The following is a 113,647-nucleotide window of genomic DNA, read 5'->3' on the forward strand; positions in this document are numbered from 1 at the left end:
TCCAGCGTGCCACGCGAATACGACACGGCCGAGGTCAGGCCCGGCACACCGACGCCAGCGAAATCATAGGCGTACCTGAGCTTCCACGAACGCTCGTTCGGGCCGTTGAAGTCCGAATACTGCTGCGAGTTGTCGAGGAAGATGCTGTCGCCCTGGGCGATGTAATCGAACGGCGTGTTGCCGTTCACGCGCTGGTAAGCGGCGGTGACGCTGTGGCTACCGACGCCCACGGTGAAGTGCAGGCTGTAGGTGTTGTTGTCGATTTTGCCGAGCAGCGCATCGCCGGTGTCCTGGGTGTGATAGTAGTGCAGGCCCGGATTGAAGCTGACCAGTTCGTTGACTGCGTAGGTGTAGTCCAGGTCGTAGTAGTACTGGTGCCAGATGTCCTTGAGCTCGGACGCATAGAGGCTGCTGGTCAGGCCCGGCAGACCGCTCCAGGCCACACCGGCCCAGTTCAGGTGCTGGCTTTTGTCGCCGTCCGCCAGTTTGCCGTAGGACGTCCCGATGCGCTGGTGCCCGCTCTGGTTGTAAGGCTTGGTGAAGCTCGCCTGGCCGCCTTCGATCAGCCAGCCGTCGAAGCTGTGGTTGGTCAGGCTGACGCCACGAAAGGTCTGCGGCAGCATGCGGCTCATGCCGCCGGCGATCACCGGGTTGTTCAGGAACAGGTCGCCGGCTTTCAGTTCAGTGTCCAGGGCGCGCATTTTCAGGGTACCGCCAGCGCTTGAAAACGAGCCCGGTGCTTTGCCGCTGTCATCGCTGATCGGCAGGATACTCGAGCCACCGGTGCCGCCACCGCCGTCGAGTTTGAGCCCGAGCATGGCGTTGGCATCCACGCCAAAACCGACCGGGCCCTGGGTGTAGCCCGATTCGAAGAGACCGAGGAAACCCTGGCCCCATTCGATGTTGTCGTTAGTCTGCTGCTGACGGTTGCGGTTCAGGTAGTAGTTGCGGGCGTTGAGTTTAAGGCTCGAACCTTCAACGAAACCTTCGTGGCGGGAATCGTCGGCGGCCTGGACAGGTGCGGCCATCGTTGCGGCCATTGCAATGAACAGCGGACTGAGTTTGAGGGTGATGCTCACGCGGGATACAGCTCCTTGGGTCAATAACAAGCGTTGTTATAGTTAATAATCCGGGTATTTCTTATTGGGTAATAACGAAGGAATGCCTGACAAATACACAACGAAAAAAAGCCGCTGATAGCAGCGGCTTGAAGACAACTTCTCAAGGGAAAGAGCCCTGAGAAGTGTCGAGGGAAACTGAGTGGTGTTGCMGATCAGCTGTCTTTTCCAACCTGTGGTTGAGACTGATCAGCCGATGTTTGACGGGTTTGCTCGGGTTTCTGTGCTTTTGCGGTCAGTTCAGCCTGGGACTTGTCGAAGGCTGCGGCGCGTGCGGCATTATGCGCGACAAATGCCGGCGACTCTTCAGCCATGGCAAAGGGAGACAACAACAAGGACGACAAAACGAAAGCGCTGGCAATACCCATACTGTTGGACATCTTGAAAACCTTCTTGCTTGGCAAGTGCTGTTTGGTGTGGCCAAGGTAAAGGTCTTGGGGGGTGGGAAAAAGAGCGGATTGCATAAAGGACTGTTGCATCAAGAGCAACAGTAGGTGGGGCTGCAAATACCTGTAGCAGCTGCCGAAGGCTGCGTTCGGCCGCGCAGCGGTCGTAAATCCTGTCTACACGGATTACCTGAAAAACCGCAGCGCATGATTTCACGACTGCTGCGCCCGAACGCGGACCGAGCCGAACGCAGGCTGCGCCAGCTGCTACAGGGGGGGATGTAGCAGTGGGGGAATCAAATCGGCAAATAGATTCCGAACGTATTCACGCCGTTATCGCTGCGCACAAACACATTGCCGCCGTGCATCAGCGCAATCGCCTTGACGATGGCCAGCCCGAGGCCATGGTTGGCGCCGCTGTTGCTGCGCGAGGCGTCGACCCGGTAGAAACGCTCGAACAAGCGCGGCAAGTGTTCGCTGGCGATGGGCTCGCCGGGGTTGGCGACGCCGATACTGACCTGATGTTCCTGAACATCGATCTTCACCCGGATGACCTGGCCGGGAGCCGTGTGCTGCACCGCGTTGTTCAGCAGATTGATCAACGCCCGGCGCAGGTGCGCGATTTCGATCTGCACCTGGGCATCGCCGCTGACCTGAACCTTGACCTGCGCGTCCTCAAGGATGAAATCCAGGTAGTCCAGGGTGGTGGCGACTTCGTCCGCAAGCGAGGTGGTGGTCAGTTTGGTGGCCTTGCTGCCCTGGTCGGCGCTGGCCAGAAACAGCATGTCGTTGATGATCGAGCGCAGCCGTTCGAGTTCTTCGAGGTTCGATTGCAGCACTTCGAAGTAGTGCTCCGCCGAGCGCCCACGGGTCAGGGCAACCTGGGTCTGGCCGATCAGGTTGGTCAGCGGCGAGCGCAGTTCGTGGGCGACATCGGCATTGAACGATTCAAGTCGCGTGTAGGCTTGTTCGACCCGCTCCAGCGTCGAGTTGAACGAGCTGACGAACTGATTGAGTTCTGGCGGCAGCGGCGACAGTTGCAGTCGTGAGGACAGCAACGGCGGTGCCAGTCGTTGAGCTTCCTGCGACAACTTGATCAACGGTTTGAGGCCGATTCGCGCCACCCAGTAACCCAGCGCCGAGGCCAGCAGCACACCGATGATTGCCAGGCTGATCAAGGCGATCAGCAAGTGATGCTGGGTCTCATAGAAGGTTTGCGTGTCGATGCCGATCATGAAGCGCAGCGGTGGACGCTGGTCCTTGGCCGGAAACTGGCTGACCAGCACTTTCATCGGATAGGGTTGACCCGGCAGTTGTACGTCGCGCTTGCCGGTTGGCCCTTGCGCCAAGGCACGGATCTGCGGGGTGATGTTGCCGTATTCGTAGTTGGCATCGCCGCTGATGATCCAGAAACTGATGCGCTTGTCCTCTTCGCCAAGCAGGTTGAGTTTGTTGTTGATCTTCACCCAGTGCTCTGGCGTACCGAAGCGCCCGACCGTGGATTCGAGCACGCTGTAACGCGCATCCAGTTCGGCTGCCGGCAACAGCGCCAGGCCTTTTTCGACCTGTTGATACAGCGCCCAGCCGATCAACAGAAATACCAGCGCCGCCACCAGCGTGAACATGCCGCTCAGGCGCAGGGCGATTGAATTACGAGGCACTGCGGCTCTCCAGCACATAGCCCATGCCGCGAATGGTGTGCAGCAGTTTCTCTTCGAACGGCCCGTCGATTTTCGCCCGCAGACGCTTGATCGCAACTTCGACGACGTTGGCGTCGCTGTCGAAATTGATGTCCCAGACCATCTCGGCAATCGCGGTTTTCGAGAGAATTTCACCCTGACGCCGGGCCAGCACGCTGAGCAGCGAGAACTCCTTGGCGGTCAGGTCCAGCCGCGTACCGGCACGGGTGGCCTTGCGGCTGATCAAGTCAATCCACAGGTCGGCAATGGTCACTTGCACCGGCTCGTGGCCACCGCTACGGCGGGTCAGCGCTTGCAGGCGGGCGACCAGTTCGAGAAACGAAAAGGGTTTGCCCAGATAATCGTCGGCGCCATCGCGTAGGCCTTTGATCCGGTCTTCGACACGCTCGCGGGCGGTCAGCATGATCACCGGGGTCTGTTTGCGGGCACGCAGGGCGCGCAGCACGCCGTAGCCGTCGAGACCCGGCAGCATCACGTCGAGGATGATCACCGCGTAATCGTTTTCGAGCGCCAGGTGCAAACCTTCGACGCCGTCCGGCGCCCGGTCCACGGTGTAACCCTGTTCGGTCAGGCCGCGGTACAGATAATCCGCGGTTTTCTCTTCGTCTTCGATAATCAGAACGCGCATGACCCGCCTCAGTGTGTAGTCGCCAGCGCAGGCGCTGGTGTGGAGCGATGGAACACCCGCTCAAGCCATAAGTATATGACTGGCGTGGTAAACAGCGTCAGCGCCTGGCTGACCAGCAAGCCGCCGACCACCGCGATCCCCAGTGGTTGGCGCAGTTCGGCACCGGTGCCGTAGCCGAGCATCAGCGGCAGGGCGCCGAGCAGGGCGGCGAGGGTGGTCATCATGATCGGCCGGAACCGCGTGAGGCATGCCTCGAAAATCGCCTCTTGCGGGGACAGCCCGCGATTGCGCTGGGCGTCGAGGGCGAAGTCGATCATCAGGATGCCGTTCTTCTTGACGATACCGATCAGCAGCACCAGGCCGATCAACGCCATGATCGAGAAGTCCTGGCCGAGGATCCACAGCAATATCAAGGCGCCGAGACCGGCCGAAGGCAAGGTCGAGATGATGGTCAGTGGGTGCACGAAGCTCTCATAGAGCACGCCAAGAATGATGTACACCGCCACCAGCGCCGCCAGAATCAGCCACGGCTGGCTGGCCAGTGAACTCTGGAACGCCTGGGCCGCGCCCTGGAAATTGCCATTGACCGAGGCCGGCATGCCGATGTCGTTCTTCGCCTGGTTGAGCAAAATCACCGCATCGCCCAACGCCACGCCAGGCGCGAGGTTGAACGACAGGTTGGCGGCCGGGAACATGCCGTCGTGGGCGATGGACAACGGGCCGATGGTCGGCGCATCGAATCGGGCCAGCGCCGACAAAGGCACCATCTCGCCACTCAGCGGCGAGCGCAGGTAGAAATAGGCGAGGCTTTCGGCCTTGCCGCGTTGGCGGGTGTCGAGTTCGAGAATGACGTTGTACTGGTTGATTTCGGTCTGGAACTCGTTGACCTGCCGCTGACCGAAGGCGTCATAAAGCGCCTCGTCGACATCGCTGGCGGTCAGCCCGAAACGTGCCGCAGCGGCACGGTCGATGTGGATGTGGGTGATGCTGCCGCCCAATTGCAGGTCGTTGGAAATGTCGCGGAACGCCGGGATGCTGCGCAGTTTTTCGGTCAGGCGCTGGGTCCAGAGGTTAAGCGTCGGGCCGTCGTTGCTCTTGAGCACGTATTGATACTGGGCGCGGCTGGGGCCGGAGCTGAGGTTGATGTCTTGCCCGGCGCGCAGGTACAGCACAATGCCCGGGACCTTCAGCAGTTGCGGACGAATCCGGTCGATGAAGGCGCTGGCGGACACATCGCGGTCGCCGCGTTTTTTCAAGGAGATCCAGAAGCGCCCGTTGGCGATGGTCTGGTTGCTGCCGGAAACACCCACCGAATGCGAAAAGGTCTGCACTGCCGGGTCGGCGGCGACGATGTCGGCCAGGGCCTGGTGCTTTTTCACCATCTCCGGAAACGACACGTCGGCGGCGGCTTCGGTGGTGCCGAGGATAAAACCGGTGTCCTGTATCGGGAAGAAACCTTTGGGGATAAACACGTAGCCGGCAACCGCCATGCACAGCGTCAGGCTGAAGATCCCCAGCATCAGTTTCTGATGCGCCAGGGCCCGGCGCAGTGCGCGTTCATACAGCGCGAGCAGGCGTTCACCGAAACCGGGTTTGGCGTGGGCATCGTGTACCGGCGCGCGCATGAACAGGGCGGCCATGGTCGGTGCCAGGGTCAACGACACCACCACCGAAATCATGATGGTCGAAGTGGCGGTGAGGGCGAACTCCTTGAACAACCGGCCGACCACGCCGCCCATGAACAGCAGCGGAATAAACGCCGCGACCAGCGAGAAGCTGATCGAGACCACGGTAAAACCGATCTCGCCAGCGCCCTTGATTGCGGCCTCGCGCATGCCGTCGCCGGCCTCCAGGTGGCGGTGAATGTTCTCCACCACCACAATCGCATCGTCGACCACAAACCCCACGGAAATGACGATCGCCACCAGCGTCAGGTTGTTCAGGCTGAAGCCCATGATGTACATCAGCGCGATACTGGCGATCAGCGAGACCCCGAGTACGCTGGAAACGATCAGCGTCGCCGACCACTGGCGCAGGAACAGCGCCATCACCGCGACCACCAGCAGGACCGCGATCARCAGGGTGACTTCGACTTCGTGCAGCGAAGCGCGGATGGTCTGGGTCCGGTCGATCAGCACGTTGACCTGTATCGACGCCGGAAGCATCGCTTGCAGGCCCGGCAACGCGGCTTGAATCCGGTCCACGGTGTCGACGATGTTCGCGCCCGGTTGTCGCAGGATCACCAGGTTGACCCCCGGCCGATCGCCGGACCAGGCCTGGACGTAGGCGTCTTCCGAGCCACTGACCACGGTGGCGATGTCCCGGAGCTGGACCGGTGCGCCGTTCTTGTAGGAGACGATGAGCTGACCGTACTCGTCGGGATGGAACAGCTGATCGTTGGTCGATAGCGTGGAAATGCTCGACTCACCGTACAGCGCGCCCTTGGCCAGGTTGAGGCTGGTTTTCTGAATGGCCAGGCGCACATCGGCCAGGGTCAGGCCGATGGCGGCAAGTTTGTCGGCCGAGGCCTGGACCCGGATCGCCGGGCGTTGCTGGCCAGTGATGTAGATCTGGCCGACGCCGTCGATCTGGCTCAATTGCCGCGCCAGCAGGGTTTCGGCGTAGTCGCTGAGTTCGGTGCCGGGCATTTGCGTCGAACTGACGCTGAGGATCAGTACCGGGCTGTCGGACGGGTTGACCTTGCGCCAGGTCGGCAGCGTCGGCATGTCCTTGGGCAGTTTGCCGGCGGCGGTGTTGATCGCGGCCTGAACTTCCTGCGCGGCAGTGTCGATGCTTTTGTTGAGGGTGAATTGCAGGGTCAGGTTGGTCGAACCCAAGGCGCTGCTGGAGGTCATCTGGGTCATGCCGGGGATGGCGCTGAATTGCACCTCCAACGGTGTCGCCACCGACGAAGCCATGGTGTCGGGGCTGGCGCCGGGCAACTGCGCGGCGACCTGAATGGTCGGGAACTCGGCTTCCGGCAACGGGGCGACGGGCAGGCGCGGGAAGGCGATCAGGCCCAGCAGCACCAGGGCGAAGGTCAGCAGTGCCGTGGCGACCGGGTGGTCGATGCACCAGGCCGAAATGCCGCCATGGACTTTCATGGCTGTTGCTCCGCCGCAGTGCTTTGTGTGAGCGCTGGCGGCTCGCCGAGAATCTGCACGCTGGCCCCTGGCTTGAGCCGCGACTGACCATCGCTGACCAGCACATCACCGGCCTTAACCCCTGTGATGATGTTCAGCCCGCTGTCCTGATAGACCATTTGCACCGGAACCGATTCGACCTTGTCGCCGTTGACCCGGTAAACGAAATGCTGATCCAGCCCGCGCTGGACCACGGACGGCGGCACCACCAGCGCATGCTTGTCGACGGCGGTCTGGATCTTGAGGGTCACCAGTTGCCCGGGCCAGAGTTTTTGCCTGGCGTTGCTGAATTCGGCCTTGGCGCGAATGGTCCCGGTGTTGGCATTGATCTGGTTGTCGATGAGCATCAGGTGGCCTTCGCCGAGCAAGTCACCGGTCTGGCCATTGGTGTCGGCACCGAGGTAGGCATTCACGTCTGCAGGCGGGGTTGCGCTGATCAGCCGTTGCAGGGTTGGCAACATTTGCTGCGGCAGGGCGAACTCGACGGCAATCGGGTCGATCTGGGTGACCGAAAACAACCCTTGGGTATCGCTCATGCGCAGGAAGTTGCCTTCATCCACGGTGCGAATACCGACGCGACCCGTCACCGGCGAGCGAATCTGTGTGTAGGAGAGCTGCACCTGCGCCGCATCGATGGCCGCCTGATTGCCCTGCGCGGTGGCTTTCAACTGATTGACCAGGGCTTGTTGCTGGTCGTAGGTTTGTTTGGAGACGCCGTCATCGACACTCAGCAATTTGTAGCGTTTGAGGTTAACCTCGGCGACCTGCAACTGCGCCTGGTTTTCAGCCAGTTGCGCACGGGCCTGATCGAGGCTGGCGCGGATCGAGCGATCATCGATGGTCGCCAGCAGATCGCCGGCCTTCACCAGCTGACCCTCCTTGACCAGCAGCCGGGTGAGGATGCCATCGACCTGCGGACGAATAACCACACTGTGCAACGACAGCACCGAGCCAATCGCGCTGACATAGCGCGGCACGTCGCGTTCGACGACGCTGACCACCCGCACCGGAATCGCGGTGGGGGCCGCGAGTTTGCTCGTCGCCGGTTTGAGCGCAACGCCAATGGCCACGGCAGTGACCGTCACCAGCAGCGCGGCGATCAGCAGTTTTTTTCCTGGAATGGGCATGAGCATCGAACGCCGGGGCAAAAAGACGGGAAATAATGGCCTAGGGGGCGTTCTCAATTAGTTTCCCCACCGCGTTGTCGCCTTAAAGCGGGCCAGGCAAGGCGCAGGCCGCTGGGAATGGTTGTTCCCTTTCCAAGGCCTGCAACGCAGCCTGGCCCGCTTTAAGGCACAACCCGAAGGGCCGGGCCTGCTGTTGTGCAGGGCTGCGTTGCTCGAAGCTTATTTGGAATGACCAAACCACGCTTCTCGCGCCTTGCCCTGCACAACAGCAGACCCGGCGCGGCGGGGAAACTAATTGAGAACGCCCCCTAGTTATAGTCCTTCGTTGCGGTCAGCAGGGTGACGGCTAACTGACAGGGCTGTCAGCAAAGGTGACCATTCATGCACCGGGAGGTTAAAGATCACGGGCGCGCAGGTATACTGCCGGCCTTTCGCGGCCCACCCATCGGGCCCGACTCACTGTAACACCCGGAGCATTCATGACTTCCCCGATACAAGCGCCTGCTGCTGACGAACAGGCTGACCTGCCAGACAGCGTCGACTCCAGCGCCGACAGCGAAACCAAAGCCGTCATCCCGGCCTTCAAGTTCCCGTTCAAACCGGGCGAGTTGGCCTCCGCCAAAAACGCCAGTCAGCCGTGGTACAAGAACGGCGCCAAGAATGGCCACACCAAGGTCCCGGGCGCAGCGCCTCCTGGCACCCGTCGCTCGATGGGCAAGCGCTGAGTCGTCCCTCTCGGTTATAAATCTCAGGCCGCGCGCAACGAGATAAACGCATAGTTCAGCGGCTCGGCCGTGACCACGTGCGCGCCAGCGGCCTGCACTTGCTCAGCAATGTCGTTGCCTGACACGTGGAACAGCCATTCACCGACCGAACCGAGCAACGGCGCTGCCTGAACCTGATCAATCGCCGAGGCAAACGCCGCCATGTCCGGCAGGTAGGCGGTAAATCCGTCACCCTTGAGCGCTGTGGTGCGAATTCCCAGACGCTCGCAAATCGCCTCCTTGGCCTGAACATCGTCGCGGTCTGCCTGACGCGAGCGCTGGATCAGGTCGGCCAATGCCTGATCAACCAACTGACCGCCGACGATCAACGCAGGACCTTGCTCCCACGATTCGGGCGGGCAGTCCTTGGCGGTCGGTGTCAGCGGGATGTGCGGATTGATTTCCATCGGGTAGATGCGGCACACCAGCGGCCGGCGCTCGTAGATGCGGCAGAGGTTGTCTTCGTCAAGATTCCGGCAGCGACCGGCGTTGTACGCGGCAAAGGTAATCGCTACATGGGCCTGGGTCGCGCCGCTGGGCACCACCACGGAACGGCGTTCGGCGTGCTCGCGTTGCAAGGCCGGAAGGCCCAGGCCATTGCCGAGAAAACCTTCCACCAGCACGATCACGGCTCCGCCGTCAGCCGCCCACATCCGGGCCTCGGCGAGGGTCAGGGGCACATGGTGGTCGGTGCAGCACTTGCCGCAACCTACGCAGGAAAACGTCGTATTCATTAGGCGACCGGTCACATTCCAGAGGCGTCAGCGATGGCGGAAAACCACCGCGAGGGAGGGTGCCAAAGCAAGTTGTGCGCCAGTCGCTGGCCCTTGGGTGTGTGTTGGTCAAGGGCTGAGTATGCATGATCGTTTGATGTTGCCAGTGCGGAGCTCATCGCGAGCAGGCTCGCTCCCACAGTGGTTTTCGTTTTACACAGAATTTGCGTTCAATGAGATCAAATGTGGGAGCGAGCCTGCTCGCGATAGCGGTCTCAGTCTGGAACCTGCTCGCGACGAACCACGCGCATTCCAGCGCTTTCATAGAGGCGCTGAGCCCGGTGGTTATCTTCCAGGACCTTGAGGTCAACAAACCCTTCGCGCCGCTGTTGAAACACACTGAACGCATGCAACAACAACGCTCGTCCCAAGCCTTGTCCCTGAGCCCGTGGATGCACTACCAGGTTCTTGATGTAGGCGCTGGTCCAGCACTGGGCCACGCCGACAATGCCGTGGGCATCCGAGGCGATAAAACACAGCGCCGGGTCATATTCCGCATCGCTTTCAAAGCGCTCGCGCCACACCTCCAGCGCCGGTACTCGACCGCCGCCGTGTTGATAACCCTGTTCCATCAACCCGTGAACCGCTTCGGCCAGTTCGGGGCGGTATTGCTTCAGCACTATGCCTGGAGGCCAGGCAATGACGGGCAACACCCCGGCGAGGTCGCGCCGCAGCAGCAGACAATACTCCTCAGCCAAGGCTCAATGACCTTGTTCTTGCTGCGCGACGGCTTTTGCGGCGGTGATCAGGCATTTGGTCAGCTCTGGCGAGGAGAACTTGGTCAGTACTGCATTCGCCCCGGCCAGACGGGCTTTTTCGCTGTTCATCGCACTGTCCAGCGAAGTGTGCAGCAGGATATAGAGGTGGGAAAAGTCCGGGGTTTCACGCAGGGTCCGGGTGAAGGCATAACCGTCCATCTCGGACATTTCGATGTCCGAGACAATCAGGTTGATCTGCTGTGCAGTGCCTTGCAGGTCCAGCAGGCAGTCGATGGCCTCCCTGGCGCTGCGTGCGGTGTGGCATTGCAGGCCGAGGTTGCGCAGGGTGTGTACCGATTGTTGCAGCGCCACCTGGCTGTCATCGACCACCAGAATGCGCGCGTTGCCCAATACTTCGGCGTCTTCCATGCTCAGCTCGGTCGGGGCCATTTCGATTTGCGCCGGGGCGATGCCGTGGATGACTTTTTCGATGTCGAGCACCTGCACCAGCGTACCGTCGACCGAGGTCACGCCGGTGATGTACGAACGCACGCCACCGGAGCCGTAGGGTGGCGGGCGGATGTCGGTGGTCAGGCAATGGACGATCTTGCTTACCGCCTGAACGTGCAGACCCTGTTTGGAACGGCTGACGTCGGTGACGATCAGGCAGCCCCCATCCGGGTCCACCAGCGGCCGCTCGCCGATCGCCCGGCTCAGGTCGATGACCGACAGCGAGGCACCGCGCAGGGTGGCGATGCCTTTGACGTGCGGGTGTGACTCCGGCAGCTTGGTCAGCGGCGGGCAGGGGATGATTTCGCTGACTTTCAGCAGGTTGATCGCCATCAGCTTGCCGCTGCGCAAGGTAAAGAGCAGAAGCGAAAGTGAATCTGCGCGGGCTTTGTTGGAGGACATAAAAACCTTCTGAGGAAAAAGGTGATGGGCGATTGTGGGATCGCCAGCAACTATTGATATCGGGTTATCGACTTGATGGGGGCAGGCTTTAGAAATTCGGGTGAACGGTATGACGTCTTCGCGAGCAGGCTCGCTCCCACAGTGGATATTCGTCGTACACAATATGTGTGTCTCATGAAGATCAAATGTGGGAGCGAGCCTGCTCGCGAAGGGGCCTTCATTTCATGCCCAACCGCTTGGCCATCCGCCCGAGGTTCGCCCGGTCCAAGCCTAGCTCACGGGCGGCGCTGGCCCAGTTGTTTTGATGGCGCTCAAGACAAGCGGTGATCATCTGGCGTTGATAGTTTTCGGTGGCCTGGCGCAGGTCACCGAACACTTCAACGGTGGGCGCCGGTTCAATGCTGGTTGGTGCTGGGGGTGTTTCGAGGGGCGTGTGGGGCAAGTCCAGATCCGCCGCGCTCAGGCTGAGAATCTTTGGCCGTTCCCGTGAGTTGCCCAGCGCTTTCAAGGCACTGCGACCAATCAAGTGTTCCAGTTCGCGGACGTTGCCCGGCCAGCTGTAGGCCAGCAATGCCGCTTGGGCGTCGCTGCTCAGGCGCAGGCTGTTGAGGCCCATCCGCGAGCGGTTCTGTTCGAGAAAGTAACCGCTGAGCAGCAACACATCCCGACCACGATCACGCAGCGCCGGCACCAGCAGCGGGTAGACGCTGAGGCGATGGTAGAAGTCGGCGCGGTAGCGGCCGCTGCGCACTTCTTCGGCCAGGTCACGGTTGGTCGCGGCGATCAGGCGCACGTCGACCTGATGCTCCTTGTCCGAGCCCAAGCGCTGTAACTGACCGCTTTGCAGCACACGGAGCAATTTGGCTTGCACCGCCAGTGACAACTCGCCCACTTCATCGAGAAACAGCGTGCCGCCATTGGCCAGTTCAAATTTGCCACGTCGGTCGTTCAGCGCCCCGGTGAAGGCGCCGCGCACATGGCCGAACAATTCGCTTTCCACCAGGGTGTCGGGCAGCGCGGCGCAGTTGAGGCTGATGATCGGTTTGTCGGCACGCGGTGACGCGGCGTGGATCGCCTGGGCCACCAGCTCTTTGCCGACCCCTGTTTCGCCAGTGATCAGCACCGTCAGGTCGCTGCCGCCAACCAGGTTGATCTCTTCCACCAAGCGCTTGTGCGCTTTGCTCTGGCCGATCATTTCGCGACTCTGCTGACCGCTGGCCTGGCGATAGACCTCGGCGCGCTGGTGTTCGTCCTCTGCGCGATTGGCCAGCCGTTCGATACGTTCGGCGGCGTTGACCGTGGCGGCGGCGAGGCTGGCAAAGGCTTGCAAGGCGTCCAGCTCGATCGGTTCGAAGCGCTCCGGGTCCAGCGCATCGAGGGTCAGCAAGCCCCACGGACGCTCGTCGATAAACAACGGGCAACCCATGCAGTCGTGGACTTCCAGGTGATCGCCATGACCGTCGACCAAACCGTCATAAGGGTCGGGCAAGGTGCTGTCGCTGGGGAAGCGCGTCGGCTCCGAGCGGCTGAGCAACGCTTCAAAGCGCGGGTGTTCGCTGACCTTGAAGCGCCGGCCGAGGGTGTCGGTGCTCAGGCCATCTACCGCCAACGGCACCAGCCATTCACCGTCGAGCCGCAGCAGGGCGGCGGCATCGCAGGGGAGCAGGGCGCGCATGGCTTCGAGCAGGCGCCGGTAGCGCTCGCCTTCGGGCAATTCGCGGGAAAGGTCGGAGACCAGTGGCAACAACGCGGTGAGCAAGGGTTTTGCAGTCATATTGACTCCATGTAGTCGAGGTGACTATAAATCCGCTTGTGTCGTTATGACTACATGTTTATTAAGTTATTAATTTATATGATTTTAATTGTTGGCACAGAAACTGATACGTCATGGGTAGAAAACTATAAACCCAGTCGTTCAGGAGTACCCCCTTAATGCTTAGCGCTCAAGACCGTGCCATCGTCAAATCCACCGTACCGCTGCTGGAAAGCGGCGGCGATGCCCTGATCACTCACTTCTACCGCATGATGCTTTCCGAGTACCCAGAGGTTCGCCCGCTGTTCAACCAGGCGCACCAGGCCAGCGGCGACCAGCCACGGGCCTTGGCGCGCGGGGTGCTGATGTACGCGCGGCACATCGATCAGCTCGACCAGTTGGGCGACCTGGTGGCCAAGATCATCAACAAGCACGTTGCCCTGCAAATCCTGCCGGAGCACTACCCGATTGTCGGCGCTTGCCTGCTGCGGGCGATTTCCGAAGTGCTGGGTGACGAGATCGCCACGCCCGAAGTGATGAGCGCCTGGGGCGCCGCCTACAACCAACTGGCCGACATTTTGATCGGCGCCGAAACCGCGATCTACGACCAGAAAGCCGCAGCGGTCGGCGGCTGGCGCGGGGCGCGGGAATTCAAGTTGGCCAAGCGCGTGGAAGAGAGCGCGGAAATCACCTCGTTCTACTTTGAACCGGCGGACAAGGGACCGATCCTCGCGGCAGAACCGGGTCAGTACATCGGCATGAAACTGATCCTCGACGGCGAAGAAATCCGCCGCAACTACTCGCTGTCGTCCCTGGGCGACAACGGTCAGTACCGGATCAGCGTCAAGCGCGAAGAGGGCGGTCGTGCCTCGAATTACCTGCACGACCAGTTTCCTGTCGGCTCGAGCATCCTGCTGTTCCCGCCTGCGGGCGAGTTCACCCTGACCGCCAGCGACAAACCGCTGGTGCTGATCAGCGGCGGCGTCGGTATCACGCCAACCCTGCCGATGCTGGAAGCGGCGCTGGCCACCGAGCGTCCGGTGCACTTTATCCACTGCGCGCGTAACGGTGGCGTGCACGCCTTCCGCGACTGGATCGACGGCCTGGCCGAGCGTCACCCGCAACTCAAGCGCTTCTACTGTTACGCCGAAGATGACGGCGTCAGCCCGGCGGCGGATAAGGTCGGGCTGTTGAGTCAGGAGCTGTTGGCCGACTGGTTGCCGCAAGAGCGCGACCTGGATGCCTACTTCCTCGGCCCGAAAGGCTTCATGGCCGCGATCAAGCGCCACCTCAAGGCCTTGGGTGTGCCGGAGAAACAGAGCCGCTACGAGTTCTTCGGCCCGGCTGCTGCGCTGGAATAACGGTTGCGGCGACTCGGGGGACCGAGTCGCCTTTATCGCGAGCAGGCTCGCTCCCACATTGGAGCTGAAGCGTACGCAAGATGTGTGTTCACATCGGCCCAGTGTGGGAGCGAGCCTGCTCGCGATGGCCACACCACGGTCCCGAATCTTGCAAAACACCCGAAAGTTAATCCCTTCTTAACCCGCTTATCGTCTATTCCCCTCATCCACTGGCATGCGCCGGCTCTCAAAGGTCAGGGCCAGCGTGTAGACTTGCGGGCAATAGATAGTCAGAAGGGAAACGCGATGAATGAGGAAATGATGCGGTTGGGCCGTGAGCGGCGCTTCCTGGTGCTGCTGGGCATCATCTGCCTGGCGCTGATCGGCGGCGCGCTCTACATGCAAGTGGTGCTGGGCGAGGCGCCATGCCCGCTGTGCATCCTGCAACGCTATGCGCTGTTGCTGATCGCGATCAGTGCCTTTATCGGTGCCGCCATGCACACCCGTCGCAGCATCACCGTATTTGAAGGGCTGGTGGTGATCTTCGCCCTCGCGGGCGCTGCAGCGGCCGGGCATCACGTCTATACGCAGTTTTACCCGGCGGTCAGTTGCGGCATCGATGTGCTGCAACCGATTGTCGACGGCTTGCCGCTGGCGAAAATCTTCCCGCTGGGTTTCCAGGTCGACGGCTTCTGCGAAACACCGTACCCGCCGATCCTCGGCCTGTCGCTGGCACAGTGGGCGCTGGTGGCCTTCGTGTTGACCGTCGTGCTGGTGCCACTGCTCATTTCGCGTAACCGCAAACACCTGAACTGAGGCTTCTCGCCGCAGCCACAGGCCTTGAATAAAGCGCCCCGGACCTCGAAAAGAGGCCGGGGCGCTTTGCGTTTCAGCGGGTCTGTCAAAGGATCGTGACGCGCGGCAAAGAAGGGTGCGACACGTGTGCGACATGTTGTCACAGCCAGGGTGTCGCAACTCATTTCAAAGTCGATTGTCGTCGCTGAAACTGACAGGGAATTTACCTTGCTGACGGGCCTTTCCGGAAGCCGGCAAACGCGGTGCAGCAGGCAGTTTTAACAGGCTCGGACGAATGGCTAAAGGCCTTGTGACAAGGGGGCTTGCGCGAGGTCGGCGATGCTTCGAGAGGGGCTGAAGCTGTCTGAACTGCGGACAGGAGCGCTGGTTTTTTCGGGGTTGTTGTTGAGAATCTGTCTCGATATCGTGGATAATCTTTGCAGATTTCGTTAATGATTGTTGCGGTATCCGATAAAAATTATTTCGAGTTGAGACATGGTTTATACAACGTTACATATCTACAATCGCCCGCACTGAAATTCCGGGGCGGCACTCTCCTTGGCACAAGGGGTGGTCGTGGGGCTGTAACGGGCTTCATTCGACGCCAGGTGTCGGCGCCTTTCAACTATCCGCACCAAATGGAATTGGTCTGTAACAAGGCCTTTGACCACGAATTCGAATAAGAACTCACTGCTAGCCCAGGATGTGTCGACCAGCGTTTAACGCGCGACGGGCAAGCCCTTATTCAATCCAAGAAAAATGCCAACCCTTGGCAGGGTGAAGTGTTGGCGATCAAAACCCAACTGCATTGCGCAAGCTGCTTTAGAGGTCGTGAGATGAGTAAAAACAGGTACCCCAGACTACTAGGCTTATTGCCGCTGCTCGGCACGCTGTTGCTGGGAGGCTGCAACATGACCCTGCTCGATCCCAAGGGCCAGGTCGGCCTGGACGAGCGCAACCTGATCATCACCGCAACGCTGCTGATGCTGTTGGTCGTGGTTCCGGTCATCGTCATGACCTTCCTGTTCGCCTGGAAATACCGCGCTTCCAACAAGGACGCCGTCTACACCCCGAAATGGTCGCACTCCACCAAGATTGAAATCGCGGTGTGGGCTGTTCCGGTGCTGATCATCATTGCCCTGGGTTACGTCACCTACAAGTCGACCCACGCGCTGGACCCTTACCGTCCGCTGGAATCCGACGTCAAGCCGATCACCATTCAAGTGGTCGCGATGGACTGGAAGTGGCTGTTCATCTACCCGGAACAAGGCATCGCCACCGTCAACAAGATGGTGTTCCCGGCCAACACGCCAGTTAACTTCAAGATCACCTCCGACACCGTGATGAACTCATTCTTCATTCCGGGCCTGGGCGGTCAGATCTACGCGATGGCGGGCATGGAAACCAAGTTGCACCTGATCGCCAATCAGAATGCCGAGTTTGACGGTATCTCCGCCAACTACAGCGGTGCTGGCTTCACTGGCATGAAATTCAAAGCAATCGCCACCTCTCAGGCAGATTTCGACGCCTGGGTCAGTGATGTCAAGAAGGCACCTAAACAGCTTGAAAAAGCTGAATACGAAGCCCTTTCCAAACCAAGCCAGAACAACCCGGTTGAACTCTACTCCTCGTACGCGCCGAACCTGTTCCAGACCATCATCGACAAGTATGAAGGCATGAAACCGGGCAAGCCGATGCACCACGAGAAGGAAGGGAAGGAAGTGGCCGGTATGGAAGGGATGGACATGAGTTCGCATTCAGCTGCCGGGGCAGAGGAGTAAACGATGTTTGGTAAATTAAGTTGGGAAGCGATCCCGTTCCACGAGCCGATCGTAATGGTGACCATCGCCATGATCGCGCTCGGCGGTCTGGCGGTATTTGCTGCAATCACCTACTTCAAGAAGTGGACCTATTTGTGGACCGAGTGGCTGACGTCGGTCGACCACAAGAAAATCGGCGTGATGTACATCATCGTTGCCATGATCATGCTGCTGCGTGGTTTTGCCGACGCCGTGATGATGCGCTCCCAGCTGGCCCTGGCCACTGAGGGTTCGCCTGGCTACCTGCCGCCTGAACACTATGACCAGATCTTCACCGCTCACGGTGTGATCATGATCATCTTCATGGCGATGCCATTCTTCACCGGCCTGATGAACCTTGCAGTGCCGCTGCAGATCGGCGCGCGTGACGTTGCCTACCCGTTCCTGAACTCCCTGAGCTTCTGGCTGCTGGTTTCCGGCGTGGTGCTGGTGAACGTGTCCCTGGGTGTCGGCGAATTCGCCCGTACCGGTTGGGTTGCGTATCCACCGCTGTCGGAACTGGGCTACAGCCCGGGCGTGGGTGTGGACTACTACATCTGGGCGCTACAGCTATCGGGTCTGGGGACGACATTGACGGGGGTCAACTTCCTGGCCACCGTGCTGAAAATGCGTACCCCGGGCATGAAAATGATGGACATGCCGATCTTCACCTGGACCTGCACCTGGGCCAACGTACTGATCGTCGCTTCCTTCCCGATCCTGACCGCTACCCTGGCACTGCTGACGCTTGACCGTTACATGGATTTCCACATTTTCACCAATGAACTTGGTGGCAATCCGATGATGTACGTCAACCTGTTCTGGGCCTGGGGTCACCCCGAGGTTTACATCCTGATTCTGCCGGCGTTCGGGATCTTCTCCGAAGTCATCTCGACCTTCTCCGGCAAGAAACTGTTCGGCCACCACTCGATGATCTACGCCAGCGGCGCGATCTCGATCCTTGGCTTCATGGTTTGGCTGCACCACTTTTTCACCATGGGTTCGGGTGCCAACGTCAACGCCTTCTTCGGTCTGGCGACGATGCTGATTTCGATCCCGACCGGGGTGAAGCTGTTCAACTGGCTGTTCACCATCTACCAGGGCCGTCTGCGTTTCACCAGCCAGGTAATGTGGACACTGGGCTTCATGGTGACCTTCGCCATCGGCGGCATGACCGGTGTACTGCTGGCCATCCCGGGTGCTGACTTCGTACTGCACAACAGCCTGTTCGTGATCGCGCACTTCCACAACGTGATCATCGGCGGCGCCGTGTTTGGCTACATCGCTGGCTTCGGCTTCTACTTCCCTAAAGCGTTCGGCTTCAAGCTGCACGAAGGTTGGGGCAAGGCAGCGTTCTGGTTCTGGATCTCGGGCTTCTTCGTCGCGTTCATGCCGCTCTATGTACTGGGCTTCATGGGCATGACCCGTCGTCTGAACGCCACCACCAACCCTGAGTGGACGCCATACCTGCACGTTGCAATGGTCGGTGCGGTACTGATCGCCTTCGGTATTGCCTGCCAGTTGATCCAGCTCTACGTGAGTATCCGTGATCGCAAGCTGCCGCAGAACATGTGCGAAGCCGGCGACCCGTGGAATGCCCACACGCTGGAATGGTCGACCTCGTCGCCACCACCGTTCTACAACTTCGCTGTACTGCCAAAAGCCGACGGTATCGACCCGTTCACCGAAGCCAAGGAAAACGGTACTGCGTACCAGGCTCCGGCCAAGTACGAGCCGATCCACATGCCAAACAACACCGCGACCGGCCTGGTCATGGGTGCTCTGTTGACCGTGTTCGGTTTCGCGATGATCTGGCACATCTGGTGGATGGCCATCTTTGGCCTGGCTGGCACCGTGATCTATTTCGTGATCCACGCTGCCCGTGATGATCAAGGCTACATGGTGCCGGTCGATGTGATCGAGCGCATTGAAGCCGAGCAGCACAAGCGTCTGGTTGCGGCCAAAGCGATTCCGGCCACCGCCACCCGTGTTGAAACCTCGTTGGAACAGGCTTAAACCATGTCGAACTTAGTGACCAATGTTGGACACGCCCATGGTCATGACCATGGGCACGATGACCATCACCACGACTCGGGCGAGATGACCGTATTCGGTTTCTGGCTCTACCTGATGACCGACTGCATTCTGTTTGCGTCGATCTTCGCGGTGTACGCGGTACTGGTAAACAACGTAGCCGGTGGCCCGTCGGGCCACGACATCTTCGAACTGCCGTACGTGCTGGGCGAAACCGCCTGCCTGTTGCTCAGCTCGATCACCTACGGCTTCGCCATGCTGGCGTTGTTCAAAGGCAAGAAGACTCAGGTGCTGGGCTGGTTGGCCATCACCTTCCTGTTCGGCCTGGGCTTCATCGGCATGGAGATCAACGAGTTCCATACGCTGATCTCCGAAGGCTTCGGTCCGAACCGTAGCGGCTTCCTGTCCGGGTTCTTCACCCTGGTCGGCACCCACGGTCTGCACGTGACCAGCGGTCTGATCTGGATGGCGATCATGATGTATCAGGTCCAGAAAAATGGCCTGACGGCGACCAACAAGACCCGTCTGAGCTGCCTGAGCCTGTTCTGGCACTTCCTGGACGTAGTGTGGATCTGCGTATTCACCGTTGTTTACCTGATGGGGACTCTGTAAATGGCTAACGCAGCTCACTCACACGATAGTCACGACGACAGCCACGGCAGCGTCAAGTCCTACGCTATCGGCTTCATCCTGTCGGTGATCCTGACCATCATTCCTTTCGGCCTGGTGATGTACCCATCCCTGCCGAAAGCCATGACCCTGTGGATCGTACTGGCCTTCGCAGTGATCCAGGTGCTGGTGCACCTGGTCTACTTCCTGCACCTGGACCGCTCCGCCGCCCAGCGTAACAACGTGATTGCGTTTGTTTTCGCGGCGCTGGTTATCGTCCTGTTGGTCGGTCTGTCGCTGTGGATCATGTTCAGCATCCATTCCGTCATGATGGCGCACTGAGGAAAGTCCGGATGTCCTTAAAGCACTTTATCCAAATCACCAAACCGGGGATCATTTTCGGTAACGTGCTTTCTGTGGCAGGCGGGTTTTTCCTGGCCTCGAAAGGGCATGTCGATCTGGCCATTTTCCTGGCTGCGATGATCGGCACGTCCCTGGTGGTCGCGTCGGGTTGCGTGTTCAACAACTGCATCGACCGTGACATCGACCTGAAGATGGAACGCACCAAGAACCGTGTGCTGGTGCAGGGCCTGATCTCCCTGAAACTGGCACTGGTTTATGCGACCGTCCTGGGTATCGCCGGCGTGGCCTTGCTGTATCGCGTGGCCAACCCGCTGGCGGCGTTGTTCGCGGTGATCGGCTTTGTCATCTATGTCGGCTTCTACAGCCTGTACCTCAAGCGCAAGTCGGTTCACGGCACGCTGGTGGGCAGTCTGTCGGGGGCGATGCCGCCGGTGATCGGCTATGTCGCAGTCAGCAATAACTTCGACATGGCGGCGCTGACGCTGCTGGTGATGTTCAGCTTGTGGCAGATGCCGCATTCCTACGCGATCGCGATCTTTCGCTTCAATGATTACCTGGCGGCATCGATTCCGGTGTTGCCGGTGAAGCGCGGGATTCAGGTGGCGAAGAAGCACATCCTGCTCTACATCCTGGCGTTCCTGGTGGCGACCTTGATGCTGACGTTCAGCGGTTACGCTGGCATGAGTTATCTTGCGGTTGCGGCGGCCATGGGCATGTACTGGTTGTACATGGCCTGGACGGGCTACAAGGCGGTGGATGACACGGTTTGGGCACGTAAGCTGTTCGTGTTTTCGATTTTCACCATCACGGCGTTGAGCGTGATGATGTCGCTGGACTTCAAGGTGCCGACCGAGTTGTTGCTGACTTACGCGCCTTAAGGTTTTGCGGTTGTACAAAAAGCCCCGCCTTCGAGAGAAGCGCGGGGCTTTTTATTGCCCCCGGATGTACCTGTAGAAGCTGGCCTGCCTGCGAAGGCGGCCGGACAGCCGACCTATCGCTTGCGGATGTACACAGTTCAACTGTGGGAGCGGGCTTGCTCGCGAAGGCGGCCTGAAAGCCGACCAATCTCCCGCAGATGTACACCCATCAAAACTGTGGGAGCTGGCTTGCCTGCGAAGGCGGCCTGACAGCCGGCCTATCTCTTGCGGATGTACTCAGTTCACCTGTGGGAGCGAGCCTGCTCGCGATGGCGGCCGGACAGCCGGCCAATGTCTTGCAGGTGTACATATCCATTCCTGCGGTAACGGCCACTTAGGGTTTCGCCTGACGGCGACTCACTTTTTTTACAAGCGCCTAAAAAAAGTAAGCAAAAAAACGCTCGCCCCAAGCGTACGGCACCTCGCCTAGGCTCGGCGTTCCCTCATTCCGGTGTCCATCAGGGGGCATCGCCTACGGTCTGCTTCGCGACGACCTCCTCTCGATGTGTCCGGCTGCGCCGTACGGCGCTACGCACCCACCCCCTGATGAACACCTCCACTCGGCCTCCCGAAGGGGCGGGTGGATCAAGATCAACAGCAAAGCACGGCGGCCTGACAGCCGGCCTGAGTGGTAAGAGCGAGAACGGTGTTAGATTGATCATTTGCGGACATACACAGATCAAAACTGTGGGAGCGAGCCTGCTCGCGATGGCGGCCTGATAGCCGACCTGTCTTTTGCAGATGTACACCAATCAAAACTGTGTGCGGGCTTGCTCGCGAAGGTCGCACCGCGGTGTATCAGGAAAATCGCTAATAGCCGTTTGAACTGATGACCAAACACCTGAAAAGCCCCTGCCTTCAAGAGAAGCCCGGGGCTTTTTCCATTCAATCGCGATTATTACCCGGCGCACCCAGCACCTTCACGACGTCATCGATCACCGCCTTACTCATCTCCTGCAAATAATGCGACGCCCAGGCATAACGGTCCTTGCCGCGTTCCATCGCCGCGTCTTCGGCCAGCAGTTTGGAGAGGTGGAGCAAGTCGGACACGTGGGACAAGGCTTCGTGGATCGAGACGCCGCTGTTGACGCGGAACAGGGCTTGGTCGGAGTGGATGGAGAAGGGCGTGAGGCCAGCGGTTGTCAGGTCTTTGAGGTTAGTCATTGGCAAATGCTCCTATATATCAAGAAGGGCTGCCACGTTCGTTCTCAGGCGAATGGGTGGCAGCTATGCGCAGGCTGAGAACCGGTATATAGGACCCGGCAGACCCGAAGGTCTCCCACGCACAGCCGCCATGACACGGAAATGCAGGCATAAAAAAACGCCGGCAATCGTGAAGTAGGGCGTTGGTGCGTCTCTATATTACCCGGGTTCTCAGGCCCGGTCGCTGATTGGGCAGCGACGGTCTGAAGCTAGCGTGCAGAGGATGAGCGGCACAATCGTAGCGATGTGCTGGCTCTGTATGGTTTTTTGTGGCTTGTGAGGCCGCTAATCGCCGCAGGGCACGTTCCTGCTGGTACGTCCCCAAAAATCCATCCGATGCCCAAAAACCAAATTCAGAACGGTCCTACATTCACCTGAACGTGTGGATTATTTGCCTCCAGAGACTGGGCTCAGTTAAGTCATCGCCGTACCTGTTACTTCTAACAGTATCGGCCAAACGCAAAATCGCTCACCCTTCAGGACGGTTCAAGCGGCGAGGGATTGCAATGGCCGGCGAGGCAACTCACGACACGGCCACACCGACATTGGCGGTCATGGACCAGCGCGGGTTGGCGATCCGCAGCGTGGGGTATTGTCGGCAGCGCGCCGAGCAAGCCATGGATACGCGGATTACCCGGCAGAGCTTCGATGTGGCAGGGCGGTTGATCGAGAGCTGGGACCCACGACTGTGGGGTGCTGCGCCGAAGCCGAACCTGACGACCGTCTATGGCTTGACGGGCCAGAGTCTGCTGACCGGCAGCGTCGATGCGGGTTGGCAGTTGAGCCTGTTGGACGAAACGGGCCAATCGCTGTCGAGCTGGGACAGTCGCGGCAGTCAGCGTCATATCGAATACGACGAGCAGCGGCGCCCAATTGCGATCACCGAGCAGGCCAGTGACGGCGCTCCCGGAATAGTCGAACGTCTGAGCTATGGCGACTCGGAGGCAGGAACCGCGGAACACAACCAGTGCGGACAAATCATCCGCCACGACGACCCTGCCGGCACTCAACGGTTCACCGATTATGGCCTCAATGGCCTGGCACTCAGCGAAACCCGGCGGCTGCTGTTGGATCTGGAAACCCCCGATTGGCCGCTGGCCGTTGACGCTCGTGATGCCTTGTTGGAAGAGATACCTTTCGTCTCGACACAAACCTGTACCCCCCTCGGCGAGATCCAGACGCAGACCGATGCCAAGCACAACGTCAGAACCTTCGCCCACACCGTCGCGGGCGAGCTCAAGGCGGTTTGGCTGAAACAGGCCGCGGCCAACGAACCGCAGGTGCTGGTCAGCAACCTCCGTTACAACGCCTTCGGCCAGACCGACAGCGAAACCGCCGGCAATGGCGTGGTGACCCGTGCCGAGTACGCGGCCGATGACGGCCGGCTGAGTAGGTTGGTGGCACAAGTCGGGACTCAGAAACCCTTGCAGGATCTGCACTATGTCTACGATCCGGTGGGCAATATCGTCGAGCTGGAAGACCAGTCGCAGACGGTCAGCCATTTCAATCAACAGCGCATCGAACCGATCAACCGCTACCGTTACGACAGCCTCTATCAACTGATCTACGCCTGGGGCTGGGAGGTCAGCAGCCCAAGCCATGGCCCGGCGCTGCCGGGGTTGTTGCCGACACCGCTGGACCCCAACCAGCGGCGCAGTTACACCCAGACATTCGACTATGACCGGGCGGGCAACCTGATCACCCGCTACCACAGCGGCGCCCCGAGCTTCTCGATGTTCACCTCCGGCCACAGTAATCGCAGCCTAGGCCAACGGGACGACGGCGGGTTACCGGGCGAGGCGGAAATCGCCCGAGGCTTCGATGCCAACGGCAATCAACTGGAGCTGCAACGCGGACAAACCATGCACTGGGACACGCGTAATCAACTGAGCCGGGTGACCCTGGTCAAGCGGGACGACGGCCCCGACGATGACGAGTGTTACGTCTGCGACCGCCCCGGCCACCGCCTGCGCAAGGTGCGTCTGGCGCACACCGGCACCCGCACCTTGCGCACTGAAGTGCGTTACCTGCGGGGTCTGGAAATCCACCGGGATGCCGATGGCGAAGAACACCATGTCATCAGCGTTGAAGCCGGCCGCAGTAGCGTGCGTGTATTGCACTGGCCGACATCCGCGCCCGACGGTGTCGACAACAATCAACTGCGTTACAGCCTGAGTGATCATCTGGGTTCCAGCACGTTGGAGCTGGATGCTCAGGCCGGTGTGCTAACGCTAGAGCGTTATTACGCTTTTGGTGGCACGGCGTGTTGGGCGGGTAAAAGTGCATTGGCGGCGAAGTACAAGACGATTCGCTATTCGGGGAAAGAGCGGGATGCGACCGGGTTGTATTGCTACGGGTATCGGTATTACGCGCCGTGGTTGTGTCGGTGGGTGAGTCCGGATCCGGTACAAAATCAAGACGGCCCTAATTGGTTTTGTTTTGTAGGTAATGACCCAGTTGGTTTTAACGATGCGCTGGGACTCGCCAAATATAAGGGTAAATATGACAGGACAGAGCTAGAGATAAAGCTTAAGGGGGGTAGTTTTGTGGCGCGTGGCTTTTCAGAAATAAAAAGGCAGGATGAAAGTGCTGCGGCAAATCTTGATAAGGGTTTGGATTATGCGGAAACAGCCATGTCTGCTGCGGTGGAGATTTTGAAACGGGATAGGATTCCTCGGGAGTATAAAGAATTGGTGTTGAGAGTGTATGGCAAGATGACGGATCCAAAAGTGTTCATGAAAGCATTGTTGGTTAAAGCTCAGCTTGTACATGATGAAGTTGTGTCGCGTATCCGGACAGAAAGAAAAGAACAATTTGCCTTGGTGAGAACTAAAGAAAATATGAACGCGTTCGTGGACAGGAAGGATGCCCACGAGAGAATATTTTTTACGACGGTCGGTTTAAAACAGAATTCTCGATATATTGGGATGGCAATTGTTCACGAGTTGGCTCATATAAAATTTGGCCATGAGGATCATATCTACTATTCGTCAGGTCATGTGATTAACCCGGCAGATGATAATAGGGCTGCTGTTGAGGCAGATTTGGTTTCCATGGGGGAGAAAGACGAAGCGTTAGCAAAGTATACGAAAGAAAATGTTTCTAAAGAGCAACGTATTAAAATCTTCGGAGTTGAAAGCGCAGCCGATATCGAGGCGGCGATGAAAAAAAGTCCCAAGCTCAGGGTGAACGCGTTAATTAATAATGCGGACTCGTTCAGCCTTTTGATGTTTTCACTGGGTTATAAGGCAGTTTGGCAGAAAAGTCTCGAGAGGTCTTAATGCTTTCAAAGTTCAAACGGGAGCAAGCTCCCTCGCCACAGTAAATATCCAAATTACGTTCAGCGCTTGTTCATCCCCCCGCGCCAACCGATCCCCCCGACGTGCCTCATTCCCCCCTGCCACCATCTCACTCCATGCCGCTGGCCTTTTTTCTGCATGCAGAACAACCGTCACGTCGAACCCGCATCATCGGTCGAACCGACCTAAGGAAGAACAACCGTGAATATCAATTGGGCTGAAAAGCTTCGCCAGAGCGTCCATGAGCTGGCCGGATCGCTGGGTAACCTGTTCGTTGAGACGTTCCATTACCTGGCGCTGTTCGCCATCGGTGCAGTCACTGCCTGGGCGGCGGTGGCGGAGTTTTTGCTGATGATCAAGGAGGGTGACATCAAGATCGATGACATCCTGCTGCTGTTCATCTACCTCGAGTTGGGGGCGATGGTCGGGATTTACTTCAAGACCAACCATATGCCGGTGCGCTTTCTGATCTACGTGGCGATCACCGCGTTGACGCGCCTGCTGATCTCCAACGTGTCGCACCACAACCCGCCGGACATCGGGATCATCTACCTGTGTGGCGGCATTCTGCTGCTGGCGTTTTCGATTCTGGTGGTGCGCTATGCCTCGTCGCAATTTCCGTCGGTGAAGATCGCACACCCGCAGCGCAAGACCGGGGCGGGCTCCGGTGAGCATCCGGAAGTCGAGAAGGGCGAGCTTTAAAACCTTGCCGGCCGAGGGGTTGGAGTCTTGGGTGAGGGCGGCGGTAATTTGAAGTTGTCGCCGTTGGTCATCGCTTCAAGGATCGCCACGGCGCTGTGGCCCTGTTCGATGGCGATGCCGAACTGGATGCTTTGCACCAGCCGTTTCAGGCGTTGCGGGTCATTGCGTTGTGCGGCACTGATCATCCGCTTGGCAACGATTCGACCGGCGTTGGAGAGGGTCAGCATGATGCTGCCGTCGAGCCCTTGAATACTCAGGTTGACCTGATAATCCGGCGCAAAAGCGTCGGTGATCAGTTGAAAAGGGTTATCCATAATGCGTCACCGCTTGATGGGATCGTGCAGTCATTGACCGGACGGGATCAGGATTGGTTCGCTTTTCCAGACCATCGGCAGGCCGTTAGCTGAGGTTTCAACAACATCCGTGTGCCTCCATTCTGACGAAGCAAGGGCCATGCCGGTCCTGCTCAGGGTCAATAAACCGGCAATAAAAAGGCGAGCCCAATGGCTCGCCTTTTTTATTCATGGTCCGTTTCAGGGCATGACGGAGTAGATGATCGCTGACAGTGCGATCAGGCCGATCAGCACCACGAACACGTTCGAGGCTTGCCCCGAATACTGGCGCAGCGACGGCACGCGGCGGATTGCGTACATCGGCATCAGGAACAACAGGCAGGCGATCACCGGTCCGCCGAGGGTTTCGATCATGCCGAGGATGCTCGGGTTGAAGGTCGCCACGGCCCAGCAGCTGAGGATCATGAACAGCGCGGTCACGCGGTTCAGCCAGCTGGCCGGCATCACCCGGCCACGGCCGCGCAGGCTTTTCACGATCAGACCCTGGAAGCCTTCGCTGGCGCCGATGTAGTGGCCGAGGAAGGATTTGGTGATTGCCACCAGCGCGATCAACGGCGCGGCGTAGGCGATGACCGGAGTCTGGAAGTGGTTGGCCAGGTACGACAGGATCGAGATGTTCTGCGCTTTTGCGGCTGCCAGATCGGCCGGCGACAGGGCCAGCACGCAGCTGAAGCAGAAGAACATCACGGTCAGCACCATCATGCTGTGGGCGACGGCGAGGATGCCGCTGCTTTTCGGCTCGGCCTGGGCGCCGTAACGCTGTTTCTGATCGACGGCGAAGGCGGAGATGATCGGCGAATGGTTGAACGAGAACACCATCACCGGAATCGCCAGCCACAGGGTTTTGAAGAACAGCGGCAGCGGCATGCCTTCATTGGCCGAGGCGAAGAACGCGCCGTTCCAGTTCGGGATCAGGCTCACACCGAGCAACAGCAACGCGGCGACAAACGGGTAAACCAGCACGCTCATGCATTTGACGATCACGCCCTGGCCGCAACGGACGATCGCCATCAGACCGAGAATCAGCGCCAGCGACAGCACCGAGCGCGGTGGTGGCGCGATGTGTAACTGATGCTCCATGAAACTGCCGAGGGTGTTGGTCAGCGCCACGCTGTACACCAGCAGAATCGGGAAGATCGCAAAGAAATACAGCAGGGTGATCAGCTTGCCGGCACCGATGCCGAAGTGTTCTTCCACTACTTCGGTGATGTCCCCGGAACGCCCGGACAGCACGAAGCGGGTCAGGCCGCGGTGGGCGAAGAAGGTCATCGGGAAAGCCAGCAGCGCCAGCACCAGCAACGGCCAGAAACCGCCGACGCCGGCGTTGATCGGCAGGAACAGCGTGCCTGCACCAATTGCCGTGCCGTAAAGGCCGAGCATCCAGGTGGTGTCGTGTTTGCTCCAGCCTTTGCTGGTTGTTGCGGTACTACGGGGCAGTTCTACAGCAGGATTATCAGCAGCAGGTGTACGTACATCGGTCATCAGTATCGCCTCGTTATTATTTTTACTCGGGCTCACGTAATGCAGGCGGTCAGGGAATGCTCGTCAGCACTCCACCCAGCTCACAGCCAGGCCGCCCCGTGAAGTCTCTTTGTATTTGTCGTGCATATCGGCGCCGGTATCGCGCATGGTGCGGATCACCCGGTCCAGGGAGATGAAGTGTTTGCCGTCGCCGCGCAGGGCCATTTGGGTGGCGTTGATCGCCTTCACGGCGGCAATCGCGTTGCGTTCGATGCACGGCACCTGAACCAGTCCGCCGACCGGGTCGCAGGTCAGGCCGAGGTTGTGTTCCAGGCCGATTTCGGCGGCGTTTTCCAGTTGTTCGGGTGTCGCACCCAATACCTCGGCGAGGCCGGCAGCGGCCATGGCGCAGGCGGAACCGACTTCACCCTGGCAGCCGACTTCGGCGCCGGAGATCGAGGCGTTCTTTTTGCAGAGGATGCCCACCGATGCGGCGGCGAGGAAAAACGCCACGACATCGTTGTCCGAAGCGTCGGGGTTGAACTTCATGTAGTAATGCAGCACCGCCGGGATGATCCCCGCCGCGCCATTGGTCGGTGCGGTGACCATGCGGCCGCCGGCGGCGTTTTCTTCGTTCACGGCGAGGGCGAACAGGTTGACCCATTCCATCGCCGAGAGGGTCGAACTGATGACATTCGGTTTGCCGATTTCCAACAGGCTGTGGTGCAATTTCGCAGCGCGGCGCGGCACATCCAGACCACCCGGCAGCACGCCTTCGTGGCGCAGGCCTTGCTCGACGCACTCACGCATCACCGACCAGATGTGCAGCAGGCCGCTGCGGATCTCCGCATCGCTGCGCCAAGCCCGTTCGTTGGCCATCATCAGCTCGGAAACCCGCAAGCCATGCAGGTTGCACAGCGACAGCAATTCCACGGCGCTGGAAAATTCGTACGGCAACACCACGTCGCTGGCGGCTGGTACGCCCGACTCGGCTTCAGCCGCTTCAACGATGAAACCGCCGCCGACCGAGTAGTAGGTTTGTTCCCACAGCTGGCCGTTTTCGCCAAAGGCTGTCAGCGACATGGCGTTGGGGTGGTAGGGCAGGCTTTCGTCGAGCAGCAGCAAGTCGCGTTGCCAATCGAAGGCAATGTTCCGGCGACCGGCCAGCAGCAGTTCGCCGCTTTCGCGCAACTGCTGGATACGCGGACCTATGCAAGTCGGGTCGATGCGGTCGGGCCATTCGCCCATCAGGCCCATGACGCAGGCGCGATCAGTGGCGTGGCCGACGCCGGTGGCGGACAGCGAGCCGTAGAGACGGACTTCCACACGCCGGATTTGCTCAAGCAAACCCTGGTCAAACAGCGCCTGGGCGAAGGTCGCGGCGGCGCGCATCGGGCCGACGGTATGGGAGCTGGACGGACCGATGCCAACTTTGAAGAGATCAAAAACACTGATAGCCATGCTAAAGCCTTACAAGCAATGGAGTAGGAATCGCCGCCATTTTTTGTAGGCCAAGCGCAATGTCGGCGATACTGCCTACCTCGGTCAGTGCTGACCAACGAAACTTCCTAAGACAGGCTTTAGTAGGACTAAACAATGAGTCGTCAATTTCATGCCCAGACCTACGTCTGGCTGCATGTGTTTTCCTGTGCGGCACGCCACTTGTCGTTCACCCGCTGCGCGGAAGAACTGCACATCACCCCCGGTGCCGTCAGCCAGCAGATCCGCCAGTTGGAAGAGCGTCTGGGGTTTCGCCTGTTCCACCGCCGCGCCCGGGGTGTTGAATTGAGTGCCGAAGGCCAGCGCCTGGCGATCACGGTTAACGAAGCCTACGGCAACATCGACGCCGAACTACGCCGGCTGGATGCGGGAATGATCAGTGGCATCCTGCGCTTGCGTTCGATCCCTTCGTTTCTCGGTAAATGGCTGACGCCGCGTCTGCCGCGTTTGCAGCAGCGGTTTCCAGATATCCAGTTGCGGCTGGTGGCCGAGGACAGCAGCGTGGCGCTGCACGAAGGCGACTTCGACCTGGCCATCGACTTGAACGATGGCAGTTACCCGGGGTTGTTATCCACAGCCTTGCTCGATGAGCAGATTTTCCCGGTCTGCGCGCCGAGCCTGCTGCGTGGCCGACCGCCGCTGCACGGGCCGGCGGATCTGGTGCATTTTCCGTTGTTGCACGACATCACCGCCTGGCGCGGCAGCTATGAATACGCGGAGTGGGAGTTTTACCTGAACGCTATCGGCTTCGACGGTGCCGACGTACGGCGCGGGCATACCTTCAACCGCAACCACTTGACCATCGAGGCGGCGATTGCCGGGATGGGCGTGGCCATCGCCCGCCGGACCTTGCTCAATGATGAGCTGGAGCGGGGCACGCTGATCGTGCCGTTCGGCGTCGCGGTGCCCAACTACAAACGCTATGTGTTGCTGTATTCACCGGGGGCGCTGAGCCATCCGGGCGTGCGCGCGGTGCATGACTGGCTGGTGGAGGAGGCGGAGATTTTTCGCGGGTTGCACCCCCTGGGTGAGGGGCAATTGTGAGGGTTTTTTGCGGCGTTGCAGGTCGAGTCGACTCCCGACAGTAACAGCGCTTTTGCCCGTTGTCCGGCTTTTTTTGCGTATGAATATTTATCTTTTTTTAGGGGTTGAATTGTTTCTCCATCTGCCCAACTCTGTAATCAAGAGGTCACGGTCACCCAGGTTTCAAACACCGCACCGGATCTCTCGCGAGCTAGCTGAAATAAGGGATGAACTATGCAAATCCAAGTCAATAGCGATAACCATATTCAAAGCAGCATCCGACTGGAGGAGTGGGTACGTACTACCATTGAGAGCACGCTCGAACGATACGAAGAAGACCTGACACGGGTCGAAGTCCACCTGCGGGACGAGAACGGCGATAAACCCGGTCCACACGACATGCGCTGCCAACTTGAAGCGCGGCCAAAAGGCCATCAACCGGTTTCCGTTACTCATAAAGCCGACACACTGGAACTGGCCATCGAAGGGGCGGCCACCAAGCTTGAACATGCGCTGGAACACCTGTTCGGCAAATTGCGCGGTAAACGCGCCACCGTCACGCCGATCAACTCGGGTGCCCATGCCGACGCGCTACTTGAAGAAGAATTTCTCGAGAACGAACAGGCCGCTTTCAATAGCTGATGCCTGAAACACCCTTACCACCCCACTGAAAACGGGCCTGCAGATGCAGGCCCGTTTCGTTTCACGCCTTGAACACTGTCGTCAGAGGCGTCGCCGTATCTGGCGGCCATCATCCCGCAGCCTTATCGCACACCATTCAGCCTCGGCCCTGTTGATTGTGACTAACCGCGTCGTGCCTGACACTCGGGCTCACTGTCCCTGGCCTGCTGGAGTTTGGTAATGAAAGAGTCTGTGCGCTTTGAAGATAAAGTGGTGATTGTCACCGGTGCAGGTGGCGGTCTCGGACGGGCTCATGCGTTGTTATTCGCCAGGCAGGGCGCCAAGGTACTGGTCAATGATCTGGGTGGTTCGGCTCAAGGCGAAGGCGCCAATGCCTCGGCAGCCGACCGCGTGGTGGCAGAGATTCGCGAGGCCGGTGGCACTGCCGTGGCCAACCACGATTCGGTGACCGACGGCGACAAACTCGTGCAGCACGCCCTCGACGCCTTTGGCCGCATCGACGTGGTGGTCAACAACGCAGGGATTCTGCGCGACAAGACCTTCCACAAAATGGAAGACGGCGATTGGGACCTGGTTTACCGCGTGCATGTCGAAGGGGCTTATAAAGTCACCCGTGCCGCGTGGCCGCACATGCGTGAGCAAAACTACGGTCGAGTGATCTTCACCGCCTCGACCTCTGGTATCTATGGCAACTTCGGTCAGTCCAACTACGGCATGGCCAAACTCGGTCTTTATGGCCTGACCCGCACCCTGGCCATCGAAGGTCGCAAGAACAACATTCTGGTCAATGCCATCGCCCCGACCGGCGGCACGCGCATGACCGAAGGCCTGATCCCGCCACAAGTCTTCGAACAGCTGAAGCCGGAACTGGTCAGCCCGTTGGTGGTGTACCTGGCCAGCGAGAACTGCCAGGAAACCTCTGGCCTGTTCGAAGTCGGCGGTGGCTGGATGGGCAAAGTGCGCTGGGAACGCAGCCTCGGCGCCGGTTTCGATCCGCGTGAGGGCTTCTCGCCGGAAGACGTAGCTGCTCACTGGGAGCAGATTTGCGACTTTGAAGGTGCGGCGCATCCAAAGGACAACATTGAAGCGTTGAGGGAAATGATGGCGAATTTGCAGAGGTATTCGCTGTAATACCGAGGACTATTGCCGGCGTGCGCTCAATCAGCTTCGCCTCCGGGCACTCCCCCCATCGAACCCCGTGCTCACGGGGTTCTTTTATTTCGCCCATAAAAAAGGCCGCTGCAAACGCAGCGGCCAAGGTAAGACGTTGGATCAAGGAGCTACAAATCAACGTCAGTGAACACGGATCGATGAACTGAAACGGATTCAAATCATCTGGATTCTGTTGCTAATGAGGCGGGAAAGTCACACCTCAGTGCTTCGTGCTTTCGGCCGTATTGCCCTGAAAGCCAGGCAAGGATAAGTCCTTATCCCCAAAGGAAAAATAGCGATTCGGGACAATGACTGTTACAGCCTCGGCAACAGTCGCTGCCACGCAACTCCCCCGACAGCCTCCGTATCTACCTTCATGTCGCAGGTGCTCACCGTCGCGGTTGCCTTGGGTTGCTGTGCCCAGGCGCAGGCTGTGGACTTCAACAAATAGAGCACTCCACTTGTTGTAAGAGTTCAGCGTCTGATCGGTTCAGAGTATTTTTTTTAGTTGTTGATTTTACGAATTAACACAAGTTTTCGGGTGCGCGCTGTGTGCTAAATGCCTATAAGTAGTTGGGCGCCAGATGTGCAGTTGTCTTGTTGTTTTCTGGTGCTCTAAATCACTATTTAATAAGCGGTATTTTTATAATGACTGATGTTCTTCTCGAAAAAATACGTAGCAAGTTGAAGCATGTTTTTAAAAGTCGTGGTTATGGTCTGGATCCCGATACTACTTACTATTCCGGTGCGGTAATCAACGATCTCGGGCAGGAGGTTGTCGCTTATTCCGAGTCGCTGACCTGGGTCGTCATGGAAAAAGTACAGCATGATGAGCTGCCATCATTCGATGAAACGCTCGGTGGGATTTACTCTGTTCGATGGAGCCGGGATCCGAAATATCAGGTTAACACGGCGGTACTGGATGTCAGGGAGTTTAATCGGATCTGCCATGGGATTGTAATCGAGTTCCGAAAGGAAGCGCTCTTCGCTGAGCCGTTCTGAGCGTGCGGCCCTGCTCGTGATGGCCGGCGGCTTTGTAATGGCCATTCACGAATGCATTCCCGTTGCGGAGTGTGCATTCGTCAGCTGAATAGTATTTAAAAGGAATTTATGTATGGCGAACCCGGATTTGCTGAAAGAAGTCAGTGAGCAACTCAATGGGTGTTTTGAGGATTTAGGCTGCGGTATCAATGCGGGCGAAATCTATCTGCGCTCGGTCGTGGTTAATGATCTGGGGGAACCGTTCGTCGAATCCTATCGAACCAAATAACTGTTTGGCCAAGTGTTGTTTTTTTATGGTTGGGCTGTTTCGAAACAGTCTCGAACTTACGCGGTTTGAGGGAGATGTTCATACCTCATGCACTCACTCATGGCCCGGATCACCGCTAGCAGTTACTGGCGTGCCGGGCTGTGTTTTAAATAACTCTCTCGACGCATGCAGCGGTAATAGGCCGTTTACAAATGTCATAAGGAACAGTGAATGAGTATAAAACTTTCAACAGAAGCGCTACAGGGAACGTTTCAGGACGCGCTTTTACGCCCCTCTAAGCGGGCGATGGCCGAGCAACCTCACCTGATACCGGATTGGCTACAGCGTGCCAGTGAAGAAGATCGCCAGTATTATGTCGATACGGAACAGTCTCTGGCAGAAAAAGAGCAAGCGCTTGATGAACGGCTGAAAGAAACCAGGTCCCTCAAGGTATTCGCACACTCTTATGCCCAGGAGTTCGTTCGAATTCTCTCCGGCGAACTCATCGACCCGGAGCGGATTTTCGTCAACGCTCGTCATACGTTCCATGTGGGTCAGCAAAAGGTTGTTCAATGCAATCGCCTGACGCTTCCCGAGTTCATGCTCAATGGTTTGTATGATCCGTCCTCTGCTCCATTGGCGTTCACCCTTGAAGGCGAGGCGCTGCCGTCAGGCTTGACCGAAGAAGACCTCAAGGCAGTGATGGGCAGCGAGAGCATGCGCTCGCTGTATGCCGAGAAATTTGAAGAAAAGTACACCAGTGAAGCGGTACTGCAAGCCCTGCAAGCCGTGCTGGACGGTCGCACGGACCTGAGCTCGTTCAGTGCAAAGTTGCAAGGGCATATCAGTGACGACAGCCTCAAGATCGTCGAACGGGCCAGTCAGAACGCCGAAAACTATTCGGCGGGAGATCTTTTACTCGATAGCTGGAAAATTCCCTTTCAAGGGATGATTGTCTATTGCGGACCAGAAGGTGAGGGCGGTACGTGCGTTCTCTATGCGCCTGATGCGCCGGGGGGCAGGATCTGGTTCGAGTTTCCGAGCTTCAAACAACTGAACTTCCATATGTTCAACTGGGCGAGGTTGCCAGAAGGACGCAGTTACCTGAGTCGGCAGTCTCACGCCAGTGAGCGAGAGCGCACCCATTCGTACATGCGGCATTTACAGGCAGAGCTTCCGGTTCAATGGGGCATCAAGCGCAACGTCTGGCCATCGGTCGGTGCCGGTGCATTGCGCCAGGGTGTCTTGCTCAATGTCGGTTGGCTGCGGGGCGAAGTGGAGGCGGTCATTCCTGCCGGTTATCGTTCGGCCACCGCCTACCATCGACAGTATTTCGCCCGTTTGAACACCGAGCTTAAAGCGTTGACCCGGCTCGCCAGTCATGAGGCGGCGCTGATCAGCTACGAGAAGTTTGCGTACAACCTCATCAAACAAAGGGTTGAAGATGTTCTGGCGGAACACGGTGAAACAGTCGTCGTGAACCCCGATCTGATAAAGGTGGCGCTGGACGAGTCGCAAGAAATGACCTTGTCTCAGCTCATCATCAAGGAACAACACATCACGGAAGACAGCGGGCCGATACATAACCCGGGAATCTACCCAGCACTGCGTTTGTTGGCCGGCCATCCCCCCATCTCCGACACGTTGATGGCCAACGTGCTGATGAAATATATCGTGGGCTGGTCGAAGACGTTGCGTCCGGGTGAACAATATATCGACATGTTGTCCACCGACTACCTGGACCCCAATGCCCCCGGTTACGCGCTCAAGCGCGATGTTTATGTCAACCTGCAACTGCATGAGATGCAGCGAGCCGCATTGGCGGAACTGTTCAGCGGTGTGCTTTCGCGGGAACACTATGAACGTATCGAACAGGCTATTGATCGGTTGCGAGTACGGGAAGCCACCGATCCAATAGCCAATGATGACCCTGAATCTCCCCAGCGCAACGGCGTGTACAGGTTTTATCTGCAAAACCGCAAGGTCCAGGGCGTTTATGTTTTCCGCTTGATGAGCGATGGCGTGGCCACGGATCTGTTGTATACCCCGAATGCACCTGACGGCCGATGGTTTCGACCACGGGCCGAGTTCGCCAGGTCGGTGAAAGTGGGTGGTTTAGGCAGTTATTACTGCGCGCGAGTCAAATACACCGACCAGCGAGTGATCAACGCCTACATCGAAGAGATGAAACAACGTAGTACCGACGACGARCCGCCGGCACTGCATGTTCATAGCCGTGTATTCGACTTTTCCGGTTGTTACAGCGAGATGATCGGCCAGATCATCGACGGGGTCGATGCACAAACCACAAGTCTCATCGAGATTGTCGCCAAGCTGACCTACGACGCTGCGGTAGCGGCAGTCACCGTCGTAGGCTGTGTCTTCCCACCGATCGGTCTTGGGTTGAGCGCTGTCGTGATGACAAAAGGGGTGTTCGAGGGGGCAAAGGCTTATCACGAAGGAGATCATTCGGGGGTATTCGCAAGCTACCTCGATTGCATGCTGGAACTGGCCACGATGCGTATCGGCAAGTTGGGTTTCTCGCAGGTGCAGAAGGCGATTGCCAAGCGCCTGGGCGATGCGAATACCTGCTTGAGCGTTGTCTCTGCGTGCAGTGGAACAACAGTGGATCTGGCAGTGATGACCGAATTGATGAAAGAGGCACTCGAAGAGCCCGATTCCAGCGAGCAGACGTTACTGGGGTAAACACAGGCGTTCAGCGCGAACGATTTAACCGACGACGGCGCTGGGCTCATACCCCATCCGCCAACTCACGGCCCGGGTCGCCGCCAGCAATCGCTGCGCTGCCGGGCCGTTTTCGTCGGCGTGGAACAACGACGTCGGGCCGACGATAGTCAGCACTGCTGCTACCTGGCCGACCGCATTGAACACCGGCGCCGAGAGCGCATCGACGCCCGGCATCAGCAAACCATGCACATGATGCAGGCCGCGCTCGCGGATCTGTTCACACAAGGTCGCGTAGACCTGGTCATCGGCCAACGGGTGGGCAGCCGTTGCCTGCACCTCCAGTTCCCGCAGCTCGACGGTTTCGCGGTTCGGCAAATAAGCGCTGAACACCAGCCCGGTGGATGAGCTGAGCAGCGGCAGTACCGAACCCAGTTGCGTCACCACCGTTACCGCGCGCACGGCGGGCTCGATATGCACCACGGTTGCGCCCTGGTTGCCCCACACCGCGAGGAAGCAGGTTTCGTTCAGGTCATCGCGCAACTCGGCCAGCGGCAGGGCGGCGACTTTCAGTACGTCCATACTGTTTAAAGCGGCCAGGCCAACGCGCAAGGCTTCGCGACCGAGACCGTAATGGTTGGTGGCGGCGTTTTGTTCGGCAAAGCCACTGGCGATCAACGCCTGCAAATAGCGGTGAACCTTGCTCGCCGGCATTTGCACGTGTTCGGCCAGGCGCGACAACGACGTCGATGGCGACAACTCGGCCAGGGCCTTGAGGATGTCGGTGCCGACCTCGGCCGAGCGGACTTTCTGTTTGCCGTTGTCGGCGGTACTGCTGCGCGGCTTTTCCATGGAGGCGGTGTGATCCCGGGGCGAATGGGCGTCTTTATAGCTTGACGGTCAATACCAATCAAATTACGTTATGCGTAATCGGATTACGATAAAAATAACCTGGGCGTGCCGAGACTTCTGAAAAGGAGCCATAGGCCACGGCCTACTCCCTGTTCAGGAGGCTCCATGAACCTTGATTCAACGGCGCCAGCGCTGGTTTACCAGTCAGGTTTCGGCAACGAATTCAGCAGTGAAGCGCTGCCCGGCGCACTGCCCGTCGGCCAGAACTCCCCGCAAAAAGCCCCATACGGTCTCTACACCGAACTGTTCTCCGGTACTGCGTTCACCATGGCGCGCAGTGAAGCGCGACGTACCTGGATGTACCGTATTCAGCCGTCGGCCAATCACCCGGCGTTCGTCAAACTGGAGCGGCAATTGGCCGGCGGACCGCTGGGCGACGTGACACCCAACCGCCTGCGCTGGAACCCGTTGGAGATTCCTGGCGAACCGACCGATTTCATCGACGGCCTGGTGCGCATGGCGGCCAACTCGGGGTCGGAAAAACCGGCCGGGATCAGTATTTATCACTACCGCGCCAACCGCTCGATGGAGCGGGTGTTCTTCAATGCCGATGGCGAGTGGTTGCTGGTGCCGGAGCAGGGGCGGTTGCGCATCGCCACCGAGCTCGGGGTGCTGGAGCTGGAACCGCTGGAAATCGCCGTGCTGCCGCGCGGTTTGAAATTCCGCATCGAACTGCTCGACCCGCAAGCCCGTGGCTACCTGGCCGAGAACCATGGCGCGCCGCTGCGCCTGCCGGACCTCGGGCCGATTGGCAGTAACGGTCTGGCCAATCCACGGGACTTCCTGACCCCGGTCGCGCACTACGAAGACCTCAAGCAACCGACCACCCTGGTACAGAAATTCCTCGGTGAGTTGTGGGGCTGCGAGCTCGACCATTCGCCGCTGAACGTGGTCGCCTGGCACGGTAATAATGTGCCGTATAAATATGACCTGCGCCGCTTCAACACTATTGGCACGGTCAGCTTCGATCACCCGGACCCGTCGATCTTCACCGTGCTGACGTCGCCGACCAGCGTCCACGGTCTGGCCAACCTCGATTTCGTGATCTTTCCGCCACGCTGGATGGTGGCCGAAAACACCTTCCGTCCACCGTGGTTCCACCGCAACCTGATGAACGAATTCATGGGCCTGATCCAGGGCACCTACGACGCCAAGGCCGAAGGTTTCCTGCCGGGTGGCGCGTCGTTGCACAGTTGCATGAGCGCTCACGGGCCGGACGGTGAAACCTGCACCAAGGCGATCAATGCCGAGCTGGCACCGAGCAAAATCGACAACACCATGGCCTTCATGTTCGAGACCAGCCAGGTGTTGCGCCCAAGCCGCTTTGCCCTTGATTGCCCGCAACTGCAAAACAACTACGATGCTTGCTGGGCCTCGTTGCCCGCCACTTTCAACCCGAACCGGAGATAACCCATGACTCAGACCACCCCCACTCGTAGCTGGGTTGCCTCCGCCAACGGTCACACTGACTTCCCGCTGCAGAACCTGCCGCTGGGCGTGTTCAGCACCCAGGGTTCGGCGCCGCGCAGCGGTGTGGCGATCGGCGAGCATATTTTCGACCTGGAAGCGGCGCTCGACGCCGGTCTGTTCGACGGTGCGGCGCGTGCGGCCGTCGAAGCCACTCGTGGCGGTCAACTGAACGCGTTTTTCGACCTCGGACGTGGCGCCCGCGTGGCCCTGCGTGAGCGTCTGCTGGAGCTGTTCACTGAAGGCAGCACCCTGCGCGGCAAGATCGAAGCCCAAGGCGCAAAACTGCTGCCATTGGCCGCCGATTGCCAGATGCACCTGCCTGCGAAGATCAATGATTACACCGACTTTTACGTCGGTATCGAGCACGCGCAAAACGTCGGCAAACTGTTCCGCCCGGACAACCCGCTGCTGCCGAACTACAAGTACGTGCCGATCGGCTACCACGGCCGCGCATCGACCATTCGCCCATCCGGCACTGACGTGCGTCGTCCGAAAGGCCAGACTTTGCCAGCCGGTCAGACCGAACCAACGTTTGGCCCGTGTGCACGCCTGGACTATGAACTGGAACTTGGCATCTGGATCGGCCAGGGCAATGAAATGGGCGACTCGATTGCCATTGGCGACGCGGCCGAGCACATCGCCGGTTTCTGCCTGCTGAATGACTGGTCGGCGCGCGACATCCAGGCCTGGGAATACCAGCCACTGGGGCCGTTCCTGTCGAAAAGCTTCATCACCAGCATCTCGCCATGGGTCGTCACTGCTGAAGCGTTGGAGCCGTTCCGCCGTGCCCAACCGGCGCGTCCCGAGGGCGATCCGCAGCCGTTGCCTTACCTGTTCGACAAACGCGATCAGGCCGCCGGCGCCTTCGATATCGAACTGGAAGTGCTGCTGCTGACCGAAGCCATGCGCGAACAAAACCTGCCAGCCCATCGTCTGACGCTGAGCAACACTCAATACATGTACTGGACCGTGGCGCAAATGGTTGCGCACCACAGCGTCAACGGTTGCCAGTTGCAGGCCGGTGACCTGTTCGGTTCAGGCACTTTGTCGGGACCTGAAAACGGTCAGTTCGGCAGCCTGCTGGAAATCACCGAAGGCGGTAAAAAGCCGATCGAACTGGCTTCGGGCGAGGTGCGCAAGTTCCTTGAGGACGGCGACGAAATCATCCTGCGTGCACGCTGCAGCCGTGACGGTTTCGCCTCCATTGGTTTCGGCGAATGCCGCGGCAAAATCCTGCCGGCGCGTTAAGAGGTTCTGGCCATGGAACTCTTTACCTACTACCGTTCGACATCGTCCTTTCGGGTGCGCATTGCCCTGGCACTCAAAGGGCTGGAGTACCAGGCGCTGCCGATCAACTTGATCGCGCCGCAAGGTGGCGAACACCAGCAACCGGCTTATTTGCACATCAACCCGCAAGGCCGGGTACCAGCCTTGCGCACCGATGAAGGCGAGTTGCTGATCCAGTCCCCGGCGATTATCGAGTACCTGGAAGAGCGTTATCCACAGGTGCCGCTGCTGTCCAAAGACCTGGCCAGGCGCGCGCATGAGCGTGGGGTGGCGGCGTTGATCGGTTGCGACATTCATCCGCTGCACAACGTCAGCGTGCTCAATCAGCTGCGCCAACTCGGTCATGATGAGCCGCAGGTGGTGCACTGGATCGGCCACTGGATCACTCAGGGGCTGGCGGCGGTCGAGCACTTGATTGGCGACGAGGGTTACTGTTTCGGCAGCGTGCCGGGGCTGGCGGATGTCTACCTGATCCCGCAGTTGTACGCGGCCGAGCGGTTCAACATTTCTCTTGAGGCGTATCCGCGGATTCGCCGGGTCGCGGCGCTGGCCGCGCAGCATCCGGCGTTCATCAAGGCCCACCCGGCCAATCAGCCCGATACCCCGAAATAACGCAACACCCTGTGGGAGCGAGCCTGCTCGCGATGAACGATAACGCGGTCTGTCAGTAACACCGAGGCGTCTGCATCGCGAGCAGGCTCGCTCCCACAAAAATCAATGCACCACGCTGTTAGGCGGCAAATGCCCCAGCCGTTCGGTCAGGCGGATGCGCTGGATCGGGTCGTCGGTGAGCAGCAAGGCATGCTCCAGGTCGAAACGCTCGGCGTTGGGGCATTCCAGCCGTTGATAGAGGCTGGCGCGGGCCAGGTAGTCGCTGACGCAGGCATTACCGAGCTCCAGCACCCGCTCGGCATCGATCAGCGCGTCGATGTTGTCGTCGTTGGTCAAATGCAACTGGCGCAAATTGCGCGACAGTCGCTGGAGCATCTGGACCGGTTCGCTGGTGAGCAGATGCTCGGCGTTGAGCTGCATGTTCGGACCGTACTGGCGTTGCAGCAATTCGCGGCAGTCGTTGGGGTACAAGCGCCGACCACCACACGGGTCGAGCAAATGATCGGCACCTGGCACCCGCAACAGAAAGTGCCCGGGAAAATTCACCCCGACCATTGGGATCTCCAGCCGCCGGGCCAACTCCATTGCGATCAAACCGAGCGCCAGCGGTTGCCCGCGCCGGCGTTCCAGCACCTTGTTGAGCAGCGCTGCCTGCGGGCGTAGCGGGATGGATTCGTCCTGTTGATAACCCATGTCATTGAGTCGCCGCAACAACGGTTGGGCCAACTCGCTGACCGGCAACATCGGTAGACCGGCACTGACCCGTTGTTGCAGATCCTTGAATTGCTCCAGCAGCACCTCGGGCTTCACCAGCGGATCGTGTTCGGCAGCGATCCACAGCGCCGCTTCGAAGAGCGCCGGTGGCGAGCGTTGCAGACAGGCGAAAAAAGCGTGGCGCGGGTTCATCAAAATCTCCGTCGAATGCCTCGTTTTAGCCCCGTCTCAGGCATTCGTCCAGTGCTCTACACATGCCGTTGCAGGTTATGTCTTAAAGGCTTTAAAAGCCCTGCTGCTTATTCCGGTGCGCTTCAGCAATTTTCAGCCGCAGGCCTATACTGGCGACTACAAGAAGTGATTCGGGAGCCCTACGATGTTCGCTCTCATGCAAAGCACTCGCCTTGAATCGCTGCACCTGAGCGTTGACCCGGTGACCGGGTTGAAGGCGGTGATCGCCATTCATTGCAGCCGTTTGGGCCCCGCCCTTGGTGGCTGCCGTTACCTTGCCTATCCCGACGATGAAAGCGCCGTGATGGATGCTGCACGCCTGGCGCAAGGCATGAGTTACAAGGCCGCGCTGGCCGGCCTGGCACAGGGCGGCGGGGTAGCGGTGATCGTTCGCCCGCCCCATGTCGAAAGTCGCGCAGCCTTGTTCGAGGCCTTCGGCCGCGTTGTCGAACAGCTCGACGGTCGCTACATCACGGCCATCGACAGCGGCACTTCGGTCGCCGACATGGATTGCATTGCCCAGACAACCCAACATGTCACCAGCACCACCGCCGCCGGCGATCCGGCGCCGCATGCCGCCATGGGGGTGTTCGCCGGTATTCGCGCCACGGCCATGGCCCGCTTGGGCAGTGACAACCTCGAAGGCCTGCGGGTGGCGGTCCAGGGCTTGGGCAATGTCGGTTTTGCCCTCGCCGAGCAACTGCATGCCGCCGGGGCCGAATTGCTGGTCAGCGACATCGACGCCGGCAAGGTGCAACTGGCCATCGAGCAGTTGGGCGCCCGTCCGATTGCCAACGAATCGCTGCTCAGCACCCCGTGCGACATCCTCGCGCCTTGCGGGCTGGGCGGCGTGCTCAACAGCCACAGCGTTGCGCAATTGCGCTGCGCCGCAGTAGCCGGTTCGGCCAACAATCAGCTGACCAACCTGCAGGTGGCCGACCAGTTGGAGAACCGCGGCATTCTGTATGCGCCGGACTACGTGATCAATTCCGGCGGGTTGATTTATGTATCGCTCAAACACCGTGGCGAGGCGTTGTCGAACATCACCGCGCACCTCTCGAAAATCAGCTCGCGGCTGACCGAAGTCTTCGCCCATGCCCAGGCTGAAAAACGCTCGCCGGCCCGGGTGGCGGATGAGCTGGCAGAGAAAGTGCTGTACCGATGACGGAGTGAGGGCCTTACCCGGTCGACTTGCTCCCAGAGCCTGGCGCCACGAACGTCAGGCCCGACAACGGCACGCTGACCCGGCGTGCAAGGAGCTGTGCCATGGCCCATAACAAGGTCGACCTTCCCTACACCCGCTATTTATCCCCCGACGGCCAGCCATTGAGCGAACTACCCGCCTGGGCCGACGACTTCAATCTGCTGACCCGTCTCTACCGGCAAATGGTCCTGACCCGTCTCTTCGATCAAAAAGCCGTCGCCCTGCAACGCACCGGGCGCATCGGCACTTACGCACCCACGCTTGGCCAGGAAGCGATCGGCGTGGCCGTCGGCAGCCTGATGCATCCTGAGGACGTGCTGATCCCGTATTACCGCGACACTGGCGTGCAATTGATGCGCGGGGTGCGCATGGAAGAGATTTTGCTGTACTGGGGCGGCGATGAGCGCGGCAGCGATTTTGCCGAGCCCGCGGCGGTCGAGGACTTCCCGATCTGTGTGCCGATCGCTACCCAGGCGCTGCACGCGTGCGGAGTCGCCAGTGCCTTCAAGATTCGCGGTGAACACCGGGTGGCCGTGACCACCTGCGGCGATGGCGCCACCAGCAAGGGCGACTTTCTTGAGGCCTTGAACGTCGCAGGAGCCTGGCAGTTGCCGGTGGTGTTCGTGATCAACAACAACCAGTGGGCGATCTCGGTGCCACGGCGGATTCAATGTGCGGCGCCGACCTTGGCACAGAAGGCGATAGGCGCCGGTTTCCACGGCGAGCAAGTCGATGGTAACGACATAATCGCGGTCTACGACCGGGTGCAAATCGCCCTCGAACGCGCGCGTCACGGTAAAGGTCCGGTGTTGCTGGAATGCGTGAGTTACCGCCTCGGCGATCACACCACCGCAGACGATGCGACGCGTTATCGCCCGGCCGAAGAGGTCAAACAGGCCTGGCTTGAAGAACCGGTCAAGCGCTTGCAACGTTATCTGGCCGAGCAGGGCGTATGGGACGAAGGGCGCGAACAGGCACTGATTACCGAGTGTCAGGCGCTGGTGCAGGGCGCTGTGGATAACTTCGATGCGGCTGGCCAACAGTCACCTAAATCGGTGATCGATCACGTTTATGCCCAGTGGCCAACGGCGCTGGCCGAGCAGCGCGAGTGGTTGCTCGAACGCGCGGCGCGCCGTGCAGGAGGGGCCGCTCATGAGTAACGGCAAAGTCACGCTGCTGGAGGCGGTCAACCTGGCGTTGCATCGGGCGATGCGCGAGGACGAAAACGTGATTGTGCTCGGTGAGGACGTCGGCGTGAACGGCGGTGTGTTTCGCGCCACGCTAGGGCTGCGCGACAGCTTTGGCTTCAAGCGGGTGATCGATACGCCGCTGGCCGAAACCATGCTCGGCGGGCTGGTGATCGGCATGGCCGCCCAAGGCTTGAAACCGGTGCTGGAAATCCAGTTCATGGGCTTCATCTACGCGGCCATGGAGCACCTGGTGTCCCACGCCAGCCGCATGCGCAACCGCACACGCGGGCGAATCACTTGCCCGATGGTGCTGCGCACGCCGATGGGCGCCGGCATTCGTGCGCCGGAACATCACAGTGAAAGCACCGAGGCGCTGTTTGCGCATATCCCAGGGTTACGCGTGGTGATTCCTTCGTCACCGGCGCGGGCTTATGGCCTGCTGCTGGCGGCCATCGATGACCCGGACCCGGTGGTCTTTCTCGAACCGACGCGGCTCTACCGAATGAATCCGCAACCGCTGATCGACGATGGCAAACGCCTGCCGCTCGATACCTGCTTCACCTTGCGTGAAGGCAGCGATATCACCCTGATCAGCTGGGGCGCCAGCGTCATGGAAACCTTGCAGGCAGCCGATGCGCTGGCGGAGCAAGGGATTTCGGCCGAGGTGATCGATGTCGCCAGCATCAAGCCGCTGGACCTCGACACGCTGGAGGCGTCGGTGCGCAAGACCGGCCGTTGCGTGATCGTCCATGAAGCGCCACGAACCTGTGGCGTCGGCGCGGAAATCGCCGCCAGCCTCTATGAACGTGCATTGCTGGATTTGCAGGCACCGATCCTGCGGGTCACCGCGCCGGACATTCCGCCACCGCTGTATCGGCAAGAGTTGCTGTACATGCCCAACGTCGAAGACATCCTTCACGCCTGCGACAGCGTGCTGCACCACTTCTAAAGAGGCGCCTGAGGCCCGGGAGGCTGCAATGAAATATTTCAAATTGCCTGACTTGGGCGAAGGGCTGCAAGAAGCGGAAATTGTCGAATGGCACGTCAAGGTCGGCGATACGGTGAAGGCCGATCAACTGTTGGTTTCGGTGGAGACTGCCAAGGCCCTGGTGGATATTCCCGCACCTTACGACGGTGTGGTGGCGAAAACCTTCGGCGGCGAAGGTGACATCCTGCACGTCGGCGAGCCTTTGCTGGGGTATGAAGGCGAGGCGGATGCCGGCACGGTGGTGGGACGGCTTGAAGGTGGCGGCAGCCAACAGGACGATCAGTTTTTCATTGGCGCCGCACCCTCGACCCGTGAACACATGAGTCCTCGCGCGACCCCGGCGGTGCGGCAACTGGCCCGGCAACTGGGCGTCGAGTTGACTGGGCTGAGCGGGTCCGGCCCCAATGGGCTGATCACCCGCAGCGACGTGGAAAGTGCCTCGCAAACCGAGCGCGACAAATTTGGCGGGGAGAAGCTGCGCGGGGTGCGCCGCAGCATGGCGCAGAACATGGCCAGGTCCCACGCCGAGGTGGTGCCGGTGACCATCTACGCCGATGCCGACCTGCATCGCTGGGGCCGTGCCCGCGATCCGTTGATCCGTTTGGCCAAGGCCATGGCGGCAGCCTGTGCCGTGGAGCCGATGCTCAACAGTGGCTTTGATGGCAAGTCCTTGTCGATCAAGCACCACGACACCCTGAATCTGGGCATTGCCGTCGACACCCCCGATGGTTTGTTCGTGCCGGTGTTGCGCGATGTGGGCAATCGCTCGTCAGATGATTTGAAAGAAGGCATCACCCGCTTGCGCGCCGACGTGCAGGCGCGTTCGATCCCGGCGAAGGAAATGATGGGCGCGACCCTGACCTTGTCGAACTTCGGCACGATGTTCGGGCGCTATGCCAACCCGGTTGTCGTACCGCCGCAAGTGGCGATCCTCGCGGCCGGTGCCATTCGCGACGAACCAGTGGCGATGGCGGGCAAGGTTGTGGTGCACCCGATATTGCCGCTGTCGCTGACCTTCGATCACCGGGTGGTGACGGGAGGGGAAGCGGCACGGTTCTTCAAGGTGTTGGTCGAGGCACTGGAACAACCGGACAGTTGAAACGCGGGCATGAAAAAGGCCCTGAGTCAGTGACTCAGGGCCTATTCAATTCGGGCGTTGCTTACTTCGCGGGCTTAGCCGATTTTGCGGGTTTGGCAGGCTCCGCTGGCTCGGCTGGTTCTGTTGGCTCAACGGGTTCAACGGCTGCGATAGGCACGTTAAGCAATTCGGACAGGGCGTCCGGCTGGCTCTTGAACGCCTTGGCGAACACATCGCGGTTTTTCGCCATGTAGATCCCGGCTTCTTCCACCTGTTGCTCGGTCAGCGACGGAACCGCTTTTTGCAACACTTCAGCCAGCAATTCGGCCAGTTCGAGCATTTTGTCATGACGGTCAGCTTCGGCTTTATCCATGAACAAGCGCTCCAGATCTCGGCTGCTGCGGTATACCACTTCGACGGCCATTCACCACCTCACATGCCTTCACGATAGTTGTCTTTTGCGACTACTGTATTTATATACAGCCAAAAGGATAAGCGAATCCCTGCGCTTTGGGTAGTGGCTTTTTAATGTAGACCGGATTCAGGATTTGTCAGGCGGGCCGAGCGGCCCCATTGCTGGTAATGGCTTCCATACCGGCAGCAACTGTCGAGCCTGGCTCCCGTAGCAGCTGTCGAGCCTGCGAGGCTGCGTTCGGCCGCAAAGCGGTCGTAAAATCAGGCAATGCGTTCTTTCAGGCAAACCGTGTGCGCAGGATTGGCGAGGACTTCGTCCTCGGACGCAGCCTCGCAAGCTCGACAGCTGCTACGGGAGCCAGGACGCAGCCTCGCAGGCTCGACAGTTGCTACGGGCGTAGCCCGCGGTTATTGCGCGGCGATGCTGTAACCGTCGAACGCGGTMTGCTGTTGCAGGGCGGTGACGATGGCCTTGCGGGTGGCCGGTTGTTCGGTGCCGGCATTGTCGATGAAGGTCTCGCTGGCAAGCTCCGCCTCGTCGCCTTCACCCACAAAGGTGAAACCGAGGAATTCGAAGGCTTCACGGTCGACGTACGGTTTGGAGCGCGGATTGCGCAGCGGCAGGCTGACGCTGGCGCCGTCCTTGCTGATGCTGAACACTTCGATTTCTTTCTTGGCACGGGCCGCCTTGCTCTTGCCGGCGCTTGGGTTGCTGATGGCCTGATGGGTCTGGTTCAGCACTTTCAGCGCCAGACCATAGACCAGCTCCTGAAAGTCTGGGTCATCCTTGAAGCTCGACAGAATCCGGCTGATCGGGAACTTGCTGCTCAGGTCTTCCAGGGCGGCGATATCGGCGGCCTCGGCGTCCTTGAGTTGTTTGAGTTCGCCCATCAGTTCGTAGGCCTTGTCGTCGTCGAAGCGGTCGTGAGCCTGGCGGATGGCCGCGCGCAACTCGCGAATCTGGTCGCTTTCTTTCGAGGTGTGGAAGGCGTCCAGGACCATCTCGCTGATGGTTTTGGCCTGCGGCACGTGTTGTGAAAGATTGATGGAGTTTTCGTATTCCGCTTTGGACGACAAGGTGATTACGGATTCAGCGGTATTGGAATCTGGCATTGAAATTTCACTACTTCTTTAAACAGAATTTGAGACGAGAACAGCATCGGCGTTTTCGGGTTGCCTAATCTATTGGACCGCTGCGATGTTGTCACGGACCAACGGACGATCAGGGCAACACAGCGACCGATGTGACCGCAACAGCAGCCAATCGTTGCGCAAAAAAGCCCCGCGTTCGATTCGAAGGCGGGGCTGAAGGCAGTCCGGCGGGCATTGGGTATTCAGTTCATTTCGGCGACCAGCACTTCAACCATGGCCTTGGCGATAAAGCGTGGGTTGTTTTTTAACCAGCGGGAGCGCTTTTGAGTGCCCGCAGCGCCATCAACTCGCGGTACAGCGTGATTGCCCGACCGCAAAAGAGCCCGAGCGTAAACCCCGAGGCGATGCCGGTGAGTGCCAGCGTCTGCACACTGGCCGAGCGCTCCGGGTGAACGGCGGATTGATAGCCGATGAAGTACTTCACCGCAAAAAACAGCAGAGAGATGTAGAGAATTTTCCAGGTGCCGGGAACGATCAGGTCTTTGCCGTCGCTGTCCAGCGTCAGCCCACGGCGCGAGAACAACACAATCGCCGCCAGACTGCCCAGCGCGATACCGGCGAGCCAGCTGCCCAACGTCAACTCGGTATGTTCGTGGTAGTTCAGTGAAAAGAATGACCAGAGCGTCAGGATGCCCGGTGTAATGAGCAGGGAAAGTTTGCTTTCCCGGCTGGGCGTCCTGGCCCTGAGCCCGTAATAACAGATCAACAGGAAAACCCCGTAGACCCACAGCGGTGTGCCTTGCAGGATATCGAGCATCAGCGGATACCTCTGCACGATTGGGGCAGGGTGGTTGCGTAAAACATGGTCAGCGTCCTTGCTTGAGTCAATGTCAGGGAGGCTAGCGGATTATCGCTGGGGCGAATTCAAATTCATTGAGCGAACCGCCAACGCGCTCGCCGTTTCCTCATCCACTGGCAGAGAAAAGCGGAAGGTCGCGCCTTGTCCCGGCACGTCCATCAGGTGAATCTCGCGGCCATGCAGTTGCAGAATCCGGTGCACGATGCGCAGTCCCAAACCGCCATCACGACGCGCACCACCAATGTTGAACGGACGCAGGAACAAGCCTTCGCGCAGTTCTGTGGCGATGCCCGGGCCGCTGTCGCTGACGGTGATCTCGACGAACTTGCCTTGCGGGACAAGGCTGATGTCGATTTCCCCGCCATCGGGTGTGTGGCGCAAGGCGTTATCGAACAGGTTGGTCAGCACGCGCTCGATCAGCCCAAGGTCGGCGCAGACCGCCGAGACGTTCGGTGCGAAGCTCGCCTTGAGCTGCACGTGTCGGGCTTCGGCGGTCAGTTCGAATTTCTGAAAGATGTCCTGCACCAGATCGGTCAGGGAGAAACGCTCCAGCACCGGCTGGACGAAGCCGTGTTCCAGGCGCACCAGTTCCAGCAACGACTGCGCCAAGCCGCCGACCTTGCGGCTTTGATCGAGGGCGATGCCCAGATAGCGGCGGCGTTCGGCCGGGGTCAGGCTGGCGTCTTTCAACGACAGGGTTTCGAGGTAGCCATGCAGCGACGCCAGCGGTGTGCGCAGGTCGTGGGAGATATTGGCGACCAGCTCGCGGCGTTCCTGATCCTGGCGGGTGAGGGAGCGCCATTGTTCGCCCAGGCGTTTTTGCATCTGCCGGAAGGCGGCATCGAGCACGGCGATTTCGTCCTGAGTGGCGAGGTTCTCCGCTGGACCTGAGGGCGCCGGCGAGGGCGGGGCGACCGGTACGCCGTCGATGTCGAAATGTGCGACCGTGTCGGTCAGGCGGCGCAGCGGTCGGGTGATCAGGGTAAACGCTGTGAGACCGGCGATCAGGCACAGCAACGCGACCATCCCGATCGACCACAGCGCGGTATTCAGCGCCGCGCTGGTGGCGCCGCGTTCGGCGTAGCGGTCGTGTTCTTCGCTGAGCAGCACCACGTAGAGATAGCCGACCTGCTGACCGTTGACCTTGAGCGGTGCGGCGCTGAACACCTTGCGCCCGTCGATGCTGCGCGGGTCGTCGCCGAGAATCGGCAGGGCTTCACCGTTGAGCAGGCGCCGCACGGGGGCCAGATCGACCTGCTCGCGACGCAGGTGGCCTTCGGGCGCCGCATTGCCGACCACCCGGCCGCTGCTGTCGAGCAGGTACACCTCGACGCTCGGGTTCACCAGCATCAACTGGCTGAACAACTCGCGTAGCGCATCGGGTTTCAGGCCATTGGCGTCCATCAACTGAGTGTCGTGGGCGATGTGCTGCGCCAGATCCCGGGACAAGCCTTGCACCACTTCCAGCTCATGCATGTGGTTGGAGCGCACTTGCATCCACACCGACGTGCCGCTGCACACCAGCAGCAACAGGGCGAACACCGCCGACAGGCGCTGGGTGAGTGTCAGTCTCATGGCTGCTCCTGCGCCGGGGCGAATTTATAGCCACGGCCCCACACCGTGAGAATCCGCACTGGTTGCGCCGGGTCGGTTTCAATCTTGGAGCGCAGACGATTGATGTGCGTGTTGACGGTGTGCTCGTAGCCTTCGTGGCTGTAACCCCAGACGGCGTTCAGCAGGTCCATGCGCGAGAAGACCTTGCCTGGCTGCCGGGCGAAAAAGTACAGCAGGTCGAACTCGCGTGGGGTGAGGTCCAGGCGCTTGCCGTCGAGCGACACATCACGGGTGATCGGGTCGATGAACAGCCCGTCGCAGGTCAAGCTGCCAGCGTCCATTTTCAGGTTGCGGGCCATGGCGTCGACCCGTCGCAGCAGGGCCTTGACCCGTGCCACCAGCTCAAGCATCGAAAACGGTTTGGCCAGGTAATCGTCGGCCCCCAGCTCCAGGCCGAGAATGCGGTGCACTTCGCTCGACCGGGCGCTGGTGATGATGATCGGGGTGTAACGGGCCATGGCGCGGGCGCGGCGGCAGATTTCCAGGCCGTCGACGCCCGGCAGCATCAGGTCGAGGATCAGCGCATCCCAGCTGCCTTGCTCGAGCAGGCGCAAACCTTCGTTGCCATCGGCGCTGTGCACGACCTCGAAATGTTCGTCGCGCAGGTGCAGGCAGATCAGGTCGGCGATGTGTTTGTCGTCCTCGACCACCAGGACGCGTTTGGGTTGATCCATTGGGACTTAATCCTGTTGCGCAGTGCTCGTATTGTGCGGGGTTTTCCCTCGGCGAGTTATCACGAATTGTTTAACTCCACGTGAGGATTTGGCGATCACCTCAAGCCTAGGCTGTGTTCCATGTCATCCACGGCGGATTTAGGGAGAGGGCCATGTTTTCACGGCGACAGATTCTTCTAACGGGCGGCGGGCTGGGCCTTGCGGCGCTGGTTGCCGGTGTATTGCCAAAAATGACCGGGCACTCGCTGCTGATCAGCGAGGCGAGCGCCGCCGAGACCTTCGAGGTCAGCCATAGCGATGCCGAGTGGCGCAAGCTGCTCAGCGCCGAGCAGTACGAAATCCTGCGCGAAGAGGGCACCGAACGGGCCTATTCCAGCGCACTGAACAACGAACACCGCGACGGTACTTTCGCCTGCGCGGGGTGCGATCTGGCGCTGTTTTCATCGAAAACCAAATTCGACAGCCATACCGGTTGGCCGAGTTTCTGGGCGCCCCTGGAGCATGCCGTCGCGACCCGCGAAGACCGCTCGTTCGGCGTGCTGCGCGAAGAAGTTCACTGTCGACGCTGCGGCGGCCATCTGGGCCATGTGTTCAACGACGGGCCAAAACCGACCGGTCTGCGCTACTGCATGAACGGTCTGGCGATGACCTTCAAGCCGCAAACGGCCTGACACCATGGGCAGGCTTTTTCCTTCACTTCATACAGGTCCTTGTTATGTGGCTTCTGGTCCTCGCGTATCTCGGTGGTGTGCTGACGATTCTCAGCCCGTGCATTCTGCCGGTCCTGCCGTTTGTCTTCGCTCGCACCGGGCAACCGTTTATCAAGAGTGGCTTGCCGCTGTTGGCGGGGATGGCGCTGACCTTCGCGCTCGTCGCCTCGTTGGCGGCGGTGGGCGGCGGTTGGGTGGTGCAACTCAATCAGTACGGTCGCTGGCTCGCGTTGCTGTTCGTAGCACTGTTCGGGCTGACGCTGCTGCTGCCTCGACTCGCCGAACGGCTGACGCGTCCACTGGTGGCCGCCGGCAGTCGACTGTCGGAAGCGGCGGGCGCCGATGCCCGGCCGCGTCCCGCTGCTTCGTTGCTGATCGGCGTCGCCACGGGCCTGCTCTGGGCACCGTGCGCCGGGCCGATTCTCGGGCTGGTGCTGACTGGCGCGGCGCTGCAAGGGGCAAGCATCGGCACCACCTTGCTGTTGCTGGCGTATGCGCTGGGCGCCGCCACTTCCCTCGCAGTCGCGTTGTTGCTGGGCGGTAAAGTCTTCGCGGCGATGAAGCGTTCGATCGGCGCCGGTGAATGGCTGCGCCGTGGTCTTGGTGCGGCGATGCTGGCGGGTGTGGCCGCGATCGCCCTGGGCCTGGACACCGGGCTTCTGGCGCGGGTGTCGACCGCGTCCACCGGTGGGTTTGAACAGGCGCTGGTCGGTCGACTGGCGGGTAAGTCCGGGGCGATGATGGCGCGGATTCCGACGTCCGCCGACGATCAATCAGGCGCCGGCATGATGGCCGCCGGTGGTGCGATGAAAGTGGCCGCCAACGCTCCCGCGTCGCTGCCCGTCGAAGGTAACCTGCCGCCGCTGGACGGTGCGGTGCAGTGGCTGAATTCAGCGCCGCTCAGCGCTCAAACGTTGAAGGGTAAAGTGGTGCTGGTGGATTTCTGGACTTACTCCTGCATCAACTGCCTGCGCACCTTGCCGTACGTCAAAGCCTGGGCCGAGAAGTATCGTGATCAGGGCCTGGTGGTGATCGGCGTGCATGCGCCGGAGTTTGCCTTCGAACGGGATGTGGGCAACGTGACCAAAGCCATGAAGAACCTGGGTATCACCTACCCGGTGGCTATCGATAACGACTACAGGATCTGGCGGGCTTTCAACAACGAATACTGGCCGGCGCACTATTTTGCCGACGCTCAGGGACGCATTCGCTACCACCATTTTGGCGAGGGCAACTACGCCGAATCGGAACGGGTGATCCAGCAGCTGTTGCGTGAAGCCGGCGCGGCGAAAGTCGCCGATGGCCTGATCGATGCCAGCGCCCAAGGTGTGCAACGGGCACCGGACATGAACGAAGTGCGCTCGCCGGAAACCTACGTTGGTTACCAGCGTTTGGAACATTTCGTACCTGAGGCGAGCCTCGCGCCCGACAAGGTTGCCGCCTACAGCGCACCCGCGACACTGGCGCTGAATGACTGGACGCTGGACGGTCACTGGAACGTCGGTTCGGAGCGCGCCACCTCGGCGGCCCCGGCCAGCCGCATCGTTTACCGCTTCCATGCCCGCGACTTGCACCTGGTGCTGGGCCCTGGTGCTGACGGCAAACCGGTGCGTTTCAAAGTGATGATCGACGGCAAGGCCCCGGGCGATGCCCACGGCACCGACGTCGCCCCGGATGGCAGCGGCAGCGGCAGCGTCACCGAACAACGCCTCTACCAATTGGTGCGCCAACCCGGCGACGTGGCAGATCGGACCTTCAGCATCGAGTTCCTCGACCCGGGCGTGTCGGCGTATGCGTTTACCTTTGGTTGATGAGCATGTAGGAGCTGCCGAAGGCTGCGATCTTTGAATCTACTTATGCAGGAGTCGTCATCATGAAAACCCGATTTACCTGGCGCCAGACCCTGCTCGGGCTGACCGTCGCTGCAGTCGCAGGCCAATGCATGGCCTTTTCATTCGGCGCTGCCGAAGACGCGGTCGCCATCGCGCCGCCTGCCCTCGATGAAACGCCCAAGACCAACAGCGAAACGGCGGTGTTCGCCGGAGGCTGCTTCTGGGGCGTTCAAGGCGTGTTCCAGCATGTCAAAGGCGTCAAGAATGCGCTCTCCGGATACGCCGGAGGCGCAGCGAACACCGCGCAATACGAGCGTGTCAGCGAGGGTGACACAGGCCATGCCGAATCCGTTCAGGTCACTTTCGATCCTGCTCAGGTGAGCTACGGCACCTTGCTGCAAATCTACTTCTCGGTCGCTCATAACCCCACCGAGCTCAATCGCCAGGGCCCGGACACCGGAACCCAATATCGCTCGGCGATCTTTGTCGAAAGTGCCGAGCAACAAAAAGTCGCCCAGGCCTACATCGCACAGCTCGATGCAGCGCACGCCTTCAACAAACCGATCGTGACCAAACTCGAAACCTACAACGGCTTCTACCCGGCCGAGGCCTACCATCAGAACTTCCTGACGGAGCATCCGACGTATCCCTACATCGTGATCAACGACCTGCCGAAAGTGGCGCAACTCAAACAGCTGTACCCGGAGCGGTATCAGGAGAAACCGGTGTTGGTGAAGACTGGCATGTAGTGCTGGATCAACCGGAAATCATGTTCTTGCCAATGATCTTCGAGCGATACAACGCCTGATCCGCCCGAGCCAGCAGGCCGGTTTGTTGCTCGTCTTCAAAGCGTTGCGCCACGCCGAAGCTCATCGTGACCCGGAAGTCGCCCACCGGTGGCAGGCTCGACAGCTCAAGGCGGATGTTTTCGGCGACKGCGCGTGCGGTGGCAGCGGTGCTGTTGGGCAGGATCACAATGAACTCGTCACCGCCCCAACGGGCCAGCAAGTCACCTTCGCGCACGCAGCGTTTGACGCTTTCGACCACGTGCACCAACGCCGCGTCGCCCAAGGCATGGCCGTAATGGTCGTTGATATTTTTGAAGTCATCGATGTCCATGGCGATCAGCGACAGCGGCTGACGAAAGCGTTGGGAGCGCTCGCATTCCAGTGGCAGGGCTTTTTCCAGGAGGTAACGGTTGGCGATCCCGGTCAGGGTGTCGCTTTCTGCCAGTTTGCGGTTCTCGTCCAGTTGAGCCTGTAACCGCTGATTGAGCAGAGACAACTCGCGGGTCCGTTCCTCGACCATCGCTTCGAGGGAATGATTGCGCCGTTCGAGTTGTTCGAGCAGACGTTTCTTGTCTTCAATGCTGCGGTTGGCCCCGATCATCCGTGCCACTGAGCCATTGGCGTTACGTGCGATCACATGACCGCGATCCTCGATCCAGATGTAGCTGCCATCCTGTTTGCGGCAACGGTACTCGGTTTGGTAATGGGGGGAGCGCTGATGCAGGTGATCATCGAAATGCATCATCACCCGCTGGTAATCGTCGGGATGAATCGCGTTCTCCCAGGTCAGCACGTTGTTCTCTAGAGCATGGGGCTCGTAACCGAGCATGTCGTACCAGCCGCGATTGCGGTAGACGAACCCGGTGTTGGCGTTCCAGTCCCAGATTCCGTCGCTGACCAGTTCCAGAATCGCGTGCAGCATGTCTTCATTCAGATCAGTCAGGCTGACCTTCAACGGCTCGATACTGGACAACTCAACCATCACCGCTCTCCCTGCTGCCCTGATCTTCAAGTGGCCAGCCAATCGTAAAGAATAACTCATGGCACGTTGACACTGTAGTGCCGGATATCAAGGTGTAGAAGCCTTTTTCGCAGCAATAATGGCGTGCACAAATCAGTTCTGTTTACCCCACGTCTGCAACGCAAACTCGACAAAACTGCGCAGTTTCGGCAAACGGTAGCGGTCCTGCGCGTAAATCAGATTCATCGGGCGACGGGGCAGTTGATAGTCCTGCATCAGGGCCACCAGTTTCCCTTCCCGAAGGTCTTGATCCACCAGAGCATCCGGCAGCATCACCACTCCCATTCCGGTGCGTGCCGCCTGGTGCAGGCCCGATGAACTGTTGATCAGCATCGGACCGCTCACCGCTACGACGATCTCCCCGTCAGGGCCGCTCAGGCGCCACTGTTTTTCCACCGAGCGCCATTCATCGCCCGCCGGGTAGGCGAAGGCCAGGCAGTCGTGATCGGCCAGTTCCTCCGGTTTTTGCGGTGTGCCACGGCGTGCCAGGTACGCCGGCGAGGCACACATGGTCAGGGTGTAGTCCTCCAGTGGCCGGGCGATCAGGTTGGACGGTTCGGTATTGCCCAGGCGAATCGCCACGTCAAAGCCGTTGTCCAGCAGATCAAGGCGTTGATTGGTCAACACCACGTCCAGCTTGACCTGCGGACAGCGCAACACGAATTCGCTCAAGGCGGGCGCCAGGCGTTCCGTGCCAAAGGTCAGCGGGGCGGTGATCCGCAGCGTTCCGCTGGGTTCGCACTGAGTTTGTTCGGCCAGCCGTTCGGAGTCGGCCACCAGCCCCTGCACCTCAAGACAGCGCTGATAATAGGTCGAGCCAAATTCGGTCAAGCGCTGACGCCGCGTCGTACGGTGCAGCAAGCTGACACCCAGGCGTTGCTCCAGCGCCCGCAGGTGATTGCCGACCATGGTGGTCGACATTTCGCACTCCAGGGCGGCAGCGGTCATGCTGCCAGCCTCGACCACTTTCACGTAAACCGACATTGCCAGCAGTAAGTCCATTATCAAGCCCAGCTTTAAAATGATTGAAGAGTTACGGCGTTTATCCAGCTCAGGTGGCTAACGATACTGCAAAAACACTGACCAATGATGGAGCTTGATGTCATGACCGCCGCCTGCCTGATGACCACGTATCAACCCCTGGCCTTGAGCTTTACCAAAGGGCTGGGCACACGCCTGTGGGATCAGGCCGGTCGTGAATACCTGGATGCGGTGGCGGGCGTGGCCGTGACCAATGTCGGCCACTCGCACCCGAAGGTGGTCAGCGCCATCAGCGAACAAGCCGGCCTGTTGCTGCACACCTCCAACCTGTACAGCATCGACTGGCAGCAACGGCTGGCGCACAAATTGACGCAGTTGTCGGGGCTTGACCGGGTGTTCTTCAACAACTCCGGCGCCGAGGCCAATGAAACTGCGTTGAAACTGGCCCGGCTGTACGGTTGGCACAAAGGTGTCGAGCAGCCGTTGGTGGTGGTCATGGAAAATGCCTTTCATGGCCGCACGCTGGGCACCTTGTCGGCCAGCGATGGCCCTGCGGTGCGCTTGGGCTTTCAGGAGTTACCGGGGGATTTCATCAAAGTGCCATTCGGCGATCTCGCCGCGCTGGATAAGGCGCACCAGACTCATGGTCAGCGCATCGTGGCGGTTTTGATGGAGCCGATTCAGGGCGAGAGCGGCGTGAAACTCGCGCCGCCCGGTTACCTGAAAGCCCTGCGCGAATTGTGCAATCGGCGCAACTGGCTGCTGATGCTCGATGAGATCCAGACCGGTATCGGCCGTACCGGGCAATGGTTCGCCTTTCAACACGAAGGTATCGTCCCGGATGTCATGACCCTGGCCAAAGGCCTGGGCAACGGTGTCCCCATTGGTGCTTGCCTGGCTCGCGGTAAAGCCGCCGAATTGTTCACACCGGGCAGCCACGGCAGCACGTTTGGCGGAAACCCGCTGGCGTGTCGGGTGGGTTGCACCGTGCTGGAAATCATCGAAGAACAAGGCTTGCTGGAAAACGCCAAGCGTCAGGGCGAACGCCTGCTCGCACGCTTGCACGCCGAACTCGATGGCAACCCGCAAGTGCTGGCGATCCGTGGCCAAGGCTTGATGATCGGCATCGAACTGGCCCAACCCATTCGCGATCTGACCCTGATCGCTGCGCGGGACCACGGGCTGCTGATCAACGTGACACGGGGCAAGACCATCCGCTTGCTGCCGCCGCTGACTATTGATGAGCGGGAGGTGGAGATGATTGTGCGCGGGGTAGGGCGGGTGGTGAGAGGGGATTAACCAACTCCATCTTTGTTTACGGCAGGCGGTATTTCAGAGTGTTTTTGAAATACCACCTGCCGGCACTCGTCTTTTACGTCCTTCACTGCGCGCAAGTTGCAGATTGAGGCTATGAGACGTTCAGAGTTGGCTCGTGAAGCAAGAAGATAGGTTGTTTCGTTGGCGTTGGTTGAGGTGGTCATGATGGGTCGAAACGCTCGGAGTTTAGTAACCAGCCTCGATTAGGCGCTCGGTATGCTCCGTTGTCTTCAAGACGTTTCCTTGAAAAAGGTAGGTTCGATCCGAGTAAAACGTGCTCAGATTTACTGCTGCAACTTACGCGTGTTTCTCAGGTGCACGATTACCGCCACAACCACAACGACCAGCACAACACCCAAGGCAATCGGCAACCGGTAAGGTCTGAGATCACCAAACAATTGCTGAAGCGCTTCGCCCGCCCAATAACCGCCGCTGACAAACAGTGTGGCCCAAACCATTGCACCGAGCATGTTCCACAGTGAAAAACGCAACGGCGACAGGCCACTGGCACCGATCACCATGGGGCCCACCAACCGCATGCCGTACAGAAAGCGTACCGAAAAAACCGACATCGACGGGTAGCGTGCGATCAATCCGCTGACGCGCTTGATCTGCGCTTGCTGGCGTTTGAGGCGAGGTAGCAGTCGCGTGCCGAAATAACGGCCGCTCCAGAACAGCAATTGATCCCCCAACATCCCACCGGCGCTGGCCCAGGCGATCACCGGCCAAAGCTTCAGCAAATGCTGATGCGCCGCCATGCCGCCCAATATCAGGATGGTTTCGCCTTCCATGACACAACCAATAAAAACCGCCCAATAGCCGTAGGTCGCGAGGAGGTGATTGAGGTCTATGTGCTCGAACATGGGCGGTTGGCGGCCTTTGGCGTGTTGTGGAGGCTGAGTAATGGTGGACCGTTATCGGCTGGGGTCGTTGCCCGTGCATTCATGATTGAAGCGATTATGTGGATGCGACATTCGAGAGCGGACGCTCCCCCAGGTACTCAACCAACCGTAGCAGATAACCGTCCGGGTCCTGCACCAACAGCTCATGCTGGCCGACCTCCACCGTACCGGATCGATACCACTTCTCGGCAAGCGGGCGAAACATTGGCCACTCGGCAGCGGCCAGCCGCTGGAGAATCGGCTCGACACTGTCGACCGTCATCTGAAAGTTGATGCCGCGCCCAAATGGCGGTTCCAGTGGAGCGGTCACCCATTGCCCTTCGAGCGGGTCGTACTGCTCCAGCATGACCTGCACCCCGTCGAAATCGAGGTAGGCAAATCCCTCTTCGGGGCGGTCGTAGGCGACCCTGAAGCCAACCAATCTGGTCCAGAAATCCAGACTGTTCCTGATGTCGCCGACCATCAGTTCGGGGACCATTCTGTTCCTTGAAAGCATACGTCTCCTTTAATGCGCATCTGACCTGATCAATGTTGCCCTGAAAATACCACCTCAATCCGCCTGAGCAGGCGCGACCATTCGGGTTCTCGGCGAATCATCTGCGTTGTGCTGATAAATCTCCAATGGCAGGCCCTTTTCATTGAAGAACACCTGGCCAATTCCTGCCGAATTCCACAACCGTTCGCCGGCCACGGCGTGTTCGGGGGGCGCGGAATCACCTTCATACATTGACGTTTGGTCAGCCAGTTGAGAGGCGAGCGCGGTGAGGAGAGCCAGCGGTTGAGGCGGTCGAACCACTCGAGCAGGCTCGGCGGAAACTCGTTTTTGATGCCGCTGCTGGTGATTTGCTAGATGCTCGGGCTGGCCTTGCGATGGCGAATCAGCACCTTGTAAAAAATGTGTCGGTACAAGGGCTGTGGGTGTCCCCATTATTGGAATGTTCAGAATCAAGTGGATGTTGGTAATGCTTTGCTCGACTGCCCCAGTTTTCTTCTGAGTATTGTGGACGTTGGAAGTTCGATATATTTATAACTAAGGAAGGAAAACAATACGGTTGTCAGGCAAATGCCCGTCAGCGTGAGTGCTTGGTTTAATCCTAGTTTTTGCTGAGCTGTAAGTGCGTACCAGATGATTAAGGGGTGTGCTAAGTAAGTTGAATAAGACCAGTCTCCCAGTTTACTTATAAGTGACGTTTTCGAAAAGAGGGGTTCCTGGGAAATAAATGCGAGGATTATTGCGGCGCAGGGTAATCCGCTTCGTAAAGGATTGTGATCGACAAAGTCTGATGCTGCAATCGCAGTAATAGACAGCAGGATAATGGCGATGGCAGGCCCGAAGTGTATCGCCCGGTGATACCCATTTTTGTAGATTATCGATATGACAACGCCAAGCAGGAAGTCATAAATAATGGGCGCGCTGTAAAATGCCAGTGATCCTCCTGCTTTGGGTAATACTGTCTCTATTAGGGTAATGCCTATTAATAGCGCTGGGGCCAGAATGTTTTTTGGAAGGCGTAGTGATAAGGCAAATATGACATAAAAAACAACTTCGAAGTTTAAGGTCCATCCTACCGTTAGTAGGGGGTATAATCCCAGCCCTGAAGGATTCTCGGCGGGTATGAAAAACATGCTTTTGAGTAAGAAATCTGGAGTGAATCCTAGGGGCGGCATTACAGTGGGAAGTAGAATTATTGTTAAGCTGGCGGCAAAGGTATAGAGCCAATAGGCAGGTACTATTCGTGCAATTCTCTGAATTGCAAAGTCACGGGTGGAGATTGTTTTTCCAGAGGCGGAGGTGTAAATGACAAACCCGCTGATAACAAAGAAAATGTCTACTCCAAGGGAACCGTAATTGTAGAGTGAGGCTGTAATTGAGTTGCTGTCTTTGTTATCGAAAATCTGTACGTAATGATGCAGTACTACAATCCACGCGGCAAAGGCTCTGAGGAACTGGATTGAATTAAGCATCGGCTGGCCATCTTGAAAACGGGAAGTATAGTCCGTCTTATCTGTGTGTCATAGGGACCTCGGGTTCTAAAGGTTGGAAAAAGGTTAATGGGGACATGTTTTTTCAAACCGGCATCCGGTTCTTATGAAAGTAAACCCGCCCCCCTATTGTTCCAAGCTTGGCGAACCGATCGTCGGACAGGCTCTAGCCGGTCAGCTCATCGGCAAGACTTCCAAAGCGTCACCACCTTGCATCAACGTTTGCGCCTCACCATTCTCAATCACCCAGCGCAGCAGATCGGTCACCGGCACGCGGTGGCTGCGTTCGACCCATTGCAGGCCGTCGGGGCTGTAGTGTTCGGTGTAGCGGGTGAGGATCATCTCGCGCTGGTCACTCGACAGTTGCAGGCTGACTTCGCGGCAGTGCAGGTTGGCGTTGGCGTGTTTCACCACGCGTTGTTGCAGGATCAGCGGCTGGTTTTCAGAGATCATCGGTCTGGGCTTCCTGGCAGCGGTGTACGCGTGAGCGAGGGCATGAGCAAACAGTCTTCGGGAAAAGAGGATAGATGCTGACATTCGAGCCTTGCGCAAAGATGTCTGCTTTTTTACCGCGCTGTCGCTTTGTTACCCGATTGAAATATATGACGGACCACGCTGAATGGTTTTAGATGTGGGTTCTTTCAGACCTTAAGTGATGCCGCTGGTGAGCAGTCTTTTGATCGTGGACGACGACCTTGAGGTCCTCGCGCTGCTGAAGAAGTTTTTTGTGCAACAAGGTTACGCGGTGGAAGTGGCCACCGATGGCGCCTCGATGTGGGCGGCGATTGAGCGCCAGGCGCCGGACCTGATCATTCTCGACCTGATGCTGCCGGGCGAGAACGGGCTGACGCTGTGCCAACGCCTGCGCCAGCAATACCCGACGCCGGTGATCATGCTGACCGCCATGGGTGAGTTGAGTGATCGGGTGGTCGGGCTGGAGATGGGCGCCGATGATTACCTGAGTAAACCGTTCGACGCCCGGGAGCTGCTGGCCCGCGTGCGCGCCGTGCTGCGCCGGGCCGGCGAAAGCCGCCCGCTGACCGGGGAAGCGCCGCGCCCGCTGATCAAGTTTGCCGACTGGCAACTGGACCTTACCCGCCGGGAACTGCGCTCACCGGATCAGGTGATGATTCCGCTGTCAGCCGGGGAGTTCGACTTGCTGCTGGTGTTTGTCGAACATCCGCAGCGCATTCTCACCCGGGAACAGTTACTGGACCTGGCGCGGGGCCGCACCCATGAGGCGTTCGATCGCAGCATCGACGTTCAGGTCAGCCGCCTGCGACGCAAACTGGAGTACGACACCAAGCGCCCCGAGATGATTCGTACCGTGCGCAACGGCGGCTATCTGTTCACCCCCAGCGTGACCCGCCAGTGAACAGACTCATGGCAGCTTTGCGTCTGCGCCCGCGGGATACGGTGGCCCGCTGGATTGCCCTGACCACCCTCATTGCGATGCTCACGTCGCTGGCGTTCAACGCGTTGTTTATCCAGTTGGCCGGCGTCTGGGCGTATCCACCGCTGGCCGAAACCGGCCTCCTGGAAAAAACCGCGTCCATTACCCGGATGATCGAAGCCTCACAAGTATCGCAGCGCGAACGCCTGGCCGAGGCCGCCAGCGAAAGTACCTTCAGCGTCAGCTGGCATGCCACCCGTCAAGGCCTCGACTTGCCGGACACTCCTGAAGCGGCTTACCGCACCGCCTCACCGGAGGCCCAGCGCCTGTTCAACACACCGACCCGCCGGGTCGAAGCCTATCAACCCGGCGACTGGCCACAGAAGAACGGGCATTACGCCTTGCTGGTGCAACTGGCGGATCAGTCCTGGCTGATGTTCAGCGTGCCGTCACGCAGCTGGGGGCTGGCGGAAGGGCCACGCACCCTGATCGTGATTCTGCTGGTGTTGCTGTCGACCGGTATCGTCGCGCTGATCGCCACCCGCCGACTGGCCAAACCCCTGCAGCAATTCGCCCAAGGCGCCCGACGCTTTGGCGTCGATTTCCGCGCACCGCCCATCGACCCGGTCGGCCCGCATGAAATCCGTCAGGCGATCCTCGCGTTCAATGCCATGCAGGCCCAGTTGCAGCACTTCATCAAAGACCGCACGCAGATGCTCGCCGCCATCTCCCACGACCTGCGCACCCCGCTGACCCGCATGCGCCTGCGTGGCGAATTCATCGAAGACCCCGAGCAGCAGCAACGGCTGTTTCGCGACGTCGACGAAATGCAGGCCATGATCAACTCCGCCCTGGAATTCTTCCGCGACGACGCCCGCCTGGAACAGGCAACCCAGTTCGACCTGGCCGAACTGCTGCAAACCCTGATCGACGACTACCGCGACCAGTCCATCGACATCACCTTCAGCGGCCCACCCCGACTGGTCTACTTCGGCCGCCCACTGGGGCTGAAACGGGTGATCACCAACTTGCTGGATAACGCGATCAAGTACGCCAGCGAGCCGGCGATTGAACTGCGCCAGGAGGACGAACAGGTGATCGTTCGCGTACTCGACCGTGGGCCGGGGATCCCGGCTGACAGTTATGAACAAGTGTTTGCGCCGTTCTTTCGGCTGGAAGGGTCGCGGAATAAGAGCACGGGGGGCGTGGGGCTGGGGTTGTCGGCGGCGCGGGCGATTGTGTTGGAGCATGGTGGGACGTTGACGGTGAGGAACCGGACGGGGGGAGGGTTGGAGGCGCGGGTGGTATTGCCGGTGCAGGAAAGTTAGAGACGATTCGTGGTTGATGGCCAGCTGCCATCTAACGATAATCCTGCTCCCCTGTACTCACGCAAGGAAACGCCGTGAAAAAATCCCTCCTGCTCGTCCCACTGCTCGTGCTGCTGCAAGGTTGCGGTGTGACCATGACGCGTTATGAACCGAGTTACGAGAACGTCCAACAGCTTAAACAGACCCCACCGCTGCAATCGATCAGCAATGCTCAAGTGAAGGCGGACTCTGGCCAGGGCTCGTTGACGGTTCGGGCTAATCCGATCCGTTCGCCGAGTGGCAGCATCCCTCTGCATATTCAGGAGGCCATTAACGAAGAACTGCGTCGAGCAGGCCTGCTGGATCCGCATGCACAGCGGCGCCTCGATGTATTGCTGGTCAAAAATGAGCTGACAGGAGGCATGGGCACCGGTACTGGCGAGCTTGCAGCCCGTTTCACGATGTTCAAGGGCAATGAGGTGGTTTATGACGCGACCAAGGATGTGAATCGCCAATGGGACAGCAGTTTTTTCGGATTCATTGCGATCCCGAATGCTGCCAATGCCTACAACCCGATGGTTCGTGATTTGTTGAAGAGCCTGTACAGCGATCCGCAGTTCATTCAGGCCCTGAAATAAGGGTTATAAAAGAGCCGCAAGTGCTAATGCCAGTCAGTTAACGTTATTTTTGCGAGGAGTGCTTCGGGCTGTTCGCCAGGCTCAAGCTCCCCCTCACCCTAGCCCTCTCCCCAGGGGTGAGAGAACTGACCGAGGTGGTCTTTCGAGTTACATCGACCTGAATGTCCGAGTCGAACTCAGGTTTCGAAAGGCATGGAGATCTGCTCCCTTTCCCCTCTCCCTCGTGGGGAGAGGGCTGGGGTGAGGGGTGGATTTCGGATCAGAACAGAGCATTCAGGTGCTGAGTTTTCTTAACTGATCGGCATTAGCCGCAAGTGCGGCTCTTGTTTTTTATCAGGCCCGTGGCACGTGGGAATCGAGTGCCGAATATTTCAGGCTCTTGCTCTCTACCAATTGTTTGAGCAACGCGTTGACCTGACGACTGAAGGTATCGCTCACCGCCGCTTTCGGGGTGTTACCCATCAAAGGCAGAAACCAGATGCCAATCCAGGTATGGACCGCGTCATGGTTACTGGTATTGCTGACTGGCAGCCCTTGTTGGTCAAGCGCCTCGAGGCTCATGGTGTATTCATCCGTCCCCATCGCAGGGATGACGGTCATGGTGAGTCCACTGATATAGGCCATGGCCAACTGACCACCTCCCGGCGGGTGGTTGTACACCTTGAGGCGCAGGTTGTAGTCGCCTGGCTGTTGCTGGAACTTGTCCAGCGTGACGCGGCCAAAGAGCCCGGAATCGTTCAGCACTTTTTGCAGTTCAGGCTTGAGCATGTCGCGTGCCTGTGGAACTTCAACAGCTGAAGCGCTTTTTGGCTCGCCCTGATAGAAGTCGAAGTCGACATAGACATTCGGCTTGTTCGAATAAGCGGACATGGACGGCATAGTCACCGGAGCCACTTCGTCCTTGGTAAAACTGGCGCAACCGCTCAGCCCAAGCACCAGGGCCAACCCCAGAATTTTTCCAGATTGCATGACGACTTCCTTAATTGATGGCAAAGCGCCTCCATGCGGAGTGCGGGGCGGATTCTAGAGAGTGTCAGGTGATTTCAAAAGGCCATATCTAAGAAAATTTGGCTGGGAACAGGAAAAAACAGATTTTTTCAATAGCCTGAAGGGCTGCTTCACGTACGTGGGAAGTCAATCAGCGTTGATCAAGGTTGTTGAGCCGAGAAACCTTGCAGTGGGAGGGCTGGAGGTGAGGGCGGTGTTCAGTTGTCACGAAAATAGATAAAAAATGGGCAGCCTTGCCCAGGTCGCCCATTTTATCCGCGCAATAATGTTGTGAACTCTAATATTTAATAACAGCCCGCCTTGATTAAAGATATTGAACGCTCCGCTTAATGCCACTGACTCCTTACTTCCTGCCACTGAGTTTCTGACAGCCACTTGTCTGCCATTGGAAAGAAGATATTCTCCTCGCTTTCCATATGATCATAGTATTTCTTGATAAAGTCATCGATGGTATCAGCGATCACTTTTATTTCCTGAGTTGAGTCTTCCAACGCCTTGAGTTGTCCAGCAATGCGCCCAAATGCCAGATGGTCGCGCTCGATATCCTTGACCCGTGGGTGGATCGGTGCCTCGGTCTCCAGCAAGGCCCGCCGGATAATCTCTTCATTTTCATGGTGATGCCGCTCTGCGTCGCCATGCAAGGCTTCCAGTTCCTGAAACAACAACGTGCGATCATCGGCATCGGCGGACTCATGCTTCATTTTTCCCAGTAATGCTTTGATCTGGGTAATTTTTTTAGCCACCTCATGATGGTAGGTGTGCAGTTCATTCAACAGGGTGTTCATATAAAGTCCTCTCCGCTGCACCAAGGCATCATGGGTTAATTATTAATCAGCAACTTCCAAGGGTGGCCAAATATATAAACTTCCATCACGTCTAATACCTCTACCCACAGCATTCATCACTATGGACTAAACCTTCTTAGTATAGTCGGGCGCCCAATACTCACCCCGGGAAATGTGCAGCCCTTGGATGAATTGGAAATATCAGGTCAGTGTTGATATGCGTTATTTGATTTGCAGCAGGAAATGCTGCAAATAACAGAGGACGGTGGTTTTGGAGGGGGGGAAGAACGGGGGGTTATCAAGCGGAGCATGAGGTTGCCCCTTGGCCTGTCTTCACAAACCAAGGGGCAATTCCAATGGATCAGGTGAACCTAAGCCTCCCAGCCCGCCTCACTGACTGCCTTCTGCACCAGCGGGTGCAAGTCTGCGCCCTGATGCTCGGTTTGCCAGGCGAGCAACTCCTTGCGCATGCCGGGCGTCCAGTACATTTTCATATGATTACGCACGTCGAGCGCGGCTTGTTGCTGGTCCGGTTCGGTGGCGAAGTACTGGGCGATCTGGTTAGCCATTTTGATCAGGTTGGCAGTGCTCATCGGCGTACCTCGGCTTTTGCTCCGGCGCGTGCCGCACGACGTTCGTCGAGCAGGCGTTGCTGTTCGTCGCTGAACGCCTGATAGCGTTTTTGCCACTCGGAAGGGTGGTAGACGCGGCTGACTTCCACGGCGGTGACCTTGTACTCCGGACAGTTGGTGGCCCAGTCGGAGTTGTCGGTGGTGATGACGTTGGCCCCCGATTCCGGGAAGTGGAAAGTGGTGTACACCACGCCCGGGGCTACTCGTTCGGTGATCCGCGCACGCAGGACGGTTTGCCCGGCGCGGCTGCCAATGCCAACCCAGTCACCTTCGTTGATGCCACGGCTCTCGGCGTCGGTCGGGTGGATTTCCAGACGGTCTTCGTCGTGCCAGGCAACGTTTTCGGTACGCCGGGTCTGCGCGCCGACGTTGTACTGGCTGAGGATGCGCCCGGTGGTGAGCAACAGCGGATAGCGGCTGTTGACCTTTTCCTCGGTGGGCACGTAGCCGGTGAGCATGAAGCGCCCTTTGCCGCGCACGAATTCCTCGATGTGCATGGTCGGCGTGCCGTCCGGTGCCTCGGCGTTGCACGGCCATTGCAGGCTGCCGTGGCGATCCAGCGAGGCGTAGCTGACGTTGGTGAAGGTCGGCGTCAGGCTGGCGATTTCATCCATGATTTCCGACGGATGCTGGTAGTTCATCGGGTAACCGAGGGCGTTGGCCAGGGCCACGGTGCCTTCCCAGTCGGCCTTGCCGCCCAGCGGTTCCATGACCTTGCGCACTCGGGAGATGCGTCGCTCGGCGTTGGTGAAGGTGCCGTCTTTTTCGAGGAACGAGCTGCCCGGCAGGAACACGTGGGCGAACTTGGCGGTTTCGTTGAGGAAAATGTCCTGCACCACGATGCATTCCATGGCCGACAGGGCCGCGGTGACGTGCTGGGTATTCGGGTCGCTCTGGGCGATGTCTTCACCCTGGCAATACAAGCCCTTGAAGCTACCGCCCAGGGCGGCTTCGAACATGTTGGGAATGCGCAGGCCCGGATCGGGTTGCAGCGTAACGTTCCAGGCCTGTTCGAATTGCGCTCGTACCACCTCGTTGGAGATGTGCCGATAGCCGGGCAACTCGTGCGGGAAGGAGCCCATGTCGCAGGAGCCCTGAACGTTGTTCTGCCCACGCAGCGGGTTCACGCCCACGCCTTCGCGGCCGATGTTGCCAGTGACCATGGCCAGGTTGGCGATGCCCATGACCGCGGTGCTGCCCTGGCTGTGTTCGGTAACACCCAAGCCATAGTAGATCGCCGCATTGCCACCGGTGGCATACAGACGGGCAGCGGCGCGGATGTCGGCAGCGGCAACGCCGCAGATCTCGCCAAGGACTTCCGGCGAGTTTTCCGCACGGCTGACGAACGCCTTCCACTGGGCGAAATCGCTGCCCTCGCAACGGGCGTCGATAAAGTCCTGGTTCAGCAGACCTTCGGTGACGATGACGTGGGCCAGGGCGTTGAGCATGGCGACGTTGGTGCCCGGGCGCAGGGCCAGGTGCAGTTCGGCGCGGGCATGCACCGTGTCCACCAGATCAATGCGGCGTGGGTCGATGACGATCAGCCGCGCGCCTTCACGCAGGCGGCGCTTGAGCTGGGAGGCGAACACCGGGTGGGCGTCGCTCGGGTTGGCGCCCATCACCAGAATCACGTCGGCTTGCATCACCGAGTCGAAGCTCTGGGTGCCGGCGGACTCGCCGAGGGTTTGTTTCAGGCCATAGCCGGTCGGCGAGTGGCAGACCCGCGCACAGGTGTCGACGTTGTTGTTGCCGAACGCGGCGCGCACCAGTTTTTGCACCAGATAGGTTTCTTCGTTGGTGCAGCGGCTGGAGGTGATGCCACCAATGGAGTCGCGGCCATATTTTTGCTGCAAACGGCGGAATTCGCTGGCGGCGTAAGTCACCGCTTCATCCCAGCTGACTTCCTGCCAAGGATCGTTGATGTGCTTGCGGATCATCGGCTTGGTGATGCGATCCGGGTGGGTCGCGTAGCCCCAGGCAAAGCGCCCTTTGACGCACGAGTGGCCGTGGTTGGCCTGGCCGTTCTTGTCGGGGACCATGCGCACGACCTGGTTGCCTTTCATCTCGGCGCGGAACGAGCAGCCCACGCCGCAATAGGCGCAGGTGGTGATCACGCTGTGTTCGGGCTGACCCAGCTCGACCACGCTTTTTTCCATCAGCGTCGCGGTCGGGCAGGCTTGCACACACGCGCCGCAGGACACGCATTCCGAGTCGAGGAAGTTCTCGCCACCGGCGGCCGCGACCCGGGATTCGAAACCGCGCCCGGTAATGGTCAGGGCAAAGGTGCCCTGGGTTTCTTCACAGGCGCGTACGCAGCGGTTGCAGACGATGCACTTGCTCGGGTCGTAGTCGAAGTAGGGGTTGGAGGTGTCCTTCTGGTCGTCCAGATGGTTCTCGCCTTCGTAGCCGTAACGCACTTCCCGCAGGCCGACCTGGCCGGCGACGGTTTGCAGCTCGCAGTTGCCGTTGGCCGAACAGGTCAGGCAGTCCAGCGGGTGATCGGAGATGTACAGCTCCATGACGTTGCGGCGCAGGGTCGCGAGCTTCGGCGTCTGGGTGTGCACGCTCATGCCTTCGCTGACCGGCGTGGTGCAGGACGCCGGGTAGCCGCGCATGCCGTCGATCTCGACCAGGCACATGCGGCAGGAGCCGAAGGCTTCCAGGCTGTCGGTGGCACACAGTTTGGGAATGGTGGTGCCGAGCATTGCGGCGGCGCGCATCACCGACGTGCCTTCGGGCACGCTGATGCTTTGGCCGTCGATGTTCAGGGTGACCTGCACTTCGCTGTGGCGAGCCGGGGTGCCCAGATCGATATCGGTGTTCGGGTCGAAGAGAGTGATCATTGGTCGGCCTCCGAGGCTTGCAGACCGAAGTCAGCGGGGAAGTACTTGAGGGCGCTGACCACTGGATAGGAAGTCATGCCGCCCAGCGCGCACAGCGAACCGTACTGCAGGGTGTCGCACAGGTCCTTGAGGATGATCACCTGTTCATCGCGACTGCTCTGGTCCGGCGCGGCCAGCAGGCGGTCGATCACCTCCACGCCACGGGTCGAGCCGATGCGGCAAGGGGTGCATTTGCCGCAGGATTCCTCGGCGCAGAACTGCATGGCGAAGCGCGCCATGTGGGCCATATCGAGGCTGTCGTCAGCCACCACCACACCACCGTGACCGAGCATGGCGCCGATGGCGGCGAACGCTTCGTAATCCAGCGGCGTGTCGAATTGCGAAGGTGGCACCCAAGCGCCGAGAGGGCCGCCCACTTGCGCGGCTTTCAGCGGTCGGCCACTGGCGGTACCGCCGCCGTACTCTTCCACCAGTTCCCGCAGGGTCAGGCCAAAGGCCCGCTCTACCAAACCGCCGTGACGAACATTGCCCGCCAGTTGGAAGGGCATGGTGCCCAGCGAACGGCCCATGCCGTAATCGCGATAGAACTGCGCGCCCTTGGCCATAATCAGCGGCACCGAGGCCAGCGTCAGTACGTTGTGCACTAGGGTCGGCAGGCCGAACAGGCCCTGCAACGCCGGGATCGGTGGCTTGGCGCGGACGATCCCGCGCTTGCCTTCGAGCGAGTCGAGCAACGCGGTCTCTTCACCGCAGATGTAAGCGCCGGCACCGACCCGCACTTCCATGTCGAAGGCTTGGCCGCTGCCGCCGACATTGGCGCCGAGGTAACCGGCGGACCGGGCGATATCTAGCGCCGCGCGCAGTGTGGCCACAGCCTGTGGATATTCCGAGCGCACATAAATGTAGCCGTAGCTGGCGCCGACGGTGATGCCGGCAATGGCCATGCCTTCGATCAGCAGGAAGGGGTCACCTTCCATCAACATGCGGTCGGCGAAGGTGCCGGAGTCGCCTTCGTCGGCGTTGCACACAATGTATTTTTGCGCCGCCTGAGTGCCACGCACCGTGCGCCATTTGATCCCGGCCGGGAACGCCGCGCCGCCACGGCCACGCAGGCCCGAATCGAACACCTCAGTCGCGGTCTGTTCTCCACCGAGGGTGATGGCTCTTTTCAGACCCTCGAAACCGCCATGATCCAGGTAATCGTCAATGGACAGCGGCTGGGTAATACCGGCGCGGGCGAACAGCAGGCGTTGTTGCGTCTTCAGATAGGGCAATTCTTCCACCAGGCCCAAGGCCAGCGGATGAGCAGACGGCTCGCCTTGCAAGGCATCGAGCACTGACGGCACATCGTCCGCGGTCAGCGGGCCGAAGCCAATACGGCCTTGCGGGCTGTCCACTTCCAGCAGCGGTTCCAGCCAGTACAGGCCGCGAGAACTGGTGCGTTGCAACTCCAGAGGCACAAAGCGTCCCCGGGCATGGGTGATAAGAGCTGCCGCAACCTCTTCGGCACCCACGGCACGGGCCAGCGAATCACAGGACAGATAGAAAGCCGGCATCATGCGTCCTCCTGGCAAGCATCAAGCAGGGCATCCAGACGCTCGGCACTGAGCCGCGCATGCACCTGACCATCCAGCTCCAGAGCGGGCGAGCAGGCACAGGCGCCGAGGCAATACACCGGACGCAGGCTGATGCTGCCGTCGGCACTGCTGCCGTGGTCGTCCAGTTGCAGGCGTTCACGCAATTGCGCCGCGAGCTGCTCGGCACCGCGGCTCTGGCAGGACTCGGCCCGGCACAAGCGCAGGATATGCCGCGCCGGAGGGGCGGTGCGGAAGTCATGGTAGAAGCTGATCACCCCGCGAACCTCGGCCTGGCTCAGGTTCAGCGCATGGGCAATCTCGGGGACGGCGGCATCGGGGATGTAACCGATGCCCTCCTGAATATCATGAAGGATCGGCAACAGCGCGCCGGGCGAACCCTTGTGGCGCTCCAGCAGGTTGTTGACCATAGACAGGTGCAACATCTCATCAGGCATACAGCATTCCTCACGATCACGGGCAAACCAGGTGGTTGTCGGTTGTCCGAAAGTGTCGGCTGCGGCAGTCACGCCACGTCACGGTATCGTGGCATTTTCAGGCCGTTGGCCAGGCACCCTGAGCGGGCATCTTGTTGGGCCCGGTACGGTCTTTGCCGCACCTCTTCAGGGCATATAGGGCAGCTTGCCACGCCGCCTTTGATTGATCCGCACCAAAGCGACGTGTTCGGTTCTGCCTACGACTATCTATTGAGTCTAGAAGAGTGTGGCCCAAGGCGCCGTCTCTGGAAGGGATTTATGCTTTTTTGCTTTAGGGGTTATGCAAAAAGGATTGCAGGCGGGGAAGGTAACGGCTGAGCTCACCGGGAGGCATCCGACGGTGGAGATTTCGAAACGGATTTCTCAACATTCGCTCCGACCCGAATACTGACCCCCCCCGAAAACCTCGGGGCTAATCCCAAATCCCACTCAGCACCCAGCCCCCCTGTGGGAGCGAGCCTGCTCGCGATAGCGCCAGATCAGCCACCACCAATGCTGAATCCCCAACCATCATCCCAACCAGTCCACCCCCACAAACATCACACCTCACCAACGGGGTCTGTCCCCTTTTCTGCGAGTGGACAGCGAAATGGCAAAATAGTAGCGTCGCGCCACTTTTTTCATCTTTGTAACGGACTACACATGCTCACTCTCGCTCCAGCCTCGCGTCTGTTCTGCGCGATCACTTTCGCCGTCGTGATGACCCCGGCGCTCGCCGACTGGGAAGAAACCCCGGAATACGCCTGGAAGACCTACCTCTCCGATTGCCAGAAATTACAGCGGGCAGTGACCGATGTGCAGAACGGGCGCCAGACGGCCAAGGATGTCTTGTCCACTATCGAGAGTCATCTGCGAACCTTTACTGTACATCGCAAGAACCTCGCCCAGCAAAGCCTCGGCTCCCCCGATTACGCCCGCTGCGAAAGCGTCATCCCCCAAGCGCAAGACATAGCGGCCAAGGGCAGTGCTGAATACGGCGAGGAAATAGATCAGCATTTGCAGCAAGCCCAGACCGAACACCTGAACTCCCCGGAATACAAGCGTGCTCGCTCTCTGGGCTTCAGCGACGTCGGCGAAATCGGGGCCCTCGACCAGCACGCCGAGCTGGATGGCGAAGCGAATCTGAAGACCTTGATGATCAAAGTCGATTTTGGTTGCGGCCGCCATTTCCGCGCCGCGTATTACGCCAAACCCTATGTGATCTACACCGTCCGTCGTTCGGATGGCAGCTGCGGCGTCTATAAGCACGTCGCAGTGCTGGGCGGCGAAATGGTGGAGCGAGGCGATTACATTGATGAGGAAGGGGTTTTTCAGTACGTGGGGTGGAAGCAATTGGCCGGACCGGAAGGATTTCCCATCGACGTTCGAGTCGTAAAGGCGCTGAAGTAACCTGCAGGGATTTTTCTTCAGGCGGAAGATGGACAGATGATCGACTTCAACAACAAAGGGCTTCTTCAAAGTCAATCAGAACGATGAATACACCGAACGCGTAACCGCCTTGTTGTCCAGATGATTTGAAACTGCGAGGGCTGTGAGTGCTGGAACTCAGGACAAATGTCACTGAACACACACAACCCCTGTAGGAGCGAGCCTGCTCGCGATAGCGCCAGATCAGCCAACACCAATGGGTGTCTCCTTTTTTGTTGACGCCTCCCGGCATGAAATCCGTACTTCGATCTCGAGAGTGGCCGATTATTAATGAGCACCTGGCTCATTCCACATACCGGGCCCGACTAAAAAACAGCGCCGCCCCGCTACCGACGGCATAGATCGAAGCGATGCCCAGATCGAAGCCGGCAATGAAAGGCGGCAGCATGAAAATACTTATAAACCCCAGCGCGAGCAGGATGATGCCCAGCCATTTTCTGAGGCGGTAGGATTTCAGATAGAAGAAGAACAGCAGGAACACCGCGTAAGCACCGGCATACAAGCCATATTCGCTCATGGTCTATACGCCTTGATTCGCTGCGGCGAAAACACCACTGGTGAGGATGGCGATACTCGTTCGTTGGGCATTGAGTAAATCCCCCTGTTGCCGGGTCAGGGGTTTGGAGATCCCGACCATCATTTGGCAGGGCAAATCCTTGGCGAGCATTTTGTCGTACAGCTCCACCACCAGATTGCTCACTTCATAGTGGGCGGCTTTCGTTTCACCAAAATGCAGCGTTCTGAGGCTACCCCGTTCACTGGCTGACAGGGTGAAGCGCGATACGTTGAAGACAATTCCATGGTTGCCGGAAAACTGGTCACTCTCAAACTTCAATGCTCGCATCCTTGTCGAGTCTGGAAAGGCGGGGAGTCTGTCTTGGCCCATGGGCGTTCGCAAGCGCTTGGTAATACGCTGAAAAAGACTTTCATCTCGGGTGAAAGTGGAGGCGCTTTGACCTGCCCCTGTACTTCCCAACAACTTCGCTATCGAACGCTAGCGATGAAACGCAGGATTTCCCGCTCGACCTGTTCGGGCTGGTCGAGCTGTATCCAGTGTCCCGTATCCGCCACCACGGCGTGGGGTAACTCCGGTCGTAACGCGTAGAGCGCATTGGGATTGTCGTTCGCGCTACTGACCAGAAGAAAAACAGGACCTTTCCATGCATCCAGCGCGGGTTCCGGGTTCCAATTGGCAAACGCCACCGCAAACCCCAACCGTGCGGTCGCATCGACCGCAGCACAATCTTCCAGAACTCTGGACGTTACCTTTACGTTATTGCCCGCAATCGTGGCGTAGAACCCCTGTTGCACATCAAGGCTCGCAGGCCCCGCCAGCGCTTCCAGCATTCCGGCGCGAACCTCATCGGGAAGTGCCCTTGGATCGGTCGCGGGATCAAGCAGGAACACGCCAGCCACGCGGTCGGCGTATCTGGCGGCATAGTCCAGCGCTGCGGCGCCACTTCCGCTGTGGGCCACGATGATGAAACGCTCAAGCTTGAAGGCGGCGGCTGTATCGATGATGTCCTGCGCACGCCCTGCATATGAATAGTCACCATCCGCAGCCGGGGAGCTGTCTCCGCTGCCCCGTGAATCCAGGGCATAGACTTTCCTGTCGCGTCCGATAGGTTCGAGCATTTCCGCCCACTGGCTTGCTCGACCGGAGTCCGCATGGAGGAAGAGCACCGGCAAACCTTCGCCGTGTCCTGCTTCAATCACAGCAAGATTGCCCTGCGTTCCAGCGAATAGTGTCTGCTTCATAGTGTTCTCCTTTGTGTGTTCCGCACCGTCCGTGGAAAAAGATAAGCCGACGACAACGCCGATCAGCAGCGTAGGGCAAAGAAGGGGGGGGGCAGGGTACGTTTTCTCATACCCATGATCGTGGTCTCTCCCGTGTTTCCCAAATCCCAGTCAGCACGCACAACCCCTGTGGGAGCGAGCTTGCTCGCGATAGCGCCAGATCAGCCAACATCAATGCTGAATACCCAGCCATCATCCCAAACAATCCGCCCCCACAAACTTCACACCTCACCAACCGGTATCAGGAAAGAAACGGGGACAGACCACGATCATGAATGTGATCAAACCTTATCTGTCCCGTGTTTCCCCCCGTCCTAGGACATTTCCCGCAAACCGTAGCGCCTTCCATGAACTAGCGGCAGCTCTTCTTCAGGGATAGCCTTCAGGTGTCGCTGCGCATCAGCGATCGGCTTTGACAGGCTGAAAAATGCAAGCTTTCACTCCTCTTGATAAAGCGGCATGCTTCCCCGCGTGCAGTTTCTTTCTGGCGGCTGTGCGTGGGGCATCTTCGGGTGCACCGGGTGCTTGCGTTCCTGGTCTGTCAACCCGCGTACAGTTGCCACCCAATCCTGTTTGACAGCAGGAACTGGCAGCTTCGTTAACCAACGCAAGGAGTTCTGCCATGAAGAAAGTCACTCCCAATCCGCCTGAAGCCCCAACCTCGTCTACCTCTGATCCCGTAGATCCCGTCCCGCTCAGCGAAACCGCCCAACGCGCCGTCAGTGCCCGTTTACGTAACCCCAGTCACCCCGATCCCGTCAGCCATGTATTCACCATCGTCCCCGACGTAGACACGCCAACCTTACTGGTCCACGCCAGCGAAACCCTTGCCTCGATCAATGCCATGACCACCGACCTGGCGTTCGAACTCGAAGGCTCGCGGCGCAATGTGGCACTGGCCATTCAACAGTTGGCCGTGCTGGCCGAGTTGTTGGTAAACCGAGCGCTGGACCACCTCGACCCGCCCGATGAGTCGGTTGAGAGTCAGCCCACCGTCCACCACTGAGTGGCCGTGCTCGTTTACCCAATGGAGGTTTGTCATGGATCGATACATGCCAGTCACCGGCATTGACTGCACCATCCCGTCACTGCTGATCGATACCCAAGCACCACTCGACGTACTGCACGAAACCGCGGCCTACCGCATCCGCACCGCGACCCAACTTCTGGAGAACATCGCCATGGGCGAGGGCGTTCACAGTGAGCTGGCGCGGGTGTTGGTGACTTCACTGCGCGATGGTTGTGATTTGCTGGATGTGGTTGGGCGACGATTGCAGGTGGAGGTGTTGTTGGTATGAAGAATGGGCGACCTTGTTTAGGTCGCCTATTTTTGTTGGAGTGGGAAAAACGATTAGTTGGAAAAAGACAGGGATAGACCATGCTTTCTCAAACTCATAATCGTGGTCTATCCCTGTATCTCTCGGCCATCTCGGTAGCGTCACTGCTAGACTATGTTTTCTGCGGTCCTTTGGGCTGCCCATCAGCCCGGTCGTAAGATGGATATCAAAGAGTTTTGCCTAGCTCATGAATTCGATATGAGCAAATGTGCAGTAGATTCAGGTGGTGGCAGCTTCACGATGACGGAGCTCAAAACTTCGCCTGTCGAGTTCTTGAACTTGGCAGAAGACGATTTTGAACGGGGCGGTCTGTCTGCGCTTATTAACGCTACGACCAATGCGAAGCGGGCGATTGTCTGTCAGCTTGATCAGCTGCTGATTTCATTTGGTTATCCGTCGCTCAAATGGAATGTGCCGAAAAAAATAGAGCGATTGCGGGCGCTCGGCCTATTGGCACCAAGCCTTTTGCGTAAAGTAGTTGATATGCGGAATATTCTTGAACACGAATACAAAGCTCCTGATCTTCAATCAGTAGAAGAGGCACTGGATGTCGCAAGTCTTTTTGTAATGTCTGCTTCTGCTATGTTCATTCCGTTTGATGATATATTGGAATTTTCACTGCCTGAGTCCAGTGTTAGGGATAGCTCGGTTACGCATTTTATTGTTGGATTAGACCGAAAGCCTCATGGTGCTTTCTACACCGTCTATGCGTATGAGCCCGGCGATTTTTCCGGTCGATGCGTTGGTCAATGTGAGGTTCCATCAGGACACATACTTTTCGAGGCGATGGTGAAGCTTTCCGCATCTTTGATGCTTCGATACAAGGTCGACCAAGCATATGAGAATTTCGATAAGGCCTACGCACAGCTATGAGAGGAGAAGCGATGACAGACCACGTTTTCTCAAACCCATAGTCGTGGTCTGTCCCTATATCTCTTGCATATTAGACCTAATAGCGTCACGCCCAAAGTGAGCTCGCGTGGGCTCCATTGGTTAGAATTTTTGAGAGAAATAAATCTGTCCAATTTTTTCGTACAAGGAATTTCCATTGCTTTCATGGATCAGGCGGTTAACGGGCCAACAAGCCCGCAATTACGAACAGCGATTTGACCAAGCCTTGAAACGCAGCAAAGCCTGGGGCCTAGCGCCCTCGGGGTTCCGTCGCTCCCGAGAGCGCTTTGTCAGCGAGCACAACCTCCAGCTTTTTCAGCAAGTGGTGTCGGCGGCAGTATCCCATTGCCAGGCTGAAGATGTGTCGCAGCAGTGTTTTGCGGTAACTGCGACGCTCAAAGCCCCATTAGAAAGGGCGCTGGGGGTGCCGCTTGCGTTCACCTTAGGTTACGTCGAGTACAACGGCCGCAATGTTTTTTATAGCGATACTCGCGAGCTTAAGGCGATGCTGCAAAAGGGGATATCCTCCCCTGCGCTGAATCTGCATGCGTGGCTCACGCTGCCAAGTCATGAGGTAATCGATATGACGTTCGGCACGACGTACGGGGTGGTGACACAAACGCCGAGCGTCATTGGACGCATGTGCTTCCTGCATCCGGATGACATGACCGCCGATATGCAGTATCACCCGCAGTTGATCGGGGAGGATTACCTGGAACGAATCGGCGGTATGCACACCTTGCTGATGTTGTCTTGAGCCTCAGCCACGTAACGAAGTCGTCTACGACAGTGATTTATCCGTTGGCGCTGGTACCTCTGCCTGCGTCTTTGATGTCTGAATTCAGAAGGCGTGTTCGCCGGCCCCTTACCAAGTGGTTGCTGGACCCGCTATGGGGAATCCACCCACAGACCGCTTTTGGCCCAGAGTGTGTAAAAACGCTTAGCCAAAATTGAAGTGTGCGCGTCTACGTTAAATCTGAAATTTATCGGCACGTCAGCAGATGTGGATTTCGCGTAGAAGCGCGATTTCCAGTCCGGTTTTGAGTACCTGTCGCGCTCAAAAACGTTTTTACACAGCCTCGGCCGGTAGCAGCCGGACATGACTGACTGCTTTCGAGGTTTGCAAGCACAGAAGCGAAAGATTCTCTTAGCTGGTGGTAATTTGCCTTCTGGAAGCAAGTTATTTGAGAAAAACTAGCTAAGGTAAAGGTTGGAGACACAGGTGCCGTAAACCGCTAAACATCCTGCTCTCCTTTGACGCATCCTTCAGACCGATAAAACCAAGGATTTGGTGATGTGATGGCCGGAAAATCCCCAGAAGGCAGAAACCGAAATCGGCGAAAATCTGGTCAGGAATCGTCCGCCGAAGTGGAGGTCTCCTCGTTAACGCCAAAGAAAGACCCCGAGCTGGTCTTTGGGTTAGTGGGGCCGATTGGCGTAAACCTTGACCCCGTTATCGCGGTATTGAAAAGCCAGCTTAATGGCCTTGAGTACACTCCTCATGTCGTCAGGCTCAGCGAGCAGATAGAAAGTTTTTTTGATACTTCTCACAACTCGAAGCCTGAAGCTGAACGCATAGCTGCGCTCATGGAAGCGGGTACGAGACTCAGGGTTGAGGGCAACGAGGGTGCCGCAGTAGCGATGCTGGGACTAGCGGCAATCCGGCAGCTTCGAGATGACCACAGCGGAGGGGAGCCCTCAAGACACGCGTTCATTTTGAGGTCCTTGAAGCATCCTAAAGAAGTTGAAATGCTCCGGGCCGTGTACGGGAAAGGATTTTTTCTTATTTCTGTCTACTCACCTCGCGATGTCCGCGTAACCGCCTTATCTGAAAAAATAAGTAGATCCCAGTTTGGAGTGGGAACTAACCCTCGTGCGATTGCCGAAGCGTTAGTTCAAAAGGATGAGCAGGAAGAAAGCATCCCTCTCGGCCAAGATGTAAAAGATGCTTTTCCCCTGGCGGACCTCTTTGTCGACGGGAGGAGCAAATCAACTATAGATTTTCAAATAGGTCGTTTTCTACAACTCATATTTGGAAGTTCCTTTCTCACACCCTCACGTGACGAGCATGGCATTTATCACGCCAGATCTGCCGCGCTGCGGTCAGCGGATCTAAACCGGCAAGTTGGCGCTGCTATCTTGAAGCCAGAGGGAGATATTATTGCAGTAGGATGCAACGACGTCCCTAAGTCTGGAGGTGATTTGTATTGGCCGGGGGATAAAGATGACGCCCGTGATTTCCAAAAAGGTATCGACTCAATGGCAGACGAGCGGGTACAGGTTTTGGGGGAAATGCTCGAGCGCCTAAATACAAATGGTTTACTCTCTGCCAAGGCAACAGAAAAAGATATTAGCTCACTGGTGCAAAATTTGATTTCCGGGGCGGACAAAAAAATACTTAAGAACACTAGGATAATGAATATCCTAGAGTTTGGCAGGAGCGTTCATGCTGAAATGGCTGCGCTGATGTCCGCCGCGCGCTTAGGGGTATCCGTCGCTGGAGCGACGTTGTATTGCACGACATTTCCTTGTCATATGTGTGCTCGGCATATTGTGGCGAGTGGTATCAAGCGTGTCGTTTATATTGAGCCGTATCCGAAGAGCAAAGCCAAACAGTTGCATCAGGACTCGATTAGCATTGATGCCCCGACCGCGTCGAGAACGCAGGTGAATTTTGAGCCGTTCCAAGGCATCGCGCCACGTCAGTATCAAGAAATATTCGAGCCAAGTCGGCCGCGTAAAGATGATGATGGGAGGGCCGTAGACTGGCGGGAAATGGGCCATCAGCCCCGTATCGTGCGGTATATCGACACCTACCTTCAGCTGGAGCAACTGATAGTCGGTCGTGAAATTCCAAACCTTCTTGCTAAACTTAATGTTAAACTCTCAGCAGACTGAATACGGAGCGGGGAACATGAAAAAGTCAAGTGTTTTGGCGCAGCAAGTGATCAAGGCTCAACAAGCCATGCAAGAGTGGCCCGAGTCAATTAGATCTGGGCTGAAACTTGAAAACTCCGTCAGTTTTATTGTTCGCGATTCTAACGAGAAACAAGAGTCAGCATCTGGCACGAAAAATCGTAACACCCGATGATCCCTTAAATTTAGGTGTCTCGGATTAATATAGCTACCGCTGTTTTATTGTTAGCGGCTTTATATTAACTTGTCACGCTTAGATAGTGACTGAGCAGGATGCTGTACACTGCAGGTGATGAGGGTTTGATTGAGCTTGTAATGGAAAATTTGTTATTTTGACTCGAGGCTTTCAACAAAAAGGACCCGTTAGGGCCTTTTTTCAGATGATTCTCAGATTTATTTTTTCCAGCAGCCCCGTCCTAGTGCAGAGAACAAATTAGTCCCCCCCCCTTTTCTCCACGTCAGGCCGGTTCCCCGATGCACCACCACTGTACTGCGACCTCATCGTCAGGTTGAGTTACGTCATGCCCATGCTCAATGAAATGCGCTGGTGTGTGCAGCGCAAGAGCATCACTGATCCGCTCGGGCTTGAGCGTGTTGGTTTCACCGAGAAAACCCAGATAATAGTCCCGGTCATAGAAGAGGGTGATCTCGCTCTGATGAACCCATGGCCACACCAGCAGACAAGCGACCCGGTAATAACCTTGTGAGCGGTCAGCAGCGTTGGACAGGTGTCTAGCGGCTTCGAGCAGTTGCTGAATGCAGAAGGCCTGAACTTCGATCCTGGCTTGAGGGCCTTGGACCAGGGCTGCGTGCACCGGGATCTTCCAGTGTGTGTAGCGCTCCATGTGCACGGATCGCGGGTGAAACTCGTCGCGAAAACTGGAGGCCCAGCGTTCCAGAGCGCGAAGGCGGCGGGGAATGCCTCTGAGTGGCTTGTTGCTGAGGGCGATTTGCCGCATTGATACGTCCTTGTGATGCCGAAAAGTCTTTCGTTGTTGTCTGCTGGCGCAATGGAAAAGTGGATGGGGCCACTTTCATATCAGCCAAAGCCCTGCCCAGTATCAGTCCATGAAAAGGGGGCAAGCTGCCCCCAACCCGATCATTCACTGAATATCTTTCAAATAATCCTTAAGCGCAATCAGCGGACTATCAAGCTGCTCCAGCGTCTGCGCAGCGCTGAAATCTCCCGACAATCTATCCAGCTCCCGACCCAGCGGCGTACCAGCCCCACGCATTAAGCCACTTTGACTTTAATGGTCTCGATATCACCTCTGCGTACCAGCAAAGCGGCCTTTGGCTTTTGCAATGAAAAGCGGTTTCTTCTGCGTTTCATAGCCAATTCTGAGTTCACGCTCCGATCAGTTCTAGTGTGCGCTGAACGCTGAATTTGCATACGACCATCGTCACGACGATTCCTAATGGGCGAGCTGTTCTGCTAGGTTACGACGCTCACAAGGATTTTTGACAGGAGGTCATAGTGGCTAAGCCAGCAGCGCGTAAGAGTGATCCATACAGTTGTCCGTTGCCGGGGCACGGTAGCAATCCCATTGCGACAGGTTCTCCTGACGTGTTTTTTGACGGTCTTCCCGCTGCGAGTCAGGGCGACACCTGCACTTGCGGTAGTGCGCTTTCATCAGGGTTGTCTTCGACTGTGTTCATCAACGGCAGGAATGCCGCAACCATCGACACCGGTGGCGCCCACGGCGGCATCGTAGTTGGCGGGTCGGGGACGGTGATAATCGGAGATAGCCATACACCCTGCGAGTTTGTACCTCCCACGCCATTAGCTGGTTACGCGCGCTGGATCGGCTTCAGAATCCCTGCTGAAGAAAGCTACGAGGGCTTGTCGTGCATCGCGCATTTCGAGGATGGCTCATCACTGCCTGGTGTATTCGATAAAGACAACGCGGTGAAGTTTTCGAACACGTCCGGTAAGACATGCGTGATGCTCAAATTCGAAGACGAGGCGCCTATGGTTTCCTCGTCTCTCACAGAGAGCTTTTTGAACAGAATTCTAGGATAAGGAACATCCTATGACCGAGCCGTATCTCGTCACCGGCAGCTATGTTGTTCAGCGTGAGCATGCCTTACAAGACTCTCCACTCGACAAGGCGTTAGAGCTGATGGAGGGCACTGCACTGAGATTCTCTCTAGACGCGATCTCTGACGAAAAAGTAAGGGCGAGCTATACGAAAAACATAAAGCGTATGTCACAGCAGACGCTGGAGGATGTGAAGGCCGGGAAAATTACGGCGCGAGAGGGTGTGCAGTTCAGCAACGAGATGCGAAACAAGATCTTGATGGAACACCGCAAGGTCACCTCTGCGCAGGGCTTGGCTGTCGTCCAAAAAAAGAAGGCGGGTGGCAGAGATCTGCAGAAGCTTTTTGATCGTTACTCCAACGATCTTTTCAAAAAAAATTACGACTTCCTTTCTCCAGCGGAACAGAACAAGGTTCATTACACAATTTTGGAAGCGGCAGGGCGCGATGATGTCAAATTTACGCAGGGCACTAAAAAAATGCAGCTCATGGGCAAACTTGGCATTTTGGTGACCGCTGCTCTGGCTACTTATCAAATTCTGAATGCAGAAAATAAAGTAAAAGAAACGGCACGTCAGGGCCTCATAATGGGTGGCGGTGCGGCGGGTGGTATTTTGGCTGGGCTTGGAGTCAGCGCCTTCTGTGGGCCAGGCGCTCCGATCTGTGCATTTGCAGTTGTAATTGTTGGAACTGTTGCCGGTGGTTTCGCCGGCCAAACCGCAGCGGACTCGCTCGATGAGGAATTAGAGGAGTTCTCGCATTGGAACATTTTTTAAGTCAGCCTGAACTGACAAAAATTAGAGTCGCACTCTCGGATCCGTTCAATGATTTTCCGGTTGATTACGACTACATAGCAAGGCAGGTGAGAGGTGTTGATCCTCAAACCCTCTACGAGATCCTTTACTCCGAAGTCGCGCCAGTGTGCTACACCAATATTGCGGCAGCCCTTCCAACAGTATGGACAGGCTTCGATCCCGACTCCCTCAACGCCATGATTGAAGAAAGATACGCGGCCAGGAGAAACAATTGGTTTCGTAGGCAGTTCGACAAGCTGCTTGTCCGCTGGCTGGAATACAACTACGGGTATATCTGGAAGGAAATCGTCAGCAGGCTGTGAGCTCGCAGTGAGAAGTTTGGATTTTTTCGACTTGTAGCTATCAACAAAAAGGGCCCGTTTGGGCCCTTTTTCAGATGAAGCGATCTTACTTTTTCAGCCTGCTTTCAACCACTTCGGAGCCGTGCTCGACTTTCCACCAGTGGGGGACAGGTCCATTCTCACATCAGCCAAACCCCTGCCCAGTATCAGTCGGTGAAAAGGGGGCAAGCTGCCCCCAACCCGATCACTCACTGAATATCTTTCAAATAATCCTTAAGCGCAATCAGCGGACTATCAAGCTGCTCCAGCGTCTGCGCAGCGCTGAAATCTCCCGACAATCTATCCAGCTCTCGACCCAGCGGCGTACCAGCCCCACCAATCGCCTCAAGCGCCAGCCCCACGCATTCAGCCACTTTGACCTTGATGGTCTCGACATCACCTCTGCGTACCAGCAAGCCGAATACGTCCCGCTGGTAGTCGCCCATCATCAGGTCGTCGCGCAGGATCGGGCTTTGGTCTTCCGTTTCGTAGGCGAGTTTTAGGGAGAAGAGGGCGACTGTTTCCAGGGGTAATTCCATGGAGGGGAATCCTTGTGAAATGGTCCGCCGGTCAAGGGGTGTGGAAGAGAAGCAGGATCAAAAGATCGTCCGAACGCGGCCCGAACCTTCGGCAGCTCCCACGGGGGCGGGGTGGCTTTTCTATAGGCGAAAAAAAAGGCCTTGCTAAGCAAGACCTTTCTTAATTTTGGTGCCCCGAGGGAGACTCGAACTCCCACTCCTTTCGAAAACGGATTTTGAATCCGCCGCGTCTACCAATTCCGCCATCAGGGCTCAATGGCGGCGAAGTATAGAGATGAGATAACCGTCGGTCAATCAGGTACATGGAGAATTTTCACTATTTCCGCTAGACTTCCCGGCCCTGCTAGACGAACCCCATCATGCGCGTTGCTGACTTTACTTTCGAACTCCCTGATTCGCTGATCGCTCGCCACCCTTTGGCTGAGCGGCGCGGCAGTCGCCTGTTGACCCTGGATGGGGTCAGCGGCGCTCTGGCGCACCGTCAATTCACTGATTTGCTTGAGCATTTGCGCCCGGGCGATTTGATGGTGTTCAACAATACCCGGGTGATTCCGGCGCGGCTGTTTGGCCAGAAAGCTTCCGGCGGCAAGCTGGAAATTCTGGTCGAGCGGGTGCTCGACAGTCATCGCGTGCTGGCCCATGTGCGTTCCAGCAAGTCGCCGAAGCCGGGTTCCAAGATCCTCATCGACGGCGGTGGCGAAGCTGAAATGCTCGCGCGTCACGATGCGTTGTTCGAACTGGGGTTCGCCGAAGAAGTGCTGCCGTTGCTCGACCGCGTCGGGCACATGCCGTTGCCTCCTTATATAGACCGCCCGGACGAAGGCTCGGACCGCGAGCGTTATCAGACGGTCTACGCCGAGCGTTTGGGCGCGGTGGCGGCACCGACGGCGGGGCTGCATTTCGATCAGCCGTTGCTCGAGGCGATTGCCGCCAAGGGTATCGAGACCGCGTTCGTGACCTTGCACGTCGGCGCGGGCACCTTTCAGCCGGTGCGGGTCGAGAAGATCGAAGATCACCACATGCACAGTGAATGGCTGGAAGTCGGCCAGGACGTGGTGGATGCGGTTGCTGCGTGCCGTGCGCGGGGTGGGCGCGTGGTGGCGGTGGGGACCACCAGCGTGCGTTCGCTGGAAAGCGCGGCGCGCGATGGCGTGCTCAAGCCGTTCAGCGGCGACACCGATATCTTTATCTACCCAGGCCGGCCGTTCCATGTGGTCGATGCCCTGGTCACCAACTTTCATTTGCCCGAATCCACGCTGTTGATGCTGGTTTCGGCGTTCGCCGGTTATCCCGAGACCATGGCCGCCTACAAGGCCGCCGTCGAGCATGGATACCGCTTTTTCAGCTACGGTGATGCGATGTTCATCACCCGTAATCCTGCGCCAACTGCCCCCAAGGGTTTGGCCCCTGAGGATCAAGAATGAGTCGTAAAAGTCGTATGTCTTTCGAATTGCTGGCCACTGACGGCAAGGCTCGCCGTGGTCGCCTGACGTTCCCGCGTGGCACTGTCGAAACCCCGGCCTTCATGCCGGTCGGCACGTACGGCACGGTCAAGGGCATGTTGCCGCGGGATATCGAGGCGACCGGCGCCGAGATCATTTTGGGCAACACCTTTCACCTGTGGCTGCGTCCTGGTACCGAAGTGATCAAGAAGCACGGCGACCTGCACGATTTCATGCAGTGGAAAGGCCCGATTCTGACCGACTCCGGCGGTTTCCAGGTGTTCAGCCTGGGCGCCATGCGCAAGATCAAGGAGGAGGGCGTGACCTTCGCTTCTCCGGTGGATGGCGCGAAAGTGTTCATGGGCCCGGAAGAGTCGATGCAGGTTCAGCGCGACCTGGGCTCCGACATCGTGATGATTTTCGACGAATGCACGCCGTACCCGGCCGATGAAGATGTGGCGCGGGTGTCCATGGAGCTGTCGTTGCGCTGGGCCCAGCGTTCGAAAAACGCTCATGGCGACAACACGGCGGCGCTGTTCGGCATCGTTCAGGGCGGCATGCACCAGGACCTGCGCATGCGCTCCCTGGAAGGCCTCGACAAGATCGGTTTTGACGGCCTGGCGATCGGCGGTCTGTCGGTCGGCGAGCCCAAGCACGAGATGATCAAGGTGCTGGATTATCTGCCAGGCCAGATGCCGGCTGACAAACCTCGTTACCTTATGGGCGTTGGCAAACCGGAAGACTTGGTTGAGGGTGTGCGCCGCGGTGTGGACATGTTCGATTGCGTGATGCCAACCCGTAATGCCCGCAATGGGCACTTGTTCATTGATACTGGCGTGCTGAAGATCCGTAACGCGTTTCATCGCCATGATGATTCGCCGCTCGATCCGACCTGCGATTGCTATACCTGCCAGAACTTCTCCCGTGCTTATCTGCACCATCTGGACAAGTGTGGAGAAATGCTGGGTAGCATGTTGAATACCATCCACAATTTGCGCCATTACCAGGTACTTATGGCTGGTTTGCGCGAGGCTATTCAACAGGGTACATTGGCCGCCTTTGTCGATGCCTTCTACGCCAAACGCGGGTTACCCGTACCGCCTTTGGACTGAGTTTTCTGACCCCAAGATTCAACATTTGCAACTGGAGTGCTAAATGAGCTTTTTTATCTCTAATGCCATGGCTGATGCTGGTGCCCCTGCGGCAGGCCCAATGGGCGGCGGCTTTGAGTGGATTTTCCTGGTCGGCTTCCTGGTCATCTTCTACCTGATGATCTGGCGTCCACAGGCCAAGCGCGCCAAAGAGCAGAAGAACCTGCTGAGCAGCCTGCAGAAAGGCGACGAAGTTGTGACCACCGGTGGTATTGCCGGCAAGATCACTAAAGTGGCAGATGATTTCGTTGTTCTGGAAGTTTCCGACACTGTCGAAATGAAATTCCAAAAGGGCGCCATTGCCGCCACGCTGCCAAAAGGCACGCTAAAAGCGATCTAAGTTTCAACTTCTACTCAATCGACGGGGCGCGCAAGGCGCCCCGCGTCATAAGCGGGCGGCGTGATGCTGAACAAATACCCTCTGTGGAAATACATTCTGATCCTGGCGGTGCTGGCGGTCGGTCTGATTTATTCCGCTCCCAATCTTTATCCTGACGATCCGGCCATTCAGGTCAGCGGTGCAAGCACTGCGCTGCAGGTCAATCAGGCTGATCTGGATCGTGTAAGCAAAGCGCTCAACGATGCCGGGATCAACGTCAAGGCGGCCACTCTGTCGGCCAATGGCAAGGGCGGTCTGTTGCGCCTGACCAAGGCGGAAGACCAACTGCCAGCCAAAGACGTCGTGCGCAAGGCGCTGGGTGATGACTACGTCGTCGCACTGAACCTGGCACAAACCACTCCGCAATGGCTGCGCACTGTCGGCGCGCATCCGATGAAGCTGGGTCTGGACTTGTCCGGTGGTGTGCACTTCCTGCTCGAAGTGGACATGGAAAAAGCCCTCGACGCCCGCCTGAAAGTCTACGAAGGCGACGTCAAGAGCCTGCTGCGTAAAGAGAAACTGCGCTATCGCAGCCTGCCGCAGATCAATGGCGCCATTCAGCTGGGCTTCAGTGATGACGCTTCCCGCGAAGAGGCTCGCGCGCTGATCCGCAAGAACTTCAACGATTTCGACATTGTTCCGGCCGACCTCAATGGTCAATCGGTACTGCGTCTGGCGATGACCCCGGCCAAGCTGGCGGAAATCCGCGAATACTCCATCAAGCAGAACTTGACCACGGTGCGTAACCGCGTCAACGAGCTGGGTGTTGCCGAACCGATCGTTCAACGTCAGGGTGCCAACCGCATCGTGGTTGAGCTGCCAGGCGTGCAAGACACTGCCGAAGCCAAGCGTATCCTCGGCAAGACGGCCAACCTGGAGTTCCGTCTGGCGGCAGAGCCGGGTGCTTCGAAAGCCACTTCCGAGACCTTCGAGTTCCGTGAGGGCAAGCGTCCTCCTGCGCAAATCGAGCGTGGCCTGATCATCACTGGCGACCAGGTAACTGACGCCAAGGCTGGTTTCGGTGAGCACGGTACGCCGGAAGTGAACATTCGTCTGGACGGTCACGGCGGTGAGCTGATGAACCGTGCGACGCGCTCCAACGTCGGTCGCAGCATGGCGGTGATCTTCATCGAGCAACGCCCGGTGACGACTTACGTCAAGCAGATGGTCAACGGCGTTGAGAAAGACGTGCCGGTCCAGAGCTTCAAGGAAGAGAAGAAGATCATCAGCCTGGCGACCATTCAGTCGCCGCTGGGTGCTCAGTTCCGCATCACTGGCCTGAACGGTCAGGGCGAGTCCTCGGAGCTGGCCTTGCTGCTGCGCGCCGGTGGCCTGGCGGCACCGATGTACTTTGCTGAAGAACGCACCATCGGTCCAAGCCTGGGTGCTGACAACATCACCAAGGGTATCGATGCGTCGCTGTGGGGCATGCTGTTCGTTTCTCTGTTCATCATGGCCATCTACCGCTTCTTCGGTTTGATCGCCACGGTTGCACTGGCGGTGAACATGGTGTTGCTGCTGGCCTTGATGTCGCTGCTGGGGGCAACGCTGACCCTGCCAGGTATCGCCGGTATCGTCTTGACCATGGGTATGGCGGTCGACGCCAACGTACTGATCTTCTCGCGGATACGTGAAGAGATCGCGGCCGGCATGACCGTGCAGCGGGCAATCAACGAAGGCTTCGGCCGGGCATTCACCGCGATTCTCGACGCCAACCTGACCACCCTGTTGGTCGGCGGCATCCTCTTTGCCATGGGCACCGGTCCGGTCAAAGGTTTCGCAGTGACCATGTCCCTCGGGATCTTTACCTCGATGTTCACGGCCATCATGGTGACCCGCGCGATGGTCAACCTGATCTTCGGCGGTCGTGACTTCAAGAAGTTGTGGATTTAAGGGGCTGCCATGTTACGTACTATCAACTTCATGGGCGTTCGCAACGTTGCGTTCGGCGTCACATTGTTCCTTACCGCTCTGGCGTTGTTCAGCTGCTTCCACAAGGGCATGAACTACGGTCTGGACTTCACTGGCGGTACGCTCATCGAGCTGACCTACGAGCGTCCGGCCGACGTCTTGAAAGTTCGTTCCCAGCTGACTGAGGCGGGTTATCACGAAGCGATCGTTCAGAGCTTCGGCGCGACCACCGATCTGCTGGTGCGCATGCCTGGCGAAGACCCGCAACTGGGTCACCAGGTCGCTGAAGCGCTGCAGAAAGTCGGCGGCGACAACCCGGCTGTGGTCAAGCGCGTCGAGTTCGTCGGTCCGCAGGTGGGTGAAGAACTGCGCGACCAGGGCGGCCTCGGCATGCTGATGGCGCTGGGCGGCATTCTGATCTACCTGGCGTTCCGCTTTCAGTGGAAGTTCGCGGTCGGTGCGATTGTCTCGCTGATCCACGACGTGATCGTGACCATCGGTATCCTGTCGTTCTTCCAGGTCACCTTCGACCTGACGGTACTGGCGGCGGTGCTGGCGATCATCGGTTACTCGCTCAACGACACCATTGTGGTATTTGACCGGGTTCGTGAGAACTTCCGGGTGTTGCGCAAGGCCAGCCYGATCGAGAACATCAACATCTCGACCACGCAAACCCTGCTGCGGACCATGGCGACGTCGATCTCCACCTTGCTGGCGATCTCCGCGCTGCTGTTTTTCGGTGGTGACAACCTGTTCGGTTTCTCCATTGCGCTGTTTATCGGTGTTCTGGCGGGTACTTACTCGTCGATCTACATCGCCAACGTGGTGCTGATCTGGCTGAACCTGAGCAGCGAGGACCTGATTCCTCCGGCCAATACCGAGAAGGAAGTGGACGACCGTCCTTGAGGCGTTATTTCCTCTCGTTATAACCAGAAGGCGCGAGTATTGAACTCGCGCCTTTTTTTATGCTCCAAGGTTTGGAAAGGCGCGGGCACGTCCCGCATGTGATGGTCAGGAGGTTCAAGTGAACAAGTCGTTACTGGTTGGTGCGGTATTGGGTGCTGTCGGTGTCACTGCCGGAGGCGCTGTTGCCACCTACAGCCTGGTAAAAAGCGGCGGACCTGAGTATGCGCAAGTACTGGCAGTCGAGCCTGTCAAAACACAGATCAAGACTCCGCGTGAAGTGTGCAGGGATGTGCCTGTGACCCGGCAGGCGCCGGTGAAGGATGAGCATCAGATCCTCGGTACGGTGATCGGTGCGGTCGGCGGTGGTTTGTTGGGCAACATGGTCGGTGGCGGTAATGGCAAGAAGCTCGCCACGGTCGCCGGTGCAGTTGGCGGCGGTTACGCCGGTAACCGGGTGCAGGAGGGCATGCAGGAGCGTGATACCTCCACCACGATGCAAAGACGTTGCGAGACGGTCAATGACGTCAGCGACAAGCTCGTAGGCTATGACGTTCGGTATTCGCTGGGCGGCAAGGAAGGCAAAGTGCGGATGGATCGTGATCCGGGCAACCAGATCCCGGTCGACAAGGACGGTCATCTGATCCTCGGCCAGAACCAGCCCGCTCAGAAATAAGCTGAATCCCAGACTCAAAAAAGCACCCGAACGGGTGCTTTTTTATGCCCGGGATTCATGCCCCACCCCTCATTCCCTGTGGGAGCGAGCCTGCTCGCGATAGCTATCTAACATTCAACATTGATGTTGGCTGACATACCGCTATCGCGAGCAGGCTCGCTCCCACATTGGGGATGTGGTGTTTGCGGGGGCAGATTTCAGGCATAAAAAAAGCACCCCGGAGGGTGCTTTTTTGTGCCTGGCGTTTAGCGTTTCAGCGAGGCTGGCAGGTGCGGCTGGATGGCCGTCAGTACTGCTTTGAAGCATTTGGTGTTGCCGGCAACGACGTGGCCTTTTTCAAGGAAGTCGTGACCGCCGGTGAAGTCGCTCACCAGGCCGCCAGCTTCCTGGATCAGCAGGGCGCCTGCCGCCATGTCCCACTCGGACAGGCCCGACTCCCAGAAAGCGTCGAAACGGCCGGCAGCTACATAAGCCAGGTCCAGGCTCGCTGCGCCAGCGCGGCGGATGCCGGCGGTCTGGCCAACCAAGGCGCGGAACATGCCCAGGTAGTTGTCGAGGTTGTCCATCTGGTCGTCACGGAACGGGAAGCCGGTACCCAGCAGGGCGCCGTCCAGGCTGGTGCGACCGCTGACGCGCAGGCGACGACCGTTCAGTTGGGCACCGCGACCACGGCTGGCGGTGAATTCTTCCTGGCGAACCGGGTCCAGAACAACAGCGTGCTCCAGGCGACCGCGGTATTTGCAGGCGATGCTGACAGCGAAGTGAGGAATGCCGCGCAGGAAGTTGGTGGTGCCGTCCAGTGGATCGATGATCCACAGGTATTCTTCGCCTTCGATCCCGGAGCCGGCGTGCATGCCGGTCTCTTCACCCATGATCGAATGATTCGGGTAGGCCTTGCGCAGTGCGTCGATGATTTTCTGTTCGGCAGCGCGATCCACTTCGGACACGTAGTCCTTGGCGTCTTTTTCGTCGACCTTGATGGTATCCAGGCGCTCGATGGAGCGGAAAATCAATTCACTGGCGCTGCGGGCGGCGCGCAGCGCGATATTCAGCATGGGCTGCATGGATGTGTCACCTAAGGTTGTTAAAGAAAGCCGAGCATTCTATCAGAAAGTTTCTACAGGTGAAGGTCGACGTTCGCTTTCATAGCTTAACGGTAGGAGGAACTGTAAGATTTGCTCCCTAATTTCCCTGTCAGAGAGCGCCTCCCTTGCTGCAGAACATTCGTGTCGTCCTGGTCAATACCAGCCATCCGGGGAATATCGGCGGGGCTGCGCGTGCCATGAAGAACATGGGGCTGTCGCGACTGGTGCTGGTCGAGCCGCGCCTGTTCCCCCATCACGAAGCCGATGCGCGAGCGTCCGGTGCCGGTGACATCCTGGAAAACGCCCAAGTCGTCGCCACGCTGGAAGATGCGCTGGTCGGTTGCAACCTGGTGCTGGGCACCAGTGCGCGTGACCGTCGTATCCCTTGGCCGCTGCTCGATCCCCGTGAATGCGGGACGAAAGCGGTTGAGGAAGCAGCTCAAGGCGCCGAGATTGCTTTGGTCTTTGGCCGTGAAGATTCCGGCCTGACCAATGAAGAGCTGCAGCGATGTCATTATCACGTGCACATTCCATCAGACCCTGAGTTCAGCTCGCTGAACCTTGGGGCAGCGGTGCAGGTGTTGAGTTATGAAGTGCGCATGTCCTGGCTGGCGGCTGAAGGTCAGCCAAGCAAGATCGAGAAGGAAGAAGTCGCGTCCACCAAAAGTGGCGAGCTGGCGACCATGGATGAGCTGGAGCGATTCTATGAGCACCTGGAGCAAACGCTGGTGGCCATCGAGTTTCTCGATCCGGAAAAACCACGGCACTTGATGGCGCGCCTGCGCCGGTTGTACGGACGAAGCTCGGTCAGCCGGGCGGAAATGAATATTTTGCGTGGCATCCTCACGGAAACCCAGAAAGCGGCCCGTGGTGAGCTTCTTAAACGGAAGGATTAATGATGTTCGAGCGTTTGCGTGAAGATATCCAGAGCGTTTTCCACCGTGACCCGGCGGCACGTAATGCGTTTGAGGTGTTGACCTGCTACCCGGGCATGCACGCCATCTGGATTCATCGCCTGTCGTCGGCGTTATGGGGCATGGGCTGGAAATGGCTGGCGCGGTTGGTATCGAACTTCGGCCGCTGGTTGACCGGGATCGAGATCCATCCTGGGGCCAAGGTCGGCCGTCGCTTCTTTATTGACCATGGCATGGGCATTGTCATCGGCGAAACCGCCGAAATCGGCAATGACGTGACGCTGTATCAAGGCGTGACCCTCGGTGGTACCAGCTGGAACAAAGGCAAGCGCCACCCGACGCTGGAAGACGGCGTAGTGGTAGGGGCGGGCGCCAAGGTGTTGGGGCCATTCACCGTGGGCGCGGGTGCCAAGGTGGGTTCCAATGCGGTTGTGACCAAGGCTGTTCCGGCAGGAGCGACAGTGGTCGGGATTCCAGGGCGGATCATCGTCAAGTCCGATGATGAGCTGGAAGCCAGGCGCAAGGCCATGGCCGAGAAGATTGGTTTTGATGCCTACGGCGTCAGCGAAGACATGCCGGACCCGGTGGCGCGTGCCATCGGTCAGTTGCTGGATCACCTGCAAGCGGTCGATGGTCGACTGGAAGACATGTGCGGCGCGCTCAAGGATCTGGGCAGCCCTTACTGTGCCAAGGACTTGCCTGAGCTGCGCGAAGAAGACTTCGCCTGTGTAAAAGGCAAGGATGAAAGTCAGGCCAGCTAAACCGGGGTGGCCCCATCGCGAGCAGGCTCGCTCCCACACTGGATCTCTGGTGTTGCGCAGATCAAGTGTGGGAGCGGGCTTGCTCGCGAAGAACGATAACGCGCATTTGCTGGTCGATCACCTCCAGCCTTTGTTATAGTGCGCGCGCTCTTTTGCGGGTAAACCTGACTAAAGTACTAGGTCTTATAGTTGACTTGAATACTCGGGAATTGCATACTCGCCCCCATCCCGTAACTCCGTGGTAATTGTCCATGCGACTGACTACAAAAGGCCGATACGCTGTCACCGCCATGCTTGACCTGGCGTTGCACGCGCAACATGGCCCGGTGTCCCTGGCCGATATCTCTGAGCGCCAAGGCATTTCCCTGTCCTACCTCGAACAGCTCTTCGCCAAATTGCGCCGCAGCAATCTGGTTTCCAGTGTCCGCGGACCAGGCGGTGGCTACCAGCTGTCGCGTGACATGCAGGGCATCCAGGTCGCTCAGGTGATCGATGCGGTCAACGAATCGGTCGATGCAACCAAATGCCAGGGACTGGGTGATTGCCATGGCGGCGACACCTGTCTGACCCACCACTTGTGGTGTGATCTGAGCCTGCAAATCCACGAATTTCTGAGCGGTATCAGCTTGGCTGACCTTGTCACTCGCCGTGAAGTGCAAGAAGTAGCCCAGCGTCAGGACCAGCGTCGTTGCAACAGCAAGACACCGCGTCTGGACAAGATCGAAGCGTCCGCCGTCGAATGACAGCCAAAGAGCTAGCGGCACGCCAGCCAGCCTGATTTAGGAGAGAGTCCATGAAATTGCCGATTTACCTTGATTACTCTGCGACCACCCCGGTTGATCCGCGTGTCGCGCAAAAGATGAGTGAATGCCTGCTGGTCGACGGAAACTTCGGTAACCCGGCGTCCCGCTCCCACGTGTTCGGCTGGAAAGCCGAAGAATCGGTCGAAAACGCTCGCCGCCAGGTCGCCGACCTGGTCAACGCCGACCCGCGTGAAATCGTCTGGACCTCCGGTGCCACCGAGTCCGACAACCTGGCAATCAAGGGTGTCGCGCATTTCTACAGCACCAAGGGCAAGCACCTGATCACCACCAAGATCGAACACAAGGCGGTCCTCGACACCATGCGCCAACTGGAGCGCGAAGGTTTCGAAGTGACCTACCTCGATCCTCGTGAAGACGGTCTGGTAACGCCTGAAATGATCGAAGCCGCGCTGCGCGATGACACCATCCTGGTGTCGGTCATGCACGTGAACAACGAAATCGGCACCATCAACGACATCGCAGCCATCGGTGAACTGACCCGTTCCAAGGGCATCCTGTTCCACGTCGACGCTGCGCAGTCCACCGGCAAGGTCGAGATCGACCTGCAAAAGCTGAAAGTCGACCTGATGTCCTTCTCGGCCCACAAGACCTACGGTCCTAAAGGCATCGGCGCGCTGTACGTCAGCCGCAAGCCGCGTGTTCGCCTTGAAGCGACCATGCACGGCGGCGGTCACGAGCGTGGCATGCGTTCCGGCACCCTGGCCACTCACCAGATCGTTGGCATGGGCGAAGCGTTCCGTGTGGCCAAGGAAGACATGGCTGCCGAAAACGTTCGGATCAAAGCCCTGAGCGACCGTTTCTTCAAGCAGGTCGAAGGCCTCGAAGAGCTGTACGTCAACGGCAGCCTGACCGCCCGCGTTCCGCACAACCTGAACCTGAGCTTCAACTACGTTGAAGGCGAGTCGCTGATCATGGCGCTCAAGGACCTGGCGGTATCGTCCGGTTCGGCCTGTACCTCGGCGTCGCTTGAGCCTTCGTACGTACTGCGCGCCCTGGGCCGCAACGACGAACTGGCACACAGCTCGATTCGCTTCACCTTCGGCCGCTTCACCACCGAAGAAGAAATCGATTATGCCGCGCAGAAAGTCTGCGAGGCCGTCACCAAGCTGCGCGCTCTGTCGCCGCTGTGGGACATGTACAAAGACGGCGTCGACATTTCGAAAATCGAGTGGGCGGCACACTAACGAATTAAGTCGCCGTACACGGGCTCTGTAACCCAGTTGAAAAGCTGGCTTGCAGGGCCCCAAGAGCGACTCTCTGATGAGTGAGGATTAATCATGGCTTACAGCGAAAAGGTCATCGACCACTACGAGAACCCGCGCAACGTCGGCAAGATGGACGCGGAAGATCCTGATGTCGGCACCGGCATGGTCGGCGCTCCGGCGTGCGGCGACGTTATGCGCCTGCAAATCAAGGTCAACGAGCAAGGCATCATCGAAGACGCCAAGTTCAAGACCTACGGCTGCGGCTCTGCCATTGCCTCCAGCTCCCTCGCTACCGAGTGGATGAAGGGCAAGACTCTGGACGAAGCCGAGACCATCAAGAACACCCAGCTGGCTGAAGAACTGGCCTTGCCGCCAGTGAAAATCCACTGCTCGGTACTCGCTGAAGACGCCATCAAGGCTGCCGTTCGCGATTACAAGCAGAAGAAAGGCTTGATCTGACTTTCAAGTATTGGCGACGAGTAAGGAGTCACCGATGGCTATCAGCATGACAGAAGCGGCTGCTCAACACGTGCGACGCTCCCTCGACGGGCGCGGCAAGGGTGATGGGATTCGTCTGGGTGTTCGCACCACGGGCTGTTCCGGCCTTGCCTACGTGCTGGAGTTTGTCGATGAGGTAGGGGCCGACGATCAGGTCTTCGTCAGTCATGGCGAGAAAGTGATCATCGATCCGAAAAGCCTGGCTTACCTGGACGGCACCGAGCTCGATTTCGTCAAGGAAGGGTTGAACGAAGGCTTCAAGTTCAACAATCCCAACGTGCGCGGTGAATGTGGCTGCGGCGAAAGCTTCAACATCTGAGGCTGCTCGTGGGTACTCCTTGTCATTTCGCTTTATTTGAGCTGCAACCGAGCTTCAATCTGGACCTCGACCAGCTGGCTACGCGCTACCGTGAGTTGGCGCGCAGCGTTCATCCAGACCGCTTTGCTGACGCTTCCGAGCGTGAGCAACGGCTGGCGCTAGAGCAATCCGCTAGCCTCAACGAGGCCTACCAGACGCTCAAAAGTCCCCCCAAGCGCGCGCGTTACCTGCTCGCCATGGGTGGTCGCGAGCTGCCGCTGGAGGTCACGGTGCATGATCCGGAATTTCTTCTGCAGCAGATGCAATGGCGCGAAGAGCTCGAAGACCTGCAAGACAGTGCCGATCTGGCCGGGATTGTGGTATTCAAGCGCCGCCTGAAGGTCGCTCAGGATGTACTGAACGAAAGCTTCGCAGCTTGCTGGAATGATGCAGTGCAGCGTGAACAGGCCGAACGCCTGATGCGGCGCATGCAGTTCCTCGACAAGCTCACCTACGAAGTGCGCCAGTTAGAAGAGCGCCTCGACGATTAACCCAGTGCCGCCTCGGTCGCACGCCTGATATACAGATAAGTCCTGATAACGATGGCCCTACTGCAGATCGCCGAACCCGGCCAAAGTCCTCAACCGCACCAGCGTCGTCTGGCTGTGGGGATCGACTTGGGCACTACCAATTCGCTGGTCGCTGCGTTGCGCAGTGGTCTTTCCGAGCCACTGGCCGACGCTGACGGGCAGGTGATCCTGCCGTCTGCGGTGCGCTATCACGCTGACCGTGTCGAGGTCGGCGAGTCCGCCAAGCTGGCAGCCGCTACCGATCCGCTGAACACGGTGTTGTCGGTCAAGCGCTTGATGGGTCGTGGTCTGTCCGACGTCAAGCAATTGGGCGAGCAGCTGCCGTACCGCTTTGTCGATGGCGAGTCGCACATGCCGTTCATCGACACTGTGCAAGGGCCGAAAAGCCCGGTCGAAGTGTCCGCCGATATCCTCAAGGTGTTGCGTCAGCGCGCCGAGTTGACGCTGGGCGGCGAACTGGTTGGCGCGGTGATTACCGTTCCGGCTTACTTCGATGACGCACAGCGCCAGGCAACCAAGGATGCGGCCAAGCTGGCCGGTCTGAACGTGCTGCGTTTGCTCAACGAGCCAACCGCTGCGGCGGTGGCTTACGGTCTGGATCAGCATGCTGAAGGCCTGGTTGCCATTTACGACCTGGGCGGCGGCACTTTCGATATTTCGATTCTGCGTCTGACCGGCGGTGTCTTTGAAGTGCTGGCGACCGGTGGCGACAGTGCCCTGGGCGGCGATGACTTCGATCACGCGATTGCTGGCTGGATCATCGAGCGCGCGGGCCTGTCTGCCGACCTCGATCCGGGTGCGCAGCGTCATCTGCTGCAAACCGCTTGCGCGGCCAAGGAAGCCCTGACGAATGCCGCGACGGTTGAAGTCGTTTATAACGACTGGAAATCCGAGCTGACCCGCGAAGCCTTTGATGCGCTGATCGAGCCGATGGTTGCTCGCAGCCTGAAAGCCTGTCGTCGCGCCGTGCGTGATTCCGGTGTTGAACTGGAAGACGTGAAAGCGGTGGTGATGGTCGGCGGTTCGACCCGCGTGCCGCGTGTTCGCGACGCCGTAGCTGAAGCCTTTGGTCGTCAGCCGCTGACCGAGATCGATCCGGATCAAGTGGTGGCCATTGGTGCTGCGATCCAGGCCGATACCCTGGCGGGCAACAAGCGCGATGGCGACGAACTGCTGCTGCTCGACGTGATTCCGTTGTCCCTGGGGCTGGAAACCATGGGCGGTCTGATGGAGAAGGTGATTCCGCGTAACACCACCATCCCGGTCGCTCGCGCTCAGGACTTCACGACTTATAAAGACGGCCAGTCGGCCATGATGATTCATGTGCTGCAGGGCGAGCGCGAGCTGATCAGCGATTGCCGTTCTCTGGCGCGCTTCGAATTGCGCGGCATTCCGGCCATGGTCGCAGGTGCGGCGAAGATTCGCGTGACCTTCCAGGTCGATGCCGATGGCTTGCTCAGCGTGGCTGCCCGCGAATTGGGTTCGGGCGTCGAGGCGAGCATTCAGGTCAAGCCGTCCTACGGCCTGACCGACGGCGAAATCGCCCGCATGCTCAAGGATTCGTTCCAGCACGCCAACGACGACAAGGTCGCCCGCGTACTGCGTGAACAGCAGGTCGATGCCCAGCGTTTGATCGAAGCGGTGCAGGGCGCCCTCGATGTCGACGGCGAGCGCCTGCTCGACGCCGAAGAACGCATGGTCATCGAATTGCAGATGCAGGAACTGACCGAATTGATGAAAGGCACCGATGGTTACGCCATCGAGCAGCAGACCAAGCGTCTGTCGCAAGTGACCGATGCCTTTGCTGCCCGCCGCCTGGACTCGACGGTGAAAGCCGCTCTGGCGGGGCGCAACCTGAATGAAATCGAGGAATAACTGATGCCGCAGATCATTTTTCTGCCACACGCCGAGCATTGCCCGGACGGAATGGTCGTAGAGGCTGAGACCGGCAAGTCCATTCTCGAAGTGGCTCATGAGAACCATATCGAGATCGAGAGCGCCTGCGGCGGCGTCTGTGCCTGCACCACCTGCCACTGCATCATTCGCGAAGGCTTTGACTCGCTGAATGAGGCCGATGAGCTGGAAGAGGACTATCTTGATCGGGCCTGGGGTCTGGAAGCGCAGTCGCGCCTGACCTGTCAGGCAATCGTCGGGACTGAAGACCTGACCGTTGAAATTCCTAAATACTCGCTCAACCACGCTGCCGAAGCGCCGCACTGATTCAAGGAACTGGCATGAGTCTTAAATGGGTTGATGTGCTGGAAATCGCGATCCAGCTGGCTGACAGCAAGCCGGATGTGGATCCGCGTTACGTGAACTTCGTCGATCTGCACAGCTGGGTCATGGCTCTGCCGGAGTTCAGTGATGATCCGRCCCGCGGTGGCGAGAAGGTACTTGAAGCGATTCAAGCGGCCTGGATCGAAGAAGCAGACTGAACGCACTGTACGCCGTTAGGCAATACCCAAGAACCCGCGTATAATTCGCGGGTTTAATTTTTCGCAAATTACCGTTTCTGGAGTTACACCATGGCTGTTCAACGTACTTTCTCCATCATCAAGCCTGATGCAGTTGCAAAAAACGTCATCGGCGAGATCACCACTCGTTTCGAAAAAGCTGGCCTGCGCGTTGTAGCTTCGAAAATGAAGCAGCTGTCCAAAGCTGAAGCTGAAGGCTTCTACGCTGAGCACAAAGAGCGCGGTTTCTTCGGCGACCTGGTTGCTTTCATGATCTCCGGTCCGGTTGTCGTTCAGGTTCTGGAAGGCGAAAACGCTATCGCTCTGAACCGTGAGCTGATGGGCGCTACCAACCCTAAAGAAGCTGCTGCCGGTACCATCCGCGCTGACTTCGCTGACTCCATCGACGCCAACGCTGTGCACGGTTCGGACTCCGAAGCCGCTGCTGCTCGCGAAATCTCGTACTTCTTCGCAGCTACTGAAGTAACCACTCGCTAAGCACTGGCTTATGAGTGAAGGTGAATCCATGACTACATCGACTGCAAAAACTAACCTGCTGGGTCTGACTCAGCCGGAAATGGAAAAATTCTTCGACTCAATCGGGGAGAAGCGTTTCCGTGCCAGTCAGGTAATGAAGTGGATTCACCACCTTGGCGTCGATGATTTCGACGCCATGACGAACGTCAGCAAGGCCTTGCGCGACAAGCTCAAGGCGATTGCCGAAGTTCGCGGCCCCGAAGTGGTCAGCGAGGACATCTCCAGCGACGGCACCCGCAAGTGGGTGGTGCGCGTGGCGTCCGGCAGCTGCGTCGAGACCGTCTACATTCCCCAGGGCAAGCGCGGCACTCTGTGCGTTTCGTCCCAGGCAGGCTGTGCCCTGGATTGCAGTTTCTGCTCCACCGGCAAGCAAGGTTTCAACAGCAACCTCACCGCCGCCGAAGTCATCGGCCAGGTGTGGATTGCCAATAAATCGTTCGGCAGCATCCCGGCAACCGCCGACCGTGCCATCACCAACGTGGTGATGATGGGCATGGGTGAGCCGCTGCTGAACTTCGACAACGTCGTTGCCGCCATGCACCTGATGATGGACGACCTGGGCTACGGCATTTCCAAGCGCCGCGTGACCCTGTCGACCTCCGGCGTGGTGCCGATGATCGATGAGCTGTCCAAGCACATCGACGTCTCCCTGGCGTTGTCCCTGCACGCACCGAACGATGCGCTGCGTAACCAGTTGGTACCGATCAACAAGAAGTACCCGCTGAAAATGCTCCTCGAGTCCTGCCGCCGCTACATGTCGTCCCTGGGCGAAAAGCGCGTGCTGACCATCGAGTACACCTTGCTCAAGGACATCAATGACAAGGTCGAGCATGCGGTTGAAATGATCGAGTTGCTCAAGGACACGCCTTGCAAGATCAACCTGATCCCGTTCAACCCGTTCCCTCATTCCGGTTACGAGCGGCCGAGCAACAACGCCATCCGTCGTTTCCAGGATCAACTTCATCACGCTGGCTTCAATGTCACCGTGCGCACCACCCGTGGCGAAGACATCGACGCTGCGTGTGGCCAATTGGTAGGACAGGTGCTGGATCGCACCCGTCGTAGCGAACGTTATATCGCCGTGCGTGAGTTGAGCGCCGACAACGATATGCCGCAAGACGCTGCGAATCGTACTTAAGAGAGGATCTCTATGTCACTGCGCCTAGCGCTGCTTCTGCTGTTCGCCAGCCTGTCGGCTGGTTGTGTTCTGTCGGGTGATTTCAATCCGATGAAAACCAGCAAGGGGCGCGATGAGGCGCGTGCTGCGTATGTGCAGTTGGGCGTGGGGTATCTGCAGCAGGGCATGACCGAACGGGCGAAAGTCCCGTTGAAGAAGGCCCTCGAACTGGATAGCGCCGACCCGGATTCCAACGCAGCATTGGGCCTGGTGTTTCAGGCCGAGATGGAACCTGAACTCGCGGATCAGCATTTTCGCAAGGCATTGTCCGCTCGTCCTGGCGATGCTCGTATCCTGAACAACTACGGCAGCTTTCTCTTTGAAGAGAAACGTTACAAAGAAGCTTACGAGCGCTTTGAACAAGCGGCTGCCGATAGCCTTTATCCGGAGCGTTCGCGGGTTTTCGAGAACCTCGGCATGACGGCTTCAATGCTCGGTCAGCGTGACTTGGCCCGGCAGCACCTGGAAAAAGCCCTGCGCCTGAACCGTCAACAGCCACGTGCGTTGCTGGAAATGGCTGAGTTGTCGTACGAAGACAGGCATTATGTGCCCGCGCGTGACTATTACGATCGTTTTAGCCTGCTCGCCGAGCAAAATGCACGTAGTCTATTGCTCGGCGTTCGGCTGGCCAAAGTGTTCGACGATCGCGACAAGGCCGCCAGTTTTGGCCTGCAATTAAAACGACTCTATCCCGGTACGCCGGAATATCAGCAATACCTGTCGGAGCAATGATGAAAGCGGCGCATCCAGAAGTTGTAGCAGCGACTCGCGTAAACCCCGGAGAGACCCTGCGTCAGGCCCGCGAAAGCAATGGTTGGTCGCTGGCGGAAGTAGCGCTCAAGCTCAATCTCACCGCTAATTCCTTGAAGAATCTGGAAGACGGCGCTTTCGACAAGCTGCCGGGGCATACCTTTGCTCGCGGCTATATCCGCGCCTACGCCAAATTGCTCGGCATGGACCAGGCCGTTCTGGTCCAGCAATTCGACCAGCACACCGGCACCGACTCCCAGGGCAGCAACGTGCACAGCCTTGGGCGTATCGAGGAGCCATCGCGGGTCTCCCACACCATTTTGCGCATCGTCAGCCTGTTGTTGCTGATGGCCGTGGTGGGGGGCGGTTTTGTCTGGTGGCAGGATCAAACCTCGCTGCGCACCAAGGACCTGATCGGTCTGAGCCCGGAACACGTCGAAGTCGAAGGCGCCGATGGCACCACGCAGATCCATCCGCTCGACGAGCCGGAAGATCAGGCCGTGGTAGAAGGCCAGGTCGAAGCCGGCACGCCTCTGGCATTGCCGGAAGGCCAGGCGACTGCCGAAGTTCAGACAAATGCCGAAGCGCCGACGCCAGCTGCTCCGGTCGCCCCGGTGGTTGCACCGACGGCCCCGGTTGTTGCTCCAGTGCGTACCGCGCCTGCCCCGGTTGTTGCGACGCCAGCGGCCCCGGTTGTGGCTGTTGCGCCAGCGCCCGTCGTGGCTGCCGTGCCAGCACCTGCCGCTTCGGCTGCTGCTCCGGCCACTCCGGTTGCCGGCGCGGGTAAGGTGCAGATTCAGTTCTCTGCCAATTGCTGGACGCAAGTCACCGATGGCAACGGCAAAGTGCTGTTGAGCGGTCTCAAGCGTAAGGGCGAAACCGCCGACGTCAGCGGTAAACCACCGTTTACAGTACGCCTGGGCTACGCCCGTGGCGCGCAGGTCAGCTACAACGGGCAAGTGGTCGATGTAGCTCCGTTCACCAGTGGCGAGACTGCTCGCCTGAAGTTGGGTCAATAAGTCATGCACGGCGAATCTCCAATCAAACGTCGCGAATCCCGCAAGATCTGGGTTGGTTCGGTACCGGTGGGCGGTGATGCGCCTATCGCTGTACAGAGCATGACCAACAGCGACACCAATGACGTTGCTGCCACCGTGGCCCAGATCAATCGTCTGGAAGCGGCTGGTGTCGACATCGTGCGGGTTTCCGTTCCGGACATGGACGCGGCGGAAGCCTTCGGTCGAATCAAGCAACTGGTCAAGGTGCCGTTGGTTGCCGACATTCACTTCGACTACAAGATCGCCTTGCGCGTAGCCGAACTGGGCGTCGATTGCCTGCGGATCAACCCGGGCAACATCGGTCGTGAAGACCGTGTGCGCGCGGTGGTCGATGCTGCCCGTGACCGCGGGATTCCGATCCGGATCGGCGTCAACGCCGGTTCGCTGGAAAAAGACCTGCAGAAGAAATACGGCGAACCGACACCGGCCGCGCTGGTCGAGTCGGCCCTGCGTCACGTCGAGCACCTTGAACGCCTGAACTTCCAGGACTTCAAGGTCAGCGTGAAGGCCTCCGACGTGTTCATGGCCGTCGAAGCCTATCGCCTGCTGGCCAAGGAAATCGTGCAGCCACTGCACCTGGGCATCACTGAAGCCGGCGGTTTGCGTTCAGGCACAGTGAAATCCGCCGTGGGCCTCGGTATGCTGCTCGCCGAAGGGATTGGCGATACTATTCGCATCTCGTTGGCGGCTGACCCGGTCGAGGAAGTGAAAGTCGGCTACGACATTCTCAAGTCCCTGCATCTGCGTTCCCGTGGCATCAACTTCATCGCCTGCCCGAGCTGCTCGCGGCAGAACTTCGATGTGGTGAAAACCATGAACGAACTGGAAGGGCGCCTCGAAGATCTGTTGGTGCCGCTGGATGTCGCGGTCATCGGTTGCGTGGTCAACGGTCCCGGCGAAGCCAAAGAGGCCCATATCGGCCTGACTGGCGGTACGCCGAACCTGATTTACATCGATGGCAAGCCGTCGCAGAAATTGACGAATGACAATCTGGTGGATGAGCTGGAAAGGTTGATCCGCCAGAAAGCGGCCGAAAAGGTCGAAGCCGACGCAGCGCTGATCGCGCGCGGCTGATCGAACGAATTTAAGGATTTATAGTGAGCAAGTCTCTGCAAGCCATACGTGGCATGAACGACATCCTGCCCGAACAGACCCCGCTGTGGCGTCACTTCGAGGGCACCGTTTCGCGTCTGCTGGATAACTACGGTTACAAGCAGATTCGCACGCCGATCGTCGAGTTCACCGAGCTGTTCAAACGCTCCATCGGTGAAGTGACCGACATCGTCGAAAAAGAGATGTACACCTTCGAGGACCGTAACGGCGACTCGCTGACCCTGCGTCCTGAAGGCACGGCAGCCTGCGTACGTGCAGTGCTTGAGCACGGCATCTCCGGCGGTGGCCAGGTGCAGAAACTCTGGTACATCGGCCCGATGTTCCGCCACGAGCGTCCGCAAAAAGGCCGTTATCGTCAGTTCCACCAGATCGGTTGCGAAGTTTTCAACCTTGATGGTCCGGACATCGACGCCGAACTGATCGTGCTGACCTGGCGCCTGTGGGGCGAGCTGGGTATCCGTGACGCGGTCAAGCTTGAGCTCAACAGCCTGGGCACCAGCGCCTCTCGCGCTCGTTATCGCGATGCGCTGGTGGAGTACCTGACGGCACGCCTGGACCAACTGGACGAAGACAGCCAGCGCCGCTTGAAAACCAACCCGCTGCGAGTGCTCGATACCAAGAACCCCGATACCCAGGCGGCGCTGGTCGATGCACCGAAGATGGCCGACTACCTCGATGAAGAATCCCGCGTGCACTTCGAGGGCCTCAAGGCGCGTCTGGACGCAGCCGGCATTCCTTACGTGATCAACCCGAAGCTGGTGCGCGGGCTGGATTACTACAGCAAAACCGTATTCGAATGGGTCACCGACAAACTCGGCGCCCAGGGCACTGTCTGCGCGGGTGGCCGTTACGATGGCCTGGTCGAGCAGATGGGCGGCAAGCCGACGCCGGGCGTTGGTTTCGCCATGGGCATCGAGCGCCTGGTGCTGATGCTCGAAACCCTGGAGCAGATCCCGGAAGAAATCTCCCGGCAGGTTGACGTCTACCTGTGCGCCTTCGGTGAGGCTGCCGAACTGGCCGCTCTGACACTGAGCGAGCGGGTTCGTGATCAGTTGCCAAACCTGCGCCTGCAGATCAATGCCGGCGCGGGCAGCTTCAAAAGTCAGTTCAAGAAGGCCGACAAGAGCGGTGCGCTATACGCATTGATCCTCGGTGACGACGAAATGGCCCAGCAAGTGGTAGGTTTCAAACCCCTGCGTGGCCAGGGCGAACAACAAAGCATTGCCTGGGATGCGCTTGCCGCTCACCTGGCCACCTGCGTCGTGCAGGGTTGAAGCTGTCAAACAGCCGATTTAGCGAATAAGGAGTATTGGGGTGTCGAGTACCGAAGACGAACATCTGGCGGAATTCAAAGACTGGTGGCAGCGTAACGGCAAACCTCTCGTAACCGGCGGCCTGTTGGCGCTGGTCATCGTGTTCGGCTGGCAGGCGTTTCACAAGTATCAGAGCAATCAGTCGCAAGGCGCCTCGATGCTTTACCAGCAATTGCTGGAAACCACGCTGACCCCGGACGGCAAGCCTGACGCGGCCCGTGTAGCGGACCTCGCGAACAAGCTCAACAGCGAGTTCGGCGGCACGGCTTACGCCCAATACGGCAGCCTGTTCGTGGCGAAAGTCGCGGTCGACAGCGGCAAGCTGGATGACGCTGCAAGCCAGCTCAAGGTTGTGGCTGACAAACCTGCCAACCCGGCGCTGGGCGAAGTGGCGCGTCAGCGTCTGGCCCAGGTCCTGGCCGCACAGAACAAGGCTGACGAAGCACTGAAATTGCTCGAAGGTGATGCCGATCAGGCATTCCTGGCCACTCGCGAAGAACTCAAGGGTGACCTGTTGGTCCAGTTGGGTCGTACCGATGAAGCCCATGCTGCTTACCAAAAAGCCAAGGCTGCGCTGTCGGATGAAGCGGCGGTCGGTGGCTTACAAATCAAGCTGGACGACCTGGCCAAAGGGGATGCGTGACGTGATCCGTTGGAAACATGCAGCATTGCTGGCTCTGGCCATTCTGGCCGCGGGTTGCAGCAGCAACAGCAAAAAAGAATTGCCGCCGGCCGAGCTGGTCAAATTCAAGGAAGAAGTGGTCCTGCAAAAGCAGTGGAGCCGTTCGGTCGGTAACGGCCAGGGCGAGACCTACAACATGCTGGTGCCGGCCATCGATGGCAACACCATCTATGCTGCCGACGTCAAAGGCGTGGTGATGGCGCTGGATCGCATGAACGGCGACGTCAAATGGAAGAAAGATCTTGAGCTGCCTGTGTCCGGCGCCGTTGGCGTGGGTTACGGTCTGGTCATGATCGGCACGCTCAAGGGCGAAGTGGTTGCCCTGGATGCAAGCTCCGGTGAAGAGAAATGGCGCGCTCGCGTGACCAGTGAAGTGCTCGCACCGCCTGCCAACAACGGTGACGTGGTGGTGGTTCAAACCCAGGACGATCGTCTGATCGGTCTGGATGCTTCCACCGGTAACCAGCGCTGGTTGTATGACAGCACGCCAGCGGTCCTGACTCTGCGCGGCACCAGTGCGCCGATCGTGACCAACCGCCTGGCGATTGCCGGCCTGTCGACCGGTAAAGTCGTGGCGCTGGATATCTCCAACGGCGTGCCGGTGTGGGAGCAGCGCATTGCGATTCCACAGGGTCGCTCGGAGCTGGAACGCGTGGTCGATATCGACGGTGGCCTGCTGCTGTCCGGCGACAAGGTCTATGTCGCCAGCTATCAGGGGCGCGTAGCGGCCCTGGACCTGCAAAGCGGTCGTCAGCTCTGGCAGCGTGATGCTTCCAGCTATGCCGGTGTCGCCCAAGGTTTCGGCAGCGTCTATGTGAGCCTGTCTTCGGGTACCGTTGAAGGCGTCGACGAGCGTTCGACCACCTCCTTGTGGAGCAACGACTCGCTGGCTCGCCGTCAACTATCGGCACCGGAAGTGTTCTCCAGTTACGTTGCAGTCGGTGACCTGGAAGGTTACCTGCACCTGTTGAGTCAGGTGGACGGTCGTTTCGTCGGCCGTGAACGCATCGACAGCGACGGCCTGCGTGCCCGTCCGCTGGTGGTGGGTGACATGATTTACGTGTATGGCAACAGCGGCAAACTGGAAGCCCTGACCATCAAGTAATGGTTTGACTATGCTTGGGGATAGCGATGTTCCCAGGCAGCCTTGCTCCGCAAGGCTTTGCGGYACGTCATGTGCTGCCCCGAGCACCAGCCGCTGCCTCGCAGCGGCTTTTGTATTTTCTGAAATAACGAAGTGGAGAGCCGCATGGTTCCCGTAATCGCCCTGGTGGGCCGACCGAACGTCGGCAAATCCACCATGTTCAACCGCCTGACCAAAAGCCGCGACGCTATTGTTGGCGACCTTTCCGGTCTGACCCGTGATCGCCAATACGGTGAGGCAAAGTGGCAAGGGCGCTCCTACATCCTGGTCGACACCGGTGGTATTTCCGGTGATGAGCACGGCATGGATGAAAAGATGGCCGAGCAGTCGCTGCTGGCTATCGAAGAAGCCGATGTCGTTCTGTTCCTGGTAGATGCCAAGGTTGGCTTCACCGCCGCCGACCAGATGATTGCCGAGCACTTGCGCAAGCGCAACAAACGCTCCCTGCTGGTGGCCAACAAGATCGACAACATCGATCCTGAAATGGCCCGCGCCGAATTCGCCCCGTTGGGCATGGGCCACGCCATTGGTGTGGCTGGTGCGCAAGGTCGCGGTGTCAACACACTGCTGGAAGCCGCCCTGAGCGAATTCCCGCGTGACACCGAAGAAGAGGATCTCAACGCTAACGTCGCCGAAGGCGAGGAAGCGATCCGGATTCCGGGTCCGAGCGAAAAAGATGGCATCAAGATCGCCATCATCGGTCGCCCGAACGTCGGCAAGTCGACCCTGGTCAACCGCATGCTCGGTGAAGACCGGGTAATCGTCTATGACCAACCCGGCACCACCCGCGACAGTATCTACATCCCGTTCGAGCGTAACGAAGAGAAGTACACGCTGATCGACACTGCGGGTGTGCGCAAGCGCGGCAAGATCCACGAGGAAGTTGAAAAGTTCTCGGTGGTCAAAACCCTGCAAGCGATCAAAGACGCCAACGTGGTGATCTTCGTGATGGACGCCCGTGAAGGCGTGGTTGACCACGACCTGAACCTGCTGGGTTTTGCCCTGGAAGCCGGTCGTGCCATCGTTATCGCCTTGAACAAGTGGGACGGCATGACGCCGTCCGAGCGTGATTTCGTGAAGATCGAGCTGGAGCGTCGGTTGTTCTTCGTCGACTTCGCCGATATCCACTTCATCTCGGCGCTGCACGGCACTGGCGTGGGCAACCTGTACCAGTCGGTACAGAACTCGTTCAAGTCGGCGATCACTCGCTGGCCGACCAACCGCCTGACCCAGATCCTCGAAGACGCCGTTGGCGAGCACGCGCCACCGATGGTCAACAACCGCCGGATCAAGCTGCGTTATGCCCACTTGGGGGGTGCCAACCCGCCGCTGATCGTGATCCACGGTAATCAGGTCGAGAAGGTTCCGAACTCTTACGTCCGTTACCTGGAAAACACTTACCGTCGCGTCTTGAAGCTGGTCGGTACGCCGATCCGCATCGAGTTCAAAGGCGGCGAGAACCCGTACGAAGGCAACAAGAACACGCTCACCGACCGTCAGGTCAACAAGAAGCGCCGCTTGATGTCGCACCACAAGAAAGCCGACAAGAAGCGCCGCGACAAGCGCTGATTGGTGCGCCGGCTCGTCCCCTCGGGATGGGCTCCCTCGCCACAGGTTAGGCGGCTGTATTAGAAGAAGGGCGCCCATGGCGCCCTTTTTCGTGTCTGGCGTTTGAGCTATCCTCGGGCTCTCCCGCGCCGCCGTTAGCGTCGGGTGTTCAGTAGGGAATCACCGATGATCACCAGCAAGCTGCCGAATATCGGCATCACTATTTTCACCCAAATGTCTCAGCTCGCGGCACAGACCGGCGCGATCAACCTGTCCCAGGGGTTCCCCGATTTCGATGCGCCGCAAGCCTTGTGCGATGCGGTCGGCCGGCACATCGCCAATGGCCATAACCAGTATTCACCGATGACCGGCCTGCCGGCGCTGCGCCAGCAAGTGGCGGCGAAGATCGCTCGCAGCTATGGCGTGAGCGTCAATGCCGACACCGAGGTAACCATCACTCCCGGCGCGACCCAGGCGATCTTCTGCGCCATTGCGGCAGTTATCCACAGCGGTGACGAAGTGATCGTCTTCGATCCGGCCTACGACAGTTATGAGCCTTCGGTGGCGCTGGCCGGCGGTCGTTGCGTACATGTGCCGCTGGCGGGGAAGGATTTCGCCATCGACTTCCAGAAGCTCGGCGAAGCGCTGAGCCCGCGCACGCGAATGATCATCCTCAACTCGCCGCATAACCCGAGCGGTGCGCTGATCTCGCGTGCCGAGCTGGATCAGTTGGCGGCCTTGATTCGTGACCGCGATATCTACCTGATCAGCGACGAGGTGTATGAACACCTGGTGTTTGACGGTGTAGCGCATGCCAGCGTTTTGGCCCATGAAGAGCTGTACCGGCGGGCCTTCGTGGTCAGTTCTTTTGGCAAGACCTACCACGTCACTGGCTGGAAGACCGGCTACGTGGTTGCGCCACCGGCACTCTCGGAAGAACTGCGCAAGGTGCATCAATACGTCAGTTTCTGCGGTGTGACCCCGTTGCAGTACGCGCTGGCCGACTTCATGGCCGAGCATCCGGAGCATGTCGAAGAGTTGCCGGGTTTTTATCAGGCCAAGCGTGATCTGTTCTGTGATTTGCTGGCGCCTTCGCGGTTCAGCTTTACCAAGGCCACCGGGACCTATTTCCAGTTGGTCGACTATTCGCAGATCCGTCCGGACCTGAACGATGTCGAGATGGCCAAGTGGATGACGCGCGAGCATGGCGTGGCAGCGATCCCGATTTCGGTGTTCTACCAGAACCCGCTGCCAGAGCAGCGTCTGGTGCGCCTGTGTTTTGCCAAGCGTGAGGAGACGCTGCGTCAGGCAGCGGAGAAACTATGCGCGATTTGACTACCTTGCCCGATCTGAACGTTGCGTTGATCCAGACCACATTGGCCTGGCATGACCGCAAGGCCAATCTCGAGCATTTCGAACAGTTGCTGGAGCAGGCGCGGGGCGCCGACCTGATCATCCTGCCGGAGATGTTCACCACCGGCTTCTCGATGGAGTCGCAAACCCTCGCTGAAGCGGAAAACGGCCCGACCAGTAAATGGTTGCGAGCGCAGGCCGCCAAACTTGACGCGGTGATTACCGGCAGCGTGATTGTCCAGGCCGCCGATGGCAGCCATCGCAATCGACTGTTGTGGACGCGGCCGGACGGTGAGGTCCTGCATTACGACAAGCGTCACCTGTTTCGCATGGCTGGCGAGCACAAACATTACACCGCCGGCGAGCATCAGGTGCAGTTCGAGCTCAAGGGCTGGCGGGTGCGTCCGCTGATTTGCTACGACCTGCGTTTCCCGGTGTGGAGCCGCGATGCGCAAGACACCGACCTGCTGCTGTACACCGCCAACTGGCCGGGTGCACGGCGTCAGCACTGGAACCGTTTGCTGCCGGCGCGGGCCATCGAGAACCTTTGCTATGTCGCCGCGGTGAACCGGATTGGCACTGACGGTAAAGGCTTTGCGTATACCGGTGATAGCCAGGTGCTGGATTTCCAGGGCGAGACGCTGCTGGGTGCCGGTGAGGCCGATGGGGTGTTTCAGGTCGTGCTGAGTGCCGCGGAGCTGGCGGCGTATCGCATGCGGTTCCCGGCGAATCTGGATGCCGATACCTTCGAACTGACCTGAGATTTTCGCCGCCTGACAGACCGCTATCGCGAGCAGGCTCGCTCCCACAGGGTTATGTGCTGATTGATGGACCTGTACAAATTCAATGTGGGAGCGAGCCTGCTCGCGATGAGGGCCTGACAGGCAACGAAAAACCATGAAGATAAAAAAGGCCCCGAGGTTTTCACCTCGGGGCCTTTTGCGTTTCAGCGGGCGGGGGGTTACGCCGCTTTCGCTTCCGGCTGGCTCAGGGAGCGGTTCAGCGCGCTGAACAGGGCCTTGAAGCTGGCGGTGGTGATGTTTTCATCGATACCGACGCCATGCACTGCACGCTCGCCGTTCACGCGCAGTTCAATGTAGGCCGCAGCCTTGGCGTTGGTGCCTGCGCCGATCGCGTGTTCGTTGTAGTCCATGATCTCCACCGGAATCGGCAGACCGGCCACCAGTGCTTCCAGGGCGCCGTTGCCCTTGCCGCGCCAGTGCAGGTTGGTTTCGCCCTGGCCTTTGCTGGAGACCTCAACTTCAACAGCGCTGTGACCGTTCTCTTCCTGCAAGCGATGGCTGACCAGCGCGTACGGCGTGTTGGCCTGCAAGTACTCGCTATGCAGCAGCGCGTGGATCTGCTGGGCAGTCATCTCGAGGCCCAGGCGATCGGTCTCGCGTTGTACCACCTGGCTGAACTCGATCTGCATGCGGCGCGGCAAGTTGATGCCGTATTCCTGTTCCAGCAGGTAAGCGATACCGCCCTTGCCGGACTGACTGTTGACGCGAATCACCGCCTCGTAGCTGCGGCCAATGTCGGCCGGGTCGATCGGTAAGTACGGCACTTCCCACAGGGCATCCGGTTTCTGCTGGGCGAAGCCCTTGCGGATCGCGTCCTGGTGCGAGCCGGAGAACGCGGTGTGAACCAGGTCGCCGACGTACGGGTGACGTGGGTGCACCGGAATCTGGTTGCACTCTTCAACGACTTTGCGCACGCCGTCGATGTCGGAGAAATCCAGCTCAGGGTCAACGCCCTGGGTGTAGAGGTTCAAGGCCACGGTGACCAGGTCGACGTTACCGGTGCGCTCGCCGTTGCCGAACAGGCAGCCTTCAACACGGTCGGCGCCCGCCATCAGGCCCAGCTCGGTGGCCGCAACGCCAGTGCCACGGTCGTTGTGGGTGTGCAGGCTGATGATCACGCTGTCACGACGGTTGATGTGACGGCCGAACCATTCGATCTGGTCGGCGTAGATGTTCGGTGTAGCGCATTCGACGGTGGCCGGCAGGTTGAGGATGACCTTGTGCTCAGGCGTCGGGTTCCAGACCTCGATCACCGCGTCGCAGACTTCCTTGGCGAATTCCAGTTCAGTGGCGCTGAAAGTCTCTGGCGAGTATTCGAAGGTCCACTCGGTTTCCGGCTGCTGGGCGGCGTATTTGACGAACAGCTTGGCGGCGTTCACGGCGATGGCCTTGATCCCGTCCTTGTCCTGATTGAAGACAATCCGGCGGAAGGAAGGGCAGGTCGCGTTATAGAGGTGAACGATGGCTTTTTTCGCGCCACGAAGGGATTCGAAAGTCCGCTCGATCAGGTCTTCACGGCCCTGGGTCAGTACCTGGATGGTGGTGTCGTCCGGGATGTGGCCGTCTTCGATCAGGGTCCGCACGAAGTCGAAGTCGGTTTGCGAAGCGGCCGGGAAGGAGGCTTCGATTTCTTTCACGCCGACGGCGACCAGGGTTTTCCAGAAGCGCAGCTTTTTCACCGCGTCCATTGGCTCGATCAGCGACTGGTTACCATCGCGCAAGTCGGAGCTGCACCAGATCGGCGCGGCAGTGATGGTCTTCGACGGCCAGGTGCGATCCGGAATGTCGATTGTCGGGAAGGCGCGGTATTTCGAAGACGGGTCTTTGAGCATGCTCATCGGAAAATCCTTATTGTGTGGGCCGAAAAAAGGCGGCCTGCCGGTGGATCAAAAAAACGTTGGATAAAACGTGGGACGAGGCACCGCGATTCAGCCCGGCAGTCGTGCGCTGACGAGGCACAGGCTGCGGTGCTGGCGGAGCTGAATGAGGGTGTGAGAAGTTTTCATGTCTTCAACCCTAACCGCGGGGGTGGAAGATGGCAAGCAGTCGAAAAACTTTGAGATAAATACCCGAAAAGTCTTTTTTATCGAGATTTTATTGCTGTGTGTGGCTGCAATTGTTGTGATGTTTGCGTGAGGGTTGGGCTAAGCGCAATTGAAGATTCAGGCAGCGGGAAGTTCTTCGGTACCTGTGAAATTGTCATCGCGAGCAGGCTCGCTCCCACAGTGGATTAGGGGTGTGCACCAAATCTGTGGTCACACCGATACCCTGTGGGAGCGAGCCTGCTCGCGATGAGGCCAGTGGCCTTGTCCAGCATTCAGGGCTGGAACGCGCCGATGAAAATCGCCGGGTCTACGCGCGCATCGTTCAGGCTGACGTTCCAGTGCATGTGCGGCCCGGTCGCACGACCGGTGGAGCCGACTTTGCCGACCACGCTGCCGCGCGTCAGTTGCTGGCCGACTTTCACATCGATTTTCGACATGTGGCAGAACATGCTGATGAAGCCCTGGCCGTGGTCGACGAATACCGTGTTGCCGTTAAAGAAGTAGTTGCCGATCAGGATCACCTTGCCGGCCGCCGGGGTCTTGATCGGCGTACCCGCCGGCACCGCGAAGTCCAGGCCCGCGTGGGGATTGCGCTCTTCGCCGTTGAAGAACCGGCGCACGCCGAACTTGCTCGACAGCGGACCATTGACCGGTTTGTCCAGCAGCAGGTTGCTCGGCGTCACCGGGCTGAAACTGCGATAAGCGCGAACCTGTTCGTCCAGCTCGGCGTCGATGCGTTTCAGGTCGTCCGGGTTCGGATTGACCTGACGCTGGTTCTTCAGGGTGATGTGCTGTTCCGGGTATTTCTTGTTGCCGACCATGAAACTCAGGTTACGGCCACCGCTACTGAGCTGCTGGTTGCCGGGTTTGACGGTCAGCGGCACGCCGACAATCGCCAGCCAGTTGTTCTGTTCCTTGATCACCAGCACCGGTTTGCCTTGGTAGCTGGCCTTGGGCGCCTGAGCCGAAGTGCCCAGGTCGACTACCGCCACACCGCCGGGCACCGGTTTGTTCAGCAGGCGCGTGATGTAGCTGTCGGCGTGGGCGTTGAAGGTCAGGCAAAGCAACAACAGCGGTGCAAGAAAACGCGGCATGGATCAATCCAGTAAAGAAAGGGTGACGGGCGTCAGGTGATTGTCTTCAACCCGGACCTGCAATTGGCCTTCGCCGAGTATGGCTTTCAGGCGTTGGCCGTTTTGGGTCTGCGCAGCGCTGCGGATCGCGTTACCGCGTTCATCGAGCAAAATGCTGTAACCACGCCCCAGTGTCGCCAACGGGCTGACTACGTGCAGGGTTTGCATCTGGGTTTGCAGTTGCAGGCGACGGGCCTTCAGACCTTCGCGCATCGAGCGCGGCAGGCGCTCGGCGAGGCTGTCGAGGCGCTGGCGCAGCAGCGCCAGTTGCCGTCCCGGATGTTGCCCGGCGAGGCGGGTTTCGAGACGAATCAGTCGTTCGCGACGGGTATTGAGACTGCGCTCGAAAGCCCGGCGCAGGCGCATGTCCAGGTCGTCCAGACGTTGCGCTTGCTGGCGCAGGCGTTCACCGGGATGGCGCAAGCGACGCGATATACCTTCCAGGCGCAGACGATCACGCATCAAGCGATCGCGGATGCGCATCACCAGGCGTCGATGCAGGCTTTCGACCCGGCGCACCAGGTCGCTGGAATCCGGTGCCAGCAGTTCAGCGGCGGCTGACGGTGTCGGTGCGCGGACGTCGGCCACGAAGTCGCTGATCGACACATCGGTTTCATGGCCGACGGCGCTGACAATCGGGGTGACGCAGGCATCTATCGCGCGGGCCACGGCTTCTTCGTTGAAGCACCAGAGGTCTTCCAGCGAACCGCCGCCTCGGGCGAGGATCAGCGCATCGAAACCGCGGGCGTCGGCCAGTTTCAGTGCGCGGACAATCTGCGCGGTGGCTTCGCGGCCTTGCACGGCGGTGGGGATCAGGGTCAGCACCACTTGCGGCGCACGGCGACGGAAGACGCTGATGATGTCGCGAATCACCGCACCGGTCGGCGAACTGATGATGCCGATGCGTTGCGGGTGGGCCGGCAGCGGTACTTTGCGTTCGGCACTGAACAGGCCTTCGGCGCTGAGTTTTTCCTTCAGCGCATCGAACGCCAGACGCAGCGCACCGTCACCGGCAGGCTCCACGGTGTCGAGAATCAGCTGATAGTCGCCACGCCCTTCAAACAGCGAAACCTTGCCCCGGACCTTGACCGCCAGGCCATCCTTCAGCGCCTGGCGAACCCGCGCAGCGTTCTGCCGGAA

General features: G+C 58.8%; 107 protein-coding genes, 1 tRNA gene and 5 pseudogenes (2 of these 113 cut by a window edge). 68 read left to right on the forward strand and 45 right to left on the reverse strand.

What is annotated here, in order from left to right; all coding sequences use genetic code 11:
- The 6 genes from AC1DHT_RS13580 to AC1DHT_RS13605 form a co-directional block, all read right to left on the reverse strand.
- A protein-coding gene (locus AC1DHT_RS13580) for an OprD family porin (RefSeq protein ID WP_427546946.1) crosses the window boundary here: on the reverse strand, positions 1–1,040 show its 5' portion. It extends 241 nt beyond the left edge of the window; 1,040 of the gene's 1,281 nt are visible here — the first part of the coding sequence; it begins with the start codon at positions 1,038–1,040; its stop codon lies off the left edge, out of view.
- 233 nt (positions 1,041–1,273) lie between these two features.
- On the reverse strand, positions 1,274–1,498 hold the full coding sequence (locus tag AC1DHT_RS13585; protein WP_427546949.1) for a hypothetical protein: 225 nt from the start codon (positions 1,496–1,498) through the stop codon (positions 1,274–1,276).
- 302 nt (positions 1,499–1,800) lie between these two features.
- Positions 1,801–3,165 (reverse strand): heavy metal sensor histidine kinase, encoded by a 1,365-nt coding sequence (locus AC1DHT_RS13590; protein WP_427546930.1) that lies wholly within the window; start codon positions 3,163–3,165, stop codon positions 1,801–1,803.
- Entirely contained in the window at positions 3,155–3,832 is a 678-nt protein-coding gene (locus tag AC1DHT_RS13595) for a heavy metal response regulator transcription factor (protein WP_145015036.1), read from the reverse strand. The genes AC1DHT_RS13590 and AC1DHT_RS13595 overlap by 11 nt, the downstream gene beginning before the upstream one ends.
- Before the next feature lie 8 nt (positions 3,833–3,840).
- Positions 3,841–6,936: a multidrug efflux RND transporter permease subunit gene (locus AC1DHT_RS13600; protein ID WP_054595724.1), complete on the reverse strand. Its 3,096-nt coding sequence runs from the start codon at positions 6,934–6,936 to the stop codon at positions 3,841–3,843.
- Complete coding sequence (locus AC1DHT_RS13605) at positions 6,933–8,102, reverse strand: efflux RND transporter periplasmic adaptor subunit (protein ID WP_427546934.1); 1,170 nt, start codon at positions 8,100–8,102, stop codon at positions 6,933–6,935. The genes AC1DHT_RS13600 and AC1DHT_RS13605 overlap by 4 nt, the downstream gene beginning before the upstream one ends.
- A 479-nt stretch (positions 8,103–8,581) precedes the next feature.
- On the opposite strand from AC1DHT_RS13605, the gene AC1DHT_RS13610 reads away from it, so the two are divergent.
- Positions 8,582–8,827 (forward strand): hypothetical protein, encoded by a 246-nt coding sequence (locus AC1DHT_RS13610; RefSeq protein ID WP_054595725.1) that lies wholly within the window; start codon positions 8,582–8,584, stop codon positions 8,825–8,827.
- 23 nt (positions 8,828–8,850) lie between these two features.
- On the opposite strand, the gene AC1DHT_RS13615 is transcribed toward AC1DHT_RS13610, so the two are convergent.
- The 4 genes from AC1DHT_RS13615 to norR all read right to left on the reverse strand — a co-directional run bounded on the left by AC1DHT_RS13615 (position 8,851) and on the right by norR (position 13,023).
- Positions 8,851–9,600 (reverse strand): YkgJ family cysteine cluster protein, encoded by a 750-nt coding sequence (locus AC1DHT_RS13615; protein ID WP_427546937.1) that lies wholly within the window; start codon positions 9,598–9,600, stop codon positions 8,851–8,853.
- A 254-nt stretch (positions 9,601–9,854) separates the two neighbouring features.
- Positions 9,855–10,337: a GNAT family N-acetyltransferase gene (locus tag AC1DHT_RS13620; protein WP_427546940.1), complete on the reverse strand. Its 483-nt coding sequence runs from the start codon at positions 10,335–10,337 to the stop codon at positions 9,855–9,857.
- Between the two features lie 3 nt (positions 10,338–10,340).
- A complete protein-coding gene (locus AC1DHT_RS13625) occupies positions 10,341–11,249 on the reverse strand; it encodes a chemotaxis protein CheV (RefSeq protein ID WP_427533277.1) in 909 nt (302 codons plus the stop codon).
- 217 nt (positions 11,250–11,466) lie between these two features.
- Positions 11,467–13,023 (reverse strand): nitric oxide reductase transcriptional regulator NorR, encoded by a 1,557-nt coding sequence (gene norR, locus AC1DHT_RS13630; RefSeq protein WP_427542966.1) that lies wholly within the window; start codon positions 13,021–13,023, stop codon positions 11,467–11,469.
- Between the two features lie 158 nt (positions 13,024–13,181).
- Between norR and hmpA the strand changes: the two genes are divergently transcribed.
- The 7 genes from hmpA (at position 13,182) to cyoE (ending at position 20,820) form a co-directional block, all read left to right on the forward strand.
- A complete protein-coding gene (gene hmpA / locus AC1DHT_RS13635; protein ID WP_427542969.1) occupies positions 13,182–14,363 on the forward strand; it encodes an NO-inducible flavohemoprotein in 1,182 nt (393 codons plus the stop codon).
- Positions 14,364–14,648: 285 nt separating this feature from the next.
- Positions 14,649–15,158, forward strand: coding sequence for a disulfide bond formation protein B (locus AC1DHT_RS13640; protein ID WP_427542972.1), 510 nt, complete (start codon positions 14,649–14,651; stop codon positions 15,156–15,158).
- An 815-nt stretch (positions 15,159–15,973) separates the two neighbouring features.
- The gene (cyoA, locus tag AC1DHT_RS13645) at positions 15,974–16,918 is read left to right on the forward strand and encodes a ubiquinol oxidase subunit II (RefSeq protein ID WP_019693536.1); all 945 of its coding nucleotides are present in this window, start codon (positions 15,974–15,976) and stop codon (positions 16,916–16,918) included.
- Positions 16,919–16,921: 3 nt separating this feature from the next.
- Positions 16,922–18,952 carry a cytochrome o ubiquinol oxidase subunit I gene (gene cyoB, locus AC1DHT_RS13650; RefSeq protein WP_427542975.1) on the forward strand — a complete coding sequence of 677 codons (2,031 nt, stop codon included), beginning with the start codon at positions 16,922–16,924 and terminating at the stop codon, positions 18,950–18,952.
- Positions 18,953–18,955: 3 nt separating this feature from the next.
- The gene (locus tag AC1DHT_RS13655; protein WP_054595735.1) at positions 18,956–19,582 is read left to right on the forward strand and encodes a cytochrome o ubiquinol oxidase subunit III; all 627 of its coding nucleotides are present in this window, start codon (positions 18,956–18,958) and stop codon (positions 19,580–19,582) included.
- On the forward strand, positions 19,583–19,921 hold the full coding sequence (gene cyoD, locus AC1DHT_RS13660) for a cytochrome o ubiquinol oxidase subunit IV (RefSeq protein ID WP_427542978.1): 339 nt from the start codon (positions 19,583–19,585) through the stop codon (positions 19,919–19,921). It abuts the gene before it with no gap.
- An 11-nt stretch (positions 19,922–19,932) separates the two neighbouring features.
- Positions 19,933–20,820, forward strand: a complete 888-nt coding sequence (cyoE, locus tag AC1DHT_RS13665) for a heme o synthase (RefSeq protein WP_347928970.1) — start codon at positions 19,933–19,935, stop codon at positions 20,818–20,820.
- Between the two features lie 924 nt (positions 20,821–21,744).
- Here cyoE and AC1DHT_RS13670 read toward each other — a convergent pair.
- On the reverse strand, positions 21,745–22,023 hold the full coding sequence (locus AC1DHT_RS13670; RefSeq protein ID WP_427542981.1) for a DUF3077 domain-containing protein: 279 nt from the start codon (positions 22,021–22,023) through the stop codon (positions 21,745–21,747).
- Between the two features lie 545 nt (positions 22,024–22,568).
- Between AC1DHT_RS13670 and AC1DHT_RS13675 the strand changes: the two genes are divergently transcribed.
- Both AC1DHT_RS13675 and AC1DHT_RS13680 read left to right on the forward strand, forming a co-directional pair.
- Positions 22,569–25,343 carry an RHS repeat domain-containing protein gene (locus tag AC1DHT_RS13675; protein ID WP_442114770.1) on the forward strand — a complete coding sequence of 925 codons (2,775 nt, stop codon included), beginning with the start codon at positions 22,569–22,571 and terminating at the stop codon, positions 25,341–25,343.
- A gap of 219 nt (positions 25,344–25,562) precedes the next feature.
- Entirely contained in the window at positions 25,563–26,063 is a 501-nt protein-coding gene (locus AC1DHT_RS13680; RefSeq protein WP_054595739.1) for a phosphate-starvation-inducible protein PsiE, read from the forward strand.
- Here AC1DHT_RS13680 and AC1DHT_RS13685 read toward each other — a convergent pair.
- From AC1DHT_RS13685 to AC1DHT_RS13695, 3 genes are all read right to left on the reverse strand, one after another.
- Complete coding sequence (locus tag AC1DHT_RS13685; protein ID WP_427542987.1) at positions 26,060–26,377, reverse strand: DUF3509 domain-containing protein; 318 nt, start codon at positions 26,375–26,377, stop codon at positions 26,060–26,062. The genes AC1DHT_RS13680 and AC1DHT_RS13685 overlap by 4 nt on opposite strands.
- 219 nt (positions 26,378–26,596) lie before the next feature.
- Positions 26,597–27,898, reverse strand: a complete 1,302-nt coding sequence (locus AC1DHT_RS13690) for a serine/threonine transporter (protein ID WP_427542990.1) — start codon at positions 27,896–27,898, stop codon at positions 26,597–26,599.
- A gap of 63 nt (positions 27,899–27,961) precedes the next feature.
- On the reverse strand, positions 27,962–29,338 hold the full coding sequence (locus AC1DHT_RS13695; RefSeq protein ID WP_427542993.1) for an L-serine ammonia-lyase: 1,377 nt from the start codon (positions 29,336–29,338) through the stop codon (positions 27,962–27,964).
- Positions 29,339–29,473: 135 nt separating this feature from the next.
- Here AC1DHT_RS13695 and AC1DHT_RS13700 point away from each other — a divergent pair, with 135 nt between their 5' ends.
- The 6 genes from AC1DHT_RS13700 to AC1DHT_RS13725 all read left to right on the forward strand — a co-directional run bounded on the left by AC1DHT_RS13700 (position 29,474) and on the right by AC1DHT_RS13725 (position 36,149).
- Positions 29,474–30,421, forward strand: a complete 948-nt coding sequence (locus AC1DHT_RS13700; RefSeq protein ID WP_427542996.1) for a LysR substrate-binding domain-containing protein — start codon at positions 29,474–29,476, stop codon at positions 30,419–30,421.
- A 213-nt stretch (positions 30,422–30,634) separates the two neighbouring features.
- Positions 30,635–31,042 carry an HPF/RaiA family ribosome-associated protein gene (locus tag AC1DHT_RS13705; protein WP_054595743.1) on the forward strand — a complete coding sequence of 136 codons (408 nt, stop codon included), beginning with the start codon at positions 30,635–30,637 and terminating at the stop codon, positions 31,040–31,042.
- Positions 31,043–31,261: 219 nt separating this feature from the next.
- Positions 31,262–32,173, forward strand: a complete 912-nt coding sequence (locus tag AC1DHT_RS13710; RefSeq protein ID WP_427543001.1) for an SDR family oxidoreductase — start codon at positions 31,262–31,264, stop codon at positions 32,171–32,173.
- 669 nt (positions 32,174–32,842) lie between these two features.
- Positions 32,843–33,196, forward strand: a complete 354-nt coding sequence (locus AC1DHT_RS13715) for a hypothetical protein (RefSeq protein ID WP_427543004.1) — start codon at positions 32,843–32,845, stop codon at positions 33,194–33,196.
- Between the two features lie 112 nt (positions 33,197–33,308).
- Complete coding sequence (locus AC1DHT_RS13720; RefSeq protein WP_427543007.1) at positions 33,309–33,464, forward strand: hypothetical protein; 156 nt, start codon at positions 33,309–33,311, stop codon at positions 33,462–33,464.
- Between the two features lie 210 nt (positions 33,465–33,674).
- Positions 33,675–36,149 (forward strand): dermonecrotic toxin domain-containing protein, encoded by a 2,475-nt coding sequence (locus AC1DHT_RS13725; protein WP_442114771.1) that lies wholly within the window; start codon positions 33,675–33,677, stop codon positions 36,147–36,149.
- Positions 36,150–36,173: 24 nt separating this feature from the next.
- Here AC1DHT_RS13725 and AC1DHT_RS13730 read toward each other — a convergent pair whose 3' ends face one another.
- A complete protein-coding gene (locus AC1DHT_RS13730; protein ID WP_427543013.1) occupies positions 36,174–36,980 on the reverse strand; it encodes an IclR family transcriptional regulator in 807 nt (268 codons plus the stop codon).
- A gap of 165 nt (positions 36,981–37,145) precedes the next feature.
- Here AC1DHT_RS13730 and hmgA point away from each other — a divergent pair, with 165 nt between their 5' ends.
- Genes hmgA through maiA form a run of 3 tightly spaced genes read left to right on the forward strand, consistent with a single transcriptional unit; the run spans position 37,146 to position 40,409 of the window.
- Positions 37,146–38,450, forward strand: coding sequence for a homogentisate 1,2-dioxygenase (gene hmgA / locus AC1DHT_RS13735; protein ID WP_427543016.1), 1,305 nt, complete (start codon positions 37,146–37,148; stop codon positions 38,448–38,450).
- 3 nt (positions 38,451–38,453) lie between these two features.
- Positions 38,454–39,758, forward strand: coding sequence for a fumarylacetoacetase (fahA, locus tag AC1DHT_RS13740; protein ID WP_427543019.1), 1,305 nt, complete (start codon positions 38,454–38,456; stop codon positions 39,756–39,758).
- A 12-nt stretch (positions 39,759–39,770) separates the two neighbouring features.
- Positions 39,771–40,409 carry a maleylacetoacetate isomerase gene (maiA, locus tag AC1DHT_RS13745; protein ID WP_427543022.1) on the forward strand — a complete coding sequence of 213 codons (639 nt, stop codon included), beginning with the start codon at positions 39,771–39,773 and terminating at the stop codon, positions 40,407–40,409.
- Positions 40,410–40,511: 102 nt separating this feature from the next.
- On the opposite strand, the gene AC1DHT_RS13750 is transcribed toward maiA, so the two are convergent.
- Entirely contained in the window at positions 40,512–41,315 is an 804-nt protein-coding gene (locus AC1DHT_RS13750; RefSeq protein WP_427543025.1) for a SirB1 family protein, read from the reverse strand.
- Positions 41,316–41,499: 184 nt separating this feature from the next.
- On the opposite strand from AC1DHT_RS13750, the gene AC1DHT_RS13755 reads away from it, so the two are divergent.
- From AC1DHT_RS13755 to AC1DHT_RS13770, 4 genes are all read left to right on the forward strand, one after another.
- Positions 41,500–42,519: a Leu/Phe/Val dehydrogenase gene (locus AC1DHT_RS13755; RefSeq protein ID WP_427543028.1), complete on the forward strand. Its 1,020-nt coding sequence runs from the start codon at positions 41,500–41,502 to the stop codon at positions 42,517–42,519.
- 101 nt (positions 42,520–42,620) lie between these two features.
- Positions 42,621–43,718: a pyruvate dehydrogenase (acetyl-transferring) E1 component subunit alpha gene (gene pdhA / locus AC1DHT_RS13760; protein WP_427543031.1), complete on the forward strand. Its 1,098-nt coding sequence runs from the start codon at positions 42,621–42,623 to the stop codon at positions 43,716–43,718.
- Positions 43,711–44,697: an alpha-ketoacid dehydrogenase subunit beta gene (locus AC1DHT_RS13765; protein WP_427543034.1), complete on the forward strand. Its 987-nt coding sequence runs from the start codon at positions 43,711–43,713 to the stop codon at positions 44,695–44,697. Before pdhA ends, AC1DHT_RS13765 begins: the two co-directional genes overlap by 8 nt.
- Positions 44,698–44,725: 28 nt before the next feature.
- Positions 44,726–45,835 (forward strand): dihydrolipoamide acetyltransferase family protein, encoded by a 1,110-nt coding sequence (locus AC1DHT_RS13770; RefSeq protein WP_427543037.1) that lies wholly within the window; start codon positions 44,726–44,728, stop codon positions 45,833–45,835.
- 163 nt (positions 45,836–45,998) lie between these two features.
- On the opposite strand, the pseudogene AC1DHT_RS13775 reads toward AC1DHT_RS13770, so the two are convergent.
- The 5 genes and pseudogenes from AC1DHT_RS13775 to AC1DHT_RS13795 form a co-directional block, all read right to left on the reverse strand.
- A pseudogene (locus AC1DHT_RS13775) lies at positions 45,999–46,238 on the reverse strand (YebG family protein); the annotation flags it as partial.
- A 398-nt stretch (positions 46,239–46,636) separates the two neighbouring features.
- A complete protein-coding gene (locus tag AC1DHT_RS13780; protein WP_477761375.1) occupies positions 46,637–47,341 on the reverse strand; it encodes a hypothetical protein in 705 nt (234 codons plus the stop codon).
- Positions 47,342–47,624: 283 nt separating this feature from the next.
- Complete coding sequence (locus AC1DHT_RS13785; protein ID WP_427543042.1) at positions 47,625–48,137, reverse strand: hypothetical protein; 513 nt, start codon at positions 48,135–48,137, stop codon at positions 47,625–47,627.
- A 90-nt stretch (positions 48,138–48,227) separates the two neighbouring features.
- Entirely contained in the window at positions 48,228–49,754 is a 1,527-nt protein-coding gene (locus AC1DHT_RS13790; RefSeq protein WP_427543045.1) for a sensor histidine kinase, read from the reverse strand.
- Entirely contained in the window at positions 49,751–50,467 is a 717-nt protein-coding gene (locus AC1DHT_RS13795) for a response regulator transcription factor (protein WP_216741180.1), read from the reverse strand. Before AC1DHT_RS13795 ends, AC1DHT_RS13790 begins: the two co-directional genes overlap by 4 nt.
- A 152-nt stretch (positions 50,468–50,619) precedes the next feature.
- On the opposite strand from AC1DHT_RS13795, the gene msrB reads away from it, so the two are divergent.
- The 3 genes from msrB to msrA all read left to right on the forward strand — a co-directional run bounded on the left by msrB (position 50,620) and on the right by msrA (position 53,758).
- Positions 50,620–51,138 carry a peptide-methionine (R)-S-oxide reductase MsrB gene (msrB, locus tag AC1DHT_RS13800; RefSeq protein ID WP_427543048.1) on the forward strand — a complete coding sequence of 173 codons (519 nt, stop codon included), beginning with the start codon at positions 50,620–50,622 and terminating at the stop codon, positions 51,136–51,138.
- A 44-nt stretch (positions 51,139–51,182) separates the two neighbouring features.
- Positions 51,183–52,988 carry a cytochrome c biogenesis protein DipZ gene (locus AC1DHT_RS13805; protein ID WP_442114772.1) on the forward strand — a complete coding sequence of 602 codons (1,806 nt, stop codon included), beginning with the start codon at positions 51,183–51,185 and terminating at the stop codon, positions 52,986–52,988.
- A gap of 62 nt (positions 52,989–53,050) precedes the next feature.
- Positions 53,051–53,758 carry a peptide-methionine (S)-S-oxide reductase MsrA gene (msrA, locus tag AC1DHT_RS13810; protein ID WP_427543054.1) on the forward strand — a complete coding sequence of 236 codons (708 nt, stop codon included), beginning with the start codon at positions 53,051–53,053 and terminating at the stop codon, positions 53,756–53,758.
- A 7-nt stretch (positions 53,759–53,765) separates the two neighbouring features.
- Here the strand turns inward: msrA and AC1DHT_RS13815 are convergent, their stop codons facing one another.
- Together AC1DHT_RS13815 and AC1DHT_RS13820 are read right to left on the reverse strand one after the other, a co-directional pair.
- A complete protein-coding gene (locus AC1DHT_RS13815; RefSeq protein WP_427543057.1) occupies positions 53,766–54,779 on the reverse strand; it encodes a GGDEF domain-containing protein in 1,014 nt (337 codons plus the stop codon).
- A 132-nt stretch (positions 54,780–54,911) separates the two neighbouring features.
- Complete coding sequence (locus AC1DHT_RS13820) at positions 54,912–55,820, reverse strand: LysR family transcriptional regulator (RefSeq protein WP_427543060.1); 909 nt, start codon at positions 55,818–55,820, stop codon at positions 54,912–54,914.
- A 102-nt stretch (positions 55,821–55,922) separates the two neighbouring features.
- On the opposite strand from AC1DHT_RS13820, the gene AC1DHT_RS13825 reads away from it, so the two are divergent.
- On the forward strand, positions 55,923–57,098 hold the full coding sequence (locus AC1DHT_RS13825) for an aspartate aminotransferase family protein (RefSeq protein WP_442114773.1): 1,176 nt from the start codon (positions 55,923–55,925) through the stop codon (positions 57,096–57,098).
- A gap of 302 nt (positions 57,099–57,400) precedes the next feature.
- Here the strand turns inward: AC1DHT_RS13825 and AC1DHT_RS13830 are convergent, their stop codons facing one another.
- The 5 genes and pseudogenes from AC1DHT_RS13830 to AC1DHT_RS13850 all read right to left on the reverse strand — a co-directional run bounded on the left by AC1DHT_RS13830 (position 57,401) and on the right by AC1DHT_RS13850 (position 60,454).
- Entirely contained in the window at positions 57,401–57,979 is a 579-nt protein-coding gene (locus AC1DHT_RS13830) for a DedA family protein (protein WP_427543066.1), read from the reverse strand.
- Between the two features lie 94 nt (positions 57,980–58,073).
- On the reverse strand, positions 58,074–58,514 hold the full coding sequence (locus AC1DHT_RS13835; protein ID WP_427543069.1) for a bleomycin resistance protein: 441 nt from the start codon (positions 58,512–58,514) through the stop codon (positions 58,074–58,076).
- A gap of 54 nt (positions 58,515–58,568) precedes the next feature.
- Positions 58,569–58,909 (reverse strand): annotated as a pseudogene (locus AC1DHT_RS13840) (alkaline phosphatase family protein); the annotation flags it as partial.
- Positions 58,910–58,963: 54 nt separating this feature from the next.
- Positions 58,964–59,983, reverse strand: coding sequence for an acyltransferase family protein (locus tag AC1DHT_RS13845; protein WP_427543072.1), 1,020 nt, complete (start codon positions 59,981–59,983; stop codon positions 58,964–58,966).
- 192 nt (positions 59,984–60,175) lie between these two features.
- Positions 60,176–60,454, reverse strand: coding sequence for a hypothetical protein (locus AC1DHT_RS13850; protein WP_427543075.1), 279 nt, complete (start codon positions 60,452–60,454; stop codon positions 60,176–60,178).
- A gap of 211 nt (positions 60,455–60,665) precedes the next feature.
- On the opposite strand from AC1DHT_RS13850, the gene AC1DHT_RS13855 reads away from it, so the two are divergent.
- The 3 genes from AC1DHT_RS13855 to AC1DHT_RS13865 all read left to right on the forward strand — a co-directional run bounded on the left by AC1DHT_RS13855 (position 60,666) and on the right by AC1DHT_RS13865 (position 63,339).
- On the forward strand, positions 60,666–61,376 hold the full coding sequence (locus tag AC1DHT_RS13855; RefSeq protein ID WP_033865698.1) for a response regulator: 711 nt from the start codon (positions 60,666–60,668) through the stop codon (positions 61,374–61,376).
- An 8-nt stretch (positions 61,377–61,384) separates the two neighbouring features.
- Positions 61,385–62,722 carry a sensor histidine kinase gene (locus AC1DHT_RS13860; protein WP_427543079.1) on the forward strand — a complete coding sequence of 446 codons (1,338 nt, stop codon included), beginning with the start codon at positions 61,385–61,387 and terminating at the stop codon, positions 62,720–62,722.
- 74 nt (positions 62,723–62,796) lie between these two features.
- Positions 62,797–63,339 carry a hypothetical protein gene (locus AC1DHT_RS13865; RefSeq protein ID WP_427543082.1) on the forward strand — a complete coding sequence of 181 codons (543 nt, stop codon included), beginning with the start codon at positions 62,797–62,799 and terminating at the stop codon, positions 63,337–63,339.
- 333 nt (positions 63,340–63,672) lie between these two features.
- On the opposite strand, the gene AC1DHT_RS13870 is transcribed toward AC1DHT_RS13865, so the two are convergent.
- The 6 genes from AC1DHT_RS13870 to AC1DHT_RS13895 form a co-directional block, all read right to left on the reverse strand.
- Positions 63,673–64,308 carry a hypothetical protein gene (locus tag AC1DHT_RS13870; protein ID WP_427543084.1) on the reverse strand — a complete coding sequence of 212 codons (636 nt, stop codon included), beginning with the start codon at positions 64,306–64,308 and terminating at the stop codon, positions 63,673–63,675.
- Positions 64,309–64,673: 365 nt separating this feature from the next.
- The gene (locus tag AC1DHT_RS13875; RefSeq protein ID WP_427543087.1) at positions 64,674–65,132 is read right to left on the reverse strand and encodes a hemerythrin domain-containing protein; all 459 of its coding nucleotides are present in this window, start codon (positions 65,130–65,132) and stop codon (positions 64,674–64,676) included.
- Positions 65,133–65,503: 371 nt separating this feature from the next.
- Positions 65,504–65,725: a formate dehydrogenase subunit delta gene (locus tag AC1DHT_RS13880; RefSeq protein WP_427543090.1), complete on the reverse strand. Its 222-nt coding sequence runs from the start codon at positions 65,723–65,725 to the stop codon at positions 65,504–65,506.
- A complete protein-coding gene (gene fdhF, locus AC1DHT_RS13885; RefSeq protein ID WP_427543093.1) occupies positions 65,722–68,607 on the reverse strand; it encodes a formate dehydrogenase subunit alpha in 2,886 nt (961 codons plus the stop codon). The genes AC1DHT_RS13880 and fdhF overlap by 4 nt, the downstream gene beginning before the upstream one ends.
- Entirely contained in the window at positions 68,604–70,166 is a 1,563-nt protein-coding gene (locus AC1DHT_RS13890) for a formate dehydrogenase beta subunit (RefSeq protein WP_427543096.1), read from the reverse strand. Before AC1DHT_RS13890 ends, fdhF begins: the two co-directional genes overlap by 4 nt.
- Positions 70,163–70,639 (reverse strand): formate dehydrogenase subunit gamma, encoded by a 477-nt coding sequence (locus AC1DHT_RS13895; protein ID WP_019693486.1) that lies wholly within the window; start codon positions 70,637–70,639, stop codon positions 70,163–70,165. The genes AC1DHT_RS13890 and AC1DHT_RS13895 overlap by 4 nt, the downstream gene beginning before the upstream one ends.
- Positions 70,640–71,320: 681 nt before the next feature.
- Between AC1DHT_RS13895 and AC1DHT_RS13900 the strand changes: the two genes are divergently transcribed.
- A complete protein-coding gene (locus AC1DHT_RS13900; protein WP_427543100.1) occupies positions 71,321–72,067 on the forward strand; it encodes a hypothetical protein in 747 nt (248 codons plus the stop codon).
- A gap of 36 nt (positions 72,068–72,103) precedes the next feature.
- A pseudogene (locus AC1DHT_RS13905) lies at positions 72,104–72,182 on the forward strand (PH domain-containing protein); the annotation flags it as partial.
- A 207-nt stretch (positions 72,183–72,389) separates the two neighbouring features.
- On the opposite strand, the gene AC1DHT_RS13910 reads toward AC1DHT_RS13905, so the two are convergent.
- The 3 genes and pseudogenes from AC1DHT_RS13910 to AC1DHT_RS13920 all read right to left on the reverse strand — a co-directional run bounded on the left by AC1DHT_RS13910 (position 72,390) and on the right by AC1DHT_RS13920 (position 73,864).
- Complete coding sequence (locus AC1DHT_RS13910; RefSeq protein WP_427543103.1) at positions 72,390–72,623, reverse strand: hypothetical protein; 234 nt, start codon at positions 72,621–72,623, stop codon at positions 72,390–72,392.
- 18 nt (positions 72,624–72,641) lie between these two features.
- A pseudogene (locus tag AC1DHT_RS13915) lies at positions 72,642–72,941 on the reverse strand (hypothetical protein); the annotation flags it as partial.
- A 149-nt stretch (positions 72,942–73,090) separates the two neighbouring features.
- Positions 73,091–73,864, reverse strand: coding sequence for an alpha/beta fold hydrolase (locus AC1DHT_RS13920; RefSeq protein ID WP_427543106.1), 774 nt, complete (start codon positions 73,862–73,864; stop codon positions 73,091–73,093).
- Positions 73,865–74,525: 661 nt separating this feature from the next.
- Between AC1DHT_RS13920 and AC1DHT_RS13925 the strand changes: the two genes are divergently transcribed.
- From AC1DHT_RS13925 to AC1DHT_RS13950, 6 genes are all read left to right on the forward strand, one after another.
- On the forward strand, positions 74,526–74,909 hold the full coding sequence (locus tag AC1DHT_RS13925) for a DUF6124 family protein (RefSeq protein ID WP_427543109.1): 384 nt from the start codon (positions 74,526–74,528) through the stop codon (positions 74,907–74,909).
- Between the two features lie 34 nt (positions 74,910–74,943).
- Complete coding sequence (locus tag AC1DHT_RS13930) at positions 74,944–75,201, forward strand: hypothetical protein (protein WP_145015107.1); 258 nt, start codon at positions 74,944–74,946, stop codon at positions 75,199–75,201.
- A gap of 198 nt (positions 75,202–75,399) precedes the next feature.
- Positions 75,400–76,113, forward strand: a complete 714-nt coding sequence (locus AC1DHT_RS13935; protein WP_427543112.1) for a hypothetical protein — start codon at positions 75,400–75,402, stop codon at positions 76,111–76,113.
- Between the two features lie 175 nt (positions 76,114–76,288).
- Positions 76,289–76,888, forward strand: a complete 600-nt coding sequence (locus AC1DHT_RS13940; protein ID WP_427543115.1) for a hypothetical protein — start codon at positions 76,289–76,291, stop codon at positions 76,886–76,888.
- Between the two features lie 542 nt (positions 76,889–77,430).
- Positions 77,431–79,029, forward strand: coding sequence for an anti-phage dCTP deaminase (locus tag AC1DHT_RS13945; RefSeq protein ID WP_427543154.1), 1,599 nt, complete (start codon positions 77,431–77,433; stop codon positions 79,027–79,029).
- Between the two features lie 16 nt (positions 79,030–79,045).
- Positions 79,046–79,222, forward strand: coding sequence for a hypothetical protein (locus AC1DHT_RS13950; protein WP_427543118.1), 177 nt, complete (start codon positions 79,046–79,048; stop codon positions 79,220–79,222).
- Positions 79,223–79,505: 283 nt separating this feature from the next.
- Here the strand turns inward: AC1DHT_RS13950 and AC1DHT_RS13955 are convergent, their stop codons facing one another.
- Both AC1DHT_RS13955 and AC1DHT_RS13960 read right to left on the reverse strand, forming a co-directional pair.
- A complete protein-coding gene (locus AC1DHT_RS13955; protein WP_427543121.1) occupies positions 79,506–80,006 on the reverse strand; it encodes a DUF3916 domain-containing protein in 501 nt (166 codons plus the stop codon).
- A 144-nt stretch (positions 80,007–80,150) separates the two neighbouring features.
- Positions 80,151–80,335 (reverse strand): annotated as a pseudogene (locus tag AC1DHT_RS13960) (hypothetical protein); the annotation flags it as partial.
- Positions 80,336–80,524: 189 nt separating this feature from the next.
- On the opposite strand from AC1DHT_RS13960, the gene AC1DHT_RS13965 reads away from it, so the two are divergent.
- From AC1DHT_RS13965 to AC1DHT_RS13975, 3 genes are read left to right on the forward strand one after another with little or no spacing between them, the layout of a single operon-like run.
- The gene (locus AC1DHT_RS13965; RefSeq protein ID WP_427543124.1) at positions 80,525–81,070 is read left to right on the forward strand and encodes a PAAR domain-containing protein; all 546 of its coding nucleotides are present in this window, start codon (positions 80,525–80,527) and stop codon (positions 81,068–81,070) included.
- Between the two features lie 10 nt (positions 81,071–81,080).
- Positions 81,081–81,863: a hypothetical protein gene (locus AC1DHT_RS13970; RefSeq protein WP_427543127.1), complete on the forward strand. Its 783-nt coding sequence runs from the start codon at positions 81,081–81,083 to the stop codon at positions 81,861–81,863.
- Positions 81,848–82,204: a DUF7079 family protein gene (locus AC1DHT_RS13975; RefSeq protein ID WP_427543130.1), complete on the forward strand. Its 357-nt coding sequence runs from the start codon at positions 81,848–81,850 to the stop codon at positions 82,202–82,204. The genes AC1DHT_RS13970 and AC1DHT_RS13975 overlap by 16 nt, the downstream gene beginning before the upstream one ends.
- A 227-nt stretch (positions 82,205–82,431) precedes the next feature.
- On the opposite strand, the gene AC1DHT_RS13980 is transcribed toward AC1DHT_RS13975, so the two are convergent.
- Positions 82,432–82,761 carry a hypothetical protein gene (locus AC1DHT_RS13980; RefSeq protein WP_347929007.1) on the reverse strand — a complete coding sequence of 110 codons (330 nt, stop codon included), beginning with the start codon at positions 82,759–82,761 and terminating at the stop codon, positions 82,432–82,434.
- A gap of 167 nt (positions 82,762–82,928) precedes the next feature.
- Positions 82,929–83,013 (reverse strand) — tRNA-Leu (locus tag AC1DHT_RS13985).
- A gap of 107 nt (positions 83,014–83,120) precedes the next feature.
- On the opposite strand from AC1DHT_RS13985, the gene queA reads away from it, so the two are divergent.
- The 6 genes from queA (at position 83,121) to AC1DHT_RS14015 (ending at position 89,223) form a co-directional block, all read left to right on the forward strand.
- Entirely contained in the window at positions 83,121–84,185 is a 1,065-nt protein-coding gene (gene queA / locus AC1DHT_RS13990) for a tRNA preQ1(34) S-adenosylmethionine ribosyltransferase-isomerase QueA (RefSeq protein WP_442114774.1), read from the forward strand.
- A 14-nt stretch (positions 84,186–84,199) separates the two neighbouring features.
- Positions 84,200–85,315 carry a tRNA guanosine(34) transglycosylase Tgt gene (gene tgt / locus AC1DHT_RS13995; protein ID WP_162130405.1) on the forward strand — a complete coding sequence of 372 codons (1,116 nt, stop codon included), beginning with the start codon at positions 84,200–84,202 and terminating at the stop codon, positions 85,313–85,315.
- 43 nt (positions 85,316–85,358) lie between these two features.
- Positions 85,359–85,694, forward strand: coding sequence for a preprotein translocase subunit YajC (gene yajC / locus AC1DHT_RS14000; protein ID WP_019693477.1), 336 nt, complete (start codon positions 85,359–85,361; stop codon positions 85,692–85,694).
- Positions 85,695–85,757: 63 nt separating this feature from the next.
- On the forward strand, positions 85,758–87,626 hold the full coding sequence (secD, locus tag AC1DHT_RS14005; RefSeq protein WP_427543136.1) for a protein translocase subunit SecD: 1,869 nt from the start codon (positions 85,758–85,760) through the stop codon (positions 87,624–87,626).
- A 9-nt stretch (positions 87,627–87,635) separates the two neighbouring features.
- Positions 87,636–88,550, forward strand: a complete 915-nt coding sequence (gene secF / locus AC1DHT_RS14010; protein WP_477761376.1) for a protein translocase subunit SecF — start codon at positions 87,636–87,638, stop codon at positions 88,548–88,550.
- Positions 88,551–88,668: 118 nt separating this feature from the next.
- Complete coding sequence (locus AC1DHT_RS14015; RefSeq protein ID WP_427543142.1) at positions 88,669–89,223, forward strand: glycine zipper 2TM domain-containing protein; 555 nt, start codon at positions 88,669–88,671, stop codon at positions 89,221–89,223.
- A gap of 245 nt (positions 89,224–89,468) precedes the next feature.
- On the opposite strand, the gene suhB is transcribed toward AC1DHT_RS14015, so the two are convergent.
- Positions 89,469–90,287: a type III secretion system regulator SuhB gene (gene suhB / locus AC1DHT_RS14020; RefSeq protein ID WP_427543145.1), complete on the reverse strand. Its 819-nt coding sequence runs from the start codon at positions 90,285–90,287 to the stop codon at positions 89,469–89,471.
- A 146-nt stretch (positions 90,288–90,433) separates the two neighbouring features.
- Here suhB and trmJ point away from each other — a divergent pair, with 146 nt between their 5' ends.
- The 21 genes from trmJ (at position 90,434) to AC1DHT_RS14125 (ending at position 109,287) form a co-directional block, all read left to right on the forward strand.
- Complete coding sequence (gene trmJ, locus AC1DHT_RS14025; RefSeq protein ID WP_427543148.1) at positions 90,434–91,204, forward strand: tRNA (cytosine(32)/uridine(32)-2'-O)-methyltransferase TrmJ; 771 nt, start codon at positions 90,434–90,436, stop codon at positions 91,202–91,204.
- 2 nt (positions 91,205–91,206) lie between these two features.
- A complete protein-coding gene (gene cysE / locus AC1DHT_RS14030; protein WP_427543151.1) occupies positions 91,207–91,983 on the forward strand; it encodes a serine O-acetyltransferase in 777 nt (258 codons plus the stop codon).
- Positions 91,984–92,234: 251 nt separating this feature from the next.
- On the forward strand, positions 92,235–92,726 hold the full coding sequence (gene iscR, locus AC1DHT_RS14035) for a Fe-S cluster assembly transcriptional regulator IscR (protein ID WP_019693470.1): 492 nt from the start codon (positions 92,235–92,237) through the stop codon (positions 92,724–92,726).
- A 50-nt stretch (positions 92,727–92,776) separates the two neighbouring features.
- A complete protein-coding gene (locus AC1DHT_RS14040; RefSeq protein ID WP_019693469.1) occupies positions 92,777–93,991 on the forward strand; it encodes an IscS subfamily cysteine desulfurase in 1,215 nt (404 codons plus the stop codon).
- 93 nt (positions 93,992–94,084) lie between these two features.
- Positions 94,085–94,471 (forward strand): Fe-S cluster assembly scaffold IscU, encoded by a 387-nt coding sequence (gene iscU / locus AC1DHT_RS14045; RefSeq protein ID WP_003443374.1) that lies wholly within the window; start codon positions 94,085–94,087, stop codon positions 94,469–94,471.
- Positions 94,472–94,505: 34 nt separating this feature from the next.
- On the forward strand, positions 94,506–94,829 hold the full coding sequence (iscA, locus tag AC1DHT_RS14050; protein ID WP_019693468.1) for an iron-sulfur cluster assembly protein IscA: 324 nt from the start codon (positions 94,506–94,508) through the stop codon (positions 94,827–94,829).
- An 8-nt stretch (positions 94,830–94,837) separates the two neighbouring features.
- The gene (hscB, locus tag AC1DHT_RS14055; protein ID WP_427533323.1) at positions 94,838–95,359 is read left to right on the forward strand and encodes a co-chaperone HscB; all 522 of its coding nucleotides are present in this window, start codon (positions 94,838–94,840) and stop codon (positions 95,357–95,359) included.
- A 51-nt stretch (positions 95,360–95,410) separates the two neighbouring features.
- Positions 95,411–97,273 (forward strand): Fe-S protein assembly chaperone HscA, encoded by a 1,863-nt coding sequence (hscA, locus tag AC1DHT_RS14060; RefSeq protein WP_427544432.1) that lies wholly within the window; start codon positions 95,411–95,413, stop codon positions 97,271–97,273.
- A 3-nt stretch (positions 97,274–97,276) separates the two neighbouring features.
- On the forward strand, positions 97,277–97,618 hold the full coding sequence (gene fdx, locus AC1DHT_RS14065) for an ISC system 2Fe-2S type ferredoxin (protein ID WP_054595801.1): 342 nt from the start codon (positions 97,277–97,279) through the stop codon (positions 97,616–97,618).
- Between the two features lie 14 nt (positions 97,619–97,632).
- Positions 97,633–97,833 carry a Fe-S cluster assembly protein IscX gene (gene iscX, locus AC1DHT_RS14070; RefSeq protein ID WP_477761377.1) on the forward strand — a complete coding sequence of 67 codons (201 nt, stop codon included), beginning with the start codon at positions 97,633–97,635 and terminating at the stop codon, positions 97,831–97,833.
- 90 nt (positions 97,834–97,923) lie between these two features.
- Positions 97,924–98,349 carry a nucleoside-diphosphate kinase gene (gene ndk / locus AC1DHT_RS14075; protein WP_427533321.1) on the forward strand — a complete coding sequence of 142 codons (426 nt, stop codon included), beginning with the start codon at positions 97,924–97,926 and terminating at the stop codon, positions 98,347–98,349.
- A 28-nt stretch (positions 98,350–98,377) separates the two neighbouring features.
- On the forward strand, positions 98,378–99,526 hold the full coding sequence (rlmN, locus tag AC1DHT_RS14080; RefSeq protein WP_019693463.1) for a dual-specificity RNA methyltransferase RlmN: 1,149 nt from the start codon (positions 98,378–98,380) through the stop codon (positions 99,524–99,526).
- A gap of 12 nt (positions 99,527–99,538) precedes the next feature.
- Positions 99,539–100,297 (forward strand): type IV pilus biogenesis/stability protein PilW, encoded by a 759-nt coding sequence (gene pilW, locus AC1DHT_RS14085; RefSeq protein WP_427544426.1) that lies wholly within the window; start codon positions 99,539–99,541, stop codon positions 100,295–100,297.
- Positions 100,297–101,334, forward strand: a complete 1,038-nt coding sequence (locus AC1DHT_RS14090; protein ID WP_427544423.1) for a RodZ domain-containing protein — start codon at positions 100,297–100,299, stop codon at positions 101,332–101,334. Before pilW ends, AC1DHT_RS14090 begins: the two co-directional genes overlap by 1 nt.
- A gap of 3 nt (positions 101,335–101,337) precedes the next feature.
- A complete protein-coding gene (gene ispG, locus AC1DHT_RS14095) occupies positions 101,338–102,447 on the forward strand; it encodes a flavodoxin-dependent (E)-4-hydroxy-3-methylbut-2-enyl-diphosphate synthase (RefSeq protein WP_427533318.1) in 1,110 nt (369 codons plus the stop codon).
- Positions 102,448–102,470: 23 nt separating this feature from the next.
- On the forward strand, positions 102,471–103,760 hold the full coding sequence (hisS, locus tag AC1DHT_RS14100; RefSeq protein ID WP_427544420.1) for a histidine--tRNA ligase: 1,290 nt from the start codon (positions 102,471–102,473) through the stop codon (positions 103,758–103,760).
- A gap of 40 nt (positions 103,761–103,800) precedes the next feature.
- Positions 103,801–104,442 carry a tetratricopeptide repeat protein gene (locus AC1DHT_RS14105; RefSeq protein WP_427544417.1) on the forward strand — a complete coding sequence of 214 codons (642 nt, stop codon included), beginning with the start codon at positions 103,801–103,803 and terminating at the stop codon, positions 104,440–104,442.
- Positions 104,435–105,586 carry an outer membrane protein assembly factor BamB gene (gene bamB / locus AC1DHT_RS14110; RefSeq protein ID WP_427544414.1) on the forward strand — a complete coding sequence of 384 codons (1,152 nt, stop codon included), beginning with the start codon at positions 104,435–104,437 and terminating at the stop codon, positions 105,584–105,586. The genes AC1DHT_RS14105 and bamB overlap by 8 nt, the downstream gene beginning before the upstream one ends.
- A 144-nt stretch (positions 105,587–105,730) precedes the next feature.
- The gene (gene der / locus AC1DHT_RS14115) at positions 105,731–107,194 is read left to right on the forward strand and encodes a ribosome biogenesis GTPase Der (protein WP_427544411.1); all 1,464 of its coding nucleotides are present in this window, start codon (positions 105,731–105,733) and stop codon (positions 107,192–107,194) included.
- 165 nt (positions 107,195–107,359) lie between these two features.
- Entirely contained in the window at positions 107,360–108,508 is a 1,149-nt protein-coding gene (locus AC1DHT_RS14120; protein WP_427544408.1) for a pyridoxal phosphate-dependent aminotransferase, read from the forward strand.
- Complete coding sequence (locus tag AC1DHT_RS14125; RefSeq protein ID WP_427544405.1) at positions 108,496–109,287, forward strand: amidohydrolase; 792 nt, start codon at positions 108,496–108,498, stop codon at positions 109,285–109,287. The genes AC1DHT_RS14120 and AC1DHT_RS14125 overlap by 13 nt, the downstream gene beginning before the upstream one ends.
- A gap of 200 nt (positions 109,288–109,487) precedes the next feature.
- Here AC1DHT_RS14125 and leuA read toward each other — a convergent pair whose 3' ends face one another.
- From leuA to xseA, 3 genes are all read right to left on the reverse strand, one after another.
- Positions 109,488–111,167, reverse strand: coding sequence for a 2-isopropylmalate synthase (leuA, locus tag AC1DHT_RS14130; RefSeq protein WP_427544402.1), 1,680 nt, complete (start codon positions 111,165–111,167; stop codon positions 109,488–109,490).
- 479 nt (positions 111,168–111,646) lie between these two features.
- Entirely contained in the window at positions 111,647–112,468 is an 822-nt protein-coding gene (locus AC1DHT_RS14135) for a peptidoglycan DD-metalloendopeptidase family protein (RefSeq protein WP_427544399.1), read from the reverse strand.
- 3 nt (positions 112,469–112,471) lie between these two features.
- Positions 112,472–113,647, reverse strand: partial view of an exodeoxyribonuclease VII large subunit gene (xseA, locus tag AC1DHT_RS14140; RefSeq protein ID WP_054595815.1) — the 3' portion only. It continues 204 nt past the right edge of the window; only the last 1,176 of its 1,380 coding nucleotides appear in the window; its start codon lies off the right edge, out of view; the stop codon is at positions 112,472–112,474.

It is taken from the genome of Pseudomonas sp. 05N432, from assembly GCF_056396945.1.

Bases quoted from the DNA above. Each gene is read 5' to 3' on its own strand.
- maiA (WP_427543022.1), top strand. From the start codon at position 39,771: ATGGAACTCTTTACCTACTACCGTTCGACATCGTCCTTTCGGGTGCGC.
- AC1DHT_RS13870 (WP_427543084.1), bottom strand. From the start codon at position 64,308: ATGCAATCTGGAAAAATTCTGGGGTTGGCCCTGGTGCTTGGGCTGAGC.
- norR (WP_427542966.1), bottom strand. From the start codon at position 13,023: ATGACTGCAAAACCCTTGCTCACCGCGTTGTTGCCACTGGTCTCCGAC.
- AC1DHT_RS14040 (WP_019693469.1), top strand. From the start codon at position 92,777: ATGAAATTGCCGATTTACCTTGATTACTCTGCGACCACCCCGGTTGAT.
- leuA (WP_427544402.1), bottom strand. From the start codon at position 111,167: ATGAGCATGCTCAAAGACCCGTCTTCGAAATACCGCGCCTTCCCGACA.
- AC1DHT_RS13715 (WP_427543004.1), top strand. From the start codon at position 32,843: ATGACTGATGTTCTTCTCGAAAAAATACGTAGCAAGTTGAAGCATGTT.
- AC1DHT_RS13955 (WP_427543121.1), bottom strand. From the start codon at position 80,006: ATGCGGCAAATCGCCCTCAGCAACAAGCCACTCAGAGGCATTCCCCGC.
- AC1DHT_RS13730 (WP_427543013.1), bottom strand. From the start codon at position 36,980: ATGGAAAAGCCGCGCAGCAGTACCGCCGACAACGGCAAACAGAAAGTC.
- AC1DHT_RS14120 (WP_427544408.1), top strand. From the start codon at position 107,360: ATGATCACCAGCAAGCTGCCGAATATCGGCATCACTATTTTCACCCAA.
- AC1DHT_RS13945 (WP_427543154.1), top strand. From the start codon at position 77,431: ATGGCCGGAAAATCCCCAGAAGGCAGAAACCGAAATCGGCGAAAATCT.
- AC1DHT_RS13700 (WP_427542996.1), top strand. From the start codon at position 29,474: ATGAGTCGTCAATTTCATGCCCAGACCTACGTCTGGCTGCATGTGTTT.
- AC1DHT_RS13695 (WP_427542993.1), bottom strand. From the start codon at position 29,338: ATGGCTATCAGTGTTTTTGATCTCTTCAAAGTTGGCATCGGTCCGTCC.
- secD (WP_427543136.1), top strand. From the start codon at position 85,758: ATGCTGAACAAATACCCTCTGTGGAAATACATTCTGATCCTGGCGGTG.
- msrB (WP_427543048.1), top strand. From the start codon at position 50,620: ATGTTTTCACGGCGACAGATTCTTCTAACGGGCGGCGGGCTGGGCCTT.
- rlmN (WP_019693463.1), top strand. From the start codon at position 98,378: ATGACTACATCGACTGCAAAAACTAACCTGCTGGGTCTGACTCAGCCG.
- cyoE (WP_347928970.1), top strand. From the start codon at position 19,933: ATGTCCTTAAAGCACTTTATCCAAATCACCAAACCGGGGATCATTTTC.
- AC1DHT_RS13770 (WP_427543037.1), top strand. From the start codon at position 44,726: ATGAAATATTTCAAATTGCCTGACTTGGGCGAAGGGCTGCAAGAAGCG.
- cyoB (WP_427542975.1), top strand. From the start codon at position 16,922: ATGTTTGGTAAATTAAGTTGGGAAGCGATCCCGTTCCACGAGCCGATC.
- AC1DHT_RS13605 (WP_427546934.1), bottom strand. From the start codon at position 8,102: ATGCCCATTCCAGGAAAAAAACTGCTGATCGCCGCGCTGCTGGTGACG.
- pilW (WP_427544426.1), top strand. From the start codon at position 99,539: ATGTCACTGCGCCTAGCGCTGCTTCTGCTGTTCGCCAGCCTGTCGGCT.
- fdhF (WP_427543093.1), bottom strand. From the start codon at position 68,607: ATGATCACTCTCTTCGACCCGAACACCGATATCGATCTGGGCACCCCG.
- AC1DHT_RS13795 (WP_216741180.1), bottom strand. From the start codon at position 50,467: ATGGATCAACCCAAACGCGTCCTGGTGGTCGAGGACGACAAACACATC.
- AC1DHT_RS13970 (WP_427543127.1), top strand. From the start codon at position 81,081: ATGACCGAGCCGTATCTCGTCACCGGCAGCTATGTTGTTCAGCGTGAG.
- AC1DHT_RS13640 (WP_427542972.1), top strand. From the start codon at position 14,649: ATGAATGAGGAAATGATGCGGTTGGGCCGTGAGCGGCGCTTCCTGGTG.
- AC1DHT_RS13670 (WP_427542981.1), bottom strand. From the start codon at position 22,023: ATGACTAACCTCAAAGACCTGACAACCGCTGGCCTCACGCCCTTCTCC.
- AC1DHT_RS13705 (WP_054595743.1), top strand. From the start codon at position 30,635: ATGCAAATCCAAGTCAATAGCGATAACCATATTCAAAGCAGCATCCGA.
- iscR (WP_019693470.1), top strand. From the start codon at position 92,235: ATGCGACTGACTACAAAAGGCCGATACGCTGTCACCGCCATGCTTGAC.
- AC1DHT_RS13895 (WP_019693486.1), bottom strand. From the start codon at position 70,639: ATGCCTGATGAGATGTTGCACCTGTCTATGGTCAACAACCTGCTGGAG.
- AC1DHT_RS13980 (WP_347929007.1), bottom strand. From the start codon at position 82,761: ATGGAATTACCCCTGGAAACAGTCGCCCTCTTCTCCCTAAAACTCGCC.
- AC1DHT_RS13935 (WP_427543112.1), top strand. From the start codon at position 75,400: ATGGATATCAAAGAGTTTTGCCTAGCTCATGAATTCGATATGAGCAAA.
- pdhA (WP_427543031.1), top strand. From the start codon at position 42,621: ATGGCCCATAACAAGGTCGACCTTCCCTACACCCGCTATTTATCCCCC.
- AC1DHT_RS13585 (WP_427546949.1), bottom strand. From the start codon at position 1,498: ATGTCCAACAGTATGGGTATTGCCAGCGCTTTCGTTTTGTCGTCCTTG.
- cyoA (WP_019693536.1), top strand. From the start codon at position 15,974: ATGAGTAAAAACAGGTACCCCAGACTACTAGGCTTATTGCCGCTGCTC.
- AC1DHT_RS13595 (WP_145015036.1), bottom strand. From the start codon at position 3,832: ATGCGCGTTCTGATTATCGAAGACGAAGAGAAAACCGCGGATTATCTG.
- AC1DHT_RS13920 (WP_427543106.1), bottom strand. From the start codon at position 73,864: ATGAAGCAGACACTATTCGCTGGAACGCAGGGCAATCTTGCTGTGATT.
- iscU (WP_003443374.1), top strand. From the start codon at position 94,085: ATGGCTTACAGCGAAAAGGTCATCGACCACTACGAGAACCCGCGCAAC.
- AC1DHT_RS13850 (WP_427543075.1), bottom strand. From the start codon at position 60,454: ATGATCTCTGAAAACCAGCCGCTGATCCTGCAACAACGCGTGGTGAAA.
- AC1DHT_RS13910 (WP_427543103.1), bottom strand. From the start codon at position 72,623: ATGAGCGAATATGGCTTGTATGCCGGTGCTTACGCGGTGTTCCTGCTG.
- cyoD (WP_427542978.1), top strand. From the start codon at position 19,583: ATGGCTAACGCAGCTCACTCACACGATAGTCACGACGACAGCCACGGC.
- AC1DHT_RS13690 (WP_427542990.1), bottom strand. From the start codon at position 27,898: ATGACCGATGTACGTACACCTGCTGCTGATAATCCTGCTGTAGAACTG.
- AC1DHT_RS13720 (WP_427543007.1), top strand. From the start codon at position 33,309: ATGGCGAACCCGGATTTGCTGAAAGAAGTCAGTGAGCAACTCAATGGG.
- AC1DHT_RS13710 (WP_427543001.1), top strand. From the start codon at position 31,262: ATGAAAGAGTCTGTGCGCTTTGAAGATAAAGTGGTGATTGTCACCGGT.
- der (WP_427544411.1), top strand. From the start codon at position 105,731: ATGGTTCCCGTAATCGCCCTGGTGGGCCGACCGAACGTCGGCAAATCC.
- AC1DHT_RS13765 (WP_427543034.1), top strand. From the start codon at position 43,711: ATGAGTAACGGCAAAGTCACGCTGCTGGAGGCGGTCAACCTGGCGTTG.
- AC1DHT_RS13685 (WP_427542987.1), bottom strand. From the start codon at position 26,377: ATGGATAACCCTTTTCAACTGATCACCGACGCTTTTGCGCCGGATTAT.
- suhB (WP_427543145.1), bottom strand. From the start codon at position 90,287: ATGCAGCCCATGCTGAATATCGCGCTGCGCGCCGCCCGCAGCGCCAGT.
- AC1DHT_RS13655 (WP_054595735.1), top strand. From the start codon at position 18,956: ATGTCGAACTTAGTGACCAATGTTGGACACGCCCATGGTCATGACCAT.
- bamB (WP_427544414.1), top strand. From the start codon at position 104,435: ATGCGTGACGTGATCCGTTGGAAACATGCAGCATTGCTGGCTCTGGCC.
- AC1DHT_RS13615 (WP_427546937.1), bottom strand. From the start codon at position 9,600: ATGAATACGACGTTTTCCTGCGTAGGTTGCGGCAAGTGCTGCACCGAC.
- AC1DHT_RS13875 (WP_427543087.1), bottom strand. From the start codon at position 65,132: ATGAACACCCTGTTGAATGAACTGCACACCTACCATCATGAGGTGGCT.
- AC1DHT_RS13750 (WP_427543025.1), bottom strand. From the start codon at position 41,315: ATGAACCCGCGCCACGCTTTTTTCGCCTGTCTGCAACGCTCGCCACCG.
- AC1DHT_RS13610 (WP_054595725.1), top strand. From the start codon at position 8,582: ATGACTTCCCCGATACAAGCGCCTGCTGCTGACGAACAGGCTGACCTG.
- AC1DHT_RS14135 (WP_427544399.1), bottom strand. From the start codon at position 112,468: ATGCCGCGTTTTCTTGCACCGCTGTTGTTGCTTTGCCTGACCTTCAAC.
- AC1DHT_RS13805 (WP_442114772.1), top strand. From the start codon at position 51,183: ATGTGGCTTCTGGTCCTCGCGTATCTCGGTGGTGTGCTGACGATTCTC.
- AC1DHT_RS13625 (WP_427533277.1), bottom strand. From the start codon at position 11,249: ATGTCCTCCAACAAAGCCCGCGCAGATTCACTTTCGCTTCTGCTCTTT.
- AC1DHT_RS13950 (WP_427543118.1), top strand. From the start codon at position 79,046: ATGAAAAAGTCAAGTGTTTTGGCGCAGCAAGTGATCAAGGCTCAACAA.
- AC1DHT_RS14090 (WP_427544423.1), top strand. From the start codon at position 100,297: ATGAAAGCGGCGCATCCAGAAGTTGTAGCAGCGACTCGCGTAAACCCC.
- AC1DHT_RS14125 (WP_427544405.1), top strand. From the start codon at position 108,496: ATGCGCGATTTGACTACCTTGCCCGATCTGAACGTTGCGTTGATCCAG.
- AC1DHT_RS13900 (WP_427543100.1), top strand. From the start codon at position 71,321: ATGCTCACTCTCGCTCCAGCCTCGCGTCTGTTCTGCGCGATCACTTTC.
- queA (WP_442114774.1), top strand. From the start codon at position 83,121: ATGCGCGTTGCTGACTTTACTTTCGAACTCCCTGATTCGCTGATCGCT.
- cysE (WP_427543151.1), top strand. From the start codon at position 91,207: ATGTTCGAGCGTTTGCGTGAAGATATCCAGAGCGTTTTCCACCGTGAC.
- AC1DHT_RS13785 (WP_427543042.1), bottom strand. From the start codon at position 48,137: ATGCTCGATATCCTGCAAGGCACACCGCTGTGGGTCTACGGGGTTTTC.
- AC1DHT_RS13925 (WP_427543109.1), top strand. From the start codon at position 74,526: ATGAAGAAAGTCACTCCCAATCCGCCTGAAGCCCCAACCTCGTCTACC.
- ndk (WP_427533321.1), top strand. From the start codon at position 97,924: ATGGCTGTTCAACGTACTTTCTCCATCATCAAGCCTGATGCAGTTGCA.
- hscA (WP_427544432.1), top strand. From the start codon at position 95,411: ATGGCCCTACTGCAGATCGCCGAACCCGGCCAAAGTCCTCAACCGCAC.
- AC1DHT_RS13890 (WP_427543096.1), bottom strand. From the start codon at position 70,166: ATGATGCCGGCTTTCTATCTGTCCTGTGATTCGCTGGCCCGTGCCGTG.
- fdx (WP_054595801.1), top strand. From the start codon at position 97,277: ATGCCGCAGATCATTTTTCTGCCACACGCCGAGCATTGCCCGGACGGA.
- yajC (WP_019693477.1), top strand. From the start codon at position 85,359: ATGAGCTTTTTTATCTCTAATGCCATGGCTGATGCTGGTGCCCCTGCG.
- tgt (WP_162130405.1), top strand. From the start codon at position 84,200: ATGTCTTTCGAATTGCTGGCCACTGACGGCAAGGCTCGCCGTGGTCGC.
- AC1DHT_RS13675 (WP_442114770.1), top strand. From the start codon at position 22,569: ATGGCCGGCGAGGCAACTCACGACACGGCCACACCGACATTGGCGGTC.
- hmpA (WP_427542969.1), top strand. From the start codon at position 13,182: ATGCTTAGCGCTCAAGACCGTGCCATCGTCAAATCCACCGTACCGCTG.
- AC1DHT_RS13825 (WP_442114773.1), top strand. From the start codon at position 55,923: ATGACCGCCGCCTGCCTGATGACCACGTATCAACCCCTGGCCTTGAGC.
- fahA (WP_427543019.1), top strand. From the start codon at position 38,454: ATGACTCAGACCACCCCCACTCGTAGCTGGGTTGCCTCCGCCAACGGT.
- msrA (WP_427543054.1), top strand. From the start codon at position 53,051: ATGAAAACCCGATTTACCTGGCGCCAGACCCTGCTCGGGCTGACCGTC.
- iscA (WP_019693468.1), top strand. From the start codon at position 94,506: ATGGCTATCAGCATGACAGAAGCGGCTGCTCAACACGTGCGACGCTCC.
- ispG (WP_427533318.1), top strand. From the start codon at position 101,338: ATGCACGGCGAATCTCCAATCAAACGTCGCGAATCCCGCAAGATCTGG.
- hmgA (WP_427543016.1), top strand. From the start codon at position 37,146: ATGAACCTTGATTCAACGGCGCCAGCGCTGGTTTACCAGTCAGGTTTC.
- AC1DHT_RS13860 (WP_427543079.1), top strand. From the start codon at position 61,385: ATGGCAGCTTTGCGTCTGCGCCCGCGGGATACGGTGGCCCGCTGGATT.
- AC1DHT_RS13835 (WP_427543069.1), bottom strand. From the start codon at position 58,514: ATGCTTTCAAGGAACAGAATGGTCCCCGAACTGATGGTCGGCGACATC.
- AC1DHT_RS13930 (WP_145015107.1), top strand. From the start codon at position 74,944: ATGGATCGATACATGCCAGTCACCGGCATTGACTGCACCATCCCGTCA.
- AC1DHT_RS13755 (WP_427543028.1), top strand. From the start codon at position 41,500: ATGTTCGCTCTCATGCAAAGCACTCGCCTTGAATCGCTGCACCTGAGC.
- AC1DHT_RS13845 (WP_427543072.1), bottom strand. From the start codon at position 59,983: ATGCTTAATTCAATCCAGTTCCTCAGAGCCTTTGCCGCGTGGATTGTA.
- AC1DHT_RS13830 (WP_427543066.1), bottom strand. From the start codon at position 57,979: ATGTTCGAGCACATAGACCTCAATCACCTCCTCGCGACCTACGGCTAT.
- AC1DHT_RS13820 (WP_427543060.1), bottom strand. From the start codon at position 55,820: ATGGACTTACTGCTGGCAATGTCGGTTTACGTGAAAGTGGTCGAGGCT.
- AC1DHT_RS13880 (WP_427543090.1), bottom strand. From the start codon at position 65,725: ATGAGCACTGCCAACCTGATCAAAATGGCTAACCAGATCGCCCAGTAC.
- AC1DHT_RS13790 (WP_427543045.1), bottom strand. From the start codon at position 49,754: ATGAGACTGACACTCACCCAGCGCCTGTCGGCGGTGTTCGCCCTGTTG.